The organism is Salinispora vitiensis (assembly GCF_000378825.1).
GTDB lineage: Bacteria > Actinomycetota > Actinomycetes > Mycobacteriales > Micromonosporaceae > Micromonospora > Micromonospora vitiensis.
This window is the reverse complement of the sequence record NZ_KB900388.1, coordinates 2,217,055-2,331,672: the sequence shown is the minus strand read 5'-3', so window position 1 is coordinate 2,331,672 and position 114,618 is coordinate 2,217,055. Positions and strand designations below refer to the sequence as shown.

The window sequence follows — 114,618 nt, the reverse complement described above, 5'->3', positions numbered from 1 at the left end:
TCCGGCCCGTGGAGATCCGCTTTCACGTGATGAGTCTGTCCGTGCTCAACGAGGGCCGGGACCTGCCCGCGGAGTACCAGGCGCTGATGAAGTCCGGATGGGGTCCGGTTCGGGTCTGTGTCGCCGCCGAGCAGCGGTACGGCACCGGGGCGCTGCGGGACCTCTACACCGCGCTGGGCAACCGGATCCACCTGCAGTCCGAGCAGCTCACCGGGGAGCTGTTCACCGCTGCCCTGACCGATGCCGGGCTGGATCCGGAGCTGGCCGGGGCCGCCGACAGCACCGAGTTCGACGAAGCGCTGCGCGCCAGCCACGAGGCGGGCATGCGGCCGGTCGGCACCGACGTGGGCACCCCCGTCATCCACGCCCCCGGCGCGGACGGGAATCCGGTCGCCTTCTTCGGCCCGGTCGTCACCCCGGCTCCCCGGGGCGAGGCCGCCGGCCGGCTGTGGGATGGAGTCTTGCTGGTCGCCGGCACACCGGGCTTCTTCGAACTCAAGCGCTCCCGTGAGCTCGGCCCCATCTTCGACTGAGTGCGAGGCGGGCCCCCGGGCATCGCTGGGAGATGGCAGGGGCCCGCAGTACCGCCGGTGCCGGCGGGTTGCTCCGGCGCGCAGCGGTGGGCCCGGACACCGGGGGTGAGCGATACCGGTAGCGTCAGCGGGCATGACGGTCGCCCATCCAATCGCCCGGGCCTGGATCACCACCGGCGGCACCGGCGCGCAGAACTACGACGAGTTCGCCGACGACGCGGAGATCACCTCGATCATTGAGGTGAATCCGCACAGCGCCCTCGGCATCGAGATGCCGCATCGGGCCCCGGAGAGCCGGGGGAAGGCCTTTCTCGACGCGCTCCCGGAGGCGGTAGCCCGGCTTGCCGAGGCGAAGGCGGCGGGCAGCTACACCCCCGCCGAGCAGGTGGTGGTCCTCTACCGGATCAGCGCCCCGCAGGAGGAGCCCGGGTACGGGCTGTTCGTCATGGTCGACACCGACCAGATTTCCACCAGCGCCGCCGAGCCGGGCTTGGTCATCCGCAACGAGGATGTCTTCATCGCCAAGGTGCGCGAGCGGGTGGCCTTGGCCGAGGCGCTGGGGCATCTGCTGTCGCCGGTGCTCCTGCTGCAGACCGGCCGGGGCGACGAGCTGCACACCGCCCTCGCGGCGGCGGCCGACCGGGCCGGGGTGCCGGCGGCGACCGACATCGACCAGACCGGACGGACGCACGCCATCTGGCTGGTCGGTCCGGGCGAGCAGCAGGACGAGTTGACCGCTCTGGCCGGCGGTGGCGAGCTGGTCGTCGCCGACGGCAACCACCGCAGTCTGGCGGCCCAGACCGGCGGGCTGTCGCGCTTCCTGGCCGTGGTCACCACGCCGGCCTCGGTCGCCATCGCCCCGTACAACCGGTTGGTTGACGAGCTCACCACCAGCCCGGCTGAACTGATCGACCGGCTCCGCGCGGCCGGCGCCAAGATAGAGCCGATCGACGGCCCGGTCGAGGTCCCGGCGGCCGGCGGCACCATCCACCTCCGGCTTCCCGATGCGGCGTACGCCGTAAGCCTGCCCCAGGTCGGCGCGGGGCGCCTGGAGAACCTGGACCATGCCCTGGTCGAGCGGTTGCTGTTGCGGGACACGCTGGGGCTGGACCCGGGCGACAAGCGGATCACTTACGTCGGCGGCGACTATCCGGCGAGCTGGCTCACCGGTGAGGTTGACGCCGGCCGCGCCGAGCTGGCCGTGCTCGTCGCACCGGTGACCGTGGACGACTTCGTCGCGGTGAACCTGGCGCGGGAGAAGATGCCCCGCAAGAGCACCTGGTTCACCCCGAAGGCCCGTGGCGGCCTGGTCGTCGCCGAGCTGCTGTCCGGACCGGGCAGAGGATAGGCGTACCCGCCCGGGCTGTCGGACGTCTTCCCGGACTGTCTGACGTCTTCCCGGAGTGTGCTGAAGTTGTCTCCGACCGACCCGCGGGCGTCGGTCGGAGACACCTCCTGTCAGACTGCCGGTATGCGTGTCTACCTGGGATCCGACCACGCCGGTTTCGAGCTGAAGGCGCACTTGGCCAACCACCTGGCCAAGGAGGGGTACGACGTGGTTGACGTCGGCCCGCACGCCTACGACCCGGACGACGACTACCCGGCGTTCTGCCTACACACCGGCGACCGGGTGGTTGCCGACCGGGGTAGCCTCGGCGTGGTTATCGGGGGCTCCGGCAACGGGGAGCAGATCGCCGCGAACAAGATCGACGGTGTACGGGCCGCGCTGGCCTGGAGTATCGATACCGCGCACCTGGCCCGGGAGCACAACAACGCCAACATTGTCGCGATCGGCGGGCGGCAGCACACCCTCGATGAGGCCACCGCCATCGTCGAGGCGTTCCTGACCACCCCGTTCTCCGAGAAGCAACGGCACACCCGCCGCATCGACCAGGTGGCCGACTACGAGCGCACCCGGAAGCTTCCGGACCTGCCCTGAACCGGGCCGTTCACCGACGGGGGAGGTCCTCGCGCGGAACCCAGTTCCGGCGGACCAGGACTACCCGGGCCTCCGCCTCCGCCAGGTCCTGCTCCGTCGGTTGGGTGGCGTCCCGGGCCCGCATCGCCGCGGTCACGCTCAGCTGCGACGAGCCCGAGCCAACCAGGCCCCGCAGCCCGCGTTCGCTCTCCTCGGCGCTGCCCCGGCGGACCCGGGACGGCCGGCCGTCGCTCTGCCCCCCGGCCGCTGTCCGAGCCGGGCTCGGACTCTCGGTGGTGTGGTCAGCGGGTTTCCGGTGTCGCCGCCGTCGTCGTTCCACGTCACCCACCAACCGACCGTACCCCGGGTTGTCCGAAGATCTCCACGACAGCGGAGGCCGGTGCTGACCGGACCCACATTTGTGTGCTGGCTACCCTCGATAGGCAGACGGGGTCCGCCGGTCCCCGTCTGGTCCAGGGGAGGGACGACATGGCCGACCAGACGCAACCGTGGGCCGAGCGGACCGTCGAGGTGCCGCCGCAGTCAGGCGTCGGGGTGCCGCCGCAGCCCGGGATCGGGGTGCCGCCGCAGCGGGGAGCCGGGATACCGCCGCAGTCCGGGATCGGGGTGCCGCCGCAGCCGGAGGCAGGGATGCCGCCGCAGCCGGATGCCTTCCAGCGGGGGGTGGCCTCGGTAGGGCAGAGCGGTGCCGGTCGGACCACGCCGTTCCCGGTGGTCGAGCCGGAGGAGGGCGGAGCGGGCTGGCCGGAGGCGCGGGCTTCGCGTCGGCCGATGAGCTGGCACCTCGCGCAGCTCCGCCCGGGCCGGGAGTGGAGCGCCGGCGGAGCGCTCTTCGCGTTCGTCTGTTGGGGGATCTGGGCGCTCTCGGGTGGCGGCAACCTCGCCGCACCACTGTTGATCTTCCTGCTGAGTCTGCTGGTCGCGGTCGGGCTCTTCGCCCTCGCCCGGCTCGTTGGCCGGGTGGTACTGGAGCAGCGGCTGGGCCGGGTGCGACGCGGCGCCCGCGGCGCGCACCTGGTGACGGCGGTCTTTCTCGTCAGCCTCGGCTTCGGGTGGCTCAAGCAGACCGAGTGGGTGGTTTCGTTCTGGAGCTGGATCACCAACAGCTGACGGGGCGGGTCTTCCGTCCGTTGACTTGAGCCGGCGTTGAGTGGGGCTCGGGAGAATCGGTCGGCTCAGCTTGGAGTCGGACTCGAGGAGCCCCGTGACGTACGCATCAGTGGCCGGTCTGGTTGCCGACCGTGCCGTTCCTGTTGCGGTGGCGGGCTGATGGGTTGGCTCCGGCGAATCGTCTCCGAGTTGGCGTTCGGCCTGAGCCTGTTCGGGGCATCGGTCGTCGGAATGGACCCCCGGGAAATTCTGCGGGGCGGTCGGGCCCGCTGGGGTGACGCGGCGTCCGCGGGCGGTGCCTTGCGGGAAGGCGGTTCTGCTCCGGCCGACAGCTTCCCTCCGGCCGTTGACGGGTCGCCGGCTGGCGCTTCCAGGCCGCGGCGGGTTATCGAGCAGCCGCCGCCGGGTCACCCGGAGCGGCTGGTCCCAGATCAGCCCCTCACCGACGAGGAGCGGGGGATCTGGCTCCAGTTGTGGTGATCGTCCGGGCCCCGCGTGCTGCATTGCCGGCGGGGATGACGACTGCTAGGCTTCACGTGTAAGTAAAAAATGACACGTGAAGGGGTCTTGTGTCAGTGGGCGGACCGACCGGAGACGACCTGGTCGAGATGCTGGCGGCTCTGGCCAATCCGATTCGACTGCGCATCGTCGCGGCCTTGGCCGGTCGTCGTGACTACGTGAGCCAGCTGGCCCGCGAGCTTGGAGTGAGTCGTCCACTCCTGCACATGCATCTGCGGCGGCTGGAGGCGGCAGGCCTGATCACCGGCCGGCTCGAGCTCTCCGACGATGGCAAAGCCATGAAGTACTACGAAGTCACCGACTTCGACCTGCACCTGACCGCATCGGCGGTGGCCGAGGCGGCTCAGACCCTCACCCGGCCGGACCCAGGAAAGGGTCCCGCACCCAAGGAGTCAACGTAATGGACCCGCTTGGAGGGGAAATGTCCTGGCCAACGACAGTCTTTCTGCTGGTCGTGGTCATCGTGGCGGCCTTCCTGGTCGCCCTGGTCATCGTCGGGCTGTTCGAGGGCCGAAAAGAGAAGCGGGCAGCCGCCCGCGCAGACGACCTGCGCCAGCTCGTGCACCGGTTCGAGAAGCTCGCCGAGAACACTCTCGACGCCCAGCAGCGAAGCGCCGTTGACCTCGCCGAACTACGAACCCGTACCGCATCGATCGAACACATCCTCCGCAGCGTGGAATGAGAGGGAAATCGATGAAAGGAATCCGTTTCTACGCGTACGGCTCGTCCGAGGTCCTCGCCCTTGAAGATCTCGAGATGCCGGCCGTCGGTGCCGACGACGTGCTGGTCCGGGTGCGGGCCGCCTCGGTCAACCCGGTGGACTGGCACATGATGCGCGGTAGCCCGTACATCACCCGGGCCCAGGGTGGGCTGACCCGTCCCAAGGCGAACACGCTCGGGTACGACCTGGCCGGGCAGGTCGAGGCGGTGGGCAGTAACGTCACCACGCTCGAGGTCGGAGACGAGGTGTTCGCCCTGCAGCAGGGGGCGTTCGCCGAGTACGTCACGATGCGCCACGACGCCGGAGTGCTGAAAAAGCCGGCCCGCCTGACCCTGGAACAGGCCGCCTCCGTGCCGGTGGCCGCCCTCACCGCCTACCAGGCGCTACGGCACCACGGGCGGCTGCAACCCGGTCAGCGGCTCCTGGTCAACGGCGCGGCGGGCGGCGTGGGCACCTTCGCCGTACAGATCGGCAAGGCACTGGGAGCCGAGGTGACCGGGGTCTGCAGCAGCCGAAACGTCGAGTTGGTCCGCGATCTGGGTGCCGACCATGTCATCGACTACACCACAGCGGATTTCACCCACGGCGGACGACGCTACGACCTGCTCCTCGACAACGTCGGTAACCACTCGCTCCTCGCCTGCCGACGCATGCTCACCCCGCGGGGCACACTCATCCTCAACAGCGGTACGGGCGACGGGCTGCTCGGTCCGCTGGCTCGCGTACTCCGTGGGCTCGCCCTGTCGCCGTTCGTACGGCAACGCCTGGTGTTCTTCGTGGCGAGCCCCAACCGGGACGACCTGGCGGCGCTGTGCGATCTCTTCGAATCCGGAAAGGTCACCCCGGTCCTCGACCGGACCTACCCCCTGAGCGAGGTGCCCGAGGCGATCAGCTACCTGGAGGAAGGCCACGCCCGGGGAAAAGTCATCATCACCATCTGACCGACCGTTTCGCCCCTTCGGTGGTGTCCCGTCAGCGCCGGGCGGGCGGTAGTCCGTGCTGGAACCGCATGGCGCTACCGAGTTGGGTCGATTTGCCGGGAGGCAACGTGAGCCGGAGCGCCGCGAACACCGACGACCGACGCAGCGAGGGCACCGCCGGCACGGTCGGTGGGCGACGGGGCTCCTGGGCCGGGTACGGCGCCGCCCTCTGGTCGCTGTCGTTCGCCGGGTTGAGCTTTCACTGGGCGGCTGGCGGCCTGTTGGGACAGGGCACGCTCGGCCCGGCCGTTGAAGGGCCGGCGCTGGCCCGGGAGCCGGCCTTCGTCGCTCTGCTCTGGACGACGGCGGTGCTCAAGCTGATCGCCGCGCCGCTCGGCCTGGCGCTGGCCACCGGACGCCCTCGCCGGACACCACGCTGGATGCTGCTGCTCGCCGGGTGGGGCGCTGCCGTGCTGCTGTTCCTGTATGGCGTGGCGAACCTGGCTCAGCACCTGCTGATCGTGACCGGGGTGGTCGATCTACCCGCCGGCCTCGGCGCGGCTCTGCCCTGGCACCTGTTCCTCTGGGACCCGGTCTGGCTCTCCGGCGGCGCGCTGTTCACAATCGCCGCGATCTCCTTCACCCGCTCGTCGCGGGAGCCCAGGAAGACGAAGTGACACCGGCCGTACGGGTGAGAGCCCCTCGTCGCACGACATAGGACAGGGCGAAGCCCGTCAGCAAGACCATCAGCAACGGCAACAAGCTGGCGTCCTCGGACATGTTCACGAACAGCGGCGTCTCGGTCTCGCTGCGCACCGCACCCAGATCCGTGGCCCCACCGGTCAGCATCGCGGGCAACCAGTGCAGGGCGTACTCCCGGGGTGCCTCGGTCGAGCTGAACCTCATCATCACGAACGCCACGAGCGCCGCGTTGATCGCAATGGCACCACCAACCACGCTGACGAGGGTCGCGTGGAGTGAGTGCCGGTGTCGTACCAAGCTTGCGGTGGAGAAGAGGACCGCGGCCCAGAGCGCGGCGGCCAGCATCACCGCCAACGAGCGCGTACCGAGCGGCCCCGTGATCACCGTCAGCGCTGTTACCGATGCGGTAAGGGCCGCCATCATGGGCAGAAGTCGCCAGTGCCGCCGTTTGGCCAGCTTCCCGCCAAGCACGACGGCTGCCGCCAACAGTGCTACTACTACCCCGGTGTAGAGCAGGTCGTCGGACATGGGGCCCCTTCCCGCAGGACTCTTCGATGCGGCAGTGGACCCTAGCAATGGCGGGTCGGCTTCGCTATCCCGGAAAGTGGGCGCCGCGCCGGGAACGGTTAGTGGCCCCAAGTGCGCGACCTCTCCTCCTCGGCCATCCACTTCTGCCAGAGCTGCGCGGCGCCGGCGAAGGAGCGGTCGCGGGCGAGGCCGCGCGCCAGCCGCAACGGTACCGGTGCGTCGACCCAGATCGCGTAGGCGAGCCGACCGACCGTGTCGCGGCGGGTGCAGGTGAGTCCTTCGAAGATCACGACCGGGGCCCAGGGTTGGGTCTTCCACTCGCCGAGCCTGTTGCCGTACCAGTCGGTCCAGTCCCGCGCTTGATAGTGGGCATCCTGGCCGCGTAGCAGCGGGGTGAGTACCTGGGCGTCGAAGCGAGGCCACCAGCCGGCGAAGTTGTCCCACGATATGAAGTCGTCGATCTCGATGATCGGCGCCTGGAGCGCTGCCGAGAGGTCACGGGCAAGGTGGCTCTTTCCGGAACCGCTCGGGCCGTCGATGCCAACGATGCGAATGCCGTTGATCGGCCTACGGGCGGCAATAGCGGCGGCAAGCCGATCGATGGTGTTGACGGCCATGGCGAGACCCTACTGTGCTGACCAACTGGCACGTGGCTGGCACGGCACGGCCGCGTGTTTGTCCGGCGGATGTGGCTTACCGCCCCCTGGGCTGTCGGGCCCCGGGAGGCGACTTGCCGTGTCGCCGGCTCTCCACCCGGCGGGTACAGATCGGGACAGCGCCGGCCCAGGGGCCTCCGGTACGGTCCGCCGGGTGAACCCTGCAGCGAGGCGTGCATCTACCGTTCGCATTCTCGGCAATATGGCCCTGGTCGCCGGCTTCCTCGTCTCGGTCATCACGCTGTCAAGCGACAGCGGGTGGACCGAGGTGCACATCCTGGCAGGCTTCCTCGTCGCCACCGGGATTGGACTGCGCATCGAAGCCGCGATCAGCGAATCTCGGACCTGAGCCGGAGGGGCTGTGACTGCTATCACGCCCCCGGCGCGCCCGGTGGCACCGTCGTCCAGGTAACGAGAACGGCCCAGGTCCGGCGATCACGCCGTAGACCTGGGCCGGAGTGCGTGGAGCGGGCGACGAGAATCGAACTCGCACCGTCAGTTTGGAAGACTGAAGCTCTGCCATTGAGCTACGCCCGCGACGGCCTCTGTGTGGAAGCGCGCCGACAGCTTACCCAATGCCGCCGACCTCCGCGTAGCCTGCCCATGGCTGTGGTCGGGAACGAACCCCGGGCACGGGGCCGGGCGGGCTCGGGAGAGCGCTGCTTCCGCTCCGTGCGGCGCGACCGAGGGGCTCCCGCTGCCGCTACCCCGAGCCGGCCGGTGGGCTCCGCCGGTCGACCCAACGGCGGAACACGCCATCGGATGTGGCCCCGGGGAACTGTGCGGTGGCGTGGACGGCATAGACTGCATCCCGCCACGGGGTGTGGCGCAGCTTGGTAGCGCACTCGCTTTGGGAGCGAGGGGCCGTGGGTTCAAATCCCGCCACCCCGACTGTCGTTCGCGGCCGGGTCGACCCGGGTGCCGCCGTTCTACGTGTGGTTCCTGGGCACTGCCTGCAGGCCGTACCGGCTCGCCTACACTCGATGGGCTGTAGACAGCGCCCAGACCACCAAGATCCGTCAAGGAGTACGCCTGTGAAGAGCACCGTCGAGACTCTGAGCCCGACGCGCGTGCGGCTCGCCATCGAGGTGCCGTTCGTCGAGCTCGAGCCGAGCCTCAAGAAGGCGTACCGGGAGATCGGCCAGCAGGTCCAGGTTCCCGGCTTCCGCCGGGGGAAGGTTCCGGCCGCCGTGATCGATCAGCGGGTCGGCCGGGGCACCGTGCTCAACGAGGCGGTCCAGGAGGCCATCCCGCAGAACATCCTCTCGGCGGTGCGTGAGCATGACCTGAAGACGCTTGGTCGTCCCGAGGTCGAGATCACCGAGTTCGCGGACGGTGACTCGCTCAACTTCACCGCCGAGGTGGACATCCGGCCGGAGCTCAACCTCCCCGACCTGTCGACGGTCGAGGTGACCGTTGACGAGCTGAAGATCGATGACAGCGAGATCGATGAGCAGGTGCAGAGCCTGCGGGAGCGGTTCGCGACGCTGAAGACCGTCGAGCGGGCGGCCGCCGAGGGCGACTTCGTGCAGATCGACCTGAACGCGACCGTTGACGGCGAGGAGGTCCCGGGCGGCTCGGCGACCAACCTCTCGCACGAGGTCGGTAGCAAGCAGCTCCTGCCGGGCCTGGACGAGGCCGTCGTCGGTCTGGCTGCCGACGCGAGCACCACCTTCACCACGCAGCTGGTCGGCGGGGACTACGCCGGCCGCGACGCCGAGGTCTCGGTGACCGTCCGTACGGTCAAGGAGAAGGAGCTGCCGGAGCTGGACGACGACTTCGCCGAGCTGGCGAGTGAGTTCGACACCATGGCGGAGCTGCGCGACGACGTCCGCGAGCGGGTGACCCGGAGTAAGCAGGTCGAGCAGATCTACGCTGCCCGGGACAAGGCCCTCGAGCAGATTGTCGAGACGGCCGAGGTGCCGGCGCCGGAGGGCGTTGTCCGCGAGGAGGTCGAGAGCCGCAAGGCGGCGATGGTGGATCAGCTCGAGCGGATCGGCGCCTCGATGGAGGAGTACCTCGCTTCCGAGGAGAAGACCGAGGAGCAGATCAACACCGAGCTGACCGAGGCGGCCACCCAGGGCGTGAAGGTTCAGCTCCTGCTGGACACGGTCGCCGACGCGCAGGAGATTCAGGTCTCCGACGACGAGTTCGGCCACGAGATCGTGCACCGGGCGCAGCGCGCCGGGGTGGCTCCGCAGCAGTTCTACGACCAGCTGGTCCGCTCCGGTGCCGCCGGCGCGATCTTCGGTGACGTCCGGCGGGGCAAGGCCCTGGCCTCGATCATGGATCACATCACGATCAAGGACGCCAACGGCGAGGTGGTCAGCCTCGACGCCCTGCGGGCCGAGAACGAGGCCGCGCACGCTCACGCGGAATGATCTTTGGTTTCGGCCGCCGTCCCCGCCGTTGGCTGGGGCGACGGCCGAAACCTGTTTTTGGGGTACGCCCGACCGGGCTGCGCTGAGAGCGAACAGTGCCCCGACCGGGGTTCTGCCACTCGGTCGAGCCGTTAGTGTCGGGTAGGACGGTACGGAGAGCGAAGGGCTGCCATGACCGACATGCACATCCCGCCGACGCCGCTCCGGGCGATCGACGCCCGCGGTGGCGACAACATTGGCAACCTCGACGACTCGGTCTACAACCGGTTGCTCAAGGAGCGGATCATCTTCCTGGGTAGCGAGGTGACCGACCAGGTCGCCAACCGCATCTGCGCGCAGCTGCTGCTGCTCGCCGCGGAGGACCCGGACCGCGACATCAACCTCTGGATCAACTCGCCGGGCGGCTCGGTCTACTCGGGCATGGCGATCTACGACACGATGCAGTTCATTGACAACGACGTGTCCACGGTGGCGATGGGCATGGCGGCCTCAATGGGCCAGCTGCTGCTCTGCGCCGGTACCAAGGGCAAGCGGTACGCCCTGCCGCACGCCCGGATCATGATGCACCAGCCGTCGGGTGGCATGGGCGGCACCGCCTCGGACATCGCTATCCAGGCGGAGCAGATGCTCTACACCAAGCGGATGTTCCAGGAGCGGGTCGCCTTCCACACCGGCCAGACTCAGGCGGAGATCGAGGCGGACTCGGACCGGGATCGTTGGTTCACCGCCCAGGAGGCCATGGAGTACGGCTTCATCGACAAGGTGATCACCGGGGCCGCTCAGGTTCCGGAAGGCGCCGGGACCCTGAGCTGAGCGAGGAGCTGACGATGACCGACCTGAGCCTGCCGCCGCAGTTCGCGGCCGTGCACAACCGTTACGTCCTGCCGTCCTTCGTCGAGCGCACGTCGTACGGGGTTAAGGAGTCCAACCCGTACAACAAGCTCTTCGAGGATCGGATCATCTTCCTCGGGGTCCAGGTGGATGACGCGTCGGCCAACGACGTGATGGCCCAGCTGCTCACGCTGGAGGGCACGGACCCGGACCGCGACATCATCATGTACATCAACTCGCCGGGTGGTTCGTTCACGGCCATGACGGCGATCTACGACACCATGCAGTACGTCCGGCCGGATATCCAGACGGTCTGCCTGGGGCAGGCGGCCAGTGCGGCGGCGGTGTTGCTCTCGGCCGGCACGCCCGGTAAGCGGATGGCACTGCCGAATTCGCGGATCATCATCCACCAGCCTGCCACGGAGGGGGGCTACGGGCAGGGCTCGGACATCGAGATCCAGGCCCGGGAGATTCTGCGGATGCGTACCCAGCTGGAAGAGATGCTCTCCCGGCACTGTAACCAGCCGGTGGAGAAGGTCCGCAAGGACATCGACCGTGACAAGATTATGACGGCCGAGGAGTCCCGCGAGTACGGGCTGGTCGACACCATCCTCACCAGCCGTAAGAAGGGCTTGCTGGCCGCCAACGCCGCCAACTGAGCCGGATTGGGTCAGAGGTCGGCCGGGGGTAGCCTCGACCGACCTCTGACACACCCGTATTAGGGGTCGGAGAAACCCGCGCCAACGGGTAACGTCGGGTCTGTGCCGCTTCGCCGGTCGATCCGGCAGGTAGCTGAGATGGGCGGCGCGCGGTGTCCGGGAGCCATGGCCGGGTCACTGGCCGACGAGTGCAGGGAGACTGTAGGTGGCACGGATCGGTGACGGCGGCGACCTGCTGAAGTGCTCCTTCTGTGGGAAATCGCAGAAGCAGGTCAAGAAGCTTATCGCTGGTCCCGGTGTCTATATCTGCGACGAGTGCATCGATCTCTGTAACGAGATCATCGAAGAAGAGCTGGCCGAGTCGGGTGAAGTGAAGTGGGAAGAGCTTCCCAAGCCGATGGAGATCTGCCAGTTCCTCGACAATTACGTCGTGGGGCAGGCCCAGGCCAAGAAGGCTCTCGCCGTCGCGGTCTACAACCACTACAAGCGAATTCAGGCCGAGGCGGCCGGGGCGCCCAGCGTGGACAGCGTTGAGCTGGCCAAGTCCAACATCCTGCTGCTTGGCCCCACCGGGTGCGGCAAGACCCACCTGGCACAGACCCTGGCTCGGATGCTTAACGTGCCGTTCGCCATCGCCGATGCCACTGCCCTGACCGAGGCCGGGTACGTCGGGGAGGACGTGGAGAACATCCTCCTCAAGCTGATCCAGGCCGCCGACTACGACATCAAGCGCGCCGAGACCGGGATCATCTATATCGACGAGGTCGACAAGATCGCGCGCAAGTCGGAGAACCCGTCGATTACCCGCGACGTCTCCGGCGAGGGCGTGCAGCAGGCCCTCCTCAAGATGCTGGAAGGGACGGTTGCGAACGTTCCGCCCCAGGGCGGCCGCAAGCATCCGCATCAGGAGTTCATCCAGATCGACACCACCAACGTGCTCTTCATCTGCGGCGGTGCCTTTGCCGGGCTGGACCAGATCATCGAGGCGCGTACCGGTCACGGCGGCACGGGTTTCGGTGCCCGGCTGCGGGCGGTCTCGGAGCGTTCCACCGATGACACCTTCGGCCAGGTGATGCCGGAGGACATGCTGAAGTTCGGTCTGATCCCCGAGTTCATCGGTCGGCTTCCGGTGATCACCAACGTTCGCAGCCTCGACCGTGAGGCCCTGGTGCAGATCCTCACCGAGCCGCGTAATGCGCTCGTCCGGCAGTACCAGCGCCTCTTCGAGTTGGACGGCGTCGAGCTGGAGTTCGAGCAGTCGGCCCTGGAGGCGATCGCCGACCAGGCGATGCTCCGGGGGACCGGTGCCCGCGGCCTTCGCGCGATCATGGAGGAGGTTCTGCTCTCCGTGATGTACGAGGTGCCGAGCAACCCCGACGCGGCCCGCGTTTTGATCAATCGCGAAGTGGTGCTGGAGAACGTCAACCCGACGATTGTTCCGCGTGAGTTCACCACCCGCCGGGCGCGGCGGGAGCGCGAGGAGAAGTCGGCGTGACCGGGTTGGTCCGTCCGGGGGGCTGGCCCAGCCTGCAAGGCCCTCCCGCCACCTCGCTGTTGCCAACTTTGCCGCGGCCGTAGTCCTGCTCCTGTTCCGCTGACTCCCCTGCCCGTAACCTGGGTCCATGCGAGTCGCGGTCTGCCAGTTGAACGCCCGGGAGGACCGAGGGTCAAATCTGGCAGCCGCCGAGGCCCTGCTGGAGCGGGCAGCGGCCGGCGGTGCCGATCTGGCGATCCTCCCTGAGTACGTCGACTATCTCGGCCCGGCCGCCGGGCAACCGGTCGCGGAGCCGGTCGACGGGGAGGTCGGGACCTTCTTCTCCGGCGCGGCGCAGCGGCTCGGTATCTGGGTCGTGGTTGGCTCGCTTCACGAGCGGGGCCCGGATCCGGAGCATTCGTACAACACCTGCCTGGTCTTCGATCGCTCCGGGACGCTCGCCGCCACCTATCGCAAGATCCACCTGTACGACGTGGAGATTCCCGGTCGGGTGTCGTATCTGGAGTCAGCCACGGTCGCCGCCGGCGTGCAGCCGGTCGTCGTTGACGTGGAGGGCCTTCGGGTTGGGCTGTCGATTTGCTACGACCTCCGTTTTCCCGAGCTCTATCGTCAGCTCGCTACGGAAGGTGCGGCGGAGCTACTCCTTGTACCAGCAGCTTTCATGTTGCACACGGGGCGGGACCACTGGGAGGTGCTGTTGCGTGCCCGGGCCATCGAGAACCAGTGCTTCGTCGCGGCTGCCGCCCAGACGGGGGACCACGAGCCGAGCCGTACTTGCTTCGGGCGCAGCATGGTGATAGATCCCTGGGGGACGGTGCTCGCCCAGGTGCCGGACGGTTCTGGGCTAGCGATTGTCGACCTCGACCTGAAGCGGCTGCGGACGGTCCGGGCCGAGTTGCCGAGCCTGGCCAACCGTCGTCTCCAGTTTCCCTGAGCCCGGTGCAACGGTCGAGCTGCAGGCGGCGAACGGCTTGTCGTCGGAGCCGTTGTCGTCGAATTTGTCCTCAGCCTTGCAGGAGGACCCCGATTGTTGCGAGGCCGACGATGGCGGCGGCGGTGACCAGAAGCGCCGTTGTCATTCGCGAAGGTCCCCGGCGGGCCAGCCGGCCGACCGACAGGACCAAGACGACGAGTACGAAGGCACCGATGACGAGCTGCCAGAACGGTAGGAGCAGCCCGAGCAGCGCCTCCTCGGCCAGCACCGGGGTCGCTGTCAGCTCGGCCATGCAGACACTCTCCCACGGATGAGCGGTTCCGGTCGTCTGCACGGGGTTGAGTGGTGGTGGCGGAGGTGGCAGCCGTCGGCTGGTGTCAGTGATGGATCTTGATTTGCCTTCTGCGGGGTGACCGCGTAACTTTCTCTTTGCACGCGGGAAGCCGGGCAAACCGGCAGAGAGCGGGTACCAGGACCGTGGCGATACCGCCGAGCGGGGCTGGAGCGCGGGCGGTGTGAAGCGCTTCCGGAGACGGAGTTGCAATCACGAAGCCGACCGGGTAGAGTACTGAAGCCGGCAGGAGCCGGGCGGATAGCCGCGAAGCGGATGTCGGCCGGTCTGTCGATTCCCACAACAGTAACGACCGCCAAGCTGGCGTGCGTGATTGTGGGCCGGCTAAGCCGAGTTTGTCGCCTGAATAGTCAGGTTGACGATCGCGGAATGGTCCGGGTAGTTTAGAGCGGTTGCCTCCGGAGGGGCCCTGGTTTGGGGTTCTGATGGTGTGTGGTTGTTCTTTGAGAACTCAACAGGGTGTTTGGAAAGCCAGTGCCGTTTTGGTCTGGGTTGGCCTGCTGTTTGGTGGGTTGGCTTGGGCTTGAATTTGGCAGCAAATTGTTTTTTGTTGCTGGGATTTTCTTCAAGTTTTTGTTGGAGAGTTTGATCCTGGCTCAGGACGAACGCTGGCGGCGTGCTTAACACATGCAAGTCGAGCGGAAAGGCCCTTCGGGGTACTCGAGCGGCGAACGGGTGAGTAACACGTGAGTAACCTGCCCCAGGCTTTGGGATAACCCCGGGAAACCGGGGCTAATACCGGATATTACTGGCTGCCGCATGGTGGTTGGTGGAAAGATTTTTCGGCTTGGGATGGACTCGCGGCCTATCAGCTTGTTGGTGGGGTAATGGCCTACCAAGGCGGCGACGGGTAGCCGGCCTGAGAGGGCGACCGGCCACACTGGGACTGAGACACGGCCCAGACTCCTACGGGAGGCAGCAGTGGGGAATCTTGCACAATGGGCGGAAGCCTGATGCAGCGACGCCGCGTGAGGGATGACGGCCTTCGGGTTGTAAACCTCTTTCAGCAGGGACGAAGCGTTTGTGACGGTACCTGCAGAAGAAGCGCCGGCCAACTACGTGCCAGCAGCCGCGGTAAGACGTAGGGCGCGAGCGTTGTCCGGATTTATTGGGCGTAAAGAGCTCGTAGGCGGCTTGTCGCGTCGACTGTGAAAACCCGTGGCTCAACTGCGGGCTTGCAGTCGATACGGGCAGGCTAGAGTTCGGTAGGGGAGACTGGAATTCCTGGTGTAGCGGTGAAATGCGCAGATATCAGGAGGAACACCGGTGGCGAAGGCGGGTCTCTGGGCCGATACTGACGCTGAGGAGCGAAAGCGTGGGGAGCGAACAGGATTAGATACCCTGGTAGTCCACGCTGTAAACGTTGGGCGCTAGGTGTGGGGGGCCTCTCCGGTTCTCTGTGCCGCAGCTAACGCATTAAGCGCCCCGCCTGGGGAGTACGGCCGCAAGGCTAAAACTCAAAGGAATTGACGGGGGCCCGCACAAGCGGCGGAGCATGCGGATTAATTCGATGCAACGCGAAGAACCTTACCTGGGTTTGACATCGCCGGAAATCCTTCAGAGATGGGGGGTCCTTCGGGGCCGGTGACAGGTGGTGCATGGCTGTCGTCAGCTCGTGTCGTGAGATGTTGGGTTAAGTCCCGCAACGAGCGCAACCCTTGTTCGATGTTGCCAGCGCGTTATGGCGGGGACTCATCGAAGACTGCCGGGGTCAACTCGGAGGAAGGTGGGGATGACGTCAAGTCATCATGCCCCTTATGTCCAGGGCTTCACGCATGCTACAATGGCCGGTACAATGGGCTGCGATACCGTGAGGTGGAGCGAATCCCAAAAAGCCGGTCTCAGTTCGGATCGGGGTCTGCAACTCGACCCCGTGAAGTCGGAGTCGCTAGTAATCGCAGATCAGCAACGCTGCGGTGAATACGTTCCCGGGCCTTGTACACACCGCCCGTCACGTCACGAAAGTCGGCAACACCCGAAGCCGGTGGCCTAACCCTTGTGGGGGGAGCCGTCGAAGGTGGGGCTGGCGATTGGGACGAAGTCGTAACAAGGTAGCCGTACCGGAAGGTGCGGCTGGATCACCTCCTTTCTAAGGAGCGCCATCCGTCGAAGGGCGGTATGGAGCCTCGGTTGCCTGTGTTGGGTGATGGGGTGCTCATTGGTCGGAGACACTGGCTAGTCAGTTTTGGCAGCGGTTTGATGCTCTTGTACACGCTCTCTTCGGGGGGTGGTTGGAAGGGGTTGATGATGCGGCTGGGGTTGGCGTTGGACACCCTGTTGGGTCCTGAAGGAATGACCGTGTGGTTGTTTCTTGGGCCGTTGTTCCTGTGATGTTGCCGTTTGGTGGTGTTGCGGGGGTGGCGGTGTTGCCTGGCGTGGCTTGTCTCGTATACCGGATGCTGGTTTTGCCTCTTTTGGGGGTGGGGTTGGTGTTGCTGGTGCGGGGTGGTGGTTGCGGGTTGGTTGTTTGTTGAGAATTACACAGTGGACGCGAGCATCTTTGTGGTCAAGTTGTCAAGGGCGAACGGTGGATGCCTTGGCACCAGGAGCCGATGAAGGACGTGGGAGGCCGCGATAGGCCTGGGGGAGTTGTCAACCGAGCTGTGATCCCAGGATGTCCGAATGGGGAAACCCGGCATCAGTCATGTGATGTCACCTGCACCTGAACTCATAGGGTGTATGGGGGGAACGCGGGGAAGTGAAACATCTCAGTACCCGTAGGAAGAGAAAACAATTGTGATTCCGTGAGTAGTGGCGAGCGAAAGCGGATTGAGGCTAAACCGGCTGCGTGTGATACCTGTCAGGGGTTGCGTGGTTGGGGTTGTGGGACCCTGCGGCACGGGCTGACACTCGTGTGGGGAGTTATAAAGCTGGTGGTTAGTTGAACAGTCTGGAATGGCTGACCGTAGACGGTGAAAGTCCGGTAGGTGAAAACTGCCAGTCTCCTGTGGGTGTTCCCGAGTAGCGGCGGACTCCTGTAATCTGCCGTGAATCTGCCAGGACCATCTGGTAAGCCTAAATACTTCCTGGTGACCGATAGCGGATAGTACCGTGAGGGAATGGTGAAAAGTACCCCGGGAGGGGAGTGAAATAGTACCTGAAACCGTTCGCCTACAATCCGTCGGAGCCTTTAGGGGTGACGGCGTGCCTTTTGAAGAATGAGCCTGCGAGTTAGTGGCATGTGGCGAGGTTAACCCGGGTGGGGGAGCCGTAGCGAAAGCGAGTCTGAATAGGGCGTTAGAGTCGCGTGTCCTAGACCCGAAGCGGAGTGATCTAGCCATGGGCAGGCTGAAGCGTGGGTAAGACTGCGTGGAGGGCCGAACCCACCAACGTTGAAAAGTTGGGGGATGACCTGTGGTTAGGGGTGAAAGGCCAATCAAACTCCGTGATAGCTGGTTCTCCCCGAAATGCATTTAGGTGCAGCGTCGTGTGTTTCTTGCCGGAGGTAGAGCACTGGATGGTCTAGGGGGCCTACAAGCTTACCGAAATCAGCCAAACTCCGAATGCCGGTAAGTGAGAGCGCGGCAGTGAGACTGCGGGGGATAAGCTTCGTAGTCGAGAGGGAAACAGCCCAGATCACCAGCTAAGGCCCCTAAGCGTGTGCTAAGTGGAAAAGGATGTGGGGTCGCATAGACAACCAGGAGGTTGGCTTAGAAGCAGCCATCCTTGAAAGAGTGCGTAATAGCTCACTGGTCAAGTGGTTCCGCGCCGACAATGTAGCGGGGCTCAAGCACACCGCCGAAGCTGTGGCATTCACGCGTGTACTTCGCATGGCCTTTGGGTTGTGTGTAGGTGTGTGGATGGGTAGGGGAGCGTCGTGCCGGGGGTGAAGCAGCCGAGTGATCGAGTTGTGGACGCGGTGCGAGTGAGAATGCAGGCATGAGTAGCGAATGAAGGGTGAGAAACCCTTCCGCCGGATGACCAAGGGTTCCAGGGCCAGGTTAATCCGCCCTGGGTGAGTCGGGGCCTAAGGCGAGGCCGAGAGGCGTAGTCGATGGATAACGGGTTGATATTCCCGTACCCGCGAAGGAGCGTCCCTGATGAACCTCGTTGTGCTAACCATCCGAGCTTGGTGTGGTCTTCGGACTGTGCTGGGGGAGCGTGGGAACCTGGCGGGTAGTAGTCAAGCGATGGGGTGACGCAGGAAGGTAGCTGAGCCCGGCCGGTGGTTGTGCCGGGGTAAGCGTGTAGGCTGTGTCGTAGGTAAATCCGCGGCGCGTGTGGCTGAGACGTGATGCCGAGCCGATTCAGGTGAAGTCAGTGATCCTATGCTGTCGAGAAAAGCCTCTAGCGAGTTCCGAGCGGCCCGTACCCTAAACCGACACAGGTGGTCAGGTAGAGAATACCAAGGCGATCGGGTGAACTGTGGTTAAGGAACTCGGCAAATTGCCCCCGTAACTTTGGGAGAAGGGGGGCCGGAGACGTGAAGGCACGTGCTGCTGGAGCGTTGTATGGCCGCAGAGAGCAGGGGGAAGCGACTGTTTACTAAAAACACAGGTCCATGCGAAGAAGTAATTCGATGTATATGGACTGACGCCTGCCCGGTGCTGGAACGTTAAGGGGACCTGTTAGTCTTTCGGGGCGAAGCGGAGAACTTAAGCGCCAGTAAACGGCGGTGGTAACTATAACCATCCTAAGGTAGCGAAATTCCTTGTCGGGTAAGTTCCGACCTGCACGAATGGCGTAACGACTTCCCCACTGTCTCAACCACAGGCCCGGCGAAATTGCATTACGAGTAAAGATGCTCGTTACGCGCGGCAGGACGGAAAGACCCCGGGACCTTTACTATAGCTTGACATTGGTATCCGAATTAGCTTGTGTAGGATAGGTGGGAGCCGGTGAAGTGTGCACGCCAGTGCATGTGGAGGCAATCTTGAAATACCACTCTGGTTGGTTTGGGTATCTAACTTCGGACCGTTATCCGGTTCAGGGACAGTGTCTGGTGGGTAGTTTAACTGGGGCGGTTGCCTCCTAAAGGGTAACGGAGGCGCCCAAAGGTTCCCTCAGCCTGGTTGGCAATCAGGTGTTGAGTGTAAGTGCACAAGGGAGCTTGACTGTGAGACTGACGGGTCGAGCAGGGACGAAAGTCGGGACTAGTGATCCGGCACTGGCGAATGGAAGCGGTGTCGCTCAACGGATAAAAGGTACCCCGGGGATAACAGGCTGATCTTCCCCAAGAGTCCATATCGACGGGATGGTTTGGCACCTCGATGTCGGCTCGTCGCATCCTGGGGCTGTAGCAGGTCCCAAGGGTTGGGCTGTTCGCCCATTAAAGCGGTACGCGAGCTGGGTTTAGAACGTCGTGAGACAGTTCGGTCCCTATCCGCCGTGCGCGTAGGATACTTGAGAAGGGCTGTCCCTAGTACGAGAGGACCGGGACGGACGAACCTCTGGTGTGCCAGTTGTCCCGCCAGGGGCACGGCTGGTTAGCTACGTTCGGAAGGGATAACCGCTGAAAGCATCTAAGCGGGAAGCCTGCTTCAAGATGAGGTATCCCATCCACCTTTGGTGGGGTAAGGCCCCCAGCTAGACGACTGGGTTGATAGGCCGGAAATGTAAGCTCGGTAACGGGTTCAGTTGACCGGTACTAATAGGCCGAGGACTTGACTACTAAGTTGCTACGCGTCCACTGTGTAACTCTTGGCAAACAAACATTGCCTGTGGTGTTGGGTGTGTTTGATATGTCGATAAGTGTTACGGCGGTCATGGCGGAGGGGAAACGCCCGGTTACATTCCGAACCCGGAAGCTAAGCCCTCCAGCGCCGATGGTACTGCACTCGGGAGGGTGTGGGAGAGTAGGACACCGCCGGGCAAAACTTCAGTTAAGGGCCGACCCTACCCGGGTCGGCCCTTAACGCATTTCCCGCCCTTAACGCATTTCCCGCGGGGTTCACAGCACCTGGCAACAGCGCCGTCGGCGCAGCCCTCTCGATCAGCGGGTCTGCATCTCGTTGCGCATTTTCCGGAACAGCTCAGCGGCGTCTTCCACCGGATGATCCGGAAACAGGCCCATCACCACGCTTCCGTGGTCTGCCCAGCCGCACACGGTGAAGTCCCCGCCCGTACCGCCGCTGGTGCCACACTTCAGCACACCACCAAGTGGGCCCGGGGAGAGGCTCCGCAGCCCGCTGACCTGACCAGTTTCGTCGGCCATCAGCCCGAACAGACTGTCCAGGTCGCGTTCGGGCTGCCAGAGCAGCGTGGTGCCGCCAAAGACGAGCACCGGCCGGCGCTCGCCCGTCGGATCCCGGTAGACGGTGCCGAAGCTTTGGTCCAACTCAATGCCGGCCGCGAACCCGTTCCGGAGATAGTCGGCCGTACTGCGGGCCGGCTCGCTGTCGTCCCGAGTCAACCCGGCCACCTGCGCTGGGCTGGTTACCGTGGCGTCCTGCTGCTGGAAGATGCGCCAACCCACCGCGCCGAAGGTTCCCGCGCCAGCGAGCCCCACGGCTGCCGCCACCAGCCAGGCCACCCGGCGGCGACGAGCTCGGACGCCCGCTCGGTTGGGCTTCGGCGCCGGCTCCTCGCCGTCGAGTCGGATTGGCTCGTCGGTCAGGTCGACTGGCTCGGGAGCCCCGTCGACGGCGCGCTCACTGAGGTGCCCGTTGGACATAACCGACACCGTACGCGAAGCCCTGGTGGCGCACGTAAGGTCCGCGGAAGCTCTCCGTAGACTTCCAGGGGTGACCGAGAGACTGGATGCCCAACGCCCCGACGCCCCGACCCTTGCCGGCCAGTACCTGCCGGGCGAGGTGGAGCAGCGACGGTACGAGCAGTGGGTAGCCGGCGGACACTTCCGCGCCTCCACGGAGAGCGACAAGCCTCCGTACACCATCGTCATTCCGCCGCCGAACGTCACCGGCTCGCTGCACATGGGGCACGCGCTGGACCACACGATGCAGGATGCTCTGGTCCGGCGGAAGCGCATGCAGGGCTACGAGACGCTCTGGCTGCCCGGGATGGATCATGCCGGAATCGCCACCCAGAACGTCGTGGAACGGCAGTTGGGCGAGCAGGGCCTGTCCCGGCATGACCTCGGCCGCGAGGCGTTCGTGGAACGGGTCTGGCAGTGGAAGGCCGAGTCCGGGGGCGCCATTCTCGGGCAGATGCGCCGCCTCGGCGACTCCGTCGACTGGGAGCGGGAGCGCTTCACCATGGACGCGGGCCTGTCGCGGGCCGTCCAAACCATGTTCAAGGCGCTGTACGACGACGGGTTGATCTACCGGGCCGAGCGGATCATCAACTGGTGCCCGCGCTGCCTCACCGCGCTGTCGGACATCGAGGTGGAGCACACGGACGACGACGGTGAGCTGGTGTCGATCCGATACAGCGACGAGGTCGTGGTGGCCACCACCCGGGCGGAGACGATGCTCGGTGACACCGCCGTCGCGGTGCATCCCGAGGACGAGCGCTACCAGCACCTGATCGGCACCGAGGTGGAGCTGCCGCTGACCGGTCGGTGCATTCCGATCGTCGGGGACGAACACGTTGACCCGACCTTCGGCACCGGCATGGTGAAGGTGACCCCGGCGCACGACCCGAACGACTTCGAGATCGGTCAGCGGCACGACCTGCCGTCCCACACGATCATGGACGAGCGGGGGGTTATCACCGCGCCCGGGCCGTTCGCGGGCCTGGACCGCTACGAGGCGCGTCCCGCCATCGTCGCCGCCCTGCGGGAACAGGGCCGGATCGTGGCAGAGAAGCGCCCGTACCCGCATGCGGTCGGTCACTGCTCGCGTTGCCGTACGACGGTGGAGCCCCGCCTGTCGCTGCAGTGGTTCATCAACACCTCGCCGTTGGCCAAGGCGGCTGGTGACGCGGTGCGGGACGGACGGGTGCGGATTGAGCCGGCGGAGCTGGCCAAGCGGTACTTCGCCTGGGTCGACAACATGCACGACTGGTGTATCTCCCGCCAGCTGTGGTGGGGGCACCGCATCCCGGTCTGGTACGGCCCGGCCGGTGAGGTCGTCTGCGTCGGTCCGGACGAGGCGCCACCGGCCGGCGACGGCTGGCGCCAAGACGAAGATGTCCTGGACACCTGGTTCTCCAGCGGGTTGTGGCCGTTCTCCACCCTCGGCTGGCCGGAGCAGACTCCGGAGCTGGCCAAGTTCTACCCGACGAGCGTCCTGGTCACCGGCTACGACATTCTCTTCTTCTGGGTCGCCCGGATGATGATGTTCGGCCTCTACGCGATGGACGGCCGGCAGCCCTTCGATGTGGTCGCGCTGCACGGCATGGTCCGCGACGAGCACGGCAAGAAGATGTCGAAGTCGTTCGGCAACGTGGTTGATCCGCTGGACTGGATTGATCGGTTCGGCGCCGATGCCACCCGGTTCACCCTGGCCCGTGGTGCGAACCCCGGCGGGGACGTCGCCGTCAGCGAAGAGTGGTGCCAGGGCTCCCGCAACTTCTGCAACAAGCTCTGGAACGCGACCCGGTTCGCCTTGTTGAACGGCGCGCACACCCGGGGGGCGCTACCGCCGGCGACGGAGCTGTCAACAGTTGACCGGTGGATTCTTTCCCGGCTCGCGCGCGTCACCGCGGAGGCGGACGAGCAGTTCGAGGCGTACGAGTTCGCAAAGGTTTGTGATCTGCTGTACCACTTCGCGTGGGATGAGGTCTGCGACTGGTACGTGGAGCTGACCAAGCCACTCCTGGCGGCCGGCGGTCCGGCCGCGGACGTCACTCGGCGCGTCCTCGGGCAGGTGCTGGACCAACTGCTGCGGCTGCTGCACCCGGTCATCCCGTTCCTCACCGACGAGTTGTGGATCGCCCTGACCGGCGGTGAGACGGTCATGACGGCAGCCTGGCCGGCCGCCGACCGGGCGTTGGTGGACGCTGCCGCGGAGACGGAGATCGCCGCGCTCCAGCGGGTGGTCACCGAGATCCGGCGGTTCCGTTCCGACCAGGGGCTGCGTCCGACCCAGCGGGTCGTGGCCCGGCTCGACGGATTGGCCGGTGCCGGCATTGCCGGGCACGAACCGTTGATCCGGTCGCTGGTGCGCCTCGACGCGGCGGGGACGGACTTCCAGGCCAGCGCCACGCTGACCCTGCCCGGTGAGGTGGGTGTCGCGCTGGACACCCGCGGGTCGATCGACGTGGCGGCCGAGCGGGCGCGGTTGACCAAGGACCGGGCGGCGGCGGCGAAGGAGGCCGGACAGGCCCGGACCAAGCTCGACAACCCGGCGTTCGTGGGGAAGGCGCCCGAGCCGGTGGTGCAGAAGATCCGCGACCGGCTCGCGTCCGCCGAGGCGGACCTGGTGCGCATCGACGCAGCTTTGGAGGCCCTCTCCTCATGAGCGAGCAGACTGACTTCGCTGCCGTCGAGGCGGAGCTCGCCACTCGGGGGTTCACCCGGATGGTCTTCGAGCTGGACCGGATCGAGATGCTGCTGGATCTGCTCGGGAGCCCACAGCGGGCGTACCCGTCGATCCACCTCACCGGCACCAACGGAAAGACGTCGACAGCTCGCATGATCGACTCGCTGCTGCGGGCGTTCGGGCTGCGCACCGGGCGGTACACCAGCCCACACCTGGAGACCGTCCGCGAGCGGATCAGCCTGGATGGCGAGCCGGTGGACGAACAGCGGTTCCTCGCGACCTACCGCGAGGTGGCGCCGCTGGCCCAACTCGTTGACCAGCGGTCCGCGGAGCCCCTGACCTACTTCGACCTGACCACGGCGCTGGCCTTCGCCACCTTCGCTGACGCGCCGGTGGATGTCGCCGTCGTCGAGGTGGGCCTCGGTGGTGCGGAGGACTCGACCAACGTCCTTCAGGCCGGTGTCACGGTGTTGACTCCGATCGGGCTCGACCACACCGAGTGGCTCGGCGACACGATCTCCGACATCGCGCTCCACAAGGCGGGCATCATCCACAAGGGCGCGACGGTGATCTCGGCCGGGCAGGAGGAGGAGGCGGCGCGTCCGGTGCTCGAGCGCTGCGCCGAGGTCGGTGCGACGATCGCCCGAGAGGGCGCCGAGTTCGGCGTATTGCGTCGGGCCGTCGCGGTCGGCGGCCAGGTGCTCACCCTGCAGGGGCTCGGCGGGCAGTACGAGGAGCTCTTCGTCCCGTTGCACGGTGCCCACCAGGCGCAGAACGCCGCCGTGGCGCTCGCGGCCGTGGAGGCGTTCCTCGGCGCGGGTGCGCGCCGCCAGCTGGACGTCGAGACGGTCCGGGAGGGGTTCGCCGCGGTGAGCTCGCCGGGGCGGTTGGAGCGGGTCCGTACCGCGCCGACCGTGCTGCTCGACGGCGCACACAACCCGCAGGGCATGGCGGCCACGGTCACCGCGCTGCAGGAGGAGTTCGCGTTCAGCAAACTGGTCGCCGTCCTCGGTGTCCTCGGTGACAAGGACGCGTCCAGCCTGCTCGAACTGCTGGAGCCGGTGGTTGACCAGCTGGTGGTCACCCGAAACAGCTCGCCGCGGGCGATGCCCACCCGGGAGCTGGCGACGCTCGCCGTCGACGTTTTCGGCCCGGACCGGGTGGTGGTGGCGGAGCAGATGCCGGACGCCATCGAGGCGGCGGTGGCGCTGGCCGAGCAGGATGTCCCCGGTGAGCTGGCCGGGGTCGGCGTACTCGTCACCGGTTCGGTGGTGACCGTGGCCGACGCCCGCCGGCTGTTGAAGCGATGACCGCCGCCGGGCGTCCCACCGGCTCCGGACCGACGGCGGGGCTTTCGAAGGGCTCCGCGTCGCCGCCGCGCCGCTCCGGGTTGCGGAATCCGCAGCGGGCGGTGGCCGGTCTCGGTGCCGGGCTCCTGAGCCTGGAAGCCCTGGTTCTGGTGCTGGCCATCCAGCCGATCCGGGTGGTCGGCGGCGGGCTGAGTGCCGCCGCGATCGCCGCGGTGGTGGCGCTGGCGGTGGTGGCGGTGCTGCTGGCCGGAATGATCCGTCGTGCCTGGGCCTGGCCGGCGGGGGTCGTTCTGCAGGGCGCGTTGCTGCTCGCCGGCGCGTTGCACTGGTCGCTGCTGGTGCTCGGGGTCATCTTCGCGTTGGTGTGGGCGTACGCCCTGCACGTGCGGCGGGTGATCCTCGGCTGACCGGCCCACTCAGGCCTCGGCGCGTTCCCGCCACTGGGTGAGGGCGATGCCGTGCCCGTCCGGGTCGCGGAAGGCGGCCGCCCACACCTCCAGCTTCGACCCGCGGTTGACGACCCGCGGTGGATAGGTGAAGCGGACGCCGGATTCGCGCAGCCGCGTGTACGCCTCCTCGATGTCGTCCACCTCAAGGTTGAGATGTACGAGTCGACGGCTGACGGGGACGGCCTCGGTGGCCTCCCGGAGCACCAGGCGGGTCGCCCCGGAGGCGAGCACCGCGTTCCCGGAGCCCTGGTCAACCTCGGTGAAGCCGAGGTCCTGATAGAAGGTGAGCGACCGCGTCAGGTTGGTGACGAGCAGGGTGAACCCCACCCCGGCGATCGGCGGGTCACCGGCGGGCTCCCCGAAGATCGCCTCGTCCAGGTCGGGGATCACCGGTTCCTCGGCGTACGGCGGCATCGGGTCGTCCAGGGGCAGGTCGATCGGGTCTGCCGGGGCAGGAACCCGGAACCCCTCGGCTGTCGGTCCGGGCGCTTCGGCGGTCGGGCGAGCGGTGGACGGGGTCCCGAATGGCGCCGCCGGGAACGGGGTCGCCTCGGTCGATGCGTCGAATCGTTGTTCGGCGGGAGACCGAGGGCTCGGCGCGGCGCGCCGCGGTAGGTCACCTGGGGCGGGCGGGTTGACCAGTTCCCCGTCCAGAACCGGCGGGCCGCCGGGGACTTGGTGGACGACGACCGTGCTGGGCTCGGTCGGCGGCGGGACCGGGTCGCCGTACGGGTCCCGGAACTCGTCGTCGGCTGCCCGGCCGGCCCACGGCGGTGCCTCCTGCTGGATCAGTAGCTCTTCTTCCGGTAGGTCCGGGTCCGGGTAGTGCGGGGGCAGGTCCGCCCCGCTGACCCGCGCGGCTTCGGTGTGGGTGAGCACCTCGTCCCAGAGGACGCGAACGTGCCGCTGGTCGTCGAGCGCCACCCGGATCGGTAGGGTCTGGCCCGGCGCCGGCCACTTGGCGACCGGCACCCGCGGCTCGATGATCTTCTTGGATCGCGGTGGTAGCCCGGGTGCGTCGATGAAGAGCTGCAGCTCGCAGCGGCCGAACGCGTACTGGGTCGGTGGTTCGGAGACGGTGTGCACGGTCCCTTCACCGATGACCCAGGTGCGTCCGCCGGCGCGAACCGTGGCGAGGGCGACCGCCAGCACCAGGATGGCGCCGCCGAGCGCCACGATCGACCAACTCGGCATGCCCAGGCCGAACAAGACCACGAACGTAGCCACCGTGCCCAGCGCCGCGCCGACCAGCTTGCGGACCGGCGCGATCGGGCGGCTACCGCCATTCGCCACTGTGGACCTCCTGGGGGGGTAGGGGTCAGGCTAGGCCGGCTCGCCCGTCGGGGGAAAGACCGACCGCCGCGCCGGCGCCGAGACCGGGCCGATACGCTGACCGTACCCAGCCCGGTCGCCTTCGGTGTACAGGAGGAACAGCGTGTCCAGCAGCAGTCCCGAGGAGCGTACGCTCGTATTGATCAAGCCCGACGCGGTTCGCCGCGGGCTGGTCGGCGAGATTCTCTCCCGATTCGAGGGTAAGGGCCTGCGGCTCGACGCGATGGTGCAGCGGACGCTGGACGAGGACTTCGCCGATCAGCACTACGCCGAGCACGTCAACAAACCCTTCTACCCGCCGCTGAAGACCTTCATGACCAGCGGCCCACTGGTCGCGCTCGTGCTCTCGGGCGACCAGGTCATCGAGGTGGTGCGGGGCATGCTCGGCGCCACCGACGGCCGGCGGGCCGCTGCCGGCACCATCCGGGGCGACCTGTCGCTGTCGAACCGGGAGAACCTGGTGCACGCCTCCGACTCCGTCGACAGCGCGAAGCGCGAGATTGGGCTCTGGTTCCCGGAGCTGGTCTGATGTTCCCAGGTTGGCCATCTGGACCGCGGGGAAAGGTCATGTCGGCTCGGTAGACCGGTGGGGTAAGTCCCCGATCCGGGAGGAACCATGACCGAGTTTGATCGACGTACGCTCCTGCGGACCGGCCTTGCCGTGGGTGCCGGAGCCGCTGGCGGAGCGCTCCTAGGGGGTGCCGCCAGCGGCGCCGCCGGGCCCGTCGCCGCGGGTTGGCGCCCCGCCGGTCGTCCCGTTCTGACGCACGGGGTGCAGAGCGGCGGCGTCTCCGCCGAGTCGGCGGTGGTGTGGACCCGGGCTGATCGGCCCGGCCGGATGCTGGTGGAGGTGGGCCGCCGGCCGGACCTGCGGGACGCCCGGCGGCTGCGCGGGCCGGTCCTAGACCCGACCGGGGACTTCACCGGCAAGGTACGGCTGCGCGGGTTGCCGGCCGGTGAGCGCTGGTACTACCGGGTCCGGGCGGAGAGCCTGGACCGGCCCGGGTTGTGCAGCGAGCCGCTGACCGGCTCCCTGCGGACCGCCCCCGGTCCCCGCTCGCGGCGCGACATCCGGTTCGTCTGGACCGCAGATATCGCGGGGCAGGGCTGGGGCATCGCCCCCGACTTCGGTGGAATGTCCATCTTCGCCGCCATGCGCGCCGCCGAACCCGACTTCTTCCTCTGTAGCGGCGACACGGTGTACGCCGACAACCCGCTGCCCGAGACGGTGTCGCTGCCGGACGGGCGGGTCTGGCGGAACCTCGTCACCCCGGAGAAGAGCAAGGTCGCCGAGACCCTGGCGGAGTTCCGGGGGCAGTACGCGTACAACCTGCTCGACGAGCACCTGCGGGCGTTCGCGGCCGAGGTGCCGCAGGTCAACCAGTGGGACGACCACGAGGTGACGAACAACTGGTACCCGGGCGAGGTGCTGACCGATGACCGGTACACGGAGAAGCGGGTCGACGTGCTTGCGGCCCGCGCCCGGCAGGCGTTCGACGAGTGGTTGCCGACCCCGATCCAGGGACCCCGCTACCGGCGGCTGCCGTACGGGCCGTTGTTGGACGTCTTCGTGCTGGACATGCGGACGCACAAGGACCCGAACGACGGGAACACCTACCCGGACCCGGACCGGGGGCTGCTCGGCCGGGAGCAGCGGGAGTGGCTGATCCGTGAGCTGACCCGCTCCCGGGCGACGTGGAAGGTGATCGCCGCCGACCTGCCGCTCGGGCTGGTGGTGCCGGACGGGTCGGCCCAGGAGGGGGTGGCGCAGGGCGACCCGGGGGTGCCGGCGGGCCGGGAGTTGGAGTTCGCTGAGGTGCTCCGGGCGGCCCATCGCGCCGGGGTGACCGGCATCTTCTTCCTCACCGCCGACGTCCACTACACCGCCGCCCACCACTATGACCCCGCCCGCGCGGCGATCGGGGACTTCACGCCGTTCTGGGAGTTCGTCTCCGGCCCGGCGCACGCCGGCGCCTTCGGCCCCAACCGGCTGGACGGCACGTTCGGCCCGCAGGCGGTCTTCGTCAACGCGCCGCCCAGCGGGAACACCAGCCCCGCGGTGGGTTTCCAGCACTTCGGCGAGGTGCGGATCGACGCCGACAGCGGTGCCTGCACGGTCCACCTGCGGGACCGCACCGGCAACTCGCTCTGGAGCACGACGCTCTCCGCTCCGCGGTGACCACGCCGGCCGATCACCGAGCTGCTCGGAGCTTCGTGATCGGCCGGTCCGGCGGTGGGAAAGTGGGCGGCGATCTCTGCCCGGGGTCGGGTAGGGTTGGCGACCACATGGCGACGATCCGGCTATCACCGGTGAGCCTCCGGAAGAAAGGGCCGCCGCGCCCGAGTAGAACCGGACGGGTCCGGCCCGTCACAGCCGGCCAACGAGCGGGCGGTCGATCCTGGCTGCCAAGCGGGGTGGTACCGCGGGCCCAGCCCCGGCGCGCCGACGGCGTCCGGAGCGGGTTCGTCCTCGCAGACCCACGAAGAGTGAGCTGCGAAGGAGCGCGACCCGCCGATGGCCTATCCGTTGCATGACCCGACCGCGACCGGAGTCCCCGCGAGCCCGGACCTGCCCGCGATCGAGCGTCGGGTTCTGGAGCACTGGACGGCCGACAAGACCTTCGAGGCATCCGTCGAAGCCCGGCCGGCCTCCCGCCGCTCCGCGAAGGGCGTCGTCGCCGACGGCGCCCCCGCCGACAACGAGTACGTCTTCTACGACGGCCCGCCGTTCGCCAACGGCCTGCCGCACTACGGCCACCTCTTCACCGGCTACGTCAAGGACGTGGTGCCGCGCTACCAGACCATGCGTGGCCGGCGGGTGGAGCGTCGGTTCGGCTGGGACTGCCACGGCCTGCCCGCCGAGGTGGTCGCCGAGAAGCAGCTCGGCATCACCAGCAAGGCGGAGATCCTCGACCTGGGCGTGGACCGGTTCAACGAGGCATGCCGGAGCTCGGTGCTGGAGTTCACCCAGGACTGGGAGCGTTACGTCACCCGTCAGGCCCGCTGGGTGGATTTCTCCAGTGACTACAAGACGCTGGACCTGGACTACATGGAGAGCGTCCTGTGGGCCTTCAAGAGCCTGCACGACAAGGGCCTGGTCTACGAGGGTTTCCGGGTGCTCGCGTACTGCTGGCGGTGCGAGACGCCGCTGTCGAACACCGAGACCCGGATGGATGACGTCTACCGGGACCGGCACGACCCGACGCTCAGCGTGTGGTTGACGCTCACCCCGGACTCCAGCGCGCCGGAGCTGCTGCGTGGCGCCGTCGCGCTGGGGGTCTGGACCACCACGCCGTGGACGCTGCCGTCCAACCTGGCGCTCGCCGTCGGCCCGGACATCGAGTACGCGGTGCTGGAGCGGGACGGGCAGCGCTACGTGGTGGGCGCCGCCCGGGTCGCCGCGTACGCCAAGGAACTGGAGGGCTACCGGCAGGTCGGCACCGTGTACGGCCGGGACCTGGTCGGGCGCCGGTACACCCCGCTGTACGACTTCCTGGTCGAGCCGGCGGGGGAGCACGCGTACCAGGTGCTCGGCGCGGACTTCGTGACCACCGAGGACGGCACCGGGATCGTGCACCTGGCGCCGGCGTTCGGCGAGGACGACCAGAACACCTGTAACGCCGCCGGCATCCCGACCGTGGTCACGGTGGATGACCGGACCCGGTTCACCGCGCTGGTCCCGCCGTACCAGGGGGAGCAGGTCTTCGACGTCAACAAGCGGGTGATCCGGGAGCTGAAGGAACGGGGCGTGGTGCTCCGGCAGGACACCTACACCCACGCGTACCCACACTGTTGGCGCTGCGACACCCCGCTGGTCTACAAGGCGGTGTCGTCCTGGTTCGTCGCGGTGACCCGGTTCAAGGATCGGATGGTCGAGCTCAACCAGCAGATCAACTGGACTCCGGGGCACATCAAGGACGGTTCGTTCGGCAAGTGGCTGGCCAATGCCCGGGACTGGTCGATCAGCCGGAACCGGTTCTGGGGCTCGCCGATCCCGGTGTGGAGGTCCGACGACCCGGCCTATCCGCGGGTGGACGTCTACGGCTCCCTCGCCGAGTTGGAGCGGGACTTCGGCGTACGCCTAACCGACCTGCACCGGCCGGCGGTGGATGAGCTGGTCCGGCCCAACCCGGACGACCCGACCGGGAAGTCCATGATGCGCCGGGTCCCGGAGGTGCTGGACTGCTGGTTCGAGTCCGGTGCGATGCCGTTCGCCCAGGTGCACTACCCGTTCGAGAACGCCGACTGGTTCGAGTCCCACTACCCGGGTGACTTCATCGTCGAGTACATCGGGCAGACCCGCGGCTGGTTCTACACGATGCACGTGCTCGCCACGGCGCTGTTTGACCGGCCCGCCTTCCGCAACTGCCTGAGCCACGGCATCCTGCTCGGGTCGGATGGGCGCAAGATGTCCAAGAGCCTGCGTAATTATCCGGATGTTTATCACATCTTTGACACCTACGGCTCGGACGCGATGCGCTGGATGCTGATGTCCTCCCCGGTGCTGCGCGGTGGTGACATGGCGGTGCACGAGGCCGGCATCCGGGACGCGGTCCGGCAGGTGCTGCTGCCGCTCTGGAACGTCTGGTATTTCTTCTCGCTCTACGCCAACGCCGACGGGCGTCAGGCGCGGCGGAGCACCGCCTCGGCGCACCTGCTCGACCGGTACGTGCTGGCGAAGACGAACGAGCTGGTCTCGACGGTGCAGGCACAGCTGGACGGGTACGACATCTCCGGTGCCTGCGCCACCGTCCGGTCCTACCTGGACGCGTTGACCAACTGGTACGTGCGCCGTTCGCGGGACCGGTTCTGGTCCGGCGACGAGGACGCCTTCGGCACCTTGTGGACGGTGTTGGAGACGCTCTGCCGCGTGGTCGCACCGCTGGCGCCGCTGACGGCCGAGGAGATCTGGCGGGGCCTGACCGGTGAGCGTTCGGTGCACCTGACGGACTGGCCGGCGGCGGAGGAGTTCCCCGCCGACCACGACCTGGTCGCCGCGATGGACGCCGTGCGGGGGGTCGCCTCGGCGGCGTTGTCCCTGCGTAAGGCCCGGGGGCTGCGGGTACGGCTGCCGCTGTCGGTGCTGACCGTCGCCACGCCGGCCGCCGCCGCGCTGCGGCCCTTCGCCGACCTGGTCGCCGACGAGGTCAACGTGAAGCGGGTCGAGTTCACCGACGAACTGGGCAGCTACTGCGAGCAGGTGTTGACGGTGGTGCCGCGGGCCCTCGGCCCGCGGGTCGGTAAGGCGGTCCAGCAGGTGATCAGGGCGGTCAAGGCCGGTGAGTGGGAGCTGGTCAACGGCGCACCGGTCGCCGCCGGGGTCACCCTCGCCGAGGGCGAGTACGAGCTGCGGCTGGTCGCCGCCGACGCCGAGCAGTCGGCGCCGCTGCCCGGTGGTGAGGGCGTGGTCGTCCTGGACACCGAGGTCACCCCGGAGCTGGCTGCCGAAGGGCTGGCCCGGGATGTGATCCGGGTGGTGCAGCAGGCCCGCCGGGACGCCGACCTGGATGTCTCTGACCGGATCGTGGTCGCGCTCGCCGCGTCCGAGCAGGTGTGGGCGGCCGTCTCCACGTACCGCGAGGTGGTGGCCCGGGAGGTGCTGGCCGATTCGGTGGAGCTCGTCCCGGGGCTGTCCGGGTTCACCGGTGAGGTGGGCGACGGTGAACAGGTTGCGGTGACCGTCCGCCAGGTTTAGGAGAGTGCGGAAGGACACGCTCGGGCCGTAGCCGGCGGCCCGAGCGTGTCCTTCCGCACCCCGCCCGGCCAAGTTGATCTCAAAATTGGTCACTCGGTCAGCGGACCCGCTGCACCTCGCGCGGGGTGCCTGGTGGGGGTCCGCTACCGTGACACCGCCCCTGTGCCCGCATTCGACCTGCCGGAGGACCAGTGCCGCTGCTCTACACCATCGGCAAGCTCACCTTGGGGCCCGCGCTTCGGTTGGGCTTCCGTCCGACCGTGGAAGGGCTGGAGCACGTGCCGGAGACCGGCGGCGCGATCTTCGCTGGCAATCACCTCTCGGTCGCCGACGAGCTCTTCCTCGGCACGACGGTCCCCCGGCACCTGGCCTTCTGGGCCAAGTCCGAGTACTTCAAGGGCGCCGGGCTGAAGGGGCGGTTCTCCAAGTTCGTGCTCACCGGTCTCGGTGCCATCCCGGTCGAGCGGGGCGGCGGGCGCGCGGCGCTGTCCGCCTTCGACGCGGCCATCCCCGCGCTCCGCTCCGGTGACCTCGTCGTCGTCTACCCGGAGGGGACCCGCTCCCCGGACGGGCGGCTCTACCGTGGACGTACCGGTGCGGTCCGGCTCGCGGTGTCGGCGGGGGTGCCGATCATCCCGGTCGGCATGATCGGCACCGATAAGGTACAGCCAATCGGTGCGCGGGTACCCCGTCCCTTCACCGGGCGGATCACCGTTCGGTTCGGCAAGCCGTTGGACTTCACCGGGCGGTCGGACGACCGCAGCTCGCTGCGGGTCATGACCGATGAGGTGATGAGCGAGATTCAGAAGCTCACCGGTCAGGAATATGTCCCGCGGTACGCGCCGGCACGTGGACGTCCGCCGGCGGACGGGGAATCGGGCCCGGTCTGAACCGACGCCGAAGGAGCGGAAGCCCCGGCTGGTTGACCCCGCCGGGCCGAGTCGCGGGAACGGACACCGGAGAGGTCAGTCCGACTGGACAACGATCTGCTTCCGTAGGGCGTCGAGCAGGGTGGCGCTGTCCGGCACCGAGAGCCGGGTGAAGACCGCGGTGGCGATGCTGCCGTGGTCAACGGAGGTGCAGACCACGACGTCGGTGCCGTCGTCGTGACCAAGAGCACATCGTCCGTGCCGGCTGCGGACCCCGGTCCCGACGGCCTGCGACGGGCCGAGCGCGTACTGGCCGGTGAGCCGCTCCATCTCGGCTTCCGCTGTCGACTTCGGCGCGAGCCAGAGGCCGGTGCCACCGAAGACCGTCACCTGCTTGCCGGCGCCGGTGCGGTAAATGCCGGCGAAGGTATCGCTGGCCGTCCAGTGCGCCTCGTCCATCTGCCGCGCCAATTCCGCCGCGGTCTGCCTGCTGCCGTGGTCCTCGCGTAGGTGCAGGTCCCCGAACGCGGTCGGGAGGGTGGCGTGCGCCGGGAACTGGTTGAGCACCGGTGTCGCCCAGTAGGCCGGGCCGCCGCAGCAGCACGCGATGACGAACAGCAGCGCCCAGGGCCACTTCCGGCGGTTGCGGCTCGGTGCCGCGCCGGTTGGCTTCGACGTCGGCCCACCGGGTGCTGGTGGACTGGCGGCGCCGGCGGGTCGTGGGGTCGGGTGACTGTTGTGAGCTGGGGCGGGATGGCCGGGGGGAGCCGGGGCGGCTGCGGGAACGGCCGCGTACCCGGTCGGCGGCGACGCTGCGGCCGCCGGGCCGGCGGCGGACGGCTGTCGCGGGGCTGACGACGGGAGCGGGGCGGGCGGGGCCGGTGGGGCCGACGACGGGAGCGGGGCTGGTGGGGCCGGCGACGGGAATGGGGCCGGTGAGGTCGGTGGGGTCGGCGGCAGCTCGATGGAGAGCAGGTCCCATCCGGTGGTGTCGGTGCCGGCCCACGGATCAACCGGGGTTCGGTCCTCCGGTGCTTCGGTGCGCACTTCTGCCGCAGCGGGCTCGATCGACTCCTCCCGGGGCCGGCGGCGTGGCAGTGGCGCGGCAGCGGACCCGCTCCCGGCGGGAGCCGGTGGTGGGGCGCTCCCGTCGGCAGGGAACCGCTGGGTACGGGTCGGGCCGTCCGGTTCGGCGTTGGTCGGCTCCGGCATCGTGTCAATCTCCTCTCGGCGACCCGAGGCTAGTACCGACGTACCCGCGTCCGTGAGCCGCCGCCGTTGGTCTCGTCGTCGGGCGCGTACCCTTGAGCATCATGAGTGCCCCGTCCACCACGCCGCGCAGCGCCGTGGCCAACTCCGTGTGGCCCCGGCTGGAACCGTTGCTGCCCCAGGTCGCCAAGCCCATCCAGTACGTCGGCGGTGAGTTGGGGGCGGTGGTCAAGGACTGGGACACGGCCGCCGTGCGCTGGGCCCTGATGTACCCCGACGCGTACGAGGTGGGCCTGCCTAACCAGGGCGTGCAGATCCTGTACGAGGTGCTCAACGAGCAGCCCGACGTACTCGCCGAGCGGACGTACGCGGTCTGGCCGGACCTGGAGCGGTTGATGCGCGCCCACGAGGTGCCGCAGTTCACCATTGACGCGCACCGCCCGGTGCGGGACTTCGACGTCTTCGGTGTCTCCTTCGCCACCGAGCTGGGCTACACGAACCTGCTCACCGCGATCGACCTGGCGGGAATTCCGCTCCTGGCCGCCGACCGTAGCGACGCCGACCCGGTGGTCGTCGCCGGTGGCCACGCCGCGTTCAACCCGGAACCGATCGCCGCCTTTGTTGACGCCGCGGTGCTCGGTGACGGCGAGGAGGCGGTCCTGGAGATCACCACGATCGTTCGGGAGTGGAAGGCCGAGGGTTCTCCCGGCGGTCGGGACGAGCTGCTGCTGCGGCTCGCCCGCACCGAGAGCATCTACGTGCCGCGCTTCTACGACGTGGACTACCTGCCCGACGGTCGAATTCAGCGGGTCGTGCCGAACCGCCCGGACGTGCCGTTTCGGGTGCACAAGCGCACGACGATGGACCTGGACGCGTGGCCGTACCCGAAGAAGCCGCTCGTGCCACTGGCGGAGACGGTCCACGAGCGGTACGCGGTGGAGATCTTCCGGGGCTGCACCCGGGGCTGCCGGTTCTGCCAGGCCGGCATGATCACCCGTCCGGTGCGGGAACGCTCGATCACCACGGTGGGGCAGATGGTACGGGAGGGGCTGGAGTTCTCCGGCTTCCACGAGGTGGGCCTGCTCTCGCTCTCCTCGGCCGACCACTCGGAGATCGGCGACATGTGCTCCGGCCTAGCCCAGCAGTACGAGGGCACCAACGTGTCGCTCTCGCTGCCCTCCACCCGGGTGGACGCGTTCAACATCGATCTGGCGCAGGAGTTGGCCCGCAACGGCCGGCGGACCGGTCTGACCTTCGCCCCGGAGGGCGGGTCGGAGCGGATTCGCAAGGTGATCAACAAGATGGTGTCGAAGGAAGACCTCATCCGGACCGTGGTCACCGCCTACACCAACGGCTGGCGGCAGGTGAAGCTCTACTTCATGTGCGGCCTGCCGACCGAAACCGACGAGGACGTCCTCGAGATCGCGGCGATGGCGCACGAGGTTATCCGGGCCGGCCGTGCGGCGACCGGCAGCCGGGACATCCGCTGCACGGTCTCCATCGGCGGGTTCGTGCCGAAGCCCCACACCCCGTTCCAGTGGGCCGAGATGGCCCGGCCGGAGGTCATCGACAACCGGCTGCGGCTGCTCAAGCAGGCCGTCAACGCGGATCGCTCGCTGGGCCGGGCGATCGGCTTCCGCTACCACGACGGCGAGCCGTCGTTGATCGAAGGCCTACTGTCCCGCGGTGACCGCCGGGTCAGCGCGGTCATCCGGCGGGTCTGGGAAAACGGCGGCCGGTTCGACGGCTGGAGCGAGCACTTCTCGTACCAGCGTTGGGTGGAGGCCGCCGCGGAGGTGCTGCCCAACTTCGGCGTCGACCTCGACTGGTACACCACCCGGGAGCGCGACGAGCTGGAGGTCCTACCCTGGGACCACCTGGACTCGGGCCTGGACAAGGACTGGCTCTGGCAGGACTGGCAGGACGCCCTGGGCGAGTACGAGCAGGACGACTGCCGGTGGACGCCGTGCTTCGACTGCGGTGTCTGCCCGGCCATGGACACCGAGATCCAGATCGGCCCGACGGGTAGGAAACTGCTCCCGTTGACCCCGGTCAACGGACTGCGGGTCCCCAGCGACGCCCAGCAGTAGCAGTAGGTCCCGGGGACCGGCGACCGTCGTCGGCCTGAAACCGAGGAGCGCAACGATCAGTAGGAAACGACAGCCGGAGGGCGGGCAGGCGCCGGTCGTCCAGCGGATTCGCCTCCGGTACGCCAAGCGGGGGCCACTGCGGTTCACCTCGCACCGAGACTTCGCGCGCGCCTTCGAGCGGGCGCTGCGTCGGGCCGGCGTACCGATGGCGTACTCCCAGGGCTTCACCCCGCACCCGAAGATCTCCTATGCCAGCGCCGCGCCGACCGGCGTGGCGAGCGAGGCCGAGTACCTGGAGATCGGGTTGCGGGAGTCGGTCGACCCGGCGGCGTTGCGGGCTGCGCTGGACGCGGCCCTCTCGCCCGGACTCGACGTGCTGGATGCGGTGGTGGCGACCGGCGGCAGCCTGGTCGACCGGATCGAGGCGGCGCACTGGCGGATCGAGTTGCCGGAGGTGGACCCGGATGTGCTGCGCGCGGCGGTGGCCGCCTTCACCGCTGCGGACGAGGTCTTCGTCGAGCGGATGACCAAGCAGGGCCGGCGGACCTTCGACGCTCGGGCGGCTGTCATCGATGTCAATGTGATCATGCCGGATGAGACACCTTCCGAGGCCGTGACAGTACCGTGTGCGATACTCGAGCTGGTCGTGCGGCAGGTCACTCCCGCTGTTCGACCCGATGACGTCCTTTCCGGCCTCCGCGTGGTGGCCGACCTGGAGCCGCCGGTGTCGCCGCGGGTGACCCGGCTGGCTCAGGGCACGCTGACCACGCAGGGTGCGATCGCGGATCCGTTGGACGCGGGCCGCGACGGGGCAGTTATCGGTGGACGCTGACCGACGGTCGGTGTCTGGCTAGGCAGACTTCGCCGGTCGCGTCGATCGCGACTGGCGGAAACACCTTTTGCGGCGACCCTGCGTGGCAGCGCTCACCCGCGCCCGGGGTAGCCAGAACTGGAGACGTCCATGCTCGAGAACGAGCCCGAGGGCGGCGAACGCACCGGCTTCCACCCGGATGGCGAGACCGCCGAACACCGTGTTGGCGACAGTGTCGCCGCCGCGAGCACCACGTCGGAGAAGGGCGACCGGGCTGCCCGGGAACCCGCCGGGGACAACCCGGAGTCGGTCGGCCCAACGACGAGCGAGGCGGTGGGTACCGGCGCTGCCGAGCCGGCGACTCGGGCCCGCAAGCGGGTCAGCCGGAAGCGGGTGACCCCGGTCAACCGGCCGGAACAGAGTGAGGCGCCGATCGAGGCGGGTAGCGCCGCCGTGCCGGGGGCGGGCGAGGCGCCCCAGGCCGAGGTGCTTGCCCCGATCGCGGGCGACGGCGAGCCGCCGACGAAGGCGACGCGTCGTCGGCGGAAGGCTACGACGGCCAAGGCGCCGGCGGAGCCGGTGCCGGCCTCCGGCGAGCAGGAGGAGGCGGCGGCGGGCACCGCGCGGCCGGTGAAGGCGACGCGGACCCGCCGCAAGAAGGCCGCCCCCGCGCCGGTCGAGCCCACCTCCACGCCGGCTGACTCGGCTGCTCCGGCCGAGGACGCTGCTCCGGTTGACCCGATTGCTCCGGTCGAGCCGACTGGCGCTCCGGTAGACCCGATTGCTCCGGTCGAGCCGACTGGCGCTCCGGTTGAGCCAGCGGCGCCCGAACCGGTTGCCGCGCCTGAGGAGGAGCAGACCGAGTCAACTCCACCCGGCGGTGCCGCGGTGGGGGAGGTGCCGCCCGGGGTGGCGGTAGCCGACCCGGTCGAGTCGGAGCGCCCGGCCCGTGGTCGACGCGCCCGGCTCTCCGCCCCAACAGTGCTGTTCATGGCTCCGTTGCCCGAGGAGCCGGCGCCGGCCCGGGCCGCCGAGGCGCCGGCCGCCACCGAACCGGCCGCGGAGGAGCCGGTCGAGACGTCGCGGCGCCGCCGGCGGGGCCGCCGCAGCGGCGAGTCGACCGCGGAGGCCGAGGCCGTCGAGGCCGTCGAGCCCGGGGAGGACCGGAAGACCGAGGAGGTCGAGGCGGCTGGGGAGACGGCCGGGGAGATCCCCGAGGGCGAGGACGAGGACGACATCCTCAATGGCCGGCGCCGCCGTCGGCGGGGTCGTCGCGGGCGTGGTCGGGGCAAGGGGGGCGCCGACGAGGTCGAGGAGCAGGAGGCCGAGGAGGCCGCTGTTCAGACCGAGGCGGTGGAGCAGGAGGCCGAGGAGGACGACGAGGCCGAGGCCGGAGGCGGCGACGGACTGACCCGCCGCCGCCGTCGTCGGCGCCGGCGTGGCGCCGGAGACGTGGAGGCCGCCGCAGAGGACGGGGTGCCCACGGTCGTCAAGATCCGGGAGCCGCGTCGCACCGTTGACGAGGTACAGGGCGTCTCCGGCTCGACCCGGCTGGAGGCCAAGCGCCAGCGCCGCCGGGACGGCCGCGAGCAGCGTCGGACCCGGCCGCCGATCCTCAGCGAGGCAGAGTTCCTGGCCCGCCGGGAGGCGGTGGACCGGGTGATGGCGGTCCGGCAGCGGGGCGACCGGACGCAGATCGCCGTACTGGAGGACGGGGTGCTGGTCGAGCACTACGTCACCCGTAACTCGTCGGTCACCATGGCCGGCAATGTCTATCTGGGCAAGGTGCAGAACGTCCTGCCCAGCATGGAGGCGGCGTTCGTCGACATTGGGCGTGGCCGCAACGCCGTGCTGTACGCGGGTGAGGTCAACTGGGACGCCACCGGGCTGGAAGGGCGGGCCCGCTCGATCGAGCAGGCCCTCAAGTCCGGTGATTCGGTCCTGGTGCAGGTCACCAAGGATCCGATCGGACACAAGGGCGCGCGGCTGACCAGCCATGTGGCGCTCTCCGGCCGGCACCTCGTCTACGTGCCGGGCGGCAACGCCTCCGGGATCAGCCGCAAGCTGCCGGACAACGAACGCAAGCGCCTGCGGGACGCGCTGAAGAAGCTGGTTCCGGAGGGAGCGGGCGTGATCGTCCGTACCGCCGCCGAGGGGGCCACCGAGGACGAGCTGGCGCGGGATGTCAAGCGGTTGCAGGCGCAGTGGGAGGACATCCAGGCGAAGGCGGGCCGAGGCGGTGCGCCGGTACTGCTCTACGAGGAGCCAGATCTGGTCATCCGGGTTGTCCGGGACCTCTTCAACGAGGACTTCCGGGAGCTGGTGATTGAGGGTGAGAGCGCGTACGCCCTGGTTGAGTCGTACCTGTCGCACGTCTCGCCGGACCTGGTCGCCCGGCTGCGCCGGCATGTCGGCACCGTGGACGTCTTCACCGAGTACCGGATCGACGAGCAGATTTTGAAGGGTCTGGACCGCAAGGTCTTCCTCCCCTCCGGTGGGCACCTGGTGATCGACCGTACTGAGGCGATGACCGTGGTGGACGTGAACACCGGTAAGTACACCGGTGCCGGCGGGAACCTGGAGGAGACGGTTACCCGGAACAACCTGGAAGCCGCCGAGGAGATCGTCCGGCAGCTGCGGCTGCGGGACATCGGTGGCATCGTGGTCATCGACTTCATCGACATGGTCCTGGAGTCGAACCGGGAGTTGGTGCTGCGTCGGTTGACCGAGTGCCTGGGGCGGGACCGCACCAAGCATCAGGTGACGGAGATCACCTCGCTTGGTCTGGTGCAGATGACCCGGAAGCGGATCGGTGCCGGCCTGCTGGAGGCGTTCAGCGAGACCTGTGAGTGCTGCAAGGGTCGTGGGTTGATCCTGCACACCGAGCCGGTGCCGGAGAAGCCACGTGCGGGCGGCAGCCCAGAGAAGGTCAAGGCGGTGGCGCCGGCCGAGTCGGGCGGGTCGTCCCGCCGGCGGGCGCGGAAGGGGACTTCCGCCGTCGAGCGGACCGTGGCCGAGAGCGAGGAGGCGCGGGGTGCCGGTACCACCACCCCGGAGGCCGCCGCCACGACGTCCGGTGCTGACTATTACGACACGATGGGCTATGACCTGTCCCGATATGAGGTGGAAACACCGGCTGCCCCGAGCGCGGTAGCGAGCCAGAGCGGCGACATGGCGCGGCTCGCGGCGCCCGACGACCCGGACGCGGTGGGCGGCGAGGACGGCGAGGAGCCCGAAACCGCGGCCCGGCGGCGCTCCCGCCGGGGCGGTGCGCGACGCCGTACCCGCCCCTGAGGGCGCGCCGTACCCGCCCCTGACGGCTTTGCCGCGCCGACCGGAAACCGCCCCGCGGGTCCGGTCGGCGCACCCTCATGCCGGGTAGGGTTGGGCGTTTCGGCCGGCCGGTTTGGGGGAGCTCCGGACCATGGCGTACGCTTGCCGGCGGCGCACTTTGGTGTGCCGACCTCCCGCGTGCCCGCGCCGCCGTGCCTTGTGTCATCCGGCGAGCCGCCGTGGGAACGACCGCCAGCAGCCTCAACGACAGGGAGTCCGCCTCCGATGTACGCGATCGTCAAGACCGGCGGCAAGCAGTACAAGGTCGCCGAGGGCGACGTGATCGAGGTCGAGAAGCTCGCCGGTGCCCCCGGTGACGCGGTGCAGCTTGCCGCGGTGCTCCTCGTCGACGGTGACGACCTGGTGACCGACGCGGCGAAGCTTGCCACGGTCGAGGTGTCCGGTGAGATCGCCGCGCACACCAAGGGCCCGAAGATCCGGATCCACAAGTTCAAGAACAAGACCGGCTACCACAAGCGCCAGGGTCACCGTCAGCCGTTGACCCAGGTAAAGGTGACCGGCATCTCCAGCGGGAAGTAGGTCGTCCTCCAATGGCTCACAAAAAGGGTGCGTCCAGCTCGCGTAACGGTCGTGAGTCTGCGGCCCAGCGGCTCGGCGTGAAGCGCTTCGGTGGTCAGCTCGTTAGCGCGGGCGAGATCATCATCCGCCAGCGTGGCACCAAGTTCCACCCGGGTGACCTGGTCGGCCGGGGCGGGGACGACACGCTCTTCGCGCTGGCCACCGGCTCGGTTCAGTTCGGTACCAAGCGCGGTCGCAAGACCGTCAGCATCGTTCCGCAGCAGTAGGCTCCGGCGAAGCGGGCCGCGGACCTGGTGTCCCGGCCCGCTTCGGCTTTTCTTTTGCTCCGTACGACCCCCGCTGGAAGGATTGGTGGCGTGACGACGTTCGTTGACCGGGTCGTCCTACACCTGCAAGCCGGCGACGGCGGGCACGGCTGTGTCTCGGTCCACCGGGAGAAGTTCAAGCCCTTCGGCGGCCCGGACGGGGGCAACGGCGGGCACGGCGGCAGCGTCTCACTGGTGGTTGATCCGCAGGTGCACACGCTGCTCGACTTCCACTTCCGCCCGCACGTCAAGGCCGCCAACGGTCGGGGCGGGGCCGGCTCGAACCGGGACGGCGCGAACGGTGCCGACCTGGTCCTCAAGGTTCCCAACGGCACTGTCGTGCAGACCACCGACGGTACGGTCCTCGCCGACCTGGTGGGTGCCGGGACGACCTTCGAGGCTGCCCGGGGCGGGCGCGGTGGCCGGGGTAACGCCTCGCTGGCCAACGCCCGCCGCAAGGCGCCGGGCTTCGCCGAGCTGGGCGAGCCCGGCGACCAGATGGACATGGTGCTGGAGCTGAAGAGCGTCGCCGACATCGGCCTGGTCGGCTATCCGTCCGCGGGCAAGTCATCGCTGATCTCGGTGATGTCGGCCGCGAAGCCGAAGATCGCCGACTACCCGTTCACCACCCTGGTACCGAACCTCGGCGTGGTCCGGGCGGACAACCACACCTTCACCGTCGCGGACGTACCCGGCCTGATTCCGGGCGCGGCCACCGGCAAGGGGCTCGGCCTGGAGTTCCTGCGGCACATCGAGCGCTGTGCGGTGCTCGTGCACGTCGTCGACACCGCGGCCCTGGAGACGGAGCGCGACCCGGTGGCCGACATCGACGCCCTCGAGGCGGAGCTGGCCGCGTACGGTGGGCTGGCTGATCGGCCGCGCCTGGTCGCGCTCAACAAGGTCGACGTGCCGGACGGGCGGGACCTGGCCGAGATCGTCCGGCCGGAGCTGGAGGCCCGCGGCTTCCGCGTCTTCGAGGTCTCGGCGGCCACCCGGGCCGGGCTCAAGGACCTGATGTACGCCATGGGTGAACTGGTGACGGCGGCGCGTGCGGCCGCACCGCCGGCGGAGCCCGCCCGGATCGTGATCCGGCCCAAGGCGGTCGACGACGCGGGCTTCTCCGTGGAGGCTGCGCCGGGCGGTGCCTGGGTGGTGCGGGGCACCCGCCCGGAACGGTGGGTCCGGCAGACGAACTTCGATAACGAGGAGGCGGTCGGCTACCTGGCTGACCGACTGGCCCGGCTCGGCGTCGAGGAGAAGCTCGGCAAGGCCGGTGCGCAGGCGGGCGACCTGGTCCGCATCGGCGAACGTGAGTTCGACTGGCAGCCGACGCTGTACACCGAGTTTGTCCCCGGCATACGCGGTGGTGACCAGCGGATGGCGGAGCAGTCGGAGCGGCCGTCGGCCGCCGAGCGGCTGGCGGCCCGCAAGGCCCGGCGGCAGCGCCCGGAGGACGAGGCCGAATCCGGCGAGCCGGTCGGCGACGACGCGGAGTGACCGACCGTACCGGCTGTTCAGGGCCGGTCCAGGGGAGTGTCGAGCCGGCCCCCGGTGCCTTTCTGGTTGGACAGGAGCAGGCCGAGCACGAGCATCGCGAAGCCGAGCCCGAGGTGTAGAAAGTTGTCGGCGTCGTTCACCGGGATCACGTTCGCCGAGCTGGACCGGTCGATCATGAGTCCATAGATCCACAGGGCGAGGGTGAGCGCACCACCCACGGTGAGGAAGACCCGTGCCCCGCCTACCCGGCGGGCCAGCAGCAGGCCGGCGAGGCCGGAGCCCAAAAGCAGGATGTTGTGCAGGAAAGAAACCTGGAACAGGCCAAACAGCTGTGCTTCGGAGTCTGGCCCGGCGAACCGCAGCTCGGCATAGTCGGTGGTGATCCCGGGCACGAACCCGAGCACTCCCAGTAGGAGGAGAATTACCGCCACCGCGAGGGCCGCGACCTGGAGCCCGGTCCGCGACCGCGCTCGTGGCTGCTCTGCCATGCCTGCACCTCCGTCGATCCGCGGCCCATGGCGCCGTGGCGCGGGCTCGCCCCCGACCCGACAGTCCATCATTGTCCGGTCCCACCAGCGGACTCCGCAGCCAAACGGTGGATCACACCGGTGGCCGGCCGGAACCCGGGGGTGCGGGCGAAGGGGGCGGACGCACCGCCTCGACCCGGACCGTCGATCCAGGTCGAGGCGGTCCAGCTGATCAGTCCAGGTCGAACTCGCCGTCCTGGGCGCCAGCGACGAAGGCGTCCCACTCGGCCTGGGTGAACACGAGTACCGGCCCGTCCGGCTCGGCGGAGTTCCGCATGCCGATCAGGTCGTCGACGAACGCGACCTCGACGGCGGCCTCGGAGGTGTCGCCCTCGGCTCGCTGCCAGACGGCCCGCGAGACATCGAAGTCGCCTTTGGGGTGCGTCGTCATGGTGCAGTCCTCCAGTGCCGTGGGTTGGGGGCAAATTTGTATTGTTCCATCGGGCAGGATAAGCGGATGCCGAGCCTTACCCGCGTAGAGGCGACCGCGCGCGCCGCTGTGATTTCCATCGAGTCCTATCAGGTGGACCTCGACGTGACCGGCGAGGAAGGGTTTCGTTCGCAGGTCACCATCCGGTTTAGGGCGACCCCCGGATCCCGGACGTTCGTCGAGTGCCAGCCGCAGCGGCTGCGCTCGGTCCGGATCAACGACACCGACCTTGACCCCGCCCTGCTGGTCGACAACCGGCTGCCGCTGACCGGCCTCGCCGAGCGGAACACGCTGACGGTCGAGGCGGAGATGGCGTACACCAACACCGCTGAGGGGATGCACCGCTTTGTCGACCCGGCCGACGGGGAGACCTACCTGTACGCCATGTCCTTCCTCGACCATGCCCAGCGCATCTTCGCCGCCTTCGACCAACCCGACCTCAAGGCCCCGGTCACCCTCTCGGTGACCGCCCCCGAGCACTGGACCGTCGCCGCGAACGGCGCACTGGCTGCCTCGCCGCGTCCAGGGCGGTGGGAGTTCGCCCCGACCGAACCGCTGGCCACGTACATGGTCTCGTTGATCGCCGGGCCCTGGTACGTCCACCGGGACGAGCATGACGGCATTCCGCTCGGCGTCTGGTGTCGTCGGTCGCTCGCGACGCACCTGGACGCGGAGGTCGACGAGATCCTCACGGTCACGAAGCAGTGTCTGGACCGGTATCACCAGCTCTTCGCGCAGCGGTACCCGTTCGGCAAGTACGACCAGGTGTTCGTACCGGAGTTCAATGCCGGGGCGATGGAGAATCCAGGGCTGGTGACCATCCGGGATGACTATGTCTTCCGGTCCGCGGTCACCGAGAGCGAGCGCGAGTGGCGGGCCAGCACCATCGCGCACGAGATGGCGCACATGTGGTTCGGGGACCTGGTCACCATGCGGTGGTGGGACGACCTGTGGTTGAACGAGTCGTTCGCCGAGTACCTGGCCATTCGCGTGACCGCGGAGGCCACCCGCTTCGATCGCGGTTGGACGAGCTTCGCGATGCGGCGCAAGATCTGGGGGTACGCGGCCGACCAGCGTCCGTCGACCCACCCGGTCGCCCCGGCGGAGGTGACCGACGCCGCCCAGGCCATGCTCAACTTCGACGGCATCTCGTACGCGAAGGGCGCCGCGGTGCTGCGCCAGCTCGTGGCCTGGCTCGGCGACGACGACTTCCTGGCCGGGCTCAACGCGTACTTCGCCGAGCACCAGTTCGGCAACGCGACCCTGGCGGACCTGCTGGCCAGCCTGACCGCGGCCAGCGGGCGTGATCTGACCGGCTGGGCCCGGTCCTGGCTGCGTACCGCGCAGGTCAACACGCTGCGGGCGGAGGTATCGCTCGATGCCGATGGCCGATACACCGAGGTGACCCTGGTGCAGAGCGGGCCGGAGTCCCACCCGGTGCTGCGCCCGCACCGGGTCGGCGTCGCCCGGTACGCCGCTGACGGCACCGTGCAGCACCGTCTGGTGGATCTTGAACCTTCCGTCGACGGCGGTCGCACGGTGCTCACGGACCTGGCCGGGCAGGTGGGCGCCCAGCTGCTGCTGCCGAACGCCGGCGACCTGACCTACGCCAAGATCCGACTGGATCCGGCCTCGGCGGACGCGGTACCGCTGTTGTTGCCCCGCCTGACCGACTCGCTCGCGCGGGCGCTGCTCTGGGGAGCTGAGCTGGACGCCGTCACCGATGGGGAGCGGCCGGTGATGGACTTGGTGCAGCTGATCACCGCCGCACTGCCGGCCGAGACCGAGGTGGTGATCGTCGAGGATGTGGTCGCGATCAGCCAATCGCTGATCAACCGCTACCTCACCCCCCGCGACCGCGAGGCGGCCCTGGCCCAGGTCGCCGTCGCCACCGGGCAGCTGCTCGACACCGCGCCGACCGGTGGTTCGCTTCAGCTCGCCGCGGCCCGAGGATGGGTCGCCGCGACCGACGACGTGGACCGACTGACCGGTTGGCTGGCCGGCCAGGGCAGGCCACCGGGGCTCGCGATCGACGCGGAGCTGCGGTGGGCGGTGCTGGGGCGGCTGGTGGCGCTGGGTGGGGCCGGTGTGGCGGAGATCGCCGCCGAGGCGGCAGCCGACCCGAGCGCCACCGGGGCCGAGCGGGCCGCCCGCTGTCGCGCGGCCCTGCCCGACCCGGCTGCCAAAGAGGCTGCCTGGGAGATCATCGTGGCGGACACAGAGTGCTCCAACCGCCTGGTTGAGGCTACCGCGAAGGGCTTCTGGCAGCCGGAGCAGGCGACGCTGACCGCCCCGTACGTGGGGCGGTACCTTGCCGACATGCCGGTCGCCTCGCGGTTGCGTACCCCGTGGGTGGCTGGGCGGATCGCGGAGCGGGCGTTTCCGCGCTACGCGGTCGCGCAGAGCACCCGGGAGGGCGTCGCGGAGCTGCTCACCCGGGGGGATCTCACCCGGGGCCTTCGTCGGACACTGATCGACGCGGACGACGACATGCGCCGGGCGCTGGTCGCCCGGACCGCCGTCGCGGCGGTGGGCGCCTGAGGAGCGTGGGCCCGGCCGGTGGGGAAGCCGGGGTGGTGCCGGCGCTGGCGGTGTGCTCGGCTTAAGATCGCGGAGTGGAGGAAGACATCCGGCGGGTCGGGATCATGGGCGGCACGTTTGACCCGATCCACCACGGGCACCTGGTCGCAGCGAGCGAGGTGGCCGACCGGTTCGGGCTGGACGAGGTGATCTTCGTCCCCACCGGGCAGCCGTGGCAGAAGGAGGACGAGCCGGTCAGCCCGGCGGAGGACCGATACCTGATGACGGTCATCGCCACCGCCTCCAACCCTGGCTTCCAGGTCAGTCGGGTCGACATCGACCGTGATGGTCCCACCTACACCATCGACACGCTGCGTGATCTGCGGGCCGTGTACGGCGCCAAGGTGCAGCTCTTCTTCATCACCGGCGCGGACGCCCTGGCGAAGATCCTTTCCTGGAAGGATCTGGACGAGGCCTTCGAGTTGGCGCACTTCATCGGCGTGACCCGGCCCGGCTTCAGGTTGTCCAACGCGCACCTGCCCGCCGACACGGTGAGCCTGGTGCAGGTGCCCGCGATGGCGATCTCCTCCACCGACTGCCGGGTCCGGGTCTCCCACGGCCAGCCGTTGTGGTACCTGGTGCCCGACGGTGTGGTGCAGTACATCGCAAAGCGGCGGCTCTACCAGCAGTGATCCATCCTGTTCTGCGGCCCTTTCCGCCCGAATGCGCCGTAACCGACCGGCCGTGTCGTGCTTTCATGTGAGACGCTTAAGGGGTCGCACGCATGATCGAAGGAGAACGGTGACAGTTTCCGAACGCGCACACGAGCTGGCGACCGCAGCCGCCCAGGCCGCCGCCGACAAGAGGGCGCAGGACATCGTCATCATTGATGTGGGTGATCAGCTCGCCATCACCGACGCGTTCCTGCTCGCCGCCGCCCCAAACGAGCGTCAGGTGCTCGCCATCGTTGACGCAATCGAGGAGCGCCTGCTCCAGCTGCCGGAGAAGGCCAAGCCGGTCCGGCGCGAGGGGGAGCGAGGCGGTCGTTGGGTGCTGCTCGACTACGTGGATATCGTCGTGCACGTCCAGCACACCGAGGAGCGCGAGTTCTACGCGTTGGACCGGCTCTGGAAGGACTGCCCGCAGATTCCCTTCGTTGACCGCGACCTCGCCGCCGCTGAGCCCGGCGCCGCCGAATGACTCGGCTGATCGTCTGGCGGCACGGCAACACCGACTGGAACGCCAGCGGTCGGGTGCAGGGGCAGACCGACATCGGTCTGAACGACCTCGGTCGGGAGCAGGCCCGCACTGCCGCCCAGCTGCTTGCCGGGTTCCACCCCGACGCGATCTTCGCCAGTGACCTGCAGCGGGCAGCGGACACGGCCGCCGCTCTGGCCGCGCTGACCGGGCTGCCGGTCCACACCGACGTACGGCTGCGGGAGCGGCACTTTGGGCCCTGGCAGGGGCTGCGGCTCACCGAGGCGGCCGAACAGTACCCGGAGGAGTACGCCCGCTGGCGAGCTGGTGACCCAGATCCAGGAGCTGGCATCGAGACCTTGGACGACGTCGGTAAGCGGCTGGGCGTCGCGTTCCAGGAGGCCGCCGATACCGTCCCCGGTGGGACGGCGGTGGTCGCCACCCATGCTGGTGCCGCCCGTCAGGGCATCGGTCAGCTACTGGGCTGGGAGCCTGCCGTGCAGCGTACGATCGACTCGCTGAGCAACTGCCACTGGACCGAGCTGTGGCACGACGAACAGCGGGGTTGGCGCCTGCGGGCACACAACATCGGGCCCCGCTATGACGCCGAATCCACTGCTGGCCACTGGTAGCGGCTCCGAAAGCGGCCATCCGGTTTGTGGCCGCTCACTCGGTTTAGGCTTGAAAATCTGGCCTATGCCGGTTTGGGGTGTGGTCGGGGTCACGGTGGTGGTGGAATCTCGGCGGGCGTGGGGGCGTTACACCCTGCGTACGGCCGTGGAGGTGGCCCGCTCGGGCGGGTGACACCGGGTGCGGGTCGCCGGGAATGCTGGTGGCCGGTCGGTCGTTACATCTGGACCCGGCGCCGAGCGTGTGCCCCCTGTGCGGCCCGCGGTCGCCGACCCCCTCTTCTTTCTTTTCTTTGAGCGCCGGACGGTGCTTGCACCCCCTCTTTGCCGCCTGATCCCCCTTTTTCGGGCGTGTGGGGTGTCGACCCCCGAATGGAGCAACCCCCATGAACACGATTCTGCGTCGTAGTGTCCTTGGTATCGCTGGTCTGGCCCTGTCCACCGGTGTCGTCGCCGGCCCCCTGGCCACCCTGACCGACACCACCCCCGCAGCGGCGGCTGCGGTGCGGGCCGACAAGCCGGACATGGACACGCTGATCCCGCACGGCACCCAGGGTGAGCAGTCGCGCATCGACCTGGGCGACGAGCAGACCGGCAACGTGAAGGCCATCATCGAGGCCACCAAGAAGGCCGGCATGGACGAGCGCGCCGCCGTCGTGGCCATCGGCACCAGCTTGCAGGAGTCGAAGCTGGAGAACCTGGGACACCTGGGTGAGCGGAACGACCACGACTCGCAGGGCCTGTTCCAGCAGCGCCCCTCCTCCGGTTGGGGCAGCGTGGAGCAGATCACCGACCCCGAGTACTCCACCACCGCCTTCCTCAAGGGTTTGAAGCAGGTCGAGGGCTGGCAGGAACTGCCCCTGACCGAAGCCGCCCAGAAGGTCCAGGTGTCGGCGTTCCCGTTCCACTACGCCCAGTGGGAAACCCAGGCCGCCGACCTCGTCGCCGAGCACTGGACCAGCTGACCCCACCGCACACCACAAACCCCCCACCCGCAGACCTGAGCCACACAAGGGGGAAAGAAACTGTTGGCCGGCACCCGAAACCGGGTGCCGGCCAACAGCGCCTTCGGCGGTTTCTGACCTGATTCTGCCTCTGCGGCGCCGGTCAGCATCGGTTAGCGTTCCGGCATGCCCATTGCGGTTGTCACCGACTCCACCGCCTACCTTCCCGCTGGGCTGCTGGCCAGTAACCAGCTGACGGTGGTGCCCCTGACCGTCATCCTCAACGGCGTGGAAGGGCGCGAGGGGGTGGAGACCTTTCCCGCTGACGCTACCCAGGCATTGAGCGGACGGCGGGTGTCAGTCAGTACCTCCCGGCCGGCCCCAGCGCAGTTTGTGCGCACGTACCGCCGGATTCTCGACGGCGGCGCCGACGGCATCGTCTCGGTGCACCTGTCCGCGGGGCTTTCCGGCACGGTTGAGTCCGCGCGCCTAGCCGCCGTGGAGTTCGGTGACCGGGTGGCGGTGGTGGACAGCCGCTCCTGCGGCATGGGCATCGGATTCCCCGCGGTTGCCGCAGCCGAAGCCGCGGCAACCGGCGCCGACCTGGCCGCGGTTCACGCTGCCGCCCAGCAGGCCGCAGCGCGGACCACCATCTACTTTTACGTCGACACGCTGGAGTTCCTCCGTCGGGGCGGGCGGATCAACGCCGCCTCGGCGCTGCTCGGCACCGCTCTCTCGGTAAAGCCGATCATGCACATGCGGGACGGCGTGATCGTTCTCCGGGACCGGGTACGTACCGCCAGCCGGGGCATCGCCCGGCTGGTGGACCTCGCTGTCGAGGCCGCCGGGGATGCCGACGTTGACCTGGCTCTGCATCACCTCGCCGCGCCGCAACGCGTCGAGGCACTCCAGGTGGCGTTGGCGGCGCGGTTCGGTGACCGCCTGCGGAGCACGTACGTCTCCGAGGCCGGTGCGGTGGTCGCGGCGCATGCGGGGCCCGGCCTGGCCGGCGTGGTCGTGCACCGCCGTCCGCCTACCGACGGCTGATCCGGCACGCTGCCGTTCCGGCTGGTACCGGGCGCATCACGCCCGGCCGCTGCTGCCCGCTCCGGCGGAACGGCTGTTGGAGGCGCGATCGCTAGCACACCAAGGACCATGGTCAGGGGGCTGTCCACAGGCGCGCTCTCATCCACAGCGAAGCCTCGTGCGGAGGTCGTTCTTTCCGCCCGGCGGCCTAACGTCGCGCCGTGTCATACGACGAGGAGAGGGCGGTCCGGGAGCGCCTGCATCGAGTGCTGCCGGCAGGCAGGCTGTCCGGCACCGGCCCGCCGAGGGCGGCGGTCCCGGCGGTGGAGAAGCAACCGGCGGTGGAGAAGCAACCGGCGGTGGAGACGCGACCGGCGGTGGAGACGCGACCGGCGGTGGTGACGCGTCCGGCGGCGCCGGAAGGTCCGTGGCGCGACCCGCAGGATGGGTCGGAGGGGGAGGCGGTGTCGTCCGCCCAACCGGACGGAGACCCACCGAGCCGGGTCTTGTCGGGGCCGGGCGCTTTCGATCCGGGGCGGCGTGGGGTGCGGGCGTTGGCTCTCGTCGCTGTGCTGGTGGTGCTCGGAGCGGGCTTCTGGGCCTGGCAGTCCCGGCCTCAGGTCGAGCCGGTCGAGCCGGTCGCAGCGGTGACACCGGTCGCTCCGTCGGCGTCCACTGACCCGACGGAGTCGGGCGGTGAGCTGGTGGTGGCGGTCGCCGGTAAGGTCCGTCGACCGGGACTTGTCCGGGTGCCGGCCGGTGCCCGGGTCGCCGACGCGGTGCAGGCGGCCGGTGGGGCGCTGCCCGGCGTCGATGTCGCCCTGTTCAATCCGGCCCGGAAGGTAGTCGATGGGGAACTCATCCTGATCGGTGTCACCGCGCCACCGGGGGTGACCTCCGCCGGTGACGCGGCGGGAGCGGTGCCCGGCGGCAAGGTCAACCTCAACACCGCCACCCTGGCGCAACTCGACACGTTGCCCGGAGTCGGCCCGGTGCTCGGGCAGCGCATCCTCGACCACCGTGCAGAGCATGGCGGCTTCCGGTCGGTCAGCGACCTGCGCCAGGTTGGCGGCATCGGCGACACCCGGTACGAGCAGCTCAAGGACCTGGTGACGGTGTGAGAAACCACCGGGACGGGCAGCGCCCTGGGCCCGCTCCGAAGGCAGCGGTACCGACCGCATCCGGCGACGGCCGTGCCCACCCGGGGCGTTCCGCCGCTGGTACGCCCGCCGACCCGCCGGACCTGCGGCTGGCTGGCTTGGCTGTCGCCGTGTGGCTGGCCGCGTTGGCCGGCCTCTACCTGTCGGCCAGGGCGTCGTTGCTGGTCGCCGCGATCGCCGCTGTGCTGGCCGCCGCCGGTGGGGTCTACCTGTCTGGACTTCTCGGCCGGCCGCGGGCAGCCGTCCGCCGCTACGGCTGGGCGGCCATCGCCGTCCTGCTCGGGGTGGTGTGCGGGGCGAGCGTCACCGCCGCTCGGGTAGCCGCGCGGGACGCTACTCCGGTGCGTGCCCTGGTCGAGGAGCGGGCCACCGTAACCGTCGACCTGGTCGTCCGGGATGACCCCCGGCTGGTCCGCTCCGGCTCTGGGCGTCCCGCCACGTTCTTGGTGGCAGCGGAGTCGACCCGTATCACCGGTCTTGACGGGCACCGGGTCGAGGCGCAGGTCCGGATGCTGGTCCTAGCTACCGACCCGGCCTGGCGAGCGCTGCTGCCGGGGCAGCGGCTGACCGCTGAAGGTCGGCTCGCTGCGCCGCGGGGCGGCGATCTGACCGCTGCGGTCCTGTGGTCAACCCGGTCCCCGGTTTCACACGGGTCGCCGCCGGGCTTGCAGCGTGCCGCCGGCGTGCTCCGCGCCGGCCTCCAGGAAGCCTGCGAGCCGCTACCGGAGGAGCGGGGTGGCCTGCTGCCCGGCCTGGTGGTGGGCGACACGAGCCGGCTGCCTGATTCAGTGCGGGAGGATTTTCTCGACACCGGAATGACCCATCTTACAGCGGTATCTGGATCTAACGTCGCAATTGTCGTTGGTGCGGTGTTGCTGCTCGCTCGTTGGGGGCGGGCTGGTCCCTGGCTCGCGGCGGGACTCTGTGTGGTGGCGTTGGTGGGGTTCGTGATCTTGGTTCGTCCATCGCCGAGTGTGGTACGGGCGGCGGCGATGGGCGCGATCGGGCTGGCCGCGCTCGCCGTGGGTCGGCCGCGGGCGGCGTTGCCGGCTCTGGCCGCGGCGGTCACTGTGCTGGTGCTTGTTGATCCCGAGCTGGCGGGGGATTTCGGTTTCGCGCTCTCGGTGCTCGCTACGGGTGGGTTGCTGTTGTTGGCGCCCCGGTGGCGGGACGCGTTACGTCGTCGTCGGGTGCCGCCGGGGGTTGCTGAGGCGCTGGCGGTGCCGGCTGCGGCGCAGGTGGCCTGCGCACCGGTGGTCGCGGGGATTTCCGGCACGGTCAGCCTGGTCGCGGTGCCGGCGAATCTGTTGGTGGCGCCAGCGATTGCGCCGGCCACGGTGCTCGGTGTTGTGGCGGCGGCGCTGTCGCCACTGTGGCCGGCGGGTGCCGAGTTTCTGGCCTGGCTGGCCAGTTGGCCGGCGTGGTGGCTGGTTACTGTGGCGCACTACGGGGCGCGGGCGCCGGCGGGGGCGTTGCCCTGGCCGGCGGGGGTCGGGGGTGCGTTACTGCTGGCAGGGTTGACTCTGGCGTTGCTGGTGGCGGTCCGTCGCCGGGTGGTGCGACGGCTGGTGGCGGTGACCGCGGTTGCGGCCGTGCTCGGTGCGTTGCCGGTGCGCCTGGTAGCTGCTGGTTGGCCGCCGGCCGGTTGGGTGGTTGTGGCGTGTGCGGTCGGTCAGGGTGATGCGCTGGTCCTGTCGGTTGGTCCGGGGCGGGGCGTGGTCGTAGACGCTGGGGCGGAGCCGGGGGTGGTGGATCGTTGCCTACGTCGGATTGGTATCCGGGAGGTGCCACTGCTGGTGATCAGCCACTTCCATCACGATCATGTGGGTGGGGTGGCCGGTGTCTTCCGGGGGCGACGGGTCGCGACTGTGCTCGCTCCGTCGTGGTCGGAGCCGGCGTTCGGCCGGGACCTGGTCCAGGTCGCGGCGGCGGCGGGCTCCGTCGAGATGGTTTCCGCGCCGGCCGGTTGGGGCTACCGGGCTGGCGCCGTGGAGTTGACCGTGGTCGGTCCACCGGTTCCGTTGCGGGGCACCCGTTCCGATCCGAACAACAACTCGCTGGTCCTGCTGGCAACCGTCAACGGGGTGCGGATCCTGCTGACCGGAGACGCCGAGATCGAGGAGCAGCAGGCTCTGCTCGACCATGCGCCGGCTGATGGCCTCCGTGCCCACGTGTTGAAGGTCGCCCATCACGGTTCGGCGTATCAGGACCCGGCCTTTCTGGACGCGATACGCCCCTTGGTCGCGGTGGTCCCGGTCGGCCGGGAGAACACCTATGGGCATCCGGATGCGTCGGTGCTGGGCCGTCTTGCCCGCGGCGGAGCCCGGATCCTGCGTACCGACCTTGATGGGGACGTTGCCGTGGTGACCGGGCCGTCCGGGTTGGCCGTCGTCACCCGCGGCGCCGAGGACCCGACCAGACGGTAGTCGGATATGTCAATTCTTCAGACAATGCAGTCGCAAAGTAGCGGCGTGGCGAGCCCTTCGATCGGGCCGGGGGGCCAGTCACGCAACTCGTCACCGACACGTGGGCTGCTGTAGGTGCCGCCCGAGGAATCGAAGAGGCGCCGGACCGCGTCGGTCAGCCTGCTCCGACGATCCGGGCGGGGCGTCGGCCGACGATCCCGCCACTTGTAGAACCACGACTCGGACGCCCCTTAACATTGCAGCGTTCCTATGTCTCCGTACGGGATCCTGCCGTCGGTGACGGCTCTGCGAGGTTGTCACACATGCTGTCGTCGTCCGTATCGCCAGCCTTGGATGCGAGTCGGCGCTGCCGCCACCAGCGCTCGGCCAGACCGACGATCGCGAAAGTCCCCAAGACGTACGCCCACCCGACTAAGACATCGATGACGTAGTGCTCACCCGAGTAGACGAGAGTGAACGTCATCGCCAGGGGATAGAGCAACAGGATGGCCGAGTAGCGCTTCCGTATCCGTGTCACGAAGAACAGCACGACAAGCAGGGCGAAGGCCGTGTGCAGCGATGGGATCGCGGCCACCGGATTCGACGCGAGCTGGCCCAGCCGGATAACGCTGAACGCGCCGTGCATGCCGAACTCCTCGCCACCACGCAGGCTCAGCCGCTCCAAGGGCTCCAGGAAGCCGTGCTCGGCGGCCCACCAAGGCGGGGCGGCCGGATACAGGAAGTACGTAATCAAACCGGAAAGGCTTAGGACGAAAAAGCGCCGCATGAACGCCGCCCACTGCGGCCGCGCGGTGAGCCAAAGCACCGCCGCGACCCCGAGGGCGACAACGAAATGGGAGAAGTAGACGTATGTGATCGCCACTTCCCACCACTGGACGCGCGTGGGGTCATACAAGTTTTCTTGCAGCCAGGCAGTGGGGACAGTGCCGCCCGTCGCCCAGCCGAACATGGCCAGGTCAGCGTTGATAAGTTCCGTGACGTGTGGCTCTCGTACACCATCGGCGTAGCCACGGCTGATGTTGTATACGGTGAGCAGAGCGACAACCGGCAGCCAGTCCCGCGCGAAGCGCAGGTGTGAACGCACTGGTTGGTCTATTCGCCACGCCACCGCAAGTGCCCAGAGCCAGATGACGGCGTACCCAGGATCAGTGGGCAGGCCGAAGGCCAGGAAGCAGACCACGAACAGCAGGGACCACACCGAAACCGCCAGGCGCCGGCTGACGACGAACCGCCGCGACTCAGGTGGACTGTCAGATCCTTGACCCTGGGTAGGCGCTGAGGGAGTTGATGACTCCGCTTCCGCCGTTACGCGCGACTGGTTGGCCATGGAGGCTGAGGCTAACACCTGTTGCACCTGCGGCCGGTCCAGGGGGTCCGTCGTTTAGTTAGGAAGTAGTGCTGGTCAGCGGGGTGAGCTGACGAGGGGCGGCTGCTGGCACATGCCGTGGCACGACGTTGTCTGGGGTGGAGTCGCCGCAGCCGCAGGGTCGATTGACCGATCGCATCGGGCTTGTCGGCCCGGTTCAACCGGGGATCTGCCGGAAGAGCGTACTCAACCGCAGTGGACGGCGTGAGAAGCGGGTCCGGCGGCTGCCAAGGTACGTGATGCTCCGTTACGTGATCGCGAGGGGGTTGTTCTGCGCCGAGTCCGCTGACGAGGCGATGCTGTTGCGCCGCCTGGTGAGTAGCCTGCTTAGCCTCGGCTCCTGGTGCGATGATTGGCAGGTTTCGCGACGTCGGCGCAGCCAGGCGCATCGGCGGCCGGGCGTGGAGCCGGTGAAGAGGTTGTTCGGTAAGGCGCAGTGGGTCCACGCCCAGCCGGTGTCCACCCTGGCCCGGGAGTTGATCCGGCTACGGCCCGGCCGTACCGTGCGCTGCTCGGGCCCGGGTCCCGCCCGGGTACCAAGGGTCCGGGCGCCCCGCTACCTCGATGAACGTCCCGCCGAGGTCGAGGGCCGGCAGGCCCCGGGCCCTGGGAGGGCGACCTGGTGATCGGCAAGGCAGGTAAGTCCGCGGTCGCGACGTTGGTCGACCGGACGTCTCGGTTCGTGATCCTGGTTTCGTTGTCCTGCCGTGACCTGTTGACCGTGGGTGGCGCGATGATCGCCGCCGGGACGCTGCAGCCGCAGGTCGTCCGGTCGCTGACCTGGGACTACGGCTCCGAGATGGCTAGTCACGCGAGGGTCACCGCCGCCGGGTTGCCGGTGTACTTGGCCCGTCCGCGCTCCCGTTCACCTCCAATCCCACCTACTTAGCGATGGTGGCGTCCGAGATCAACGACTAACCCCGTAAGATCCATAGTTGGAAAGCCTTCCGAGGTTTTCGCCGAGCTCGTCGAGGCAAATGCTTCCACTGCCTAATTCTGCCGCGTTGTGCTGGGCGAGACTTCACCTCGCCTAAAAGAGTGCCCGGAGACTGACAGGAGCCAGCGGTGCATACCAAAACGGTCGAGCCACTGACAGTGCCAGCCACCCGCCCCAATCGATGGGTGGTTTCTCTCGTCTGGGCGACTGCCTGTATCGTGGCCGCTTTGCAGGCTTGGGCGGGACTGAGTCGACCTTGGTCCGACCGACTCAGTGACCTACAAGTATATTTGGGGGGTGTCAACTTATGGAAGGCGGGCAGCAGCCTCTATGACTTCGCCGCCGCCGAGACTGGCGCGCCGTTCACTTACCCTCCTTTCGCCGGATTGATATTTGCTCCACTTACCTACCTCAATACTGCAACATTGATGGTGATTTGGACTTTAGCCACCATTGCTGCGGTCGTGGCGATAGCGAAAATTGCCGGGAAGGTCGCCTCCGAAGCCTGGCAGGCCACCTCAGGCGTTGCGATGGCGAGCTCGGCGCTGCTGTTGTTTCTTTCCGCGCCCATCAGTAGTAATATACGTTTCGGGCAAGTTAGCATATTCCTTGCCCTGCTCGTTTTGCTCGACACGATGAAAATCGTCCCCCCAAAATTTGCCGGTGTGGCAACCGGGATCGCGGCGGCATTGAAGCTGACGCCACTGATCTTCATCCCTTATTTTTGGGTTACCGGGCAACGTCGAGCAGCCATGAACGCGCTAGGCACCTTCATTGCCGCTACCGGGTTGACCTGGCTCGTGCTCTTTGATGAATCGATTCGCTACTGGACAATAGAACTGCTGGATGTTCAGCGTGTCGGCAATATCGCCACCGGCGGCAACCAGTCTATAAACGGTGCCTTACTGCGCCTGAACCTCTCCGACTCGGTCCGAACCACCGCTGTCCTAGTGCTCGGTGGTGCCATCGTATTCGTGGCGCTGTGGCGAGCAGCCCAAATGACAAAACGGGGAAGGCTTCTGGCGGCTAGCGCAGTAGTGGGCGCCGCCAGCGTGGTGTTCTCCCCTGTCTCTTGGACCCACCATCAGATTTGGTTGGTGCTGGCGGCTTTCGCAGCAATTAGTCTAGTAGCAGCGCGCAACTGGGCGTGGTCTGCGGTCGTTGCCGCCTTGATGGTTCTACCGGTGACTTCAGTCGGCGCGAATTTGCCGGGCGGCGTTTTCTGGGAAAACATGCGGCTTGCGCTGGCGGTGTTCATTGCGTGCCTCGCGCCATTCGTTGGCGCTAGGGGCAGCACAGCGGCAGAGCCCGCCGGCGCGACCGCTTCAGCTGAAGAAAGTGGTCCGATCGAAACCGGTGATGTTTCGGCGGAGCATCTGGATCCGCCCGAACGGGGTGAGCGTTATCCGCAGGGCGCCCGCAAGGACCCTGTCGGCTGACCTCGGCCCTTCAGTTAGGGCTGACCGCAGGGTCGGGTCGCCCGAGGGTGCGGTGTGGTTCCCAGGCAACCCGACCGTTGTCCATGGCACTAGCAGTGGATCGTGTGGCTGAAGACCCGGCACTGCTGGACGCGGAAGGATCCGCCCACGGCTGCTGGGCCCCCACGGGTCCTGGAAACCGATCAACGCGGACGACATCGTGTTGATCAACCTGGCCGCACACCAGCGGTCACCCGCTACCGCTACAGGGGCAACACGATCCCAAACCCCTGGACCAAGGTCCGAACCACCGCAGCCTGACGGCGACACCGTGGAGAGCCGTATGCGGGGCCAACTCGCACGTACGGTTCGGCGAGCGGCCTGGGGAAACGGACCGGGAGCAATCCCGGCACCGCACCTCAGGCCGACTCGACCGCCCTCTCACGCCGGGGGGTCCTTAACGGCTGCGCCTCCAGGCTCTTCACCGCTTCCATGGCCTTGACCGTGAACCGCCCGGCTCGGCTCTCCCTCGACGCATCGGCTGCCGTATCAACACGACTACGTCGAGGGCCGCGGGACATCGATCCCTTGGGTCCACGCACCCGGACGGCGGGGGCCGGCTGGGGCGTGGTGTTCAGAGGCGCTGCCGTCGTCATACAGAGCGCCGGAGCCCTCGGCGCTCTGTTTGTCAGTTTTCAAGACGAAACAAACGTAAAAGTCGGGATTTGCGCTTAGTGCGGGCTCTGACATCGGAGGGCGGACGACCGGGCTGGCGTGCTCGGCCGACCATGCGAATATGGGCGGCGTGACCGCCGCCAGCCTCGCTCCGATTCTGCTCGTCCTAGGTGACGAGGAACTTCTCGCTACTCGCGCGGTCACCGAGGCGGTCGCCCAGAGCCGCAGTGTGGATCCGGAGGTGGACGTCCGCGAATACCAAGCCGGCTCCCTCACCGTCGGCGAGATCGCGGAGATGCTCAGTCCGTCGCTCTTCGGTGGACGGCGGTTGTTGATCCTGCGGTCCGGCCAGGACGCGCGGAAGGATCTGGCGGCGGCCCTCCTCGCCTACGCGAAGAACCCCGACCCCGAGGTGCAGCTGGTCGTGCTCCACCTCGGCGCGGCCAAGGGTAAGGCGTTCGCGGACGGGCTGAAGGCGGCCGGCGCGACCGTGGTGCCCGCCGCCCGGCTGAGGGGGCACCGGGAGCGGGTGGCGTTCGTCCGGGACGAGTTTCGGCGGGCCGGTGGCCGGTGTACCGACGCCGCCGCCGAGGCGCTCATCGCGGCGGTCGGTAATGACCTGCGTGAACTCGCCGCCGCCTGCTCGCAGTTGATGGCCGACACCGACGGGAAGATCAGCCCGGAGATGGTGGCCCGGTACTACCGGGGGCGGGTCGAGGTGTCGGGCTTCACCGTCGCCGATGCGACGATGGTGGGCGACGTGCCGGCGGCGCTGGAGGCGCTGCGTTGGGCGCTGCACGTCGGCGTTGACCCGGTGCCGATTGCTGATGCGCTCGCCGACGGCGTGCGTACCGTGGCCCGGGTCGCCTCCGCCGGGCGGGGGAGCCCTTACCAACTGGCGAGCACCCTTGGCATGCCGGCCTGGAAGATTGAGCGGGCGCAGCGGCAGAGCCGCGGTTGGACGCCGGAAGGTCTGGTGCAGGCCATGCGGGCCGCGGCCGAGTGCAACGCGGCCGTGAAGGGGGGCTCGGACGACCGGGCGTACGCGCTGGAGCGGGCTGTCGTCTCGGTGGCGGCGGCGCGGCAGGGTGGCGGCCGGTGACCGGACCGAGATCGTGGGCCATCCTGACGGCGGAGGAGGAGCGCTACCGGCCGTTGTACGCGCGCCTGCTGGGGCTGCGGTTCGTCAACCCCGGTGGGGTGCTCTGCTTCGTCTTCTTCGAGGGGGCCGTCGCGCTGGCGGCGCTTCTGGCGCTTGCCGAACTGGTCAGCTGGTGGTCGGTGCTGGTGCTGCCGGCGATGGTCGCGGTGATGGTGAAGATCAACGATGTGGTGGCAGCGCGGGTCGTCCGCTCCGCGGCGCTCGTGCCCGACCAGGAGCGGGACCGCTTCCGCCACCAGATGGAGCCCGTGGTCGGCACCGCGCGGGTTGGCTGGATCCGGCACAGCATGCCTGGCATCGTCGTCTCGTCCGGCCCAGAGCGTCCCGGGGAGCTGGCTTCGGTCGCCGCGCGGGAGCTGCCCTCGGTCGGAGTGCGGGAGCTGCCCTCGGCCGGAGTGCGGGAGCTGCCTTCGGCCGGAGTGCGGGAGCTGCCTTCGGCCGGAGCGGCGCCGGCCGAACGCTGACCTCGGCAGCGCGACCCGTTGTCCTGGGCCACCGCAGGAGATTCGTGCGTCGGGCAGCACAAAACCCCGGACCGGATTGGGCCGGGGTTTTGTCCTGAACTGGTATGGCTGGGTCAGGCGGAGAACGACGCCACGCGCTTGGCGATAGCCGACTTACGGTTCGCAGCCTGGTTGGCGTGGATAACGCCCTTGCTGGCGGCCTTGTCCAGCTTGCGGGCGGCATCGCGCATGAGAACCGTCGCCTTCTCCACGTCGCCGGTCTCGGCGGCCTCGTGGAACTTGCGGATGGCGGTCTTCAGCGACGACTTGACCGACTTGTTACGCAGCCGGCGCTTCTCGTTCTGCCGGTTGCGCTTGATCTGGGACTTGATGTTCGCCACGCGACAGCCTCGTCTGATAGCTCGGGTTGGTCTGCATCCGCGCGGCGAGCATGCGTCATCGTCGCGCGAAGTGCCAGGCTACCAGGTCGCTCGGGTAGCGCCAAAGTTGCCTCCCGGGCCACCCGCCGGAGGCGGTGCGACTGGCAGCGGAGCTCCGCACCCGACGGGGGCAGCACCAGGTCGGGTTCAGCACCCGGTGGCGTCAGCACCGGGCGGGGTTCAGCCCCAGCCCTGCCGGCGGGCAAGCCAGTCGAGCGCGTACTCGCCGCTGCGGCGTTGGTGGGCCGCGAGCTGCTCGGTCGCGGTCTCCGGAACCGTGGCTGCGGTGGTGAGGAAGTAGCCGGCCAGCGCCGCCAGCGTGACATCCAGGGCATCCGGCGGGGCCTCGGCGGTAGCCGGGTGGGCCGCGAAGGCGGTGTCCAGCCAGTCGGTGGTCAGGGCGGGTGTTGCGACGGTGACCTTCGGGAAGGGGGAGCTCGCTGGTTCGGCCGGGGAGCTTGCGCCGCCGGTACCGGCCAACGCTGCGACGGTGACCTCCTGCTGCTCCACGGCATGCCCCCCGAGGAGGAGCGTGACCAGGTCGAACCAGGCCGGACCGCGGCAGAGCCAGGTCCAGTCACAGAACCACACCTGCCCGTGCGAGGTGAGTAGCACGTTGTCCGGCCGCAGGTCCCCGTGGATCAAACCGGCTGCCGGGGCGAGGTACCCCGGCAGCCGGGACTCGAGCCCGACCAGTTCGGGCAGCCGCTGCTCGAGCCCGGCCGGCAGCGGCGGAGGTGCCTCCCGGCCTGCCGCCACGTCACCCCAGCAGAGGATGTCGGCTTGGGCCAGGTCGGCCAGGTGCGGCGGGTTGAGCGCGGCGAGGTCGCTGGGCGGTGGGTCCAGGGCGGCGGCGACCTCCGCGTACGCGGTCAGGGTGGTGGTCAGCTCCGACGGCTCCCACGGGCGCCCGGGCGGATAGCCGTCAACCGCGTCGAGGGCGACGGCGAACCAACCGGACTCTGCCAGGGTCCAGCGGGCTCGGGGTGCCGCCAGTCCGGGCGGGAGCCGGTCGAGGACCGTCGCCTCTCGCCAGTACCAGTTGGCCAGGTGGGAGTCGTGGGGCGCGGCCTTGACGAAGACCTGGCCGCCGTCGGCGGCGGACAGCACCCCGGCGAAGCCACGGGTGAAGCCGGTGGTCGCGGTACGTGTCGCGACCACCGGGGCGCCGAGGCGGTCGGCGAGGGCTGCCCGCAAACCCACTGGCAGGTCGGACCAGCCGGGCCGGCGGGTCCCGGTATGCGGGGGTGAACTCGGCATCTTTCCAGTGTCGTACGGATCCGCGAGTCCACCAGGCTAAGCAGGCAGTGTGTCGACGAACGAAGGGCGGATGTCACCGGCCAGCCATAATCGGGCTCCTCGAGAAGGTTGTCGCACCCTCCTGGCCGGCAGGTTCGGGAAGGTTTGTCACACCCTCCTGGCCGGCGGGTTCGGGAGTTGTCGCACGGTCCCGGTCGGCGGGTTCTGGAAGACTGGCGGGTCATGCGGACCGACGACTTCTGGCAGCTGGTTGACGAGGCCCGGGTAGGGGGTGGGGGTGAGCCGGACGCGGTCGCCGTCCGGGCCGTGGCCCTGCTCGCGGAGCGGGAGCCGGAGGAGATCCTCGGGTACACGCGCCATCAGGCCCGGGTGCTGGCCGCCTCGCACCGCGTGGACCTCTGGGGTGCGGCGTATCTGATCAACGGCGGGATCTCCGACGACGGCTTCCACGACTTCCGTGGTTGGCTGATGACCCAGGGGCGCGAGGTGTTCGCGGGTGCCGTCGCCGAGCCGGACTCGCTGGCCGACCTGCCGCCGGTACGGACCGCGTCGTTGTCGGGTGAGGAGTTCGCCTGCGCCCGGATGCTGGCGGTGCCGTGGGAGGCGTACCGGAAGGCGACCGCGACCGAGCTGCCGGCGGACCGGGATCCGGTTCCGGTGCCGGACCTGAACGATTTCTGGGATTTCGACGACGCGGATGAGGCCCGTCGCCGGCTCCCGAAGCTCGCCGCCCTCTTCGTCGAGCCACCGGGCGAGTAGTCCAGCTGCCAGTGATTCGTCGAGTCGCCGGGCGAATAGCGCGGTTGCAGTGTTTCGTCGGGCTGCCGGGCTGCCGGGCTGCCGGGCTGCCGGGCTGCCGGGCTGTCGGGCTGCCGAGCGGACCGGCCTGCCGTTGAACCGGCCCGGTTTGTCGCCGGGTGCGCTCGGGGTTTGCCCGCGCAGCGGACCCGAGGGCGTGGCGTGGGAGCATTAGCGGGGGCCGGTGCCGCGCCGGCTCGCTCCACGTCAGTCGACCAGAACGGACCGCTGTGCCACCGACGCTCGATTCCGGCGCGAACACTCCTGGTGCCACCGAACCGGCGCGTATCCGGAACTTCTGCATCATCGCCCACATCGATCATGGGAAGTCGACCCTGGCCGACCGGATGTTGCAGCTCACCGGTGTGGTCGACCCCCGACAGATGCGGGCGCAATACCTCGATCGGATGGACATCGAGCGGGAACGCGGGATCACCATCAAGAGTCAGGCCGTCCGGATGCCGTGGGCGATTCGGGAGGGGGAGCGGGCCGGCGAGAGCGCCGTGCTCAACATGATCGATACCCCCGGGCACGTCGACTTCAGCTACGAGGTCTCCCGCTCCCTGGCGGCCTGCGAGGGCGCGATCCTGCTGGTGGATGCGGCCCAGGGGATCGAGGCGCAGACCCTGGCCAACCTCTACCTGGCGCTCGAGAACGATCTGCACATCATCCCGGTGCTCAACAAGATCGACCTGCCGGCGGCGCAGCCGGAGAAGTACGCCGAGGAGTTGGCGCACCTGATCGGTGGCGATCCGGCGGACTGCATCCGGGTCTCCGGCAAGACCGGCGACGGCGTGCCGCACCTGCTCGACGAGATCGTCCGGCAGTTCACCCCGCCGGTCGGTGTGGCGGAGTCGTCGGCCCGAGCAATGATCTTCGACTCGGTGTACGACGTATACCGCGGCGTGGTCACCTACGTCCGGGTGGTTGACGGGCAGATCAACGCCCGGGACCGGATCAAGATGATGTCCACCGGTGCGGTCCACGAGCTGCTGGAGATCGGGGTGATCTCCCCGGAGATGGTGAAGGCGGACGCCCTCGGTGTCGGCGAGGTCGGATATCTGATCACCGGCGTGAAGGATGTCCGGCAGTCGCGGGTCGGTGACACCGTCACCATCAACGCGAGGCCGGCGGCGGAGCCGCTCGGCGGGTACAAGGACCCGAAGCCGATGGTCTACTCCGGCCTCTACCCGATCGACGGGTCGGACTACCCGAACCTGCGGGACGCGTTGGACAAGCTCAAGCTCAATGACGCGGCGCTGACCTACGAGCCGGAGACCTCCGGTGCGCTCGGTTTCGGCTTTCGCTGCGGCTTCCTCGGCCTGTTACACCTGGAGATCATCCGGGAGCGGCTGGAGCGGGAGTTCAACCTCGACCTGATCTCCACCGCGCCGAACGTGGTCTACCGGGCCATCAGCGAAGACGGCGAGGAGGTCGTGGTCACCAACCCGAGCGAGTACCCGACCGGCAAGATCGCCGAGGTGTACGAGCCGGTGGTGCGCGCCACGGTGTTGACCCCGAACGACTTCGTCGGCGCGGTCATGGAGCTCTGCCAGGGCCGCCGGGGCACGCTGCTCGGCATGGACTACCTCTCCGCCGACCGGGTGGAGCTGCGCTACACGCTGCCGCTTGCGGAGATTATTTTCGACTTCTTCGACCAGCTCAAGAGCCGCACCAAGGGGTACGCGTCGTTGGACTACGAGCCCTCGGGCGAGCAGGCCTCCGACCTGGTCAAGGTGGACATCTTGCTACACGGTGAGCCGGTTGACGCGTTCAGCGCGATCGTGCACAAGGACAAGGCGTACGCCTACGGCACCACCATCGCCGCGAAGCTGCGCTCCCTGATCCCCCGCCAGCAGTTCGAGGTGCCCATTCAGGCGGCGATCGGCAGCCGGGTGATCGCCAGGGAGACGATCCGCGCGATCCGCAAGGACGTCCTGGCGAAGTGCTACGGCGGTGACATCAGCCGCAAGCGCAAGCTGCTGGAGAAGCAGAAGGAAGGCAAGAAGCGGATGAAGATGGTGGGCCGGGTCGAGGTGCCGCAGGAGGCGTTCATCGCCGCGCTCTCCTCGGACTCCGGCGGCGGCGGTGGCGGTGGCAAGACGTCCGGTAAGAAATAGCCGAGGCGCGGGGCCCAGGGCAGCCACCCTGGGCCCCCGTATCCCTTGATCCGGTCGACCTCAGGAGGCGTCGAGGACCTCGGCGACCACCCGGGTGGGGCTCTGTTTGCCGGTTGTCGGGGCCCAGACGCCCTCCTCCGCGGTCCACCGTAGCCCTTGGAAGTGGACCAGTTGGACTCCGTTGTCCTGGGCGTGGGACACCAGCCAGTGCGCGTACCGCCAGCCGCCCTGCTCGTCGTCCACCGTCACGGTCAGCCGGGTCGGGTCGGCCGCCGCGGCCTCGGCGGCGAGCCCCCAGTCCAGGGTGAGCCCCTGGGCCAGCGCCGCGGTCGCCGCGGCCCCGCGGTGCTGCGGATCGTCGTTGATGGCGCAGGCCACCGCTCCGCTGGCCTGACCGAGCAGGGCGCGACTCAGCACCTCTGACTCGTCGGCCCACTTCTGGTACGCCTCCGGGAAGGCCGAGCGCTGCACCGTTTGGGCGGCGTCGGTCACCCGCATCTCCTCCCAGTCGCGTACCTTCGCCAGCGCGGCGTAGAAGGTGTTTGTCGCGTACCGCGGGTCCCGGATCTCGGCTGGCGAACCCCAGCCCTGGCTGGGCCGTTGCTGGAACAGGCCCACCGAGTCCCGGTCGCCGCCGGCCAGGTTGCGCAGCCCCGACTCCTGGTACGCGGTCGCCAGCGCCACCACGACCGCCCGTTCCGGCATGCCGCGCTGCGCCCCGATGGCCGCGATCGTCGCCGCGTTGGCCATCTGGCCGGCATCCAGCTCCACCTGGCCGTCCGCCTGCACCGTGCAGCTCCGCCCGGCGAACGGCAGCCGAATCCCGTCCGCGATGTGCCGGAAGGTGATGAAGAGCCCGACCACGGCGACGAGCGCCAGAACGATGCCACTCGCTACGACTGCCCGAGTCCGCACCTGCACCCCCTGATTCGATGAGTCCGACAAGCGTAAGCCCCGGTGCCCGGTGAGCCACCGGCCAGCCGGGGCGGCGCTGCCCGGGCGTTCGGTCGGTTCGGCTGCCGGTCGGTCGAGGCGGCGGTGGGGCGTCTGCGACTTCCCGTGCTGCGCCGGCCAGAAACCCGGCGCTTTCGTCCGTGCCGGGCCCGGAGAGAAACCCGGGGCTACCGCCGGTGCCAGGCCCGGTCCGGAACCGGGCTACTGGCCCGGCACCCAGCTCGCTGGCCGCTTCTCCCGGAACGCCGACACGCCCTCCAGCCCCTCCGCGGAGAGAAAGTAGCCGGTGGAGAGGGCGGCCAGGTCGGCGAGCTCGCCCCGCAGATCGGTCGCGGTGGGGCGGCGGAGCAGCTGTTTCGCCCCGGCCAGTGCGCCAGGTGCGCCCCGGACCAGCGAATCGCAGTAACGGGCGACGACGGCATCCAACTCCGCCAGCGGCACCGCCGTGGTGACCAGACCGACTTCGGCGGCCCGCTGCCCGTCGAAGGTGTCCCCGGTCAGGTAGAGCTCGGCCGCGGCGCGGGGCCGCAGTCGGGGCAGCACCGTCGCCGAGATCACCGCCGGGATCACCCCGATTCGGACCTCGGTGAAGGCGAACGTCGCCTCCTGGGCGCAGATCGCCAGATCGGCCGCGGCAATCAAGCCCAGCCCGCCGGCCCGTGCCGGCCCGGCCACCCGCGCCACCACTGGCTTTGGGCATTCCGATACGGCCGCGAGCACGTCACCGAGCATCCCGGCCGGCACCGTGCCGCTGGCGTACGCGGCGGCGGTCTCCTTCAGGTCGGCGCCGGAGCAGAAGACCGGCCCGGCGTGGTCCAGCACGACCGCGCGTACGGCGTCGTCGGCGACCGCCGCGGCGAGTCCGTCGAGTAGCTGGGTCATCAGCGGGGTGGAGAGCGCGTTGCGGTTGTGCGGGCTGTTCAGGGTGAGGGTGGTCACCCCACCGGCCGTGGCGGCCCGCACCAGAGCGTCGGGAGAGGTCATGCGGGCACACTAGTGGCCATGCCCGGTGTCCTACCAGAAGGCGAGCGCATCCCGATGGATGGATCGCTGCCCAAAACCGCCCTGACCTCGGTGGGAACGCGGGGGTTCGGCGTGTACGTACACGTCCCCTTCTGTGCCAGCCGGTGCGGGTACTGCGACTTCAATACCTACACGGCCGCCGAGTTGGGGGGTGGCGCCAGCCGGGAGGAGTACGCCGACGCCGTACTCGCCGAACTCGCGTTGGCCGCCCGGGTGCTGCGCGGGAACCCTCCGCCCCGGGTCGACACGGTCTTCGTCGGCGGTGGCACCCCCACCCTGCTGCCCGCGGCGGACCTCGCCCGGATCCTCGACGGCATCGATCGCACCTGGGGATTGGCCGCCGACGCGGAGATCACCACGGAGGCCAACCCGGAGTCGGTCACCCCGCGGTCTCTCGCCGCGCTGCGGGCCGCCGGCTACACGAGGATCTCGCTGGGGATGCAGTCCGCGTCGCCCGGAGTGCTCGCGATCCTGGACCGGCGGCACAGCGCCGGCCGGGCCGTCGCCGCCGCCCGGGAGGCCCGGGAGGCCGGGTTCGACCACGTCAACCTGGACCTGATCTACGGGACGCCGGGGGAGAGCGCGGCCGACTTCGCCGCCTCGCTCGACGAGGTGGTCGCCGCGGGGGTGGACCATGTCAGCGCGTACTCCCTGATCGTGGAGGAGGGGACCCGGCTCGCGGCCCAGGTGCGGCGGGGCGAGTTGGCGCAGCCCTCCGACGACGTCGCCGCGGACCGTTACCTGGCCGCGGAGGCGGCCCTCGACGCCGCCGGGTTCTCCTGGTACGAGGTTTCCAACTGGGCGCGGACCCCAGCCGCCCGGTGCCGGCACAACCTCTTGTACTGGACCGGCGGCGACTGGTGGGGCCTCGGCCCGGGCGCACACAGCCACGTCGGCGGGGTGCGTTGGTGGAACGTCAAACACCCCACGGCGTACGCGCAGCGGCTCGCGGCGGGCGCGTCGCCGGGCTTGGCCCGGGAGGTGCTGACCGCCGACGAGGCGCACCTGGAGGACGTCATGCTGCGGCTCCGGCTCGCCGCGGGCCTGCCGCTGGACGTGTTGGACCCCGTCGGTCGCGCCGGCGCCGATCGGGCCCGGGCAGCGGGTCTGCTGGCCGCGGCGGCGTACGGCGAGGGTCGGGCGGTGTTGACCCTGCGCGGTCGGCTGCTCGCGGACGCGGTGGTGCGGGACCTGCTCGGCTGATTGGCGACTCGACGGTTCTCGATCTCTATTGATCATCGCGTTGGCGGGCGTGCCGACGTAGACTGGCACTCGCTAGAGTCGAGTGCCAGTAAGCGCCTCGACGGCGGACGCGCGGTGGGAGGAGGGGGGAAGGATGGGTCTCGACGACCGCAAACTCGCGGTGTTGCGCGCGATCGTCGAAGACTACGTCGCCACGCAGGAGCCCGTCGGCAGCAAGATGCTGGTCGAGCGCCACCAACTCGGGGTCTCCCCAGCGACCGTCCGCAACGACATGGCGGTCCTGGAGGAGGAGGGCTACATCCGGCAGCCGCACACCAGCGCCGGCCGGGTGCCCACCGACCGTGGCTACCGGCTCTTCGTGGACCGGTTGTCCCGGGTGAAGCCGCTCACCCCGGCCGAGCGTCGGGCGATCGAGCGTTTCCTGGTCGGCGCGGTTGACCTCGACGACGTGGTGCACCGCACGGTCCGGCTGCTGGCCCAGCTGACCCGGCAGGTCGCCGTCGTGCAGTACCCGTCGCTGGCCCGATCCTCGGTGCGGCACCTGGAACTGGTGCCGGTCTCCACCACCCGGCTGATGCTTGTCATGATCGCCGATACCGGTCGGGTCGAGCAGCGGCTCGTCGAGCTTCCTGGGCCGATCCCCCCTGACGACGTGATCGATCTGCGTCAGCTAGTCAACGAGAAGCTGGTCGGTACCCGGCTCGCCGACACACCGCCGCTGGTGCAGGCGTTGGTTGACGAGGTGAGCGGGGAGCTGCGACCGGCGATGGTCACCCTCTCCACCGTCTTGCTGGAGACGCTGGTCGAACGGCACGAGGAGCGCATCGCCCTCGCCGGCACCGCCAATCTCACCCGCGGTGGTCTGCTCGACTTCCAGGGCTCGTTGCGCCCCATCCTGGAGGCGCTGGAGGAGGAGGTGGTCCTCCTCAAACTCATCGGGGAGGTCGAGCCGAGCGCGATGCGCGTCCGGATCGGCGACGAGAACGAGATCGACAATCTCCGGGCCACCTCGGTGGTGAGCACCGGCTACGGACCAGGGGTGACGATCCTGGGGGGCCTCGGAGTGGTCGGGCCGACCCGGATGGACTATCCCAGCACCATCGCCACGGTTCGGGCCGTGGCGCGCTACGTGGGCGACCTGCTAGCCCAAAACTAGGCATTACCGTCCGGCCGGACCGGGCCGGCGGTCGGCGCAAGCGAGACGAACATGAGGACACCGAACGCAGTGGCCAAGGACTACTACGGCATCCTCGGCGTGAGCCGGGAAGCCTCCGACGACGAGATCAAGCGCGCCTACCGCAAGCTCGCGCGCCAGTACCACCCGGACGTGAATCCGGACGCGGCGGCGCAAGAGAAGTTCAAGGACATCAACGCCGCGTACGAGGTCCTCTCCGACGACCGGAAGCGGCAGATCGTTGACCTTGGTGGCGACCCGCTCGCCCCCGGCGGCGGGGGTGGCGGCCCGGGTGGACCCGGCGAGGCCGGTCCGTTTGTCGGCTTCCAAGACATCATGGACGCCTTCTTCGGGGGGGCCGCCGGCGGCGGCGGACGGGGGCCGCGCCCCCGCACCCGACCGGGCTCCGACGCGATCCTGCGCCTCGAACTGGACCTGCCCGAGACCGCGTTCGGCGTGGAGGCGCCGATCACGGTCGACACCGCCGTCCTCTGCACCACCTGTTCCGGTGCGGGTACCGCCGCCGGCACCCATCCGGAGAACTGCGAGGCGTGTGGCGGGCGGGGCGAGGTGCAGTCGGTGCAGCGCACCTTCCTCGGGCAGGTGGTCTCGGCCCGGCCGTGTACCGCCTGCCAGGGCCATGGCACCACGATTCCGAACCCCTGCCCCACCTGCGCCGGGGACGGCCGGGTGCGGACCCGGCGTTCGCTGACCGTCAAGATTCCCGCCGGGGTCGAGGACGGGATGCGGATCCGACTGGCCCAGCAAGGCGAGGTAGGCCCCGGCGGTGGCACCGCCGGCGACCTCTATGTGGAGATCCACGAGCGCCCGCATGATGTCTTCTCCCGCAAGGGCGACGATCTGCACTGCCGGGTGGCGGTCCCGATGACGACGGCGGCGCTCGGCACCCGCCTGACCATCAAGACGCTGGACAGCGAGGAGCCGGTTGACGTCAAGGCCGGCACCCAGCCCGGCAGCATGCTGCGGCTTCGCGCCCGCGGCGTGCCGCACCTGCGGGGGACCGGCCGGGGTGATCTGTTCGTCCACTTGGACGTGCGGACGCCCACCAAGCTGGACGCCGACCAGGAACAGATGCTGCGCGAGTTCGCCCAGACCCGGGGCGAGGAGTTCGCCGAGCTGACCAAGCAGGGGGGCTTCTTCTCCCGGATGCGCGACGCTTTCAACGGCCACGCCTGACTCGGCCTGTCCCGGTGTCCCAGGCCAGCGGCCCAGGGCACCGGGATGGTCGCTAGCCTGGCACCGTGTCCGCGCCGCTGTTCCTGGTTGATTCGTTGCCCACCGCCGAGACGGCGACCCTGGACGGGCCGGAGGGGCATCACGCCGCGACGGTGCAGCGGTTGCGGGTCGGCGAGGAGTTGCTGCTCGCTGACGGCCGCGGCGGCACGGCCGTCGCCGTGGTCACGGCGGTGGGAAAGGGTGTCCTTGACTTTCGGATCACCTCCCGGGAACACCTGGCCGCCCCCGCCCACCGGCTCGTCGTCGTTCAGGGGCTGGCCAAGGGGGAGCGGGGTGAGCTGGCCGTGCAGGCGATGACCGAGGTCGGCGTGGACGCGATCGTGCCCTGGGCGGCCGCGCGTTCGGTCACCCAGTGGCGCGGTGACCGGGGGGCACGTGCCCGGGGCAAGTGGGTCGCCACCGCGCGGGAGGCCGCGAAGCAGGCCCGCCGGGCCTGGCTGCCGGTGGTGACCGGCGCCCCGGCCGAGTCCACCTCCGAGGCAGCCCGTCGGATCGCCGGCGCTGCCGCGGCGTTCGTGCTACACGAGCAGGCGGAGGAACGTCTGGTCACCGCGGAGCTGCCCGACCGCGGCGAGATCGTGCTGGTGGTCGGTCCCGAGGGCGGCGTAGCCCCGGCCGAGCTGGCCGCCTTCGTCGAGGCCGGGGCCCGAACGGTGCGGCTGGGCCCGTCGGTGCTGCGTACCTCCACCGCCGGGGTGGCGGCGCTTTCGGTGCTCGCCACCCGCCTTGGCCGCTGGTAGCGCCGGTTCTCCCGCTCTGGGGGGCGGTGCCCGGAGCGTTTCCTTACACTGCCTCGGTGAATACAACTGACTGCCTGTTCTGCCGGATCGTCGCCGGTGAGATTCCCGCCACGGTTGTCCGGGAGACCCCGACAACCCTCGCGTTCCGTGACATCGGTCCGAAGGCTCCGGTGCACGTGCTGGTGATCCCGAAGGAGCACTACGCCGACGTGGCCACCCTGGCGGAGGGGGACCCGGGGCTCGCTGGCGAGGTGCTCGCCACCGCCGCCGCGGTCGCCGAGGAGGAGGGCCTGCTCGGTGACGGCTTCCGGCTGCTCTTCAACACCGGGGCGTACGGCGGTCAAGAGGTCTTTCATGTCCACGCACACCTGCTCGGTGGTGCGCCGCTCGGGCCGATGCTGACCGGTAACGTCAGCTGACGGCGGCGGGCGTCGGCCGGTCGGTGCCGGGCAGGGGAATTGGGCGAGGTGCCCCGGCGGTTGAACCGATACGATGGGGGCAACGACCAGCACGCCGCGGCGACCAGCCCGGCGCCGAGAGCGAGAGCAGGTGGCGCAGGGCCGCTCGGCCCAACCTATGACCAGCACCCCACCTCCCGGCCCGCCCCGGGCGCAGACCAGGATCACCGTCCCGGAGCCGAGGATCATGGTCAATCTCCTCGGTGCGGGGGACGAGATCCTGCGACTGGTCGAGCGCTCCGTGAGCAGCGACGTGCATGTTCGGGGTAACGAGATCACGATCACCGGCGCACCCGCGGACAACGCTCTCGCCGAGCGGCTCTTCGGCGAATTGATCGAACTCATCGAGAAAGGTGAGACGCTGACCACCGATGCTGTCCGGCGTACCGTTGGCATGCTCGAGCAGGGCAGCGCCGAACGGCCCGCCGAGGTCCTGACGCTCAACATCCTCTCCCGACGCGGTCGTACCATTCGCCCCAAGACGCTCGGGCAGAAGCGTTACGTCGACGCCATCGACGCGCACACCATCGTCTTCGGTATCGGTCCCGCCGGCACCGGCAAGACCTACCTGGCGATGGCGAAGGCGGTCCAGGCGCTGCAGGCCAAGCAGGTCAATCGGATCATCCTCACCCGGCCGGCGGTCGAGGCGGGCGAGCGGCTGGGCTTCCTGCCCGGCACGCTGAACGAGAAGATCGACCCGTACCTGCGACCGCTGTACGACGCGTTGCACGACATGCTCGACCCGGAGTCGATCCCGAAGCTGATGGCGGCGGGCACGATCGAGGTGGCGCCGCTGGCGTACATGCGGGGTCGTACCCTCAACGACGCGTTCATCATTCTGGACGAGGCGCAGAACACCACGCCGGAGCAGATGAAGATGTTCCTCACCCGGCTCGGCTTCGGTTCCAGGATCGTGGTCACCGGCGACGTAACCCAGGTGGACCTTCCTGGCGGGACGACCAGCGGCCTGCGGGTCGTCCGGGAGATCCTCAACGATCTGGCGGACGTGCACTTCGCCCAGCTCTCCAGCTCGGACGTGGTCCGACACCGGCTGGTTGGGGAGATCGTCGACGCGTACGCCCGCTGGGACGTGGAGCGGGAAAACCAGCAGGCGAAGAGCGTGCAGGCGGTGCCCGGCCGGCCCGCCCAGGGCGGCCGTGCCGGCCGGCGCCGCTAACGAAGCAAAGGAAGACAGTGTCCATCGAGATTGCCAATGAGTCCGGGGTTGACGTCGACACCGACGCGATACTCGCCGTCGCCCGGCACGCCCTCGACGAAATGGGGGTCAACCAGCTCGCCGAGCTCTCCGTGTTGCTTGTCGACATCGACTACATGGCCGAGTTGAACCACCGCTGGATGGGCGGGGACGGCCCCACCGATGTCCTTGCCTTTCCGATGGACGAGGGCAGTGTTGACCACGGGCCGGGGGAGAACGCCACCGTCGGCGCCGAGCCGGCGTTGCTCGGTGACATCGTGCTCTGCCCCGAGGTGGCCGCGAAGCAGGCGGTGACCGCGGGCCACTCCACCGCCGACGAGCTGCATCTACTCACTGTGCACGGGGTGCTGCACCTGCTCGGCTACGACCACGCCGAGCCGGAGGAGGAGCGGGAGATGTTCGGCCTCCAAGCCCGGCTGCTGGTGAGTTGGCGGTCGACCCGGTCACGATGATGGCCTCTCTTGCCGCAGCAACGGCCGGCGCGTCCGGCCTCCCCGACGTGCAACTGGTTCTCCTCGCGGCTGGCCTGGTGGTCCTCGCCGGCCTGATCGCGATGACCGAGGCGGCGCTGGCCGCGGTCTCGCCGGCCCGCGCGGCCGAGTTGGTCCGCGACGGAGCCCGGGGCGCCCGAGCGTTGCGATCCGTCGCCGGGGACGTGGTCCGGCACCTCAACCTGCTGCTGCTGTTGCGGCTGCTCGCCGAACTGAGCGCGACCACCCTGGTGGCCCTGGTCGCGGTCGACTCGCTCGGCGCCGGCTGGCTGGCCGCGGTGGTGACGGCCGGGGCGATGACCGTGGTCAGCTTCGTGGTGGTCGGCGTCGGGCCGCGCACCATCGGCCGGCAGCACGCCTACGCGGTGGGTCGCGGGGTGGCGCCGCTGGTGCGTTGGCTGGGTCGGGCACTCAACCCCCTCGCCTCGCTGTTGATCCTGATCGGTAATGCGGTCACCCCGGGGCGTGGTTTCCGGGAGGGTCCCTTCGCCACCCAGGTGGAGCTGCGTGAACTGGTCGACCTGGCCGAGCAGCGCGGTGTGGTGGAGCATGGCGAGCGACAGATGATCCACTCGGTCTTCGCACTCGGTGACACCATCGTCCGTGAGGTGATGGTGCCGCGTACCGAGATGGTCTGGATCGAGCGGCACAAGATGCTCTCCCAGGCCCTGGCGCTCTTTCTGCGGTCCGGCTTCTCCCGGATCCCGGTCATCGGCGAGAGCGTTGACGATGTGCTCGGCGTGCTCTACCTAAAAGACCTGATTCGGCGTACGCAGGGCGGCGCCCCGGAGGACCGGCGCCTCCCGGTGGCCGAGTTGATGCGCCCAGCCACCTTCGTGCCGGAGTCCAAGCCGGTTGACGATCTCCTTTCGGAGATGCAGGCCGCCCGGAACCACCTCGTGATCGTTGTGGACGAGTACGGCGGGACCGGCGGACTGGTCACTATCGAGGACATCCTGGAGGAGATCGTCGGCGAGATTACCGATGAGTACGATGTTGAGCGTCCGCCGATCGAGCACCTCGACGACGATGCGGTGCGGGTAACCGCGCGGCTGCCCGTGGAGGACCTCGGCGAGTTGTTCGACACCGAGCTGCCCAACGATGAGGTGGAGACGGTGGGCGGCCTGCTCGCGCAGTCCCTGGGCCGGGTCCCGATCCCCGGTGCCCAGGTTGAGGTGGCCGGTCTGCGTCTGCTCGCCGAGGGCACCACCGGGCGGCGCAACCGGATCGACACGGTCCTGGTGCGTCGGGTGGAGCCGGCCGACCAACAGCACGATCCGAAGCGTGGCGAATCCGCCGATGCCCCGGACGACACCGACCAAGCCGAGGAGAGGCAACCCGCCGATGCCTGAGTCACCCGCCGTACCGACCACCGGGTTCACCCCGGTGGAGCTGACCGCCGAGGACGCCAAACTGGTCGTCCTAGCCCGGGGGGCGCGCGGCCGGACCGGTGCCGTCGAAGGTGCCGCGGTCCGGGACCAGGACGGCCGGACGTACGCCGCGGCGAGCGTCTCGCTGCCGTCGCTGGTGTTGACCGCGCTGCAGCTCGCGGTGGCCTCCGCGGCGGCGGCGGGCTGCACCCGGCTGGAGGCCGCGGCGGTGGTGACCGAGGCGTCAACGCTGGACGGGGCCGGCCATGCGGCGGTCCGTGACCTCGCCGCCGACGCGCCGATCCACGTGGCGGCCCCGGACGGCACGCTCCTCGGGACGGTGGCCGAGTGACTTCCGCGCACCTTCGGCAGCCGTACCGGGCGGGCTTTGGTTGCTTCGTGGGACGGCCGAACGCCGGCAAGTCAACGCTGACCAACGCGATCGTCGGGCAGAAGATCGCCATCACGTCCAGTAAGCCGCAGACAACCCGGCACGTCATCCGGGCGGTGCTGCACCGGCCCGACTCGCAGCTCGTGCTGGTAGACACGCCGGGCCTGCACCGGCCCCGGACGCTGCTCGGCGAGCGCCTCAACGATTTGGTGCGGCAGACGTGGAGCGAGGTTGATGTGATCGGCCTCTGCATCCCGGCGGACGAGCCGATCGGCCGGGGCGACCGCTTCATCACCGGTGAGTTGGCCGAGCTGAAGGCGACCGTGCTCGCCGTGGTCACGAAGACCGATCTGGTCGACCGAGAGCAGCTGGCCAAGCAGCTGGTCGCGGTGAGTGAACTGGCCGACTTCGCGGAGGTCGTTCCGGTCAGCGCGGTCTCCGGGCACCAGGTCGACACGCTGGTGGACGTGATGACCCGCTACCTGCCGGAGTCGCCGCAGCTCTACCCGGACGACATGCTCACCGAGGAACCGGAGCAGGTGCTGGTCGCCGAGCTGATCCGGGAGGCGGCGTTGGAGGGGGTGCGCGACGAGCTGCCGCACTCCATCGCGGTGGTGGTGGAGGAGATGATCCCGGCGGAACGGGTCATCAAGATCTACGCCGACGTGTACGTCGAGCGGCCGAGCCAGAAGGCGATCGTGATCGGGCACCGGGCCAGCCGGCTCCGGGATGTCGGCATCCGGGCGCGGCGGCAGATCGAGGAGCTGCTCGGCACCCGGGTCTACCTTGACCTGCACGTCCGGGTGGCGAAGGACTGGCAGCGGGACCCGAAACAGCTCCGTAAGCTCGGTTTCTAGCGCAACGCCCGGCTTAGCGCCGACCGTTCCAGATGACTTGTCGGCTTCGACAGGTTGATGAGGAAATTCACTTTTCCTCCGGGCAGGCTCGCACTTTTCCAGTTGCCGGCGGAAGGTAGGGGACTGTGTTGCCCGCCCCTCACTGGAAATAGTTGCGAGCTGATGCGAAATCGTTACCTAGACCTGTTGCGCGCCCTCGCCGTCGTTCGGGTCGTGGTCTACCACGTAACTGGGTGGGCCACCATGACGCTGGTCTTCCCCGCGATGTCGGTGATGTTCGCGCTGGCCGGGTCGTTGATGGCGGCGTCCCTGCATCGGTTCGGGACAGCGGCGGTCGGTCGTCGGTTGCGGCGGCTGCTGCCGTCGTTCTGGGCGTTGGGCGCGGTCTTGGTGCCCGCGATGCTGATCAGCGGGCTGCCGTTCACCTCCGAGCTCCTGTTCTGGCTCTTCCCGGTGGCCGACCCACCGCGGTACGGCTGGGGAGTGCCGGTGCTGGGCCCGATCTGGTACCTGCGCAACTACCTCTGGTTTGTGCTCGTCTCGCCGCTGGCGCTGTGGTTGTTCCGCCGCTTTCCGCTGCCCACCCTGCTCGTCCCGTACGCGCTGACCGCGGCGATCGAACTGGGGCTGTACCCGGATCCGCCGATGGTGGTGCAGCAGTTCGGCCTGTACTTCGGGGCGTGGATGTTGGGCTTCGCGCACCAGGCGGGGATGCTGCGGCGGCTCGCCAACCGCTACCTGTGGCCGACCGCGATCGCCCTGGTCGCCGTCGGCGGCTGGTGGAACCTGACCCAGCCCGGGACCAAGGGGCTCGACCTCAACGGCAATCCGCTCGCCAACGCCCTCTGGTCGGCCGGTGTCATCTTGGTCGTGCTCGGGCGGGAACCGTCGAGAACGGCGTGGATCGACCGCAACGCGTTTGTCAGTCGGTTAATCACTCTGATCAACCGGCGTGCCCTCACCGTGTACCTGTGGCACATGGCCTTCGTGGTCGCGCTCACCCCGCTGGTGGACGTGTTTGGTTGGTCGCACCAGAACCTGCTCGGCCTGGCCATTCGGGTCGCGCTGGTCTTCGCCCTGCTCGGGGTCGTCATCTTGCTCGTCGGGTGGGTTGAGGACGTCGCGGCCCGACGTCGGCCGGAGTTGATCCCCGGTTTCGGACGGCGAGCGGCAGCCACATCTGAGGGAGCGGCAGCCGCGTCTCCGGGAGCGGCAGCCACGGCTGAGGAGGCGGCAGCCACACCCGAGGCGGCGCAGGCCGCGGTCGAGTCGGCGGACCAGGCCGGGACGACGGGGCGGAAACAGCCGGTGGTGCCGGCGCCCCGGTCGGCGGAGAACGAGCGACTGCGGAGCGAGAGCGTGGACAGCAACGCGCGATGACCAGCCAGGGGCGCCGCGGCCACCCCGAGCCGACCCGGAGCTGGCAACCTGAGGGAGAATGACCTGATGGCCGGGTACCGCCGACAGCTCTACCGCGACGATGCGGTGGTGCTGCGCGTGCAGAAGCTCGGCGAGTCGGATCGCATCATCACCCTGCTCAGCCGTCGGCACGGGCGGCTGCGCGCGGTGGCCCGCGGGGTGCGCCGGACCACCAGCAAGTTCGGGGCGCGGCTGGAGCCCTTCGGCCACGTCGACCTGCAACTCGCCGGCGACCCGAAGGGCCAGCAGGGCAGCCCGCTGCACACGGTCAGCCAGGTCGAGGGCATTGACCTGTACGGCAAGCGCCTTCTTGGCGACTACCCCCGCTACACGGCGGCGAGTGCGGTCTGCGAGACCGCGGAGCGGCTCACCCCGGTCGAGCGGGAGCCGTCGCTGCGGTTGTTCCAGCTCACCCTGGGGGCGCTGCGCGCGCTGGCCGGCGGGGAGCACGCCCCGACCCTGGTGCTGGACGCGTACCTGCTGCGTGGCATGGCCCTGGCCGGGTGGGCCCCGGCGCTGGCCGGCTGCGCGGTCTGCGGCACGCCGGGGCGGCACCGGGCCTTCTCCGTCCCGGCCGGTGGTGCCGTCTGCCTCGACTGTCGGCCGCCCGGCGCGGCCCACCCCGCACCGGCCACCATTGACCTGATGACCGCGCTCACCAGCGGCGACTGGCGGATCGCCGACGCCGCCGGGAGCGGTGTCCGCCGGGAGTGCAGCGGGCTGGTCGCGGCGCACCTGCAGTGGCATCTGGAGCGCGCGCTACGCTCGCTGCCGCTGGTGGACCGGGGCGTTCCGGCCGCCGGTGCGGTCGGGACGCCGGCCGGCGGAGTCGGGTCGGCCACGGCCGGCGTGGACAGGGAGTAGAACGAGTGATCCGATCGAGCAGGCGATCCGGCCGGGCGCCAGTGCCGCCCACCCCCCACCCGTCCGGCGCCCGGCCGCCGGCGCTGCCCGCCGAGGCGTTGCCGCGGCACGTCGCAGTGGTGATGGACGGTAACGGCCGGTGGGCCAAGGAGCGCGGGCTTCCGCGGACAAAGGGGCATGAGGCGGGAGAGTTCTCCCTCTTCGACGCCATCGAGGGTGCGATCGAGCTGGGCATCCCGTACCTGTCGGCGTACGCGTTCTCGACGGAGAACTGGCGGCGCTCACCGGACGAGGTGCGCTTCCTGATGGGCTTCAACCGGGACGTGATCCGCCGCCGCCGCGACCAACTTGTCGACCTGGGCGTACGGGTCGTCTGGTCGGGCCGGTCTCCGCGGCTGTGGAAGAGCGTCATCTCGGAGTTGCAAACGGCTGAGGAGATGTCGCGCGGCAACTCGACGCTCACCCTGCAGTTCTGCGTCAACTATGGCGGGCAGGCCGAGATCGCCGACGCGGCCGCCGCGATCGCCCGGGAGGTGGCTGCCGGCCGGCTCGACCCGGCCAAGGTCACCGAGAAGACCCTGGCCCGCCACCTCTACCACCCGGAGGTCCCCGACGTGGATCTCTTCCTGCGCCCCTCCGGAGAGCAACGCACCTCGAACTTCATGCTCTGGCAGAGCGCGTACGCCGAGTTGGTCTTCCTGGACACGCTCTGGCCGGACTTCGACCGCCGGCACCTCTGGTACGCCTGTGAGCTCTACGCCCAGCGGGACCGCCGGTTCGGCGGAGCGCTACCGAACCCGGTAGCGCCCACCACCTGACCCCCCGGGCGCCCGGGTCAGGCCTCGACCTCACTGCGGTCGCCGGCCCAGAGCGTGTGGAAGTAGCCGTCGCGGTCAGCCCGGCGATAGGTGTGGGCGCCGAAATTGTCCCGAAGCCCCTGGATCAGGGCCGCCGGCAGCCGGTCCGCGCGCAGCGCGTCGAAGTAGGACAGGGACGAGGCGAACGCGGGGGTGGGCACGCCGGCGTGGGCGGCCTCGGCGACCACCCGCCGCCACCCCGACAACCCGGCGCGTACGGCGTCGGCGAACCACGGTGCCACCAGCAGGGTGGGTAGGTCGGGCTGGTCGTCGTAGGCCTGCCGGATCCGGTCGAGGAAGCGGGCCCGGATGATGCACCCGCCCCGCCAGATCGTGGCGGTGCCGCCCAGGTCGATGTCCCAGTCGTACTCCTGGCTGCCGGCCCGAATCTGGTCGAAGCCCTGCGCATACGCGATGATCTTGGTGGCCAGCAGCGCACGCCGGACATCCTCGATAAAGGCGTCCCGATCCTGGACCTGCCAGGTCGGGCCCGGGTCGCCGAAGGCGTGGCGGACGGCCGCGCGCTGGTCGGCGTGCCCGGAGAGGGAACGCGCGAACGTCGCCTCGGCGATGCCGGTGATCGGGATGCCGAGGTCCAGGGCGTTCTGTACGGTCCAGCGCCCGGTGCCCTTCTGCTCCGCCTGGTCGAGCACGATGTCCACGAAGGCCTGCCCGGTGCTGGCGTCGGTGTGCCCGAGCACGTCAGCGGTGAGCTCGATGAGATACGACTCCAGCTCGCTGGAGTTCCACTGTCGGAAGATCTCCGCCAGCTCGGCCGGTGTCGCGTCCAGACCAACCCGCAGCAGGTCGTACGCCTCGGCGATGAGCTGCATGTCGGCGTACTCGATGCCGTTGTGGACCATCTTGACGAAGTGACCGGCGCCGTCCGGTCCAATGTGCCGGCAACAGGGCTCGCCGTCCACCTGCGCCGCGATCCGCTCGAAGATCGGCCCCAGTTTCTGGTACGACTCGGCGGAGCCGCCCGGCATGATGCTCGGCCCCCACAACGCGCCCTCCTCGCCACCGGAGACACCGGTGCCGACGAAGTGCAGCCCCTGCTTGCGCAGCGCCTCCTCGCGCCGCCGGGTGTCGGCGAAGTGGGCATTGCCGCAGTCGACGATGATGTCGCCGGCATCGAGCAGCGGCACCAACTCGTCAATGACGGCGTCGGTCGGGGCACCCGCCTTGACCATCGTGATGACCGCCCGGGGGCGCTCCAACGCGGCGACGAAGTCGGCCAGCGAGTCGGTGGGGACGAACCGCCCCTCCTCGCCGTGCTCGGCGACCAGCCGGCGGGTTCGTTCCGGAGAGCGGTTGTGTACCGCCACGACGAAGCCATTGCGGGCCAGGTTCCGGGCCAGGTTGCGGCCCATCACCGCCAGCCCGGTAACGCCGATCTGTGCCTGCCCGCTCATCTCTGCCACCTCCGCCTGGATCTTCGCCTGTGACCGTATCGCGCTTTACGTTCCCTTGGTCCACGGCCACCCCACCCGGCGCTGCTCTGGGCGCGGCGGTCAGCCGATCAGGGGGCGGAACGTGCCGACGGCGACGCTGACCGTGAGCGCGGCGCCGGCCAGGAGGACCGCACCGGCGATCAGGAGACCGTCGGCGCGGCCGAAGTGTTGGCGGCGGGCCATCGATCGGGGGGTCGTGGCGTCGAAGCCCCGCGCGTCCATCGCCACCGCGAGTCGGGTCCCGCGGCGGATCGCGCCGACCAGCAGCGTGAACGCGGTCGACCCGAAGAGCCGCAACCGGGCCAGCGGATTACGGCCGGCATCAACGCCCCGGGCCCGCCGCGCCATGCTGATCATCTGCCACTCCTGGGCCAGCAACGGCACCAACCGGAACGCCGCCAGCGCCCCGTAGGCGAAGCGGGCGGACAGCCGGGCGTTCTGCACCAGCGCATCGGCCAGGTCGGTCGGGTCGGTGGTCGCCACCACGATCAATCCCGGCAGGGCCACCGCGAACATGCGCAACACCAGACCGAGCGCGGTGATCAGCACGCCGGAGGTGACCAGGAACGGGCCGGCCTCGACCAGGATCCGCCCGGAGCGTTCGGCGGCGAAGAGCACCAGCGTGACGAGGACGCCGGCCGCGCCGACCAGCAGCGGCATGGCCCGGCGGGCGAGCACCCGGAGCCGTACGCCGAATAGCGGCAGCAGGGCCAGCTCGAAGGCGATGGCGATGGCCGGCGCCACCGGGTCGAGGGTGGCGATCAGGATGACCGAGCAGAGCAGCGCCGCCGCTAGCTTCGCCACCGGGTTGCGCCGGGCCAGCGGGGCGTCTGGTCGGGTCACCGGTTCGAGGTTGATCACGGCGTGCTCCGCGGGTGGTCGAGCCGTACCTGGCGGTCGGCGAGCGCGGCGATGAACTCCGGGTCGTGGGTCACCGTGACCAGCCCGTGCCCGTTGTCGCGCAGCTCGGCGAAGAGCTCCACCAGCTCCCGCCAGGTTCGCCGGTCCTGGCCGAAGGTGGGCTCGTCGCAGACGAGCAGGCGGGGCGCGGTGGCCAGGGCCGTCGCGACGCTCAGCCGCCGCGCCTCGCCACCGGAGAGGGTGTACGGGTTGGCCTCGGCGAGCGCCGTCAGGCGGAGCCGGTCGAGCAACGCGTCCACGGTGGCGCGGACCTGCGCCTCGGTCCGGCCGGTGCGGCGTGGACCCAGCGCCAACTCGTCGGCGACGGCGGCGGTGACGAACTGGTGTTCCGGGTCCTGGAAGACCGAACCGATCCGGTGCACCAGCGCCGGCGCCCGCCACCGGTGCGGCGGGGTGCGGGCGTCCCCGCCGGCCAGCTCCGCCGTCGCGGTGACCCGGCCCGCCGCCGGTGCGAGCAGCCCACCCAGCAGGAGAGCCAGGGTGGACTTCCCGGCCCCGTTGGGTCCGTGGACGGCGAGCGCCTCGCCGGCCCGTACGGTGAGGGAGACGCTGGCTAGCCGGGGTGGCAGGGCGAGCTCGTCGGCGGTGAGTAACGCCTCACCGGCGGTGGTGGTGGCCGGCCGTGACGGTACCGGCTGGCCCGGCACCCAGACCCCCTCGGCGGCGAGCGCCTCGCCGTGCGCGGCGAAGACCGCCTGCGGGGTGCCGTCGGCGTGGACGCCGCCGCCCGGCGCCAGCACGACCACCCGGTCGACCAGCGGCAGCGCCTCGGCGAGCCGGTGCTCGACGAGGAGCAGGGTGGTGTCGGCATCGAGCGCCGCGGCGACCGCGTCCCGGATCAGCGCCGCGCCGGCCGGGTCCAGGTTGGCGGTCGGCTCGTCGAGCAGCAGCAGGCGCGGGCGGAGCGCGAGCACCCCGGCGAGGGCGAGGCGCTGCTGTTCGCCGCCGGAGAGGGCGGCGGTCGGCCGGTCCCGGCCGTAGCGGAAACCGACCCGGCGCAGGGCCTCGTCCACCCGGGGCCAGATTTGCTCCGCGGGAAGCCCGCGGTTCTCGGGGCCGAAGGCGACGTCGTCGCCGCAGCGCGCCATCACCAGCTGGGTCTCCGGGTCCTGGAAGAGCAGGCCAACCTCTTCGCGGGCCGTGCGTGGGTCCCGGCCGTCGACCTCGACCGTGCCTTCCTGCTCGCCGGAGTCCTCGGGGAGCAGCCCGGCCAGCGCGGCGAGCAGAGTGCTCTTACCCGCACCGGAGGCCCCCAACAGCAGGACCCGTTCGCCGTGCTCGATCCGCAGGTCGAGCCCGCGTACGGCCCACCGTTTCCGCCCCGCGTGCCGCCACCCGAAGCCCCGCAGCCGGACCGCGCTCCCCGGCCCCGACCTTTGGATCGACACGGTGCTCAGATGGTGGTGCGTTCGCGGCCGGCGGGGAACAGGTCCAGCACGCCCGTCCGGGCCAGGGCCCGGGTCAGGTTCTCGGCGCCGAACCCGGCGATGGCGGTGGCGCTGACGATCGTCAGCAGCGCGTACGGGATCCGGTAACTGCCCAGCGCGTACTCGCTGTTCCAGACGAAGAAGTCGAAGAGAGCCGCGCCGAGGCCGGTCAGCGCACCCGCGAGCAGTGCCGTGGGTAGCCGGAAGGAGCGGTAACGGAAGGCGGCGAAGGCCAGCTCGGCGCCGATCCCCTGGGCCAGACCCTGGAGGATGGTGATGCTGCCCCACTCGGAGCCGAGCAGGGTGGACACGATCGCGGCCACCATTTCGCAGAAGAGCGCCGCGCCGGGGCGGCGGATCACCAGGCCGCCGAGCACCGCCGGGATCAGCCAGACGCCGTACATGATGGCCTGGGCCGGCGGGAAGAAGGCGAACACCGGGGTGGCGACGTTCCAGAGCAGACCCCAGGCCCAGAAGATGACGCCGAAGGTGACGGCGATGACAGCGGCGACGACCACATCGACGGTGCGCCAGCGGTTGGTGGTTGTTGTGACTTTGCTCATCGGTCTTTCCCTGTCTGCTCTGGGAGACCAGGGGAGGGCACGTCCATTCCGGCCCGGCCGGACGATGGCGCGACTGGAGGCCGACCGAAACTCCCTGCGCTGGCATTACCCAGATCAGGTTCGAGGGTCTGTGGGGCGTTGCCCACACTCTCAGCGCTATGCGCTCCCCTGTCGGAGGTGAAAATGTGTAACTGACGCTAGCACCTCCGAAGATCTTTCAACAAAGTGACATCCGTGCAGGTTGACCGGGGTTCCTTCGGTCAAATCCGAGTAGGCTGCCGATTATGGGTGTCGATGTCAGCGGTTTTATCTTCGATGTCCGCGTCGGTGGCCCGGCGGCCGGTCCGCCGGTGCTTCTGCTGCACGGCTTCCCCCAGCACAGTGGGGAGTGGGCCGACGTGGTGCCGCTCCTGCACGCCGCCGGGCTGCGCACGTACGCACTCGATCAGCGCGGCTACTCGCCCGGTGCCCGTCCGGCGGCGGTTTCCGCGTACCGCCTCGGTGAGCTGGTCGGCGACGCGGTGGCGGTGCTGGATCACCTCGGCGTCGCCGCCGCGCACGTGGTCGGGCATGACTGGGGCGCGGTGGTCAGCTGGGCCCTCGCCGCCGGGCATCCGGCCCGGGTGCGTTCGCTGACCGCGGTCTCCGTGCCGCACCCGGGGGCCATGGCCCACGCTCTGCGCACTGATCGGTCCCAGCGGGCCCGCTCGGCGTACATACGGCTGTTCCGGCGGGAAAGGACGGCGGAGGCGGTGTTGTTGGCCCGGCGGGCGACCGGGCTACGCCGGATGCTGGCCGGCGCCGGCGACGCCACCCGGGTGGCCGCGTACGTCGAACCGATGCGCGCTCCGGGCGCGTTGAGTGCCGCCCTGAACTGGTACCGGGCGATGTCCCGGAGGGACCTGGCGGCCGTCGGGCCGGTGTCGGTGCCGACGACGTACGTCTGGAGTGACCGGGACATTGCGGTCGGCCGCACCGCCGCCGCGGCCTGCGCCGCCCACGTGACCGGGGATTACCGCTTCGTCGAGTTGGCCGGGGTGAGCCACTGGATTCCGGACCGGGCACCAGCGCCGCTCGCTGACGCGATCGTGGCCCGGGTCCGGGACCCGGGGTGAGCCTCAGGTGGGGGCGGTGTGCTCACCGGCGTGGCTGACCGCATCCGCCACGATGTGCGCGACGTGTTCGTCAACCAGCGTGTAGGCGATTTCCCGTCCGCGCCGGGAACCCCGCACCACCCCGGCGCCGCGGAGCACCCGCAGGTGCTGGGAGACGAGCGGCTGCGCGGCACCGAGCTGGTCAACCAATTCGTGTACGCACCGTTCGCCGTCGGCGAGTTGGCTGACGATGGCCAGCCGGATCGGGGCGGAGAGGGCGCGCAGCAGCTCGCTCGCCCCCTCGTAGGCGCCGTAGCCGGACTCGCTGCTCACAGGGGTAACGGTAACCAACCCCAGGGGCGCGCCGTTGGTCAGGACCGGCTCAGCACCACCTCGTGCGGCTCTACCGTCGACGGCACCGCCGCGGCGACCCGCCGTCGGCGTAGCGTCCGCCAGGCCACGCCGCCGAGCGCCAGCACCGCGAACGAGGCGATCGCCATCAGCACCACCGACGCGCCGGGGGCGGTGTCGGCGTTGGCCGCCACGTACACCCCCGATCCGGCGGCGAAGAGCCCGAGCGTCATGGCGGCCGTCATCGTGCTGCGGAACCCGCGGGTGACCTGCTGGGCAGCGGCGACCGGCACCACCATCAGGGCGCTGATCAGCAGGACGCCGACCGCGCGCATCGCGATGGTGACGGTGACCGCCGTGGCGACCGCGAGGAGCAGGTTGAGGGCGCGGACGGGCAGCCCGGAGACCCGGGCGTACTCCTCGTCGTGGCAGATCGCGAAGAGTGCCGGGCGCAACGCCAGCATGGTGACCAGGATCGCCGCGCCGAGCACCACGATCGTGGTCAGGTCGGTGGGGCTGATCGTGGAGAGGGAGCCGAAGAGGTACGAGTTGAGGCTCGTGCTGGTGCTGTCGGAAAGCCCGACGAGCATCACGCCGCCGGCGATGCCCCCGTAGAAGAGCAGGGCGAGCGCCAGGTCACCGGAGGTGCGACCGCGGGCCCGGACCAACTCGACGGTGATCGCGCCGAGGCTGGCCACGATCACCGCCACCAGGACCGGGGAGCGGTTGAGCAGCAGGCCGGCGCCGACGCCGGTGAGCGCCATGTGCCCGACGCCGTCACCGATCAGGGCCAGCCGTCGCTGTACCAGGTAGATGCCGAGCGCCGGGGCGGCCAGGCCGATGACCAACGCGCCGACCAGCGCACGTTGCATGTACGGGTACTGGAAGAGTTCCATCTCACGCGCTCCAGAGACCGGCGGGTTCGTTGGGTCCGTGCGGGTGCACGTGGTCGTGGTCCGGGTCGGCGTGGTGGCCGGCCGGCTCGGGCACTGGGCCGTCGTGCGCGATCCCCCCGGCGTGCACGACGACGGCTCGGGAGATCAACGGCCGCAGCGGCCCCAGCTCGTGTGCGACCAGCAGGACCGTGCCGCCGTCGGCGACGAAATCCTGGAGCGCTCCGGCGAACGCCTCCTGACTCGCCGCGTCCACGCCGGCGGTCGGTTCGTCGAGGATCAGCAGCTCCGGCTCGCCGGCCAGGGCCCGGGCGATGAGGACGCGCTGCTGCTGGCCCCCGGAGAGGGTCGAGACCGGGTCCCCGGTCCGGTCGGCGAGATCGACCGCCGCCAGAGCGGTCTCCACCGCCCTCCGGTCCGCGCGGCCGGGGGGCCGCAGGATGCCGCGGCGGGCCAGCCGCCCTGCCGCGACCACCTCGCGGACGGTGGCGGGTACGCCTCCGCCCGCGCCGAGGCGTTGCGGGACGTACCCGATGCGGTGCCACTGACGGAATCGCCGCACCGGCTGGTCGAAGAGCGCGACCGAGCCGGAGCTGAGCGGGACGAGCCCGAGTACGGCTCGGGTCAGGGTGGACTTGCCGGAGCCGTTGGCGCCGAGCACGGCCACCACCTCACCGGCGGTCACGGTCAGCGAGACGTCTCGCAGCACCGCCCGGCCCTCGTAGCCGATCGCCGCCCGGGTGACGGTGATGACGGGTGCGCTCATGCACAGTCCAGCGCGGTTCGCAATGCCGCGAGGTTGGCCCGCATCACCGAGAAGTAGTCCCCGTTGTTGTCGGCGGTGAGCCCCTCGAGCGGGTCGAGCACGGCGGTCTCGGCCCCGACCTGGGCCGCGATGGTCTCGGCGACCTTCGGGCTGACCAGCGTCTCGAAGAAGATCGTGGTGGCCTGGTGCTCCTTCGCCTCCTCGATCACCTCGGCCAGCCGCTGCGGCGACGGCTCGTGCTCCGGGCTCAGCCCGGTGATGCCGATCTGCTCGAGCTGGTAACGCGTGGTCAGGTAGCCGAAGGCGGTGTGGCTGACCACGATCTCCCGCCGCTGGCAGGTCTCCAAGCCGGCGGTGAACTCCGCGTCGAGCTGCTCCAGCTGGTTGCGGAGGTCGGACGCGCGGGCGGTGTAGTCGTCGGCGTGCTCGGGGTCGGCCTGGGCGAGCCGGTCGGCGAGCTGGTCACCGACGGTGGCGAGCCGGGTGGGGTCCAGCCACAGGTGCGGGTCCTTACCGCCGGCATCCGCCGCGTGGTCCGGGTCCGCCGGCGTCTCGGCACCGCCCTCGTCCTCGTGCCCGGCTTCGCCTTCGCCTTCGTGCCCGTGTTCGTCCTCGTGCCCGGCTTCGCCTTCGCCTTCGTGCCCGTGTTCGTCCTCGTGCCCGGCTTCGCCTTCGCCTTCGTTTCCGTGGTCGTGATCGTGGCCGTCGGCGGTGGCGTCCAGCAGCGGCTCGACGGTGGCGACGTCGAACGCCCGGTCGGCGGCGTTCTGCTGCACGGCGTCGTCAACCTGCGGCTGGAAGCCCTTGAGGTAGACGATCAGCTCGGCCCCGGCCACGTCCCCGACCTGGCTCGGGCTGAGCTCGACGTCGTGGGGCTCGGCGCCCGGCTTGACCAGGTTACTGACGGTTACTGCGTCGCCGCCGATCTGCTGGGTCAGGAACTGGAGTGGGTAGAACGCGGTGACCACTTCAACCCGCTCCGGGTCGGCGTCGGTCGGCTGGTCGGAGCAGGCGGCGGCGCCAAGAGCGAGCAGGACGGCGGAGGTGGCGGCCAGGGCGCGTGGAACATGGCGGCTGTTCATGCAGGCAACTGTCCGCAACAACGATAATGATTGTCAAAAACGCATGAGTGCATGTCAGAGGAGCTTGACCAGCCCGGCTGTGATCAGCAGCGTCAGCACCAGGAGCCGGACCACCCGCAGCCGCGTCGGCTGGCTCGCCCCCGTGGTGACCACCAGCGCGGCCACGACCGCCGCGAGGGTGAGGGTGAGTAGCCCGCCGATCACCCCCGGAGTGAAGAGTGCGACCAGCATCACCACCAGGGTGACCAGGAAGACTGCCGTCGGGTTTGCCCGGGCCAACCGGCTCGCTAACCGGTGCTGCGTACGCTGCATCCCACAGACTCTACGAGGAGGTAGCCGGTGTTGGTCACCAACCGGTTCGTGGTCGAGCCCGATGTCGTCGCCGACTTCACCGCGCGGGCGCACGCCGCGCTCGCGGCGCTCGCGGCCCGCCCCGGATATCTGCGTGGGCAACTCGTCCGCGCGCTGGACGACCCGCGCCACTGGTGCCTGCTCACCGAGTGGGAGTCGGTCGGCACCTACCGGCGAGCGCTCGGCGGTTTCGATGTCAAGATCACCGCGGTTCCGTTGCTCGCCGAGTCGGTCGACGAACCGTCGGCCTACGAGGCGCTCGCCACCGCCGAGCCCGGCGCCGACGTGGTCGTGACGGCGAGCGATCGGGCAGCCGATCCGTACCGGTGAGCGATACGCACTACATTGAGCCCATGACCGCTCCCGGACCGGCCGCTCCCGCACCGCACCCGTCGGTGCCCGGCCCGCAAGACGGCGCCACACCCCCCGCCGTGCCCGGCCCGCCCCCGGGACCGCCCCCCGGGCCGGGAGTGCCGGATCCGCCCGCCGGCCCCGGCGTCGCGCCGCCGTTCGCGGCGCCGCCGGTCGAGGGCCGCCAAACCCGACTCTGGCTGGGACTCGGTGCCGGGGCGCTCGCCCTGGCGCTCTGCTGCGGCGGCGGGGGCGCGGCGATGATCGGGCTCCTGGTGACCGGGGTGCAGGCGATCGACGAGCAGGGGCGAGCGGCCTCCACCGACTACTACCAGGCGCTGGTGGAACAGGAGTACGGCGCCGCCTACGACCAACTCTGTCCACAGGTACGACAGCAGATGTCGCGGCGGGAGTTCGAACGGCGGGCCGCCAGCGCGCCGCAGGTGACCTCGTTCCAGGTCGGCGAGGTCGACCAGAACAACCTGACCGTGTCGGTGGACGTCACCCTCAGGGGCGGCGGCCGGGAAAGCCAACAGGTGGACCTCGAGCAGAACCAGCAAACCGGTCAGCTGGAGGTGTGCGGGGTCAGCTGAACCGCTCCCGGTATTCTCCTGGGCTCAGGACGTCGCCGGTCGTACCGTTGTCCCGAGCCTCGCTCCATCCCGTACTGTCCCCGCCGACCGCCAGCCGGCGTAGGAGGAAAAATGCCTGCAGACCGTATCGACGCCGTTGTCAGCCTCGCCAAGCGTCGGGGTTTCGTCTTCCCGTCCAGCGAGATCTATGGGGGTACCCGTTCGGCGTGGGACTACGGCCCGCTCGGGGTGGAACTGAAGGAGAACGTCCGTCGGCAGTGGTGGCGGAGCATGGTCCAGCAGCGCGACGACGTGGTGGGCCTCGACTCCGCGGTGATCCTCGCCCGTGACGTCTGGGCCGCCTCCGGCCACCTAGACGCGTTCGTGGACCCGCTGACCGAGTGCCAGTCCTGCCACAAGCGGTTCCGGGCCGACCACCTGGAGGAGGCGTACGAGGCCAAGCACGGTCGTCCGCCGGCCTCGTTGACCGAGCTGAACTGCCCGAACTGCGGAAACAAGGGCACCTTCACCGAGCCGCGGATGTTCAACGGTCTGATGAAGACCCACCTGGGCCCGGTGGAGAGCGACGAGGGCCTGCACTACCTGCGACCGGAAACCGCGCAGGGCATCTTCGTCAACTACAAGAATGTCGAGACGGTGGCGCGGAAGAAGCCGCCGTTCGGCATCGCCCAGACCGGCAAGTCCTTCCGTAACGAGATCACCCCGGGGAACTTCATCTTCCGGACCCGCGAGTTCGAGCAGATGGAGATGGAGTTCTTCGTCGAGCCAGGCACCGACGAGGGCTGGCACGAGTACTGGCTCGCCGAGCGCTGGAACTGGTACCTCGACCTCGGCCTCAGCGAGGGCAACCTGCGTCGCTACGAGCACCCGCAGGAGAAGCTCTCCCACTACTCGAAGCGTACCGTCGACATCGAGTACCGGTTCCAGTTCGGTGGCACCGAGTTCGCGGAGTTGGAGGGCATCGCCAACCGCACCGACTTCGACCTCGCCACGCACAGCAAGCACTCCGGGGTCGACCTGTCCTACTTCGACCAGGCCAAGGGCGAGCGCTGGATCCCGTACGTGATCGAGCCGGCGGCCGGCCTCACCCGTGCGGTGCTGGCGTTCCTGCTCGAGGCGTACGACGAGGACGAGGCGCCGAACACCAAGGGCGGCGTGGACAAGCGTACGGTGATGCGCTTCGACCCGCGGCTCGCCCCGGTGAAGGTGGCGGTGCTGCCGCTGTCCCGTAACGAGGCGCTCTCGCCGAAGGCCCGGAAGCTCGCCGCTGACCTGCGTAAGCGCTGGGTGGTGGAGTTCGACGACTCGCAGGCCATCGGTCGCCGTTACCGCCGGCAGGACGAGATCGGCACCCCGTTCTGTGTGACGGTCGACTTCGACACCCTCGACGACGACGCGGTGACCGTGCGTAACCGGGACACGATGGCCCAGGAGCGGATCGCCCTGGACCAGGTCGAGCGGTACCTGATCGAGCGCCTCCCCGGCTGCTGAGCCGCGGGCGGCTCCTCCCTCCGCCGGCAGGCCGGCGGAGGGAGGGCCACGGCCTCCTTACACTGGAGTGGTGACCACGACGAAGGCCGTCCCGCCCCGCCCGCTGACCATCGGGCGGCACCAGGTGTGGCCGCCGGTGGTCCTGGCACCGATGGCGGGCATCACCAACGTCGGCTTCCGTCAGCTCTGCCGGGAGCAGGGCGGTGGCATCTACGTCTGCGAGATGATCACGACGGTTGCGCTGGTCGAGCGGAATCCCAAGACCCTGCGCATGATCGCCTTCGGCTCCGGGGAGTCGCCGCGCAGCCTCCAGCTCTACGGCACCGACCCGGACACCACCGCCGCCGCGGTGCGCATCGTCGTCGAGCGGGACCTCGCCGACCATATCGACCTGAACTTCGGCTGCCCGGTCCCGAAGGTCACCCGCCGGGGCGGTGGTGCCGCCCTGCCGTGGCGGCGTCGGCTCTTCGCCCGGCTGGTGCGCTCCGCCGTCGATGCCGCTGCCCCCGCCGGGGTGCCGGTCACCGTGAAGATGCGCAAGGGCATCGATGACGACCACCTGACGTACGTGGAGGCGGGCCTCGCCGCCCAGGATGCTGGGGTCGCGGCGGTGGCGCTGCACGGGCGTACGGCTGCCCAACGGTATTCGGGGACCGCCGACTGGGACGCCATCGCGACGCTGAAGGCGGCGCTGGACGTGCCGGTACTGGGTAACGGCGACATCTGGGAGGCGGACGACGCGCTGCGGATGGTGGCGCACACCGGAGTCGACGGGGTTGTGGTGGGGCGGGGCTGCCTCGGCCGGCCATGGCTCTTCGCTGACTTGGAGGCGGCCTTCGCCGGTTCGCCGCACCGGCGGCTGCCCACGCTGGGGGAGGTGGCCACGACCATGCGCCGGCACGCGGAGCTGCTGGTCGAGCAGTTCACCGTCGGCGCCCGGGACGCGGCGCGCGGTGAACGGGACGGTTGCACCGACTTCCGGAAGCACGTCGCCTGGTACCTGAAGGGCTTTCCGGTCGGCAGCGAGCTACGTCGGTCGCTCGCGATGATTGACAGCTTGGCGCAGCTCGACGATCTGCTCGGCAAGCTCGACCCGGCGGCGCCGTTCCCGGTGGAGACGCTGGGTCAGCCCCGTGGCCGGACCAACTCGCCGGGCAAGGTGTTCCTGCCGGACGGGTGGCTGGACAGCCGGGACGACGACACGGTTCCGCGGGGCGCGGAGTTGGCCGACTCGGGCGGCTGAACCGGGCTCGACGCATCCGGCCGACAGCCGACGACAAAGGGCCGGCCCCTGGTGGGGCCGGCCCTTGTCGGTTGTCGGTTGGTCAGCTGGTGGAGTAGCCGCGGGTGGCGATCCAGTCGGCGAGGGCTTCGGTGGTGATCCAGTACTCGGCGGTGTTCGGGTTCGCCGAGTCGGCGATCTTCACCTGGTCGCCGGCGTCGCGGTAGCCGTTGACGGCGATGTAGTGGCCGCCGGCGAAGGAGTGGCTCTCGCCGTCGGTGTCGGTGGCGGTGCCGGCGATGTTGGCCACGACGGCGCGGCCGTCGTCGACGGTGCGGATGATGTCCTCGCGCAGGGTGTCGGTCTGCTTGTCGTCGGCATCGGGGGTGGAGATCTCGACGCTGCGGTACGCGTCGTGGCCGGTCTCGGTGTTCAGTACCGGGGTGATGTCGTTGATGGAGTCGGTGCCGGACTCGGTGGTGCCCATCCGCTCGGCCATCGNGTAGACGTCGATGTCCTTGTCCTGCACGGACAGGGCGTTACGGGCGGCGGCGGGGCCGCAGTAGTAGAAGTTCGGCTGGGCCTCGTAGTCGACCGGGAGTACGCGGGTGCCGTCGCGCTCGCTTTGCGCGGTGGGCTGCGCGGTGGGGGCGGCGAAGGCGGCGGTCGCGGGGGCGGCGATGGCGCCACCGGTGGCGATCAGGCCAGCAGCGGTCAGGGCGGTCTTACGGAGGATGTCGGTACGCATGATGATCGAAGCCTTCCGCTCGGGGGTGCCGCGGACGCAGGGGGTGCGTCGGCGGCGTCGGGCGAGGTGGTTCGAGAAGAGTTTTCGCAAGGGGGGTTCCGCCCGGCGGGGGTGCTACTCGGGCGGCCCGGGGATGTAACCAACGCCGACCCCGCGGCATTCCGCCGGCGGGCGACCACCGGGGGTCTGGCGGTTCGGCGGGGCGCTCGCGGCTGCCCCACATGGTTACGCCAGGTATAACCACCGGCCCCCACCGCCGATTCCCCGCCGGATGTGACCCGGGCCACCCGACAAGTCGCCCAGAGCGGGTGATCGGGTGACATCTCCCAGCGCCCCACGCGGCGAAACCGGTGCAGCCGTGCCGTGGACCCGGACCTGAAACCCAGACCGGCGGATCGGTGACACCGCGGCCCCGGGAACCCGCCTATGCCGTCCTGGGGCGTGGCGCGGACGTCGCGACCTGCGCCGCCGACGGATCAGCGGTCGTCGCGGGCCAGGGGACCTCCGCGGAGCGGTGGAAGGCGATGCCGGCCGCCGTCCAGCGGGGTCCCTGCCCGGCCAGCCGGGTACGGAACGCCGCCCAGTCGTGGGTGCCCCGCGGTGACCAGCCCAGCTCCGCGATGGCGGGTAGCCGGGGCAGGAGCATGAACTCGATCTCCGCCAGCGAGGTGACCGACTCGGTCCAGAGCGGGGCCTCCACCCCCAACACCGCTTCCGCCGGCACGTCTGTCACCTGGGTCGCCGGATCCCAGTCGTACGCCCGTCGTACGTCGATCAGGCCCGCCCAGTCGTGTCCGATCGGAGTGTCGGCGGCGTACTTCATGTCCAGATACGCGTGGTTACCGGGGGAGAGGATCAGTCGGGCGCCGCGGCGGACCGCGTCGGCGGTGGTCGGGTCGACGCCGTCGGTGCCCCACCACTGGAGTACCCGTCCCTCGATGTGGGCGGCCGGGGCCAGCTGGTGCCAGCCCACCACCGTCTTGCCGAGCTTGGCCACGATGCGCTGCGCCCGTTCCACGAATCCGGTGTACGCCGCTCCCTTCACCTTGAAGGCCTCATCCCCGCCGATGTGCAGGAACGGCCCGGGGGTGCGCGCGGCGACCTCCCCCAGCACATCGGCGACGAACTCGTACGTCTGGGCGTTGGCGGGGTCCAGGTAGCTGAAGCCGACCTCGGTGCCGGTGTAGGGCACCGGCGTGGTCCCGGCCGAGGCCAGCTCCGGGTAGGCGGTCAGCGCGGCGTTGGTGTGCCCCGGCAGGTCGATCTCCGGAACGACGGTGAGGTGCCGCTCGGCCGCGTACGCGACGATCCGCTGGTAGTCGGCGGGGGTGTACCACCCGCCGGGGGCGCCACCGACCGCCGTGCTTCCGCCGACCGTGGTCAGTCGCGGTCGGGACTCGACCGCGATCCGCCACCCCTGGTCATCGGTGAGGTGCAGGTGTAGGTGGTTGAGCTTGTAGCGGGCGAGGTGGTCGATCACCCGAAGTATGTCGTCCACCCCGAAGAAGTGTCGGGCCACGTCGAGCATGGCGCCCCGGTACGGGAAGCGTGGCCGGTCGAGGATCGATCCGCCGGGCAGCGTCCAGGTGGCGCGGACCGGCGTGCTGCTCTCGATCGCGGCTGGGAGAAGCTGGCGCAGGGTTTGGGTGCCGTGGTGGAGCCCGGTCGCGGTGCCGGCGCTGATCCGGACCCCGGTCGGCGTCACGTCGAGTCGGTAGCCCTCGGGGCCGAGGTCGGGCTGCTCGGTGAGGACGAGCGCGATGCCGTCGGCCGGCTCGGGGTGCGGGGCCTCGGCGATCGGCAGCCGGTATCCGGTGGCTGGCCGCAGCAGGTCGGCGAGGCGTTCGGCGACGGCCCGCGCGGCGGGGGTGGGGCTGACCCGTACCACCGTGTCGGCCGTCAGCGTGAAGTCGGCGCGGGGCTCCGGGCGTACCTGCTCGGGGACGGGCACCACGTCGCCCAGCCGGACCGGGGCGGGGGTGAGTCGGGTGCCGGCTTCGTGGGCCGCGAGTCGGGCCAGCTCGCCCGCTGCCGGCGCGTCAGGTGCGGGGGCGGAGGTCGTCGGGGGGTTCGCTTCGCCGTCGGTGGCCGGCACGGTACCCGTCGTGCCCGAGGTCGCGGGGGCGGGCCGGTGTTCCGGCTGCTGCGGCGAGGTGGCGGGGGTGGGGGTGGGGTGCACGGAGCTGCCTTTCGGGGGTGTATTCGCGGTGGTTGTGGCAAGGCTTCACCGGGAGCGTTGCATCAAGGGTACGGCGGCACGGCGGATGCGTGATCGTGCGCGTGGAAGCGTTCCCAGCTACGGGTACGAACACGGAAAGTGGGGACGACTGTGCCGATTGTCACCGAACGGTCCCTGGGGGTTCGATGTTCGCCTAACCTTCGCCCCACGATCGGCAGCGTGGCCACGGACCGGCGGCCGGGCCGGCCCGGTGGCAGCTGAAACCTTCGTCAAGTGACACATTCGGCGTGCGTGGGAGGCTCTGGTGGCAGCGCAGGAGACAGTCGATCACAAGTACGTCTACGACTTCGCCGAGGGAAACAAAGACCAGAAGGAGCTTCTCGGCGGTAAGGGCGCCAACCTGGCCGAGATGACCAACCTCGGCCTGCCGGTGCCGCCCGGCTTCACGATCACCACCTCGGCGTGTCAGGCGTACCTCGCCACCGGTAGCGAGCCGGCCGGCCTCGCCGATCAGGTCGGTTCCCACCTCGACGCCCTGGAACAGGCGATGGGTCGAACCCTCGGTGACCCGGAGGACCCGCTGCTGGTCTCGGTGCGCTCCGGCGCCAAGTTCTCGATGCCGGGCATGATGGAGACCGTTCTCAACGTCGGCCTCAACGACCGCAGCGTCGTGGGGCTGGCCCGACAGGCCGGCGGTTCGGCGGGCTCCGACTCCGCCAGCGACAGCGACCGGTTCGCGTGGGACTCCTACCGTCGCCTGATCCAGATGTTCGGCAAGACCGTCTGCGCCGTGCCGGGGGAGGACTTCGAGCACGCCCTCGACGACGCCAAGCGGGCCAAGGGCAGCGACCTGGACCTGGATCTGACCGCCGACGACCTCCGGGCGCTGGTCGACACCTACAAGAAGATCTTCCGCCGGCACACCGGCCGGGACTTTCCGCAGGAGCCGAGGGAGCAGCTGGACCTCGCGATCCGGGCGGTCTTCGAGTCGTGGAACGCCGAGCGGGCGGTGATCTACCGCCGCCAGGAGCGACTGCCCGCCGAGGCGGGCACCGCGGTGAACGTGGTCGCCATGGTCTTCGGCAACCTCGGTACGGACTCGGGCACCGGCGTCGCCTTCACCCGCGACCCGGCCAGCGGGACCCAGGGCATCTACGGCGACTACCTGGCCAACGCGCAGGGCGAGGATGTCGTCTCCGGGATCCGCAACACCGTGCCGCTGCAGGAGCTGGAGCGGATCGACAAGAAGTCCTACGACGAACTGCTCGACTACATGGCCCGGCTCGAGCGGCACTACAAGGATCTCTGCGACATCGAGTTCACCATCGAGCGAGGCAAGCTGTGGATGCTCCAGACCCGGGTCGGTAAGCGCACCGCCGCCGCCGCGTTCAACATTGCTGGGCAGCTCGTGGACGAGGGCCTCATCGACCTGGACGAGGCGCTGCACCGGGTCAACGGTGCCCAGCTCGCCCAGCTGATGTTCCCGCGCTTCAACCTGGACCACGAGTTCCAGCCGGTCGCCACCGGCATCGGCGCCTCACCGGGCGCGGCCGTCGGCAAGGTGGTCTTCACCTCGGCCCGTGCGGTGGAGCTGGCCGGCCAGGGCGAGGCGGTGATCCTGGTCCGTCGCGAGACCAACCCGGACGACCTCAACGGCATGATCGCCGCGCAGGGCATCCTTACCTCGCGGGGCGGTAAGACCAGCCACGCCGCCGTGGTGGCCCGCGGCATGGGCAAGACCTGTGTCTCCGGCGCCGACAAACTCGACGTGGACATCCCGGCGAAGCGGTTCACCGTGGCGGGAGAGACCGTCAACGAAGGCGACGTGGTGTCGATCGACGGCACGACCGGCAAGGTCTACCTGGGCGAGGTCCCCGTGATGCCGTCCGAGGTGGTGCGGTACTTCGAGGGCACCCTCGACCCGGAGCAGGCCGACGTACTGGTGCGGGCCGTACACCGGATCATGACCCACGCGGACGACCGGCGGCGGTTGGCGGTGCGGACGAACGCGGACACCAGGGCGGACGCGGCGCGGGCCCGGCGCTTCGGCGCACAGGGGATCGGTCTGTGCCGTACCGAGCACATGTTCCTCGGTGACCGGCGGGAACTGGTCGAGCGGCTCATCCTCGCCTCCACCGACGCCGACCGGGAGCAGGCGCTGGCCGCGTTGCTGCCGTTGCAACGGGCGGACTTCATCGAGATCTTCCGCGAGATGGACGGGCTGCCGGTCACGGTGCGCCTGATCGACCCGCCGCTGCACGAGTTCCTGCCCCCGCTGGAGCAACTCGCGGTCAACGTGGCGGTGGCCCAGGAGCGGGGCGAGGCCGCGGCCCGGGAGGAAGCGTTGCTCGCCGCCGTCCGGCGGATGCACGAGGAGAACCCGATGCTCGGCCTGCGTGGGGTCCGGCTCGGCCTGGTCATTCCCGGTCTCTTCGCCATGCAGGTCCGCGCGATTACGGAGGCCGCCGTCGCGATCACCGAGTCCGGTGGATCGGCCTTCCCGGAGATCATGGTCCCGCTGGTCGGTGCGGTGCAGGAGTTGGAGACGGTACGCACCGAAGCCGAGAAGATCATCGCCGAGGTGGTCGGCGGCAGCGGTGTCGAGGTGTCGATCGGCACGATGATCGAGGTGCCGCGGGCGGCGTTGACCGCCGGCGAGATCGCCGAGGCGGCGCAGTTCTTCTCGTTCGGCACCAACGACCTGACCCAGATGGCGTGGGGCTTCTCCCGCGACGACGTGGAGGGCGCCTTCTTCTGGCGCTATCTCGAGCTGGGCATCTTCGGCATCTCGCCGTTCGAGTCGATCGACCGGGACGGGGTGGGCCGGTTGGTGCGGATCGCCGCCGAGGAGGGGCGGGCCGCCCGGTCGGGACTGAAGCTCGGCGTCTGCGGCGAGCACGGCGGTGACCCGGACTCGGTGCACTTCTTCCACGAGGTTGGGCTGGACTACGTCTCGTGCTCGCCGTTCCGGGTGCCGGTCGCCCGGTTGGAGGCGGGGCGGGCGGCCGTGGAGACCGCCGGATCGGACAGCCGCTGACGGGCCGGGCGGTGGCGCGGCCGGTCACCGCCCGCCGGTCACCGCCCGCCGGTCACCGCCCGCCGGTCACCGTCCGGCGGGCGTAACCTGGCGGCATGAATCCGGTCGACCCGGACCAGCGGCGGTGGGTGGGCGAGCCCGCGAAGGACACCGGGCAGGGCCGGTCGGCGTTCGAGCGGGACCGCGCCCGGGTGCTGCACTCGGCGGCCTTCCGGCGGCTTGCCGCCAAGACCCAGGTGCACACGGCCGGCACCGACGACTTCCTCCGCACCCGGTTGACGCACTCGTTGGAGGTCGCCCAGGTCGCCCGCGAGATGGGCAGCCGGCTCGGCTGCGACCCCGACGTGGTGGACACCGCCGGGCTCGCCCACGACCTTGGGCACCCGCCGTTCGGGCACAACGGCGAGGCGGCCCTGGACACCCTCGCCGCGACCTGCGGCGGCTTCGAGGGCAACGCGCAGACGCTGCGCGTGCTCACCCGCCTAGAGGCGAAGGTGATTGGCCCGGACGGCGCCTCCGCCGGGCTGAACCTCACCCGGGCCACCCTCGACGCGGTCAGTAAGTATCCGTGGCCGCGCCGGCCGGGAGAGCGCAAGTTCGGCGTGTACGCCGACGACCGTCCGGTCTTCGAGTGGCTGCGCGGCGAGGTGCCAGCCGGGCAGCGGTGCCTGGAGGCGCAGGTGATGGACTGGGCCGACGACGTCGCGTACTCGGTGCACGACGTCGAGGACGGCATCCACGGCGGGTACGTGACGCTGCGTCCGTTGCTGGCCGACGCCGACGAGCGGGCGGCGCTGGGTGTCGATGTCGCGGCGGCCTACTCCAGCGAGTCCCCGTCCGACCTCGCTGAGGTGCTGGTTGATCTGCTCGCCGACCCGCTGCTCGTGGCGCTGGCCGGCTACGACGGGAGTCATCGGGCGCAGGCCGCGCTGAAGGCGACCACCAGCGTGCTGACCGGTCGCTTCGTCGCCGCCGCGGTGGCGGCCACCCGGCGGCGGTTCGGGCCCGGTCCGCACCGGCGGTACGCCGCCGATCTGGTCGTGCCGCGCGAGGTCCGGGCCCGGTGCGCCCTGCTCAAGGGCATCGCCCTGCGGTACGTGCTGCGTCGCCCCGGCTCCGCCGCCCGGCACGAGCGGCAGCGGCAGCTCCTCGCCGGCCTGGTAGCGGGCTTGGCCGACCGGGCCCCTGACGCGTTGGACGCGGTGTTCGCCCCGCTGTGGCGGGCGGCCGGAGACGATGCGGCCCGGCTGCGGGTGGTGGTCGATCAGGTGGCGTCGTTGACGGATCCGGCGGCGGTACAGCGGCATGCCCGGCTCTTCGGTGGCCCGACCGGCGCCGTCGGGGCCGGCTGACTTAGGTTAACCTAACCGAATGACGGATCGCCCGAAGAAGGTCACGTCCACCCGTGTCGTCCGGATCGGACGGCCCACCCCGCACGTCGTTCGGCTGGTCCTCGGCGGCGACGAGCTGGCCGGACTGCCGGTCGGTGAGTTCACTGACCACTACATCAAGATTCTTTTCCCGGTGCCCGGGGCGGTCTATCCGGAGCCGATCGACCTGGCCGCGATCCGTCGGGACCTGCCGGCCGCGCAGTGGCCACGGCTGCGCGCGTACACCGTACGGGCCTTCGACGCCGACGCCGGTGAGCTGACCGTGGACGTGGTGTACCACGGCGACGAAGGGCTGGCCGGGCCGTGGGCCGCGGCGTTGCGCCCCGGTGACCCGGTGCACTTCATCGGCCCGGGTGGGGCGTACGCCCCGAGCCCCGACGCCGACTGGCACCTGCTGGTCGGCGACGAGAGCGCCCTGCCGGCCATCGCCGTCGCCCTGGAACGGCTACCTGTCGGGGCGCCGGCCACCGTCCTGGTCGAGACCAGTGGACCGGCCGAGGAGCAGCCGCTGCCCAGCCCGGGGCAGGTGCGGCTGACCTGGCTGCACCGGGGGGACCGGCCGGTTGGCGCGGCGCTGGTCGCGGCGGTCCGGGCGCTGGACTTCCCGCCCGGGGTGCACGCCTTCGTGCACGGTGAGGCGACCTTCGTCCGGGAGTTGCGCCGGCTGCTGCGGGGCGAGCGGGGGGTTCCGCGCGAGCGGCTCTCCATCTCCGGCTACTGGCGTCGCGGTGTGGACGACGAGGGTTGGCGGGCCAGCAAGGCGGAGTGGAACCGTCAGGTCGAGGCCGAGGAGTCCGTCGCCACCTCAACCTGACGATTGTTCCCATTTCGCCCCGGCGCCACCCCCGCCACCCACAGGATGACAGAGGGACAACGGTGGACCGGCGGGCAGCGGAAGGGGCGAGCATGGGCGAGGCGACTGAGCGGCGGCCCGACAGCGGGAGCGTGGACCGCCCGCTGTTGGGCCTCGCCGTGGGCGTTGTGCTTGCCGTCGTGGTCTGGGGCGTCCTGGCACCCGACTCGGTCTCCAACGTCGGTGGGTCCGGGCTGAGTTGGGTCATCACCACGTTCGGCTGGTTGTTCGTCGTCGCGGCGAACGTCTTCCTGGTGCTGACCTTCGTGCTGGCGTTCTCCCGGTTCGGCACCATCCGGCTGGGGGCCGAGACCGAGCGGCCGGAGTTCACCACCCTGGCCTGGGTCGCCATGATGTTCAGCGCCGGCATGGGGATCGGCCTGGTCTTCTTCGCCGTGGCCGAGCCGATCCAGCACTACGCCTCACCGCCGCCGGCCACCGGAGCCGAGCCGGAGACCGGCGCCGCCGCCTCGGTCGCCATGCAGTTCACCCTCTTCCACTGGACGCTGCACCCCTGGGCGATCTACGCGGTGGTGGCGCTCGCCCTGGCGTACTCGACCTTCCGCAAGGGGCGGGAGAACCGGATCTCGGCGGTGTTTCGCCCGGTGCTCGGCTCGCAGGCCGACGGCACGGTCGGGCGGGTGATCGACCTGCTGTCGGTCTTCGCCACGGTCTTCGGCTCGGCGACCAGCCTCGGCCTCGGCGCGCTTCAGGTCGCCGCGGGTCTGGACCGGGTCGCCGGGATTCCCAGCAGTAGGGCGGTGGAGATGGTGGTGATCGGGGCGTTGACCCTGGCGTTCGTCGTCTCGGCCTTCTCCGGGCTGCACCGGGGCATCAAGTGGCTGTCCACCACCAACGTGGTGCTGGCGGTGTTGCTGATGGTCTTCGTCTTCGTGGTCGGCCCGACCGTCTACATCCTTGATGTGCTGCCCGCCTCGATCGGCGACTACCTCAGCAACCTGGTCTTCATGTCGACCCGAACCGGCGCCTTCTCCGAGTCGTCCTGGTTGGGCTCCTGGACAATTTTCTACTGGGCGTGGTGGATCTCCTGGGCGCCGTTCGTCGGCACCTTTATCGCCCGTATCTCCCGTGGCCGTACGGTGCGTCAGTTCCTGGTCGGCGTGCTGCTGGTGCCCAGCGGGGCCAGTGTGGTCTGGTTCGCGGTGCTAGGCGGCAGCGCGCTGCGGGTGCAGGCCACCGGCGCCGCGGACCTGGTCGCCGAGACCGCCGCCGGCACCGAGAATGCGCTCTTCGGGTTGCTCGAGGCGCTGCCGCTGGGTGTGGTGGCCAGTGTGCTGGCCATGGTGCTGGTGACGCTCTACTTCGTCACCAGCGCCGACTCCGCCTCCCTCGTGCTCGCGTCGCTGACCTCCCGAGGCGCCCTGCGCCCGCGCCAGGTGATCGTCATCATCTGGGGTGTACTCATCGGCGGAACCGCTGCGGTGCTGCTGCTGGCCGGCGGCCTGAGCGCGCTCCAACAGGCGACGATCATGGTGGCGCTGCCGTTCGTGGTGGTGATGCTCGGCCTCGCCGTGTCGCTGGTCAAGGAGATGCTTGAAGATCCGGCGGTGCGGGCCCGCCCGCCCCAGCAGCACGGGCTGGCCGAGGCCCTCGACCGCGCCCGCTCGACCAGGGAAGAGGGCCGCCACGCCCGCTCGACCAGGGGAGAGGGCCGCCGCACCCGCTCGACCAGGGAAGAGGAGGAGTAGCCCCCCGGCCGCTGTGTCCGCGTCCCCCGGCCGCCGTGACGTTGGCCGGACAGGGCAGGATGTACGGCGAGGAGGTGGCGGAGATGACGGGGCGGATCCGGGACGAGGACATCGCGTTGGTCCGCGAGCGCACCTCGATCTCGGAGATCATCTCCGAGACGGTCACCCTGCGGTCCGCTGGTGGCGGCAACCTCAAGGGGCTCTGTCCGTTCCACGACGAGAAGAGCCCGTCCTTCAACGTGTCGCCGGCTCGTAACGTCTGGTATTGCTTCGGCTGTGGCGCGGGCGGGGACGCCATCAAGTTCCTGATGGATGCGGAGCACCTCAGCTTCGTCGAGTCCGTCGAGCGGTTGGCCGGCCGCGCCGGCCTGCAGCTGCGCTACGTGGCCAACGACCACACCACCCCCCGGGCCCGGCCGCAGCAGGGGCAGAAGCAGCGGCTGATCGCCGCGCACGCCGCCGCGGTCGAGTTCTACCAGGCGCAGCTGACCACCGCCGGAGCCCGGCCGGCCCGCGAGTTCCTCGCCCAACGCGGCTTCGACAAGGCCGCCGCCGAGCGGTATGCCTGCGGCTTCGCGCCCGACGGGTGGGACCTGTTGACCCGTCACCTGCGCCAGCAGGGTTTCAGTCACGACGAGCTGGTCACTGCCGGGCTGTCCCGGCCGGCCCGGTCGGGCAGCCTGATCGACCGGTTCCGGCGCCGGCTGCTCTGGCCCATTCGGGATCTGGCCGGTGACGTCGTCGGCTTCGGCGCCCGCAAGCTCTTTGACGACGACGACAGCCCGAAATACCTGAACACCCCCGAGACGCCGATCTACAAGAAGTCCCATGTCCTCTACGGCATCGACCAGGCCAAGCGGGAGATCGCCAAGCAGGGCAAGGTGGTCGTGGTCGAGGGCTACACCGACGTGATGGCCTGTCACCTGGCCGGGGTGCCGACCGCGGTGGCGACCTGCGGCACCGCTTTCGGCGGCGACCACATCGGGGTGCTGCGCCGGCTGCTGCTGGACACCGACGCCGTCGCCGGGGAGATCATCTTCACCTTCGACGGGGACGCGGCCGGGCAAAAGGCGGCGCTGCGCGCCTTCGACGACGATCAGCGCTTCGTCGGGCGTACCTTCATCGCGGTCAGCCCGGACGGCATGGACCCCTGTGAGCTGCGGCTGGCCAAGGGTGAGCTGGCCGTTCGGGACCTGGTCGCGCGCCGTGAACCGCTGGTCGACTTCGCGCTGCGGCACGTGATCGGCCGGCACGACCTCGACACCGTCGACGGTCGGGTGGAGGCGATGCGCCGGGCGGCCCCGCTGGTCGCCAAAATCAAAGACCGGGAAAAGCGCCCAGAGTACGTCCGCAAGCTCGCCGGGGACCTCGGCATGGAGATCGAGCCGGTACAGCGGGCCGTGCTGGCTGCCGCCCACGCCCCCGACAAGGCCAACACCGCGCCCGGTAGGGCCAACACCGCGCCCGGCGGGGCCCCGGCACCGCCGCAGTCACCGGCGGAGAGCCCACAGGCGGCTGTCGAGCGGGAGGCGCTGAAGCTGGCCCTTCAGGCGCCGGTGCTCGCCGGGCCGATGTTCGACGCCGTGGAGGCCACGGAGTACCGCCATCCCCTGCACGTCGCGGTCCGGGCGGCGGTGGCGGCGGCCGGGGGAGCGGCGGCGGCCACTGGCGGTGCGGTCTGGATCGAGTCGGTCCGCCACGCCTGTGCGGACCTCGCCGCCCAGGCGCTCGTCGGTGAGCTGGCGGTGGAGCCGTTGCGAATCGACGGGGAGCTCGATCCGCGCTATGTGTCGGTGACGATGGCCCGCCTCCAGTGGGGGGCGGTGACCGGCCGGATCCGGGAGCTCAAGTCGAGAATTCAGCGGATGAACCCGGTCAGCAACAAGGACGAGTACTTCGCCGCCTTCGGCGAATTGCTGTCCCTCGAGCAACATGCCCGGGCGTTGCGTGAGCAGGCCGCGGGTGGGCTGTGAGGCCGACCGCCGGCAGGTGCGGCGGCCGGTAGCCGTGGGAGGGTGCTAGATGGGGTTGTTCCGCCGCCGGCCAAAACTGTCGCCGGCAGACCGTCCACCGCTCATCGCCGGGGAACGGGTGCTCGCCTGGGCCGCCGCCGGTGGTTGCGCGGAGGGCAGCGTACTGGTCGCCACCAACCTCGGGCTCTGGCTACCCCGGCGGGCGGAACGGCTGGGCTGGCACCACATCCTCCGGGCGGTCTGGTCTGGGCAGGAGTTGGTGGTCACCGCCGCCGAGCCGGTGGTCGAGCGGGACGGCTATCTGGTGGTGGCCGACCGTCCCACCGAGACCTACCCGTTGCCGGATCCGGGAGAGCTCCCGCACCAGGTGCGGGAACGGGTGACCCGTTCGGTGGCGTACACCGAGGCGTACTCGGTGCCCGGCGGTGCGGGCCGGGTGGTCGCCCGGCGGGTCCCGGGCGTTGACGGGCTGACCTGGACGGTCCGGTACGAGCCGGGCACCCCGGTCGACGATCCCGCGGTCCGCGCGGAGACCGAGCACCAGGTCGCCGCGGCCCGCGTCGCGACGACCGCCCCGGAGGTGTGACAACGCGGCCAAGGCCGGCGGGGGAGGTCGACCGCCGCGGGCTTGGCCTGACCGGCTGGGCAAAAACCCGGTGAGGAGTATCGGACCGGGTGGCTAGGGTCAGGGGGTGACCACGGCTCAACCACTCATCCAGGCGCGGGGGCTGGTGAAGCGGTTCGACGGCTTCACCGCAGTCGACGCGATCGACGTTGCGGTCCGGGCCGGGGAGGCGTTCGGCTTCCTCGGGCCCAACGGCGCCGGCAAGTCGTCCACCATGCGCATGATCGGTTGTGTCTCGCCGCCCAGCGGCGGCGAGCTGCGCATCCTCGGCATGGATCCGGTGCGGGACGGGCCGGCGATCCGGGCCCGCCTCGGTGTCTGCCCCCAGCTCGACACGCTCGACCCGGAGCTGACCGTCCGGGAAAATTTGATCACCTACGCCCGCTACTTCGGCATCCCCCGCCGGGTGGCCCGGCTGCGCGCCGCCGAGCTGCTCGATTTCGTGCAGCTCAGCGAGCGGGCCGACAGCAAGGTGGAGCCGCTCTCCGGCGGCATGAAGCGACGGCTCACCATTGCCCGGGCGCTCGTCAACGAGCCCGAGATCGTGCTCCTAGACGAGCCGACCACCGGTCTTGACCCGCAGGCCCGGCACCTGGTCTGGGAGCGGCTGTTCCAGCTCAAGCAGCAGGGTGTCACGCTGGTGCTCACCACGCACTACATGGACGAGGCCGAGCAGCTCTGCGACCGGCTGGTGGTGATGGACGGTGGGCGGATCGTCGCCGAAGGCTCCCCCCGCGTGCTGATCGAGCAGCACTCCACCCGCGAGGTGGTCGAGCTGCGCTTCGCGGGCGAGTCGCAGGAGCCGTTCGCCAGCAAGCTCGACCAGCTCGGCGAACGGGTCGAGGTGCTGCCCGACCGGGTCCTGCTCTACGTGCCCGACGGCGACGCGGCGGTGGCTGAGGTGACCGCGCTCGGCCTGCACCCGATCAACGTGCTGGTGCGGCGTAGCGGCCTGGAGGATGTCTTTCTGCACCTCACCGGCCGCACTCTGATCGACTGAGGCCGCGAGGAGCCGGGCCGGAAGAGCCCGGGTGGATGGGGAGCGAAAGATGACACAACTCGCGGCCAAGCGGGCCCGGCCCGGCCCGACGCGGGCGCCGGCCTTGGCGGTGCTGCAATACCACCTGGTCGGTTACCGGCGCACCTGGCGGGGCGGGGTGCTCTCGTCGTTCCTGCTCCCCACGCTGACCGTGCTCGGCTTCGGCGTGGGCGTCGGGGCCTTCATCGACCAGGGTGTCGACGGCGTCTCCTATCTGGAGTGGATTGTTGGTGGGCTGCTCGCGTCAACCGCGTTGCAGGTGGCGATCGCCGAGTCCACGTGGCCGGTCTACAGCAGCCTCCAGTGGACCAAGATCTACTTTGCCCAGTACGCGGCACCGCTGCGGGTAACGGACATCATGGCTGGTCAGCTGGCGTTCGTGCTGTTCCGGGTGCTGACCTCGGCTGCGGCTTTCCTGCTGGTGACCGGGGTGTTGGGGGCCCTGCGCTCGCCGTGGGCGGTGCTGGCGCTACCGGTGGCGGCGCTACTCGGCCTGGCCGTTGCCGCGCCCACCTTCGCCTACGCGGCGACGGCCTCCAGCGACAGCTGGCTCGCCCTGCTGTTCCGGTTCGCGGTGATCCCGATGACGCTCTTCGCCGGGGTCTTCTTCCCGGTCGAGTCGCTGCCGGTGGGGCTGCGCTGGCTGGCGTACCTGACCCCGCTCTGGCACGCGGTTGACCTGAGCCGGGCGGCCACGCTCGGCGCTGCGCCGATCTGGTCGGTCACCGGCCATCTGCTCTACCTCGCGGCCTGGGCGGCCGGTGGGTGGCTGCTTGCCCACCGTGCCCTACGCCGCCGGCTCGTCGTCTAGGAAAGGGGGCGTCATGGTCGCTCTGGTGCTGCCCCGGCTGATGGATGTCTCGGCGGCGTCGCGCCGGTCGGCCTCGGTGGCCGAGCGGAACGTCTCGGCCCTGAAGTCGATCTACTGGTTGCTGTTGGTCTCCGGCTTCGTTGAGCCGCTGCTCTACCTCTTCTCCATCGGGGTCGGGGTGGGGGCGCTGGTCGGTGACCTGACGCTGCCCGGTGGAGCCGTTGTCAGCTACGCGGCGTTCGTCGCGCCCGCGATGCTCGCCTCGTCGGCGATGACCGGGTCGTTCGCGGAGACCACCTTCAACTTCTTCGGCAAGATGAAGTACATGAAGCTGTACGACGGGGTCATCGCCACTCCGGTGCAGCCGTTCGAGATCGCCCTCGGTGAGCTGGCCTGGGCGATGCTCCGGGGTAGCGCCTACTCCGGCGCGTTCCTCGTGGTGATGGTCGTGATGGATCTGACCACCGCCGCCCGGGCGGCGGTCGCCTTCCCGGCGGCGGTGCTGGTCGGTTTCACATTCGGGGCGATCGGCATGACGATCGCCACCTTCATGCGGAGCTGGCAGGACTTCGACGTGTTGGCGTCGGCGCAGTTCGTGCTCTTCCTCTTCTCCGGCACGTTCGTCCCGGCGCAGGCGTACCCGACGCTGCTGCGCTGGCTGGTCGAGGTGACTCCGCTCTACCGCGCGGTGCACCTGATCCGGGGGATCACCGTCGGCGGCGGTGGCTGGACCTGGCTGCTCGACATCGGATACTTGCTGGTGGTCCTGGCCATCGGCCTCTTTATCGCATCCCGCCGGATGAGTCGGCTGCTCTACCGGTAACCGGTGTGCCGGCGAAGGGATCGTCCGCGGCGGCCGGGCTGCGTCGCTGGCCGTTGCCGCTGAAGGTCTCGCCCAGCTTGGACTGACCGAGCTTGTCGCGGCTCTCGCTGTAGAACCGGTTCGCCTGTGCCTGTGCCACCCCCGCCGCCTCCTGGACCGTCGGGTGGTCGGCGATCTTACGACCCCACACCACCAGCTCCTCGTACGCTTCCCGGCCGGCGCGGGCACCCAGGACGAACCCCACCGCCATCCCGCCAAGGAACATGATCTTTCCGCGCATGGCGGCTCCTTCCGTACTTAACGTGCTGACTCCCCATCCTGCTCCCCGCGCTGCTCTCCGGGTGCCCTGACACTGATTTATCCGGAACATCCTGAATATTGGGGGTGGGAATGCCTGCGGTAGCACCCGCAACGGCGCGGTAACCCCCTCGACTGGGACCGCCGGTAGTCCTGTACTCTTGTCCCGTCGCACGGCGCACCGGAGCTCCGGAGGCCGGGCGGCGGCACGATCCCCCGTAGCTCAATTGGCAGAGCAGCCGGCTGTTAACCGGCAGGTTTTTGGTTCGAGTCCAAACGGGGGAGCTCCCTCCCCATCAAGCCCACCGGCCCCAGGTCGGTGGGCTTCCTTCGTTTCTGGTACCGGAACCGGAACCGAAGGGCAGGATGGGAGACGTTGACCAAGATCCCCAACGCGTCGCAGGCGCATCGGGTGGGTGCGGATGTCCGGGAGAGGTGCCGCCGGCCGGGGCACGCTGGTCGCCCTGCTCATCGCGCTCGCCTGGCTGGTGATCGGCGGCCTCGCCGGGCCGTACACCGGAAAACTCAGTGAGGTCAGCACCAACGACAACGCCGCCTTCCTCCCCATCGAGGCCGAGGCGACCCGGGCCCAGGACCTCTCCGAACTCTTCGTGGACCAACCGACCACCCCGGCGCTCATCGTCTACGAACGCACCAGCGGCATCACCGACGCCGACCAGCAGCGAATCGCCGCCCACAGCGCCGAGATTGCCGAACTGCCCGGTGTGGTCGGCCCGCTGCCGCCGCCGATCCCCAGCGCGGACGGGCAGGCGGTCCAGCTGATCGTCCCGGTCGACGACGAGCGGGGCGAGGGGATCGCCACCGTCGTGGCGGAGCTGCGCACCATCGTCGACGCGGGCCGGGACGGGCTCACCGTCAACGTCACCGGGCCGGCCGGCCTGCTCGCCGACCTGATCGATGTCTTCTCGGCGATCGACGGCACGCTGCTGCTGGTCACCCTCTGCGTAGTGCTCCTCATCCTGCTGGTCGTCTACCGCAGCCCGGTGCTGTGGATCTTCCCGCTGCTCGCCGCCGGGATGTCCTTCTCGCTGGCCACGGCGATCGTCTACCGGCTCGCCGAGGCCGACATCCTGACCCTCGACGGGCAGGCGCAGGGCATCCTCACCGTGCTGGTCTTCGGCGCCGGCACCGACTATGCCCTGCTCCTGATCGCCCGGTACCGGGAGGAGCTACACCGGCACGACAAGCCGGCCGCCGCCATGCTGGCGGCCTGGCGCGGCGCCGCCCCGGCGATCGCCGCCTCCGCCGGCACCACCATCGCCAGCCTGCTCTGCCTGCTGCTGTCCAGCCTGAGCTCCAACCAGGCACTCGGGCCGGTCGCCGCCATCGGCATCGGCGCCACCCTGCTGGTGATGCTAACCCTCCTGCCCGCGCTGCTCGTGCTCGGCGGACGCCGGGTGTTCTGGCCGCGCGAGCCGCGACTCGACCACGCCGAGCCGCAGACCGAACACGGCATCTGGGGTCGCGTCGCGGGGTTCGTAACCCGTCGGTCCCGACCGGTGTGGCTGGTCACCGCGTTCGCGCTGGCCGCGCTCGCCCTCGGCCTCACCCAGCTGAACGTGACCACCCTGGGCGAGAGCGACCTGTTCACCGAGCCGACGGACTCGGTCGCGGGCCAGGAAACGATCGCCCGCCACTACCCGGCCGGCACCGGTAGCCCCGCCGTCATCTTCACCCGCCAGGAGACCGCCGAGCAGGTCGCCGCGGTGGCCCAGGAGACGCCCGGTGTCGTTGCGGTACGACCCGTCACCGACCGTCCCGGCGCCGGTCCCGGCTCGGACTCGGAATCGGACCGGGGTGCGGAGCCGACCGCGCCGCCGAAAGTCGTCGACGGCATCGTGCAGCTCGAGGCGACCCTCGCCGACGCACCCGACTCCGACGGCGCCGAAGAGACCATTCGCGAGCTACGGGTGGCGGTCCACGCCGTACCCGACGCCGACGCGGTCGTCGGCGGCCTCACCGCGATCAACATCGACACCGCGGACGCCGCCACCCGGGACCGCGACGTCATCATCCCGGTGGTCCTCGGCGTCATCGCCGTCATCCTGGCGCTGCTGCTGCGCGCCCTGCTCGCCCCGCTGCTGCTCGTCGCCACCGTGCTGCTCTCGTACGCTGCCACGCTGGGCCTCTGCGCGCTGATCTTCAACTACCTCTTCGACTTCCCCGGGGTGGACGCCTCCTTCCCGCTGTTCGCCTTCGTCTTCCTGGTCGCCCTCGGCATCGACTACAACATCTTCCTGATGAGCCGGATCCGGCAGGAAGCGGTGCGGCGGGGTACCCGCTCCGGAGTGCGGTACGGGCTCGTCGTCACCGGCGGCGTCATCACCTCCGCCGGCATCGTGCTCGCCGCGACGTTCAGCGCACTGGCCGTACTCCCGCTGGTGGTGCTCATCGAACTGGGAGTGGCGGTCGCCGTGGGCGTCCTGATCGACACGATCGTCGTCCGTTCGCTGCTGGTGCCCGCCCTCGCGTACGACATCGGGTCGAAGATCTGGTGGCCGAGCCGGCTGGCCCGGACCGACGGCGGGCGGGAGGCGCGCGATGCCGGTTGATACCGATGTGTTGATCGTCGGTGGTGGCCTGGCCGGGCTGGCGGCGGCCCGCCGGCTGCACCGCGCCGGGGTGCCCTGGCGGCTCCTCGAAGCCAGCGGCCGGCTCGGCGGCAGAGTCGGCACCGACCTCGTCGACGGGTACCGGCTCGACCGGGGCTTCCAGGTGCTCAACACGGCATACCCGCGGCTCGGCACCCTGCTGGACGTCAACCAGCTCGACCTCGGCTACCTCGTCCCCGGGGTGCTGGTGCGCCACGGCGACACCCGCAGCAGACTGGTCAACCCGCTCCGCGAACCCGTCGGCGCCCCCACCACCCTGTTCGCCGGGGTCGGGTCGCTGCGCGACCGACTCCGCTTCGCCGCGCTCGCCACCGGCGCCGCCACGCTGCCCGCGCGGCAGCTACTCAACGCCCCGGAGACCACCACCGAGGCGGCCCTGCGCCGCGCCGGCCTCTCCGACACCATCATCGAGCAGCTGCTGCGGCCGTTTCTCTCCGGTGTGTTCCTGGAACGCGAGCTGGAGACCTCCAGTCACGTCTTCGCGCTGGTGCTGCGCTCCTTCGTCCGGGGCCGCATCGGGCTGCCCGCCGAGGGGATGGCCGCGCTGCCGTACGCGATCGCCGCCCCGCTCCCCGCCGACCTGATCGACCTGGACACCCCGGTCGACCACGTCGCGCCCGGTCGGGTACGGACCCCGGCCGGTGCCATCACCGCCCGGGCCGTCGTGGTCGCGGTCGACCCACCCACGGCGACCACCCTGCTGCCGGTGCTCCCCACGGTCCGCATGCACAGCTACACGACCTGGTACCACGCCACCGAGACAGCGCCGCTGACGGAGCCGATCCTGCTCGTTGACGGTGACCGCCGAGAACTGATCACCAACACCGTCGTGGTCAGCCAGGCTTCCCCGATGTACGCGCCGAAGGGGCAGCACCTCGTCGCCACCTCGGTGGTGGGCCCGACCGTACCGCCCGAGCCGGTGATCCGAACCGAGCTGGCCCGCCTCTACGGACAGTCCACCGCCGACTGGGCGCACCTGAGCACCGTCACCATCGCCGGGGCGCTCCCCGCCGCACCACCGCCACAGGGTCGGCTGCGGCGGCCGGTGGCCCTCGACGACGGCCTCTTCGTCGCCGGCGACCACCGGGACAGCCCATCGATCCAGGGTGCGCTGGCCAGCGGCTGGCGTACCGCCGGCGCGGTCCTCGCGTACCTGCGGTCGGCGGCCTGACGGCTCCTCGGGCCGAACAGGCCGGGAGCGCACTGTTATCCTCGCGTTGCCCATCGTGCTACTGCGTCTGACGCCGTGACCGAGGGCAGCTGGTTCGCGCTGGCCATTGATCAACCAGGCGGGTACGATCCAGCGCGGTACTGGGGCGGTAGCTCAGCTGGTCAGAGCAGGGGACTCATAATCCCTCGGTCGCGGGTTCAAGTCCCGCCCGCCCCACCATCAGAAATGGCCCCTAACCTGGGGTTTCTGGGGTTTTGGCCGATCTTCTGTTTCAGGATCATCGATCTTTGGGGCCGATGTGAGCCCGGGAGTGCCAAAGACCGTAGCGGAGACGAATTCAGCAACTAGGATGCCCCGGACCCCTGACAAGGGGTCCGGGGCCCTTTTCGTTGGGCGGTTCACACGATCCTCAGAGGGGCACCTGGACCGCTAGCCGCCCGCTACGGCCAGCCCTCAAGGGCTGACCCAGGACGGGCGCGTCAGAAACGCTGTCCGCCGCGAACACTACCCTCGAACGCGTCCCACTCTTCCGCGCTGAAGGCCAGGATCGGCCCGTTCGGGTTCTTACTGTCACGGACAAACCGCTCGCCGTTGTCGCCGGACGCGACCTCGACACAGTTGGGCGAACTGTTGTCACACCTCATCGGCTTCTTCCAGCTCAACTTTTCCACGAGAATCTTCCTCTCTCTTTTCCTCACCGGTCGCTGTTTGCGGCCGGACATCTTTAGGGGGTGGCGGCGTAGGGTCCAGCAAGTCATGGGCCAGCAACTCGGCGAATGCTTCACCCCATACCCGGCACCGGCCGGGAGTGCCACACTCTGGACAGTGACCATCAACCGACCGGTGGTCGCTGAGGGTCTTCTGCCACCGCTCAACCGTTGTCCGGGATGGAGGCCGGTCTGTCATCGGAGTGCGCCGATCACCACAGCGGCAACAAAGATCAACGCGCAAAGCAGCGCTTCCAATTTTTGCCGAGTTGTCAGGGGTGCCAGGTCCGGTGGCAGTTCGGGCTCTCTGTGCACTCGGTCACCATCCGGCAACGGGGGTGTCCCGTGAGGATCACGGTTGCGGTGCAGCGGAGGTCTACCGTCGTTTGCCATCACAGCCGCCGCAGGCCAGCAAGCACAGCCTGCAAAACCGCTAGGTCCGGAGGATCGGCATCTAACGCCCGCAAAGCGTCTTTCGGATGGGACGTGTAGTACACCCGCGCTCGTCCGATGGCGGGCGAACTCTGCACGCGAAGATCGGTTGCAACGGGCGTGGAGGGGGTTGGCGGAGCTGCCGCTTCCTGGTCAACTCGATGTCGAGCGGCATTCGCCTTCGTGCCTGTGATCACACCTAGGAGCAGGCCAAAGGTGCCCGCAGCGGCGGCTACAGAGATCATCATTAGCATTGACGCTCCTAGAGTCCAAACAGCTCTCGGCGGGTTGGGTCCTCCACCGGCACGCTGTCGGGTTCCACCATGGATGCGATAGGCATACCCTCACTAGGTGTGTCGGTCGGGTGGGCAGCGCCGAGGTAGTCCGGGAAACCCTTGCGACAGCCTGAATTATTGATCTTGGTTTTGGGAGATGTTGAAATGGTCGATCTGTCGAACCCGATCGCATCGTTCATCGTTAGTGAGATCCGCCGCGCCAGGGGAGCAGCCGGCATGACACAAGAAGCGTTTGGGCGAGCAGCCGGATATGCCGCATCGCACGTTAGCTCCGTCGAGAATGGAACGCGGGCGCTAACAATCGACTTCATCCATGGAGCCGACCGGGGACTCAACACCGGTGGACTGTTTGAACGCATGATCAAAGAACTGGGACGACGATCCTGGTTCGTGCCCTGGTTAGATGCCGAACGCACTGCAACACAGCTCAGGTGTTTCCAGCCTTCGCTCATTCCTGGCCTACTACAGACCCAGGACTACGCCCGGGCGGTGATCCGGTGCGATGACCGGCTCAGCGATGAAGAGGTTGACCGGAGGCTTGTCGAAAGGATGGACCGGCAAGAAGTCTTGACCAGAAAGGACCCTCCGCACTTCATCGCGGTTATTGCCGAATCGGTAATCCGTCGAGCAGGCGAAGACTTCCGTGACATCATGGCGGGTCAGATTAAGCACCTAATCTCACTCGCCGAAAGACCCAACATTAGCGTCCATGTCCTGCCTGACGAAATCAGTATGCATGTCGGGCTTACTGGCCCATTCAGCCTCACCTGCGCCGGTCACCAGTGGCTAGCGGAGATGGAAAACCAACTAGGGGGCACGGTTGTAGACCAAGACGACGACGTAGATACTCTGATGTCACGGTGGGAGACGGTGCGCAACGAGGCACTACCTCGCCGCCAGTCAGTCGAGCTGATGAAGGAAGTAGTGGACTCATGGACCTGATCGGCGCTCAGTGGCGCAAGTCGACCCGCAGCGGCTCCGGTGGCGGCAACTGTGTGGAGGTCGCCGGCAACCTCCCTGGCATCGTGGGTGTCCGGGACAGCAAAGACCCGACCGGCCCGGCCCTCGTGTTTGGCCCAGAGGCGTGGCGGTCGTTCGTCGCGTTCACCAGCAGTGGGCACGTAGACCGCTGAGGCACCACACACACAACGAAACCCCCGGCCCTTCCTCATGGGTAGCCGGGGGTTTTCGCGTCTACAGGTCCCGTACTGCCGGCCCACAGTGGCGGTGTATTGCGGGGGTCTTCTATGTTGCTTCTTGCTCCCGCCTCACCCTGGAAGGTGAGCCCGGTGTGAGCCCGGACGTCTCTGGACCGGCCATCAGCCGGCGGGACCGGTTGGCATGAAGAAGGTGCCCAACTCGGCATCGAGCCGGGCACGGTGCTTCAGAAGTTGCAGCGCACCCTGCTGTGCCGTGAAGGTATCCGCGGCCGAGCGCTGGGCAACCGAAATGCGTCCGCTTCGTAGGACGGGTAAGGGTTCCTGTCGGGTGTTGAACGCTAGACAGTAAGAGCGCGTTTCACTTTGCTGTCAGTCGGGTGTGTTGAAGGTGAGGCGTTGTTGGCGGGTGGCGGCTTCGCCTCGGGCAAGGCGGCGGAGCATGCCGTCGAGGGCGGCCCATCGGATCATGGCCTCGGACGTCGCGCGGTGGGTTTCGTAGTCGCGGGCCAGGCGACGGTGGGCGGTGAGCCAGGCCAGGGTCCGCTCCACGACCCAGCGGCGTGGGTGAACGACGAACCCGCGTTGGTCGGCGGGTTTGCGGACGATCTCGACGGTGGTGCGCAGCAGGTCGCGGGCCCAGTCGACGAGGCGGCCGGCGAAGCCGGTGTCGGCGAAGACGTGCCGGATCGGGGTGGCCGCGTAGGTGGCCAGTAGTGCGCCTTTGGCGCCGTCGCGGTCCTGCCAGGACGCGGCCAGCACCCAGACGGTGACCAGCAGGCCGAGGGCGTCGGTGACGATGAACCGTTTCCGGCCGTTGATCTTCTTCCCGGCGTCATAGCCGCGAGAGTCCCGCGGCACGGTGTCAGCGCCTTTCACGCTCTGCGAGTCGATGATCCCTGCCGTCGGCTCCGGGTCACGGCCGTGAGCCACCCGGATCTGCTCACGTAGCTCGGTCAGGATCCGCTCGGTCACACCCCGCCTGTTCAGCCGGGTGAAGTGCGCGTACACGGTCTGCCACGGCGGGAAGTCCACCGGCAGGTACCGCCACGCGCAACCGGTACGCACCACGTACAAGATGGCGTCGATGACGGCCCGGCGCGAGTGCTTTTCCGGTCTGCCCATCCACTGCGGGGACGGCAGCATCGGCTCGATGATCTCCCACTCGGCGTCGGTCAGGTCAGAGGGGTACCGCCGCACTCGATCCATACCTGTCTACCGACCGACCTACGTCCATCGACCGGACCCACTGTGCGACACACCCGACCGGCCCACAAACCAAACGCGCTCTAACTGGACGTTTGCTTCATCTTCGGGCCGGTAATGGCCGATTCGCGCCTCGACCGCGGTAGCGCGAAATGCCCGACCCGACCTAGAAAGAAA

At 69.4% G+C, this 114,618-nt stretch carries 100 protein-coding genes, 4 tRNA genes, 3 rRNA genes, 1 pseudogene and 1 riboswitch (1 of these 109 only partly in view); of the genes and pseudogenes, 79 read left to right on the top strand and 29 right to left on the bottom strand.

Annotated features, from left to right (window positions below; genetic code table 11):
* The 3 genes from SALPAC2_RS0110760 to SALPAC2_RS0110750 all read left to right on the top strand — a co-directional run.
* Positions 1-533 carry the 3' portion of a mycothiol-dependent nitroreductase Rv2466c family protein gene (locus SALPAC2_RS0110760; RefSeq protein WP_018216660.1) on the top strand. The gene continues 91 nt to the left of window position 1, outside the view, so the window shows 533 of its 624 coding nt (coding positions 92-624); its start codon lies beyond the left edge, outside the window; it ends in the stop codon at positions 531-533.
* 133 nt (positions 534-666) lie between these two features.
* The gene (locus SALPAC2_RS0110755) at positions 667-1,881 is read left to right on the top strand and encodes a DUF1015 family protein (protein ID WP_018216659.1); all 1,215 of its coding nucleotides are present in this window, start codon (positions 667-669) and stop codon (positions 1,879-1,881) included.
* Between the two features lie 123 nt (positions 1,882-2,004).
* On the top strand, positions 2,005-2,472 hold the full coding sequence (locus SALPAC2_RS0110750; protein WP_018216658.1) for a ribose-5-phosphate isomerase: 468 nt from the start codon (positions 2,005-2,007) through the stop codon (positions 2,470-2,472).
* Between the two features lie 10 nt (positions 2,473-2,482).
* Here SALPAC2_RS0110750 and SALPAC2_RS0110745 read toward each other — a convergent pair whose 3' ends face one another.
* Positions 2,483-2,800 carry a hypothetical protein gene (locus SALPAC2_RS0110745; RefSeq protein ID WP_018216657.1) on the bottom strand — a complete coding sequence of 106 codons (318 nt, stop codon included), beginning with the start codon at positions 2,798-2,800 and terminating at the stop codon, positions 2,483-2,485.
* A 140-nt stretch (positions 2,801-2,940) separates the two neighbouring features.
* On the opposite strand from SALPAC2_RS0110745, the gene SALPAC2_RS0110740 reads away from it, so the two are divergent.
* The 6 genes from SALPAC2_RS0110740 to SALPAC2_RS0110715 all read left to right on the top strand — a co-directional run bounded on the left by SALPAC2_RS0110740 (position 2,941) and on the right by SALPAC2_RS0110715 (position 6,419).
* Positions 2,941-3,582 carry a hypothetical protein gene (locus SALPAC2_RS0110740; protein WP_026184613.1) on the top strand — a complete coding sequence of 214 codons (642 nt, stop codon included), beginning with the start codon at positions 2,941-2,943 and terminating at the stop codon, positions 3,580-3,582.
* A gap of 159 nt (positions 3,583-3,741) precedes the next feature.
* Complete coding sequence (locus SALPAC2_RS0110735; protein ID WP_018216656.1) at positions 3,742-4,062, top strand: DUF6059 family protein; 321 nt, start codon at positions 3,742-3,744, stop codon at positions 4,060-4,062.
* 89 nt (positions 4,063-4,151) lie between these two features.
* Positions 4,152-4,502: an ArsR/SmtB family transcription factor gene (locus SALPAC2_RS0110730; RefSeq protein WP_033662009.1), complete on the top strand. Its 351-nt coding sequence runs from the start codon at positions 4,152-4,154 to the stop codon at positions 4,500-4,502.
* Positions 4,502-4,783 carry a hypothetical protein gene (locus SALPAC2_RS0110725; RefSeq protein WP_033660542.1) on the top strand — a complete coding sequence of 94 codons (282 nt, stop codon included), beginning with the start codon at positions 4,502-4,504 and terminating at the stop codon, positions 4,781-4,783. The genes SALPAC2_RS0110730 and SALPAC2_RS0110725 overlap by 1 nt, the downstream gene beginning before the upstream one ends.
* A gap of 11 nt (positions 4,784-4,794) precedes the next feature.
* Entirely contained in the window at positions 4,795-5,763 is a 969-nt protein-coding gene (locus SALPAC2_RS0110720; RefSeq protein ID WP_018216653.1) for an NAD(P)-dependent alcohol dehydrogenase, read from the top strand.
* A 107-nt stretch (positions 5,764-5,870) separates the two neighbouring features.
* On the top strand, positions 5,871-6,419 hold the full coding sequence (locus SALPAC2_RS0110715; protein WP_018216652.1) for a DUF3995 domain-containing protein: 549 nt from the start codon (positions 5,871-5,873) through the stop codon (positions 6,417-6,419).
* Here SALPAC2_RS0110715 and SALPAC2_RS0110710 read toward each other — a convergent pair.
* Together SALPAC2_RS0110710 and SALPAC2_RS24705 are read right to left on the bottom strand one after the other, a co-directional pair.
* Positions 6,382-6,972 (bottom strand): hypothetical protein, encoded by a 591-nt coding sequence (locus SALPAC2_RS0110710; RefSeq protein WP_018216651.1) that lies wholly within the window; start codon positions 6,970-6,972, stop codon positions 6,382-6,384. The genes SALPAC2_RS0110715 and SALPAC2_RS0110710 overlap by 38 nt on opposite strands.
* Positions 6,973-7,070: 98 nt before the next feature.
* Positions 7,071-7,589: a uridine kinase family protein gene (locus SALPAC2_RS24705; RefSeq protein WP_018216650.1), complete on the bottom strand. Its 519-nt coding sequence runs from the start codon at positions 7,587-7,589 to the stop codon at positions 7,071-7,073.
* A 241-nt stretch (positions 7,590-7,830) separates the two neighbouring features.
* Here SALPAC2_RS24705 and SALPAC2_RS27520 point away from each other — a divergent pair, with 241 nt between their 5' ends.
* Positions 7,831-7,977, top strand: coding sequence for a hypothetical protein (locus tag SALPAC2_RS27520; RefSeq protein ID WP_018216649.1), 147 nt, complete (start codon positions 7,831-7,833; stop codon positions 7,975-7,977).
* A 114-nt stretch (positions 7,978-8,091) separates the two neighbouring features.
* On the opposite strand, the gene SALPAC2_RS0110695 is transcribed toward SALPAC2_RS27520, so the two are convergent.
* Positions 8,092-8,165 (bottom strand) — tRNA-Gly (locus SALPAC2_RS0110695).
* A 280-nt stretch (positions 8,166-8,445) separates the two neighbouring features.
* On the opposite strand from SALPAC2_RS0110695, the gene SALPAC2_RS0110690 reads away from it, so the two are divergent.
* The 6 genes from SALPAC2_RS0110690 (at position 8,446) to SALPAC2_RS0110665 (ending at position 13,928) form a co-directional block, all read left to right on the top strand.
* Positions 8,446-8,519, top strand: a tRNA-Pro gene (locus SALPAC2_RS0110690).
* Between the two features lie 143 nt (positions 8,520-8,662).
* Positions 8,663-10,009 carry a trigger factor gene (gene tig, locus SALPAC2_RS0110685; protein ID WP_018216648.1) on the top strand — a complete coding sequence of 449 codons (1,347 nt, stop codon included), beginning with the start codon at positions 8,663-8,665 and terminating at the stop codon, positions 10,007-10,009.
* Positions 10,010-10,180: 171 nt separating this feature from the next.
* Positions 10,181-10,822, top strand: a complete 642-nt coding sequence (locus tag SALPAC2_RS0110680) for an ATP-dependent Clp protease proteolytic subunit (protein ID WP_018216647.1) — start codon at positions 10,181-10,183, stop codon at positions 10,820-10,822.
* A 14-nt stretch (positions 10,823-10,836) separates the two neighbouring features.
* On the top strand, positions 10,837-11,499 hold the full coding sequence (locus SALPAC2_RS0110675; protein ID WP_018216646.1) for an ATP-dependent Clp protease proteolytic subunit: 663 nt from the start codon (positions 10,837-10,839) through the stop codon (positions 11,497-11,499).
* A 205-nt stretch (positions 11,500-11,704) separates the two neighbouring features.
* The gene (gene clpX / locus SALPAC2_RS0110670) at positions 11,705-12,994 is read left to right on the top strand and encodes an ATP-dependent Clp protease ATP-binding subunit ClpX (protein ID WP_018216645.1); all 1,290 of its coding nucleotides are present in this window, start codon (positions 11,705-11,707) and stop codon (positions 12,992-12,994) included.
* A 127-nt stretch (positions 12,995-13,121) separates the two neighbouring features.
* On the top strand, positions 13,122-13,928 hold the full coding sequence (locus SALPAC2_RS0110665; RefSeq protein WP_018216644.1) for a carbon-nitrogen hydrolase family protein: 807 nt from the start codon (positions 13,122-13,124) through the stop codon (positions 13,926-13,928).
* 70 nt (positions 13,929-13,998) lie between these two features.
* Here the strand turns inward: SALPAC2_RS0110665 and SALPAC2_RS0110660 are convergent, their stop codons facing one another.
* On the bottom strand, positions 13,999-14,220 hold the full coding sequence (locus tag SALPAC2_RS0110660; protein WP_018216643.1) for a hypothetical protein: 222 nt from the start codon (positions 14,218-14,220) through the stop codon (positions 13,999-14,001).
* A gap of 633 nt (positions 14,221-14,853) precedes the next feature.
* Here SALPAC2_RS0110660 and SALPAC2_RS0110655 point away from each other — a divergent pair.
* The 3 genes from SALPAC2_RS0110655 (at position 14,854) to rrf (ending at position 20,092) form a co-directional block, all read left to right on the top strand.
* Positions 14,854-16,369, top strand: a 16S ribosomal RNA gene (locus SALPAC2_RS0110655).
* Positions 16,370-16,784: 415 nt separating this feature from the next.
* Positions 16,785-19,891 (top strand): 23S ribosomal RNA (locus SALPAC2_RS0110645).
* A gap of 84 nt (positions 19,892-19,975) precedes the next feature.
* Positions 19,976-20,092: ribosomal RNA gene (gene rrf / locus SALPAC2_RS0110640) — 5S ribosomal RNA — on the top strand.
* Together the 16S, 23S and 5S rRNA genes form the textbook arrangement of a ribosomal RNA operon.
* Before the next feature lie 120 nt (positions 20,093-20,212).
* Here rrf and SALPAC2_RS0110635 read toward each other — a convergent pair.
* Positions 20,213-20,893 (bottom strand): hypothetical protein, encoded by a 681-nt coding sequence (locus SALPAC2_RS0110635; protein WP_018216642.1) that lies wholly within the window; start codon positions 20,891-20,893, stop codon positions 20,213-20,215.
* Between the two features lie 70 nt (positions 20,894-20,963).
* On the opposite strand from SALPAC2_RS0110635, the gene SALPAC2_RS0110630 reads away from it, so the two are divergent.
* The 3 genes from SALPAC2_RS0110630 to SALPAC2_RS0110620 are packed head-to-tail and all read left to right on the top strand — an operon-like array spanning position 20,964 to position 25,320.
* Positions 20,964-23,582 carry a valine--tRNA ligase gene (locus SALPAC2_RS0110630; RefSeq protein WP_018216641.1) on the top strand — a complete coding sequence of 873 codons (2,619 nt, stop codon included), beginning with the start codon at positions 20,964-20,966 and terminating at the stop codon, positions 23,580-23,582.
* Entirely contained in the window at positions 23,579-24,913 is a 1,335-nt protein-coding gene (locus SALPAC2_RS0110625; protein WP_018216640.1) for a bifunctional folylpolyglutamate synthase/dihydrofolate synthase, read from the top strand. Before SALPAC2_RS0110630 ends, SALPAC2_RS0110625 begins: the two co-directional genes overlap by 4 nt.
* Complete coding sequence (locus SALPAC2_RS0110620) at positions 24,910-25,320, top strand: DUF4233 domain-containing protein (protein WP_018216639.1); 411 nt, start codon at positions 24,910-24,912, stop codon at positions 25,318-25,320. Before SALPAC2_RS0110625 ends, SALPAC2_RS0110620 begins: the two co-directional genes overlap by 4 nt.
* Positions 25,321-25,329: 9 nt before the next feature.
* On the opposite strand, the gene SALPAC2_RS0110615 is transcribed toward SALPAC2_RS0110620, so the two are convergent.
* Complete coding sequence (locus tag SALPAC2_RS0110615; RefSeq protein WP_018216638.1) at positions 25,330-26,655, bottom strand: VOC family protein; 1,326 nt, start codon at positions 26,653-26,655, stop codon at positions 25,330-25,332.
* Between the two features lie 142 nt (positions 26,656-26,797).
* Here SALPAC2_RS0110615 and ndk point away from each other — a divergent pair, with 142 nt between their 5' ends.
* From ndk to SALPAC2_RS0110595, 4 genes are all read left to right on the top strand, one after another.
* Positions 26,798-27,223 (top strand): nucleoside-diphosphate kinase, encoded by a 426-nt coding sequence (gene ndk, locus SALPAC2_RS0110610; protein WP_018216637.1) that lies wholly within the window; start codon positions 26,798-26,800, stop codon positions 27,221-27,223.
* A gap of 87 nt (positions 27,224-27,310) precedes the next feature.
* Positions 27,311-28,873 carry an alkaline phosphatase D family protein gene (locus SALPAC2_RS0110605; RefSeq protein ID WP_018216636.1) on the top strand — a complete coding sequence of 521 codons (1,563 nt, stop codon included), beginning with the start codon at positions 27,311-27,313 and terminating at the stop codon, positions 28,871-28,873.
* 336 nt (positions 28,874-29,209) lie between these two features.
* Positions 29,210-32,389, top strand: a complete 3,180-nt coding sequence (gene ileS / locus SALPAC2_RS0110600; RefSeq protein WP_018216635.1) for an isoleucine--tRNA ligase — start codon at positions 29,210-29,212, stop codon at positions 32,387-32,389.
* A gap of 191 nt (positions 32,390-32,580) precedes the next feature.
* Complete coding sequence (locus SALPAC2_RS0110595) at positions 32,581-33,279, top strand: lysophospholipid acyltransferase family protein (RefSeq protein ID WP_018216634.1); 699 nt, start codon at positions 32,581-32,583, stop codon at positions 33,277-33,279.
* Positions 33,280-33,354: 75 nt separating this feature from the next.
* Here the strand turns inward: SALPAC2_RS0110595 and SALPAC2_RS0110590 are convergent, their stop codons facing one another.
* On the bottom strand, positions 33,355-34,470 hold the full coding sequence (locus SALPAC2_RS0110590) for a hypothetical protein (RefSeq protein ID WP_026184611.1): 1,116 nt from the start codon (positions 34,468-34,470) through the stop codon (positions 33,355-33,357).
* 101 nt (positions 34,471-34,571) lie between these two features.
* On the opposite strand from SALPAC2_RS0110590, the gene SALPAC2_RS0110585 reads away from it, so the two are divergent.
* The 6 genes from SALPAC2_RS0110585 to obgE all read left to right on the top strand — a co-directional run bounded on the left by SALPAC2_RS0110585 (position 34,572) and on the right by obgE (position 43,043).
* Positions 34,572-36,557: a TIGR03960 family B12-binding radical SAM protein gene (locus SALPAC2_RS0110585; RefSeq protein WP_018216633.1), complete on the top strand. Its 1,986-nt coding sequence runs from the start codon at positions 34,572-34,574 to the stop codon at positions 36,555-36,557.
* A 106-nt stretch (positions 36,558-36,663) separates the two neighbouring features.
* The gene (locus SALPAC2_RS0110580; protein ID WP_080636906.1) at positions 36,664-37,389 is read left to right on the top strand and encodes a TIGR03936 family radical SAM-associated protein; all 726 of its coding nucleotides are present in this window, start codon (positions 36,664-36,666) and stop codon (positions 37,387-37,389) included.
* 129 nt (positions 37,390-37,518) lie between these two features.
* Positions 37,519-40,662 (top strand): Rne/Rng family ribonuclease, encoded by a 3,144-nt coding sequence (locus SALPAC2_RS0110575; RefSeq protein ID WP_018216631.1) that lies wholly within the window; start codon positions 37,519-37,521, stop codon positions 40,660-40,662.
* A gap of 264 nt (positions 40,663-40,926) precedes the next feature.
* On the top strand, positions 40,927-41,241 hold the full coding sequence (gene rplU, locus SALPAC2_RS0110570; RefSeq protein WP_018216630.1) for a 50S ribosomal protein L21: 315 nt from the start codon (positions 40,927-40,929) through the stop codon (positions 41,239-41,241).
* Between the two features lie 11 nt (positions 41,242-41,252).
* Positions 41,253-41,507 (top strand): 50S ribosomal protein L27, encoded by a 255-nt coding sequence (gene rpmA / locus SALPAC2_RS0110565; RefSeq protein WP_018216629.1) that lies wholly within the window; start codon positions 41,253-41,255, stop codon positions 41,505-41,507.
* A 90-nt stretch (positions 41,508-41,597) separates the two neighbouring features.
* A complete protein-coding gene (obgE, locus tag SALPAC2_RS0110560; RefSeq protein ID WP_018216628.1) occupies positions 41,598-43,043 on the top strand; it encodes a GTPase ObgE in 1,446 nt (481 codons plus the stop codon).
* Positions 43,044-43,060: 17 nt separating this feature from the next.
* On the opposite strand, the gene SALPAC2_RS0110555 is transcribed toward obgE, so the two are convergent.
* Entirely contained in the window at positions 43,061-43,531 is a 471-nt protein-coding gene (locus SALPAC2_RS0110555) for a DUF4383 domain-containing protein (RefSeq protein WP_018216627.1), read from the bottom strand.
* A gap of 211 nt (positions 43,532-43,742) precedes the next feature.
* Entirely contained in the window at positions 43,743-43,961 is a 219-nt protein-coding gene (locus SALPAC2_RS0110550) for a DUF397 domain-containing protein (protein ID WP_018216626.1), read from the bottom strand.
* Positions 43,962-44,027: 66 nt separating this feature from the next.
* On the opposite strand from SALPAC2_RS0110550, the gene pepN reads away from it, so the two are divergent.
* The 8 genes from pepN to SALPAC2_RS0110510 all read left to right on the top strand — a co-directional run bounded on the left by pepN (position 44,028) and on the right by SALPAC2_RS0110510 (position 53,902).
* Entirely contained in the window at positions 44,028-46,541 is a 2,514-nt protein-coding gene (gene pepN, locus SALPAC2_RS0110545; RefSeq protein WP_018216625.1) for an aminopeptidase N, read from the top strand.
* Positions 46,542-46,615: 74 nt separating this feature from the next.
* Positions 46,616-47,212 (top strand): nicotinate-nucleotide adenylyltransferase, encoded by a 597-nt coding sequence (nadD, locus tag SALPAC2_RS0110540; protein WP_018216624.1) that lies wholly within the window; start codon positions 46,616-46,618, stop codon positions 47,210-47,212.
* 109 nt (positions 47,213-47,321) lie between these two features.
* Complete coding sequence (gene rsfS / locus SALPAC2_RS0110535; protein ID WP_018216623.1) at positions 47,322-47,720, top strand: ribosome silencing factor; 399 nt, start codon at positions 47,322-47,324, stop codon at positions 47,718-47,720.
* Positions 47,717-48,349 (top strand): histidine phosphatase family protein, encoded by a 633-nt coding sequence (locus SALPAC2_RS0110530; protein ID WP_018216622.1) that lies wholly within the window; start codon positions 47,717-47,719, stop codon positions 48,347-48,349. Before rsfS ends, SALPAC2_RS0110530 begins: the two co-directional genes overlap by 4 nt.
* A 383-nt stretch (positions 48,350-48,732) precedes the next feature.
* Positions 48,733-49,311: a hypothetical protein gene (locus tag SALPAC2_RS0110525; protein ID WP_018216621.1), complete on the top strand. Its 579-nt coding sequence runs from the start codon at positions 48,733-48,735 to the stop codon at positions 49,309-49,311.
* A gap of 165 nt (positions 49,312-49,476) precedes the next feature.
* The gene (locus SALPAC2_RS0110520) at positions 49,477-50,337 is read left to right on the top strand and encodes a DegV family protein (RefSeq protein WP_018216620.1); all 861 of its coding nucleotides are present in this window, start codon (positions 49,477-49,479) and stop codon (positions 50,335-50,337) included.
* A 200-nt stretch (positions 50,338-50,537) separates the two neighbouring features.
* Complete coding sequence (locus tag SALPAC2_RS0110515) at positions 50,538-51,437, top strand: ComEA family DNA-binding protein (RefSeq protein ID WP_026184609.1); 900 nt, start codon at positions 50,538-50,540, stop codon at positions 51,435-51,437.
* Positions 51,434-53,902 carry a ComEC/Rec2 family competence protein gene (locus SALPAC2_RS0110510; protein WP_018216618.1) on the top strand — a complete coding sequence of 823 codons (2,469 nt, stop codon included), beginning with the start codon at positions 51,434-51,436 and terminating at the stop codon, positions 53,900-53,902. The genes SALPAC2_RS0110515 and SALPAC2_RS0110510 overlap by 4 nt, the downstream gene beginning before the upstream one ends.
* A 247-nt stretch (positions 53,903-54,149) precedes the next feature.
* Here the strand turns inward: SALPAC2_RS0110510 and SALPAC2_RS0110505 are convergent, their stop codons facing one another.
* Positions 54,150-55,229, bottom strand: coding sequence for a phosphatase PAP2 family protein (locus SALPAC2_RS0110505; protein ID WP_223874893.1), 1,080 nt, complete (start codon positions 55,227-55,229; stop codon positions 54,150-54,152).
* 200 nt (positions 55,230-55,429) lie between these two features.
* Between SALPAC2_RS0110505 and SALPAC2_RS28605 the strand changes: the two are divergent.
* From SALPAC2_RS28605 to SALPAC2_RS0110485, 4 genes and pseudogenes are all read left to right on the top strand, one after another.
* Positions 55,430-56,262, top strand: a pseudogene (locus SALPAC2_RS28605) (IS30 family transposase); the annotation flags it as partial.
* A gap of 128 nt (positions 56,263-56,390) precedes the next feature.
* Positions 56,391-57,644: a glycosyltransferase 87 family protein gene (locus SALPAC2_RS26055; RefSeq protein ID WP_162561332.1), complete on the top strand. Its 1,254-nt coding sequence runs from the start codon at positions 56,391-56,393 to the stop codon at positions 57,642-57,644.
* 775 nt (positions 57,645-58,419) lie between these two features.
* Positions 58,420-59,400, top strand: coding sequence for a DNA polymerase III subunit delta (holA, locus tag SALPAC2_RS0110490; RefSeq protein ID WP_018216614.1), 981 nt, complete (start codon positions 58,420-58,422; stop codon positions 59,398-59,400).
* Positions 59,397-59,924 carry a hypothetical protein gene (locus SALPAC2_RS0110485; protein ID WP_018216613.1) on the top strand — a complete coding sequence of 176 codons (528 nt, stop codon included), beginning with the start codon at positions 59,397-59,399 and terminating at the stop codon, positions 59,922-59,924. The genes holA and SALPAC2_RS0110485 overlap by 4 nt, the downstream gene beginning before the upstream one ends.
* A gap of 113 nt (positions 59,925-60,037) precedes the next feature.
* Here the strand turns inward: SALPAC2_RS0110485 and rpsT are convergent, their stop codons facing one another.
* Positions 60,038-60,304 carry a 30S ribosomal protein S20 gene (gene rpsT / locus SALPAC2_RS0110480; protein WP_012014671.1) on the bottom strand — a complete coding sequence of 89 codons (267 nt, stop codon included), beginning with the start codon at positions 60,302-60,304 and terminating at the stop codon, positions 60,038-60,040.
* A gap of 219 nt (positions 60,305-60,523) precedes the next feature.
* Positions 60,524-61,603: a phosphotransferase gene (locus SALPAC2_RS0110475; protein ID WP_033662066.1), complete on the bottom strand. Its 1,080-nt coding sequence runs from the start codon at positions 61,601-61,603 to the stop codon at positions 60,524-60,526.
* A 222-nt stretch (positions 61,604-61,825) separates the two neighbouring features.
* Between SALPAC2_RS0110475 and SALPAC2_RS0110470 the strand changes: the two genes are divergently transcribed.
* Positions 61,826-62,362 (top strand): DUF4240 domain-containing protein, encoded by a 537-nt coding sequence (locus tag SALPAC2_RS0110470; protein ID WP_018216611.1) that lies wholly within the window; start codon positions 61,826-61,828, stop codon positions 62,360-62,362.
* Positions 62,363-62,631: 269 nt separating this feature from the next.
* On the top strand, positions 62,632-64,521 hold the full coding sequence (gene lepA, locus SALPAC2_RS0110465; protein WP_018216610.1) for a translation elongation factor 4: 1,890 nt from the start codon (positions 62,632-62,634) through the stop codon (positions 64,519-64,521).
* Positions 64,522-64,581: 60 nt separating this feature from the next.
* Here the strand turns inward: lepA and SALPAC2_RS0110460 are convergent, their stop codons facing one another.
* Positions 64,582-65,442, bottom strand: coding sequence for a hypothetical protein (locus tag SALPAC2_RS0110460; protein WP_018216609.1), 861 nt, complete (start codon positions 65,440-65,442; stop codon positions 64,582-64,584).
* A gap of 234 nt (positions 65,443-65,676) precedes the next feature.
* The gene (locus tag SALPAC2_RS0110455) at positions 65,677-66,459 is read right to left on the bottom strand and encodes an enoyl-CoA hydratase-related protein (RefSeq protein ID WP_018216608.1); all 783 of its coding nucleotides are present in this window, start codon (positions 66,457-66,459) and stop codon (positions 65,677-65,679) included.
* Between the two features lie 18 nt (positions 66,460-66,477).
* Here SALPAC2_RS0110455 and hemW point away from each other — a divergent pair, with 18 nt between their 5' ends.
* From hemW to SALPAC2_RS0110390, 13 genes are all read left to right on the top strand, one after another.
* Positions 66,478-67,701, top strand: a complete 1,224-nt coding sequence (gene hemW, locus SALPAC2_RS0110450) for a radical SAM family heme chaperone HemW (RefSeq protein ID WP_033662067.1) — start codon at positions 66,478-66,480, stop codon at positions 67,699-67,701.
* Between the two features lie 133 nt (positions 67,702-67,834).
* Positions 67,835-68,857, top strand: coding sequence for a heat-inducible transcriptional repressor HrcA (hrcA, locus tag SALPAC2_RS0110445; protein ID WP_018216606.1), 1,023 nt, complete (start codon positions 67,835-67,837; stop codon positions 68,855-68,857).
* A 69-nt stretch (positions 68,858-68,926) separates the two neighbouring features.
* Entirely contained in the window at positions 68,927-70,072 is a 1,146-nt protein-coding gene (dnaJ, locus tag SALPAC2_RS0110440; protein WP_018216605.1) for a molecular chaperone DnaJ, read from the top strand.
* Positions 70,073-70,137: 65 nt separating this feature from the next.
* A complete protein-coding gene (locus tag SALPAC2_RS0110435) occupies positions 70,138-70,872 on the top strand; it encodes a 16S rRNA (uracil(1498)-N(3))-methyltransferase (RefSeq protein WP_018216604.1) in 735 nt (244 codons plus the stop codon).
* A 56-nt stretch (positions 70,873-70,928) separates the two neighbouring features.
* Positions 70,929-71,291 carry a histidine triad nucleotide-binding protein gene (locus tag SALPAC2_RS0110430; protein ID WP_018216603.1) on the top strand — a complete coding sequence of 121 codons (363 nt, stop codon included), beginning with the start codon at positions 70,929-70,931 and terminating at the stop codon, positions 71,289-71,291.
* A gap of 157 nt (positions 71,292-71,448) precedes the next feature.
* Positions 71,449-72,507 carry a PhoH family protein gene (locus SALPAC2_RS0110425; protein WP_018216602.1) on the top strand — a complete coding sequence of 353 codons (1,059 nt, stop codon included), beginning with the start codon at positions 71,449-71,451 and terminating at the stop codon, positions 72,505-72,507.
* A 17-nt stretch (positions 72,508-72,524) separates the two neighbouring features.
* Entirely contained in the window at positions 72,525-72,998 is a 474-nt protein-coding gene (ybeY, locus tag SALPAC2_RS0110420) for an rRNA maturation RNase YbeY (RefSeq protein WP_018216601.1), read from the top strand.
* Positions 72,974-74,389: a hemolysin family protein gene (locus SALPAC2_RS0110415; protein WP_018216600.1), complete on the top strand. Its 1,416-nt coding sequence runs from the start codon at positions 72,974-72,976 to the stop codon at positions 74,387-74,389. Before ybeY ends, SALPAC2_RS0110415 begins: the two co-directional genes overlap by 25 nt.
* The gene (locus SALPAC2_RS0110410) at positions 74,382-74,759 is read left to right on the top strand and encodes a hypothetical protein (RefSeq protein ID WP_018216599.1); all 378 of its coding nucleotides are present in this window, start codon (positions 74,382-74,384) and stop codon (positions 74,757-74,759) included. Before SALPAC2_RS0110415 ends, SALPAC2_RS0110410 begins: the two co-directional genes overlap by 8 nt.
* On the top strand, positions 74,756-75,655 hold the full coding sequence (era, locus tag SALPAC2_RS0110405) for a GTPase Era (RefSeq protein ID WP_018216598.1): 900 nt from the start codon (positions 74,756-74,758) through the stop codon (positions 75,653-75,655). The genes SALPAC2_RS0110410 and era overlap by 4 nt, the downstream gene beginning before the upstream one ends.
* 162 nt (positions 75,656-75,817) lie before the next feature.
* Positions 75,818-77,035 carry an acyltransferase family protein gene (locus SALPAC2_RS0110400; RefSeq protein ID WP_018216597.1) on the top strand — a complete coding sequence of 406 codons (1,218 nt, stop codon included), beginning with the start codon at positions 75,818-75,820 and terminating at the stop codon, positions 77,033-77,035.
* Between the two features lie 66 nt (positions 77,036-77,101).
* The gene (recO, locus tag SALPAC2_RS0110395) at positions 77,102-77,938 is read left to right on the top strand and encodes a DNA repair protein RecO (protein WP_018216596.1); all 837 of its coding nucleotides are present in this window, start codon (positions 77,102-77,104) and stop codon (positions 77,936-77,938) included.
* Positions 77,939-77,979: 41 nt separating this feature from the next.
* Positions 77,980-78,756: an isoprenyl transferase gene (locus tag SALPAC2_RS0110390; RefSeq protein ID WP_018216595.1), complete on the top strand. Its 777-nt coding sequence runs from the start codon at positions 77,980-77,982 to the stop codon at positions 78,754-78,756.
* Between the two features lie 17 nt (positions 78,757-78,773).
* Here SALPAC2_RS0110390 and gndA read toward each other — a convergent pair whose 3' ends face one another.
* The 4 genes from gndA to SALPAC2_RS0110370 form a co-directional block, all read right to left on the bottom strand.
* Positions 78,774-80,210 (bottom strand): NADP-dependent phosphogluconate dehydrogenase, encoded by a 1,437-nt coding sequence (gene gndA / locus SALPAC2_RS0110385; protein ID WP_018216594.1) that lies wholly within the window; start codon positions 80,208-80,210, stop codon positions 78,774-78,776.
* 99 nt (positions 80,211-80,309) lie between these two features.
* Positions 80,310-81,110: an energy-coupling factor transporter transmembrane component T family protein gene (locus SALPAC2_RS0110380; RefSeq protein WP_018216593.1), complete on the bottom strand. Its 801-nt coding sequence runs from the start codon at positions 81,108-81,110 to the stop codon at positions 80,310-80,312.
* Positions 81,107-82,558: an ABC transporter ATP-binding protein gene (locus SALPAC2_RS0110375; RefSeq protein ID WP_018216592.1), complete on the bottom strand. Its 1,452-nt coding sequence runs from the start codon at positions 82,556-82,558 to the stop codon at positions 81,107-81,109. Before SALPAC2_RS0110375 ends, SALPAC2_RS0110380 begins: the two co-directional genes overlap by 4 nt.
* 5 nt (positions 82,559-82,563) lie before the next feature.
* Entirely contained in the window at positions 82,564-83,160 is a 597-nt protein-coding gene (locus tag SALPAC2_RS0110370) for an ECF transporter S component (RefSeq protein ID WP_018216591.1), read from the bottom strand.
* A 74-nt stretch (positions 83,161-83,234) separates the two neighbouring features.
* Positions 83,235-83,340: riboswitch (TPP riboswitch) on the bottom strand.
* Between the two features lie 104 nt (positions 83,341-83,444).
* Here SALPAC2_RS0110370 and SALPAC2_RS0110365 point away from each other — a divergent pair.
* Complete coding sequence (locus SALPAC2_RS0110365; RefSeq protein ID WP_018216590.1) at positions 83,445-84,275, top strand: alpha/beta fold hydrolase; 831 nt, start codon at positions 83,445-83,447, stop codon at positions 84,273-84,275.
* A 3-nt stretch (positions 84,276-84,278) separates the two neighbouring features.
* Here SALPAC2_RS0110365 and SALPAC2_RS0110360 read toward each other — a convergent pair whose 3' ends face one another.
* Genes SALPAC2_RS0110360 through SALPAC2_RS0110340 form a run of 5 tightly spaced genes read right to left on the bottom strand, consistent with a single transcriptional unit; the run spans position 84,279 to position 87,658 of the window.
* Entirely contained in the window at positions 84,279-84,587 is a 309-nt protein-coding gene (locus SALPAC2_RS0110360) for an ArsR/SmtB family transcription factor (protein WP_018216589.1), read from the bottom strand.
* A gap of 38 nt (positions 84,588-84,625) precedes the next feature.
* Complete coding sequence (locus SALPAC2_RS0110355) at positions 84,626-85,501, bottom strand: metal ABC transporter permease (RefSeq protein ID WP_018216588.1); 876 nt, start codon at positions 85,499-85,501, stop codon at positions 84,626-84,628.
* Position 85,502: 1 nt separating this feature from the next.
* Entirely contained in the window at positions 85,503-86,264 is a 762-nt protein-coding gene (locus SALPAC2_RS0110350) for a metal ABC transporter ATP-binding protein (protein ID WP_018216587.1), read from the bottom strand.
* Positions 86,261-87,346, bottom strand: coding sequence for a metal ABC transporter solute-binding protein, Zn/Mn family (locus SALPAC2_RS0110345; RefSeq protein ID WP_018216586.1), 1,086 nt, complete (start codon positions 87,344-87,346; stop codon positions 86,261-86,263). The genes SALPAC2_RS0110350 and SALPAC2_RS0110345 overlap by 4 nt, the downstream gene beginning before the upstream one ends.
* Positions 87,347-87,400: 54 nt before the next feature.
* The gene (locus SALPAC2_RS0110340) at positions 87,401-87,658 is read right to left on the bottom strand and encodes a hypothetical protein (RefSeq protein WP_018216585.1); all 258 of its coding nucleotides are present in this window, start codon (positions 87,656-87,658) and stop codon (positions 87,401-87,403) included.
* Positions 87,659-87,685: 27 nt separating this feature from the next.
* Here SALPAC2_RS0110340 and SALPAC2_RS0110335 point away from each other — a divergent pair, with 27 nt between their 5' ends.
* The 4 genes from SALPAC2_RS0110335 to dusB all read left to right on the top strand — a co-directional run bounded on the left by SALPAC2_RS0110335 (position 87,686) and on the right by dusB (position 91,375).
* Positions 87,686-88,027 (top strand): antibiotic biosynthesis monooxygenase family protein, encoded by a 342-nt coding sequence (locus SALPAC2_RS0110335; protein ID WP_018216584.1) that lies wholly within the window; start codon positions 87,686-87,688, stop codon positions 88,025-88,027.
* A 140-nt stretch (positions 88,028-88,167) separates the two neighbouring features.
* On the top strand, positions 88,168-88,641 hold the full coding sequence (locus SALPAC2_RS0110330) for an Rv0361 family membrane protein (RefSeq protein ID WP_018216583.1): 474 nt from the start codon (positions 88,168-88,170) through the stop codon (positions 88,639-88,641).
* Between the two features lie 111 nt (positions 88,642-88,752).
* Complete coding sequence (locus SALPAC2_RS0110325) at positions 88,753-90,132, top strand: glycine--tRNA ligase (RefSeq protein ID WP_018216582.1); 1,380 nt, start codon at positions 88,753-88,755, stop codon at positions 90,130-90,132.
* 67 nt (positions 90,133-90,199) lie between these two features.
* Positions 90,200-91,375, top strand: coding sequence for a tRNA dihydrouridine synthase DusB (gene dusB, locus SALPAC2_RS0110320; RefSeq protein WP_018216581.1), 1,176 nt, complete (start codon positions 90,200-90,202; stop codon positions 91,373-91,375).
* 82 nt (positions 91,376-91,457) lie between these two features.
* Here the strand turns inward: dusB and SALPAC2_RS0110315 are convergent, their stop codons facing one another.
* On the bottom strand, positions 91,458-92,102 hold the full coding sequence (locus SALPAC2_RS0110315; RefSeq protein ID WP_018216580.1) for a C39 family peptidase: 645 nt from the start codon (positions 92,100-92,102) through the stop codon (positions 91,458-91,460).
* 424 nt (positions 92,103-92,526) lie between these two features.
* Positions 92,527-94,281 (bottom strand): beta-N-acetylhexosaminidase, encoded by a 1,755-nt coding sequence (locus tag SALPAC2_RS0110310; RefSeq protein ID WP_018216579.1) that lies wholly within the window; start codon positions 94,279-94,281, stop codon positions 92,527-92,529.
* Positions 94,282-94,585: 304 nt separating this feature from the next.
* On the opposite strand from SALPAC2_RS0110310, the gene ppdK reads away from it, so the two are divergent.
* From ppdK to SALPAC2_RS0110265, 9 genes are all read left to right on the top strand, one after another.
* Positions 94,586-97,318 carry a pyruvate, phosphate dikinase gene (ppdK, locus tag SALPAC2_RS0110305; protein ID WP_018216578.1) on the top strand — a complete coding sequence of 911 codons (2,733 nt, stop codon included), beginning with the start codon at positions 94,586-94,588 and terminating at the stop codon, positions 97,316-97,318.
* A 95-nt stretch (positions 97,319-97,413) separates the two neighbouring features.
* Complete coding sequence (locus SALPAC2_RS0110300; RefSeq protein WP_018216577.1) at positions 97,414-98,670, top strand: deoxyguanosinetriphosphate triphosphohydrolase; 1,257 nt, start codon at positions 97,414-97,416, stop codon at positions 98,668-98,670.
* Between the two features lie 19 nt (positions 98,671-98,689).
* Positions 98,690-99,523, top strand: a complete 834-nt coding sequence (locus SALPAC2_RS0110295) for a siderophore-interacting protein (RefSeq protein WP_018216576.1) — start codon at positions 98,690-98,692, stop codon at positions 99,521-99,523.
* Between the two features lie 92 nt (positions 99,524-99,615).
* Positions 99,616-101,271 (top strand): BCCT family transporter, encoded by a 1,656-nt coding sequence (locus SALPAC2_RS0110290; protein WP_018216575.1) that lies wholly within the window; start codon positions 99,616-99,618, stop codon positions 101,269-101,271.
* A 59-nt stretch (positions 101,272-101,330) separates the two neighbouring features.
* A complete protein-coding gene (gene dnaG, locus SALPAC2_RS0110285) occupies positions 101,331-103,244 on the top strand; it encodes a DNA primase (RefSeq protein WP_018216574.1) in 1,914 nt (637 codons plus the stop codon).
* Positions 103,245-103,293: 49 nt separating this feature from the next.
* Positions 103,294-103,830 carry a hypothetical protein gene (locus SALPAC2_RS0110280; protein WP_018216573.1) on the top strand — a complete coding sequence of 179 codons (537 nt, stop codon included), beginning with the start codon at positions 103,294-103,296 and terminating at the stop codon, positions 103,828-103,830.
* Between the two features lie 106 nt (positions 103,831-103,936).
* Positions 103,937-104,869 (top strand): ABC transporter ATP-binding protein, encoded by a 933-nt coding sequence (locus SALPAC2_RS0110275; RefSeq protein ID WP_018216572.1) that lies wholly within the window; start codon positions 103,937-103,939, stop codon positions 104,867-104,869.
* A 49-nt stretch (positions 104,870-104,918) separates the two neighbouring features.
* On the top strand, positions 104,919-105,719 hold the full coding sequence (locus SALPAC2_RS0110270; RefSeq protein ID WP_018216571.1) for an ABC transporter permease: 801 nt from the start codon (positions 104,919-104,921) through the stop codon (positions 105,717-105,719).
* A gap of 13 nt (positions 105,720-105,732) precedes the next feature.
* On the top strand, positions 105,733-106,542 hold the full coding sequence (locus tag SALPAC2_RS0110265) for an ABC transporter permease (RefSeq protein ID WP_018216570.1): 810 nt from the start codon (positions 105,733-105,735) through the stop codon (positions 106,540-106,542).
* Here the strand turns inward: SALPAC2_RS0110265 and SALPAC2_RS0110260 are convergent.
* The gene (locus SALPAC2_RS0110260) at positions 106,502-106,822 is read right to left on the bottom strand and encodes a hypothetical protein (protein ID WP_018216569.1); all 321 of its coding nucleotides are present in this window, start codon (positions 106,820-106,822) and stop codon (positions 106,502-106,504) included. The two genes, SALPAC2_RS0110265 and SALPAC2_RS0110260, sit on opposite strands and share 41 nt — an antisense overlap.
* A 229-nt stretch (positions 106,823-107,051) precedes the next feature.
* Between SALPAC2_RS0110260 and SALPAC2_RS0110255 the strand changes: the two genes are divergently transcribed.
* From SALPAC2_RS0110255 to SALPAC2_RS0110240, 4 genes are all read left to right on the top strand, one after another.
* Positions 107,052-107,124, top strand: a tRNA-Asn gene (locus SALPAC2_RS0110255).
* 137 nt (positions 107,125-107,261) lie between these two features.
* The gene (locus tag SALPAC2_RS0110250; RefSeq protein WP_018216568.1) at positions 107,262-109,412 is read left to right on the top strand and encodes an MMPL family transporter; all 2,151 of its coding nucleotides are present in this window, start codon (positions 107,262-107,264) and stop codon (positions 109,410-109,412) included.
* On the top strand, positions 109,402-110,643 hold the full coding sequence (locus SALPAC2_RS0110245; protein ID WP_018216567.1) for an NAD(P)/FAD-dependent oxidoreductase: 1,242 nt from the start codon (positions 109,402-109,404) through the stop codon (positions 110,641-110,643). Before SALPAC2_RS0110250 ends, SALPAC2_RS0110245 begins: the two co-directional genes overlap by 11 nt.
* A 142-nt stretch (positions 110,644-110,785) precedes the next feature.
* Positions 110,786-110,862, top strand: a tRNA-Ile gene (locus SALPAC2_RS0110240).
* 260 nt (positions 110,863-111,122) lie between these two features.
* Here SALPAC2_RS0110240 and SALPAC2_RS0110235 read toward each other — a convergent pair.
* The gene (locus tag SALPAC2_RS0110235) at positions 111,123-111,287 is read right to left on the bottom strand and encodes a DUF397 domain-containing protein (protein WP_080636902.1); all 165 of its coding nucleotides are present in this window, start codon (positions 111,285-111,287) and stop codon (positions 111,123-111,125) included.
* Between the two features lie 935 nt (positions 111,288-112,222).
* On the opposite strand from SALPAC2_RS0110235, the gene SALPAC2_RS0110225 reads away from it, so the two are divergent.
* The gene (locus SALPAC2_RS0110225) at positions 112,223-113,020 is read left to right on the top strand and encodes a helix-turn-helix domain-containing protein (protein ID WP_026184603.1); all 798 of its coding nucleotides are present in this window, start codon (positions 112,223-112,225) and stop codon (positions 113,018-113,020) included.
* Positions 113,011-113,211 (top strand): DUF397 domain-containing protein, encoded by a 201-nt coding sequence (locus tag SALPAC2_RS0110220; protein WP_018216564.1) that lies wholly within the window; start codon positions 113,011-113,013, stop codon positions 113,209-113,211. The genes SALPAC2_RS0110225 and SALPAC2_RS0110220 overlap by 10 nt, the downstream gene beginning before the upstream one ends.
* 396 nt (positions 113,212-113,607) lie before the next feature.
* Here the strand turns inward: SALPAC2_RS0110220 and SALPAC2_RS0110215 are convergent, their stop codons facing one another.
* Positions 113,608-114,435: an IS5 family transposase gene (locus SALPAC2_RS0110215; RefSeq protein ID WP_223874172.1), complete on the bottom strand. Its 828-nt coding sequence runs from the start codon at positions 114,433-114,435 to the stop codon at positions 113,608-113,610.
* Between the last annotated feature and the right edge of the window lie 183 nt (positions 114,436-114,618).

Coding starts and splice junctions, on each gene's coding strand:
- SALPAC2_RS0110755 (WP_018216659.1), top strand. CDS start 667: ATGACGGTCGCCCATCCAATCGCCCGGGCCTGGATCACCACCGGCGGC.
- SALPAC2_RS0110750 (WP_018216658.1), top strand. CDS start 2,005: ATGCGTGTCTACCTGGGATCCGACCACGCCGGTTTCGAGCTGAAGGCG.
- SALPAC2_RS0110740 (WP_026184613.1), top strand. CDS start 2,941: ATGGCCGACCAGACGCAACCGTGGGCCGAGCGGACCGTCGAGGTGCCG.
- SALPAC2_RS0110735 (WP_018216656.1), top strand. CDS start 3,742: ATGGGTTGGCTCCGGCGAATCGTCTCCGAGTTGGCGTTCGGCCTGAGC.
- SALPAC2_RS0110725 (WP_033660542.1), top strand. CDS start 4,502: ATGGACCCGCTTGGAGGGGAAATGTCCTGGCCAACGACAGTCTTTCTG.
- SALPAC2_RS0110720 (WP_018216653.1), top strand. CDS start 4,795: ATGAAAGGAATCCGTTTCTACGCGTACGGCTCGTCCGAGGTCCTCGCC.
- SALPAC2_RS0110710 (WP_018216651.1), bottom strand. CDS start 6,972: ATGTCCGACGACCTGCTCTACACCGGGGTAGTAGTAGCACTGTTGGCG.
- SALPAC2_RS24705 (WP_018216650.1), bottom strand. CDS start 7,589: ATGGCCGTCAACACCATCGATCGGCTTGCCGCCGCTATTGCCGCCCGT.
- SALPAC2_RS27520 (WP_018216649.1), top strand. CDS start 7,831: ATGGCCCTGGTCGCCGGCTTCCTCGTCTCGGTCATCACGCTGTCAAGC.
- SALPAC2_RS0110680 (WP_018216647.1), top strand. CDS start 10,181: ATGACCGACATGCACATCCCGCCGACGCCGCTCCGGGCGATCGACGCC.
- SALPAC2_RS0110675 (WP_018216646.1), top strand. CDS start 10,837: ATGACCGACCTGAGCCTGCCGCCGCAGTTCGCGGCCGTGCACAACCGT.
- SALPAC2_RS0110665 (WP_018216644.1), top strand. CDS start 13,122: ATGCGAGTCGCGGTCTGCCAGTTGAACGCCCGGGAGGACCGAGGGTCA.
- SALPAC2_RS0110660 (WP_018216643.1), bottom strand. CDS start 14,220: ATGGCCGAGCTGACAGCGACCCCGGTGCTGGCCGAGGAGGCGCTGCTC.
- SALPAC2_RS0110635 (WP_018216642.1), bottom strand. CDS start 20,893: ATGTCCAACGGGCACCTCAGTGAGCGCGCCGTCGACGGGGCTCCCGAG.
- SALPAC2_RS0110625 (WP_018216640.1), top strand. CDS start 23,579: ATGAGCGAGCAGACTGACTTCGCTGCCGTCGAGGCGGAGCTCGCCACT.
- SALPAC2_RS0110620 (WP_018216639.1), top strand. CDS start 24,910: ATGACCGCCGCCGGGCGTCCCACCGGCTCCGGACCGACGGCGGGGCTT.
- SALPAC2_RS0110605 (WP_018216636.1), top strand. CDS start 27,311: ATGACCGAGTTTGATCGACGTACGCTCCTGCGGACCGGCCTTGCCGTG.
- ileS (WP_018216635.1), top strand. CDS start 29,210: ATGGCCTATCCGTTGCATGACCCGACCGCGACCGGAGTCCCCGCGAGC.
- SALPAC2_RS0110590 (WP_026184611.1), bottom strand. CDS start 34,470: ATGCCGGAGCCGACCAACGCCGAACCGGACGGCCCGACCCGTACCCAG.
- SALPAC2_RS0110585 (WP_018216633.1), top strand. CDS start 34,572: ATGAGTGCCCCGTCCACCACGCCGCGCAGCGCCGTGGCCAACTCCGTG.
- SALPAC2_RS0110575 (WP_018216631.1), top strand. CDS start 37,519: ATGCTCGAGAACGAGCCCGAGGGCGGCGAACGCACCGGCTTCCACCCG.
- rplU (WP_018216630.1), top strand. CDS start 40,927: ATGTACGCGATCGTCAAGACCGGCGGCAAGCAGTACAAGGTCGCCGAG.
- rpmA (WP_018216629.1), top strand. CDS start 41,253: ATGGCTCACAAAAAGGGTGCGTCCAGCTCGCGTAACGGTCGTGAGTCT.
- SALPAC2_RS0110555 (WP_018216627.1), bottom strand. CDS start 43,531: ATGGCAGAGCAGCCACGAGCGCGGTCGCGGACCGGGCTCCAGGTCGCG.
- SALPAC2_RS0110550 (WP_018216626.1), bottom strand. CDS start 43,961: ATGACGACGCACCCCAAAGGCGACTTCGATGTCTCGCGGGCCGTCTGG.
- pepN (WP_018216625.1), top strand. CDS start 44,028: ATGCCGAGCCTTACCCGCGTAGAGGCGACCGCGCGCGCCGCTGTGATT.
- SALPAC2_RS0110530 (WP_018216622.1), top strand. CDS start 47,717: ATGACTCGGCTGATCGTCTGGCGGCACGGCAACACCGACTGGAACGCC.
- SALPAC2_RS0110525 (WP_018216621.1), top strand. CDS start 48,733: ATGAACACGATTCTGCGTCGTAGTGTCCTTGGTATCGCTGGTCTGGCC.
- SALPAC2_RS0110520 (WP_018216620.1), top strand. CDS start 49,477: ATGCCCATTGCGGTTGTCACCGACTCCACCGCCTACCTTCCCGCTGGG.
- SALPAC2_RS0110505 (WP_223874893.1), bottom strand. CDS start 55,229: ATGGCCAACCAGTCGCGCGTAACGGCGGAAGCGGAGTCATCAACTCCC.
- holA (WP_018216614.1), top strand. CDS start 58,420: ATGGGCGGCGTGACCGCCGCCAGCCTCGCTCCGATTCTGCTCGTCCTA.
- SALPAC2_RS0110475 (WP_033662066.1), bottom strand. CDS start 61,603: ATGCCGAGTTCACCCCCGCATACCGGGACCCGCCGGCCCGGCTGGTCC.
- SALPAC2_RS0110470 (WP_018216611.1), top strand. CDS start 61,826: ATGCGGACCGACGACTTCTGGCAGCTGGTTGACGAGGCCCGGGTAGGG.
- SALPAC2_RS0110455 (WP_018216608.1), bottom strand. CDS start 66,459: ATGACCTCTCCCGACGCTCTGGTGCGGGCCGCCACGGCCGGTGGGGTG.
- hemW (WP_033662067.1), top strand. CDS start 66,478: ATGCCCGGTGTCCTACCAGAAGGCGAGCGCATCCCGATGGATGGATCG.
- hrcA (WP_018216606.1), top strand. CDS start 67,835: ATGGGTCTCGACGACCGCAAACTCGCGGTGTTGCGCGCGATCGTCGAA.
- SALPAC2_RS0110425 (WP_018216602.1), top strand. CDS start 71,449: ATGACCAGCACCCCACCTCCCGGCCCGCCCCGGGCGCAGACCAGGATC.
- SALPAC2_RS0110410 (WP_018216599.1), top strand. CDS start 74,382: ATGCCTGAGTCACCCGCCGTACCGACCACCGGGTTCACCCCGGTGGAG.
- SALPAC2_RS0110400 (WP_018216597.1), top strand. CDS start 75,818: ATGCGAAATCGTTACCTAGACCTGTTGCGCGCCCTCGCCGTCGTTCGG.
- recO (WP_018216596.1), top strand. CDS start 77,102: ATGGCCGGGTACCGCCGACAGCTCTACCGCGACGATGCGGTGGTGCTG.
- gndA (WP_018216594.1), bottom strand. CDS start 80,210: ATGAGCGGGCAGGCACAGATCGGCGTTACCGGGCTGGCGGTGATGGGC.
- SALPAC2_RS0110370 (WP_018216591.1), bottom strand. CDS start 83,160: ATGAGCAAAGTCACAACAACCACCAACCGCTGGCGCACCGTCGATGTG.
- SALPAC2_RS0110365 (WP_018216590.1), top strand. CDS start 83,445: ATGGGTGTCGATGTCAGCGGTTTTATCTTCGATGTCCGCGTCGGTGGC.
- SALPAC2_RS0110355 (WP_018216588.1), bottom strand. CDS start 85,501: ATGGAACTCTTCCAGTACCCGTACATGCAACGTGCGCTGGTCGGCGCG.
- SALPAC2_RS0110350 (WP_018216587.1), bottom strand. CDS start 86,264: ATGAGCGCACCCGTCATCACCGTCACCCGGGCGGCGATCGGCTACGAG.
- SALPAC2_RS0110345 (WP_018216586.1), bottom strand. CDS start 87,346: ATGAACAGCCGCCATGTTCCACGCGCCCTGGCCGCCACCTCCGCCGTC.
- SALPAC2_RS0110340 (WP_018216585.1), bottom strand. CDS start 87,658: ATGCAGCGTACGCAGCACCGGTTAGCGAGCCGGTTGGCCCGGGCAAAC.
- SALPAC2_RS0110325 (WP_018216582.1), top strand. CDS start 88,753: ATGCCTGCAGACCGTATCGACGCCGTTGTCAGCCTCGCCAAGCGTCGG.
- SALPAC2_RS0110300 (WP_018216577.1), top strand. CDS start 97,414: ATGAATCCGGTCGACCCGGACCAGCGGCGGTGGGTGGGCGAGCCCGCG.
- SALPAC2_RS0110295 (WP_018216576.1), top strand. CDS start 98,690: ATGACGGATCGCCCGAAGAAGGTCACGTCCACCCGTGTCGTCCGGATC.
- SALPAC2_RS0110290 (WP_018216575.1), top strand. CDS start 99,616: ATGGGCGAGGCGACTGAGCGGCGGCCCGACAGCGGGAGCGTGGACCGC.
- dnaG (WP_018216574.1), top strand. CDS start 101,331: ATGTACGGCGAGGAGGTGGCGGAGATGACGGGGCGGATCCGGGACGAG.
- SALPAC2_RS0110280 (WP_018216573.1), top strand. CDS start 103,294: ATGGGGTTGTTCCGCCGCCGGCCAAAACTGTCGCCGGCAGACCGTCCA.
- SALPAC2_RS0110270 (WP_018216571.1), top strand. CDS start 104,919: ATGACACAACTCGCGGCCAAGCGGGCCCGGCCCGGCCCGACGCGGGCG.
- SALPAC2_RS0110265 (WP_018216570.1), top strand. CDS start 105,733: ATGGTCGCTCTGGTGCTGCCCCGGCTGATGGATGTCTCGGCGGCGTCG.
- SALPAC2_RS0110260 (WP_018216569.1), bottom strand. CDS start 106,822: ATGCGCGGAAAGATCATGTTCCTTGGCGGGATGGCGGTGGGGTTCGTC.
- SALPAC2_RS0110250 (WP_018216568.1), top strand. CDS start 107,262: ATGTCCGGGAGAGGTGCCGCCGGCCGGGGCACGCTGGTCGCCCTGCTC.
- SALPAC2_RS0110245 (WP_018216567.1), top strand. CDS start 109,402: ATGCCGGTTGATACCGATGTGTTGATCGTCGGTGGTGGCCTGGCCGGG.
- SALPAC2_RS0110235 (WP_080636902.1), bottom strand. CDS start 111,287: ATGAGGTGTGACAACAGTTCGCCCAACTGTGTCGAGGTCGCGTCCGGC.
- SALPAC2_RS0110225 (WP_026184603.1), top strand. CDS start 112,223: ATGGTCGATCTGTCGAACCCGATCGCATCGTTCATCGTTAGTGAGATC.
- SALPAC2_RS0110220 (WP_018216564.1), top strand. CDS start 113,011: ATGGACCTGATCGGCGCTCAGTGGCGCAAGTCGACCCGCAGCGGCTCC.